This is a genomic window from Parabacteroides sp. TM07-1AC, assembly GCF_003480915.1.
Lineage (GTDB): Bacteria > Bacteroidota > Bacteroidia > Bacteroidales > Tannerellaceae > Parabacteroides > Parabacteroides chongii.
In genome coordinates, this window is record NZ_QUKD01000006.1 from 230,685 (window position 1) to 314,795 (window position 84,111).

General features: G+C 43.9%; 53 protein-coding genes, 1 tRNA gene and 1 pseudogene (1 of these 55 cut by a window edge). 37 read left to right on the top strand and 18 right to left on the bottom strand.

Annotated elements, in window-relative coordinates; all coding sequences use genetic code 11:
* The 8 genes and pseudogenes from DXD68_RS14090 to DXD68_RS14125 all read left to right on the top strand — a co-directional run.
* Nucleotides 1-472: the final stretch of a LacI family DNA-binding transcriptional regulator gene (locus tag DXD68_RS14090; protein ID WP_122362201.1), read on the top strand. The gene continues 545 nt to the left of window position 1, outside the view; the window shows 472 of its 1,017 coding nt (coding positions 546-1,017); its start codon lies beyond the left edge, outside the window; it ends in the stop codon at nucleotides 470-472.
* 64 nt (nucleotides 473-536) lie between these two features.
* A complete protein-coding gene (locus tag DXD68_RS14095; protein ID WP_233577153.1) occupies nucleotides 537-3,389 on the top strand; it encodes a glycosyl hydrolase-related protein in 2,853 nt (950 codons plus the stop codon).
* Nucleotides 3,390-3,395: 6 nt separating this feature from the next.
* Nucleotides 3,396-4,556 carry an MFS transporter gene (locus tag DXD68_RS14100; RefSeq protein ID WP_122362202.1) on the top strand — a complete coding sequence of 387 codons (1,161 nt, stop codon included), beginning with the start codon at nucleotides 3,396-3,398 and terminating at the stop codon, nucleotides 4,554-4,556.
* Nucleotides 4,553-5,620 (top strand): uroporphyrinogen decarboxylase family protein, encoded by a 1,068-nt coding sequence (locus DXD68_RS14105; protein ID WP_122362203.1) that lies wholly within the window; start codon nucleotides 4,553-4,555, stop codon nucleotides 5,618-5,620. Before DXD68_RS14100 ends, DXD68_RS14105 begins: the two co-directional genes overlap by 4 nt.
* Before the next feature lie 15 nt (nucleotides 5,621-5,635).
* A pseudogene (locus DXD68_RS14110) lies at nucleotides 5,636-6,265 on the top strand (corrinoid protein); the annotation flags it as partial.
* Between the two features lie 12 nt (nucleotides 6,266-6,277).
* Nucleotides 6,278-7,288 (top strand): uroporphyrinogen decarboxylase family protein, encoded by a 1,011-nt coding sequence (locus DXD68_RS14115; protein WP_122362205.1) that lies wholly within the window; start codon nucleotides 6,278-6,280, stop codon nucleotides 7,286-7,288.
* Nucleotides 7,285-7,692, top strand: a complete 408-nt coding sequence (locus tag DXD68_RS14120; RefSeq protein ID WP_122362206.1) for a hypothetical protein — start codon at nucleotides 7,285-7,287, stop codon at nucleotides 7,690-7,692. The genes DXD68_RS14115 and DXD68_RS14120 overlap by 4 nt, the downstream gene beginning before the upstream one ends.
* A gap of 4 nt (nucleotides 7,693-7,696) precedes the next feature.
* Entirely contained in the window at nucleotides 7,697-9,280 is a 1,584-nt protein-coding gene (locus DXD68_RS14125) for a GTP-binding protein (RefSeq protein WP_122362207.1), read from the top strand.
* A 14-nt stretch (nucleotides 9,281-9,294) separates the two neighbouring features.
* Here the strand turns inward: DXD68_RS14125 and DXD68_RS14130 are convergent, their stop codons facing one another.
* Together DXD68_RS14130 and ilvA are read right to left on the bottom strand one after the other, a co-directional pair.
* Entirely contained in the window at nucleotides 9,295-9,768 is a 474-nt protein-coding gene (locus DXD68_RS14130; protein ID WP_122362208.1) for an arsenate reductase ArsC, read from the bottom strand.
* Between the two features lie 20 nt (nucleotides 9,769-9,788).
* Nucleotides 9,789-10,988, bottom strand: a complete 1,200-nt coding sequence (gene ilvA / locus DXD68_RS14135; protein WP_122362209.1) for a threonine ammonia-lyase — start codon at nucleotides 10,986-10,988, stop codon at nucleotides 9,789-9,791.
* Between the two features lie 157 nt (nucleotides 10,989-11,145).
* Here ilvA and DXD68_RS14140 point away from each other — a divergent pair, with 157 nt between their 5' ends.
* The 3 genes from DXD68_RS14140 to DXD68_RS24105 all read left to right on the top strand — a co-directional run bounded on the left by DXD68_RS14140 (nucleotide 11,146) and on the right by DXD68_RS24105 (nucleotide 14,930).
* Complete coding sequence (locus DXD68_RS14140) at nucleotides 11,146-13,863, top strand: DNA gyrase/topoisomerase IV subunit A (protein ID WP_122362257.1); 2,718 nt, start codon at nucleotides 11,146-11,148, stop codon at nucleotides 13,861-13,863.
* A gap of 76 nt (nucleotides 13,864-13,939) precedes the next feature.
* A tRNA-Leu gene (locus DXD68_RS14145) sits at nucleotides 13,940-14,021 on the top strand.
* Nucleotides 14,022-14,777: 756 nt separating this feature from the next.
* Nucleotides 14,778-14,930: a hypothetical protein gene (locus tag DXD68_RS24105; protein ID WP_158585885.1), complete on the top strand. Its 153-nt coding sequence runs from the start codon at nucleotides 14,778-14,780 to the stop codon at nucleotides 14,928-14,930.
* A 10-nt stretch (nucleotides 14,931-14,940) separates the two neighbouring features.
* On the opposite strand, the gene DXD68_RS14150 is transcribed toward DXD68_RS24105, so the two are convergent.
* Genes DXD68_RS14150 through DXD68_RS14160 form a run of 3 tightly spaced genes read right to left on the bottom strand, consistent with a single transcriptional unit; the run spans nucleotide 14,941 to nucleotide 19,121 of the window.
* On the bottom strand, nucleotides 14,941-15,693 hold the full coding sequence (locus DXD68_RS14150; RefSeq protein WP_122362210.1) for a LytR/AlgR family response regulator transcription factor: 753 nt from the start codon (nucleotides 15,691-15,693) through the stop codon (nucleotides 14,941-14,943).
* A gap of 1 nt (nucleotide 15,694) precedes the next feature.
* The gene (locus DXD68_RS14155) at nucleotides 15,695-16,723 is read right to left on the bottom strand and encodes a sensor histidine kinase (RefSeq protein WP_158585886.1); all 1,029 of its coding nucleotides are present in this window, start codon (nucleotides 16,721-16,723) and stop codon (nucleotides 15,695-15,697) included.
* 22 nt (nucleotides 16,724-16,745) lie between these two features.
* Nucleotides 16,746-19,121 carry an ABC transporter permease gene (locus DXD68_RS14160; RefSeq protein ID WP_158585887.1) on the bottom strand — a complete coding sequence of 792 codons (2,376 nt, stop codon included), beginning with the start codon at nucleotides 19,119-19,121 and terminating at the stop codon, nucleotides 16,746-16,748.
* Between the two features lie 243 nt (nucleotides 19,122-19,364).
* On the opposite strand from DXD68_RS14160, the gene DXD68_RS14165 reads away from it, so the two are divergent.
* Entirely contained in the window at nucleotides 19,365-20,459 is a 1,095-nt protein-coding gene (locus DXD68_RS14165; protein WP_122362213.1) for a tyrosine-protein phosphatase, read from the top strand.
* On the opposite strand, the gene DXD68_RS14170 is transcribed toward DXD68_RS14165, so the two are convergent.
* From DXD68_RS14170 to DXD68_RS14180, 3 genes are all read right to left on the bottom strand, one after another.
* Complete coding sequence (locus tag DXD68_RS14170; RefSeq protein WP_122362214.1) at nucleotides 20,460-23,045, bottom strand: hypothetical protein; 2,586 nt, start codon at nucleotides 23,043-23,045, stop codon at nucleotides 20,460-20,462.
* 72 nt (nucleotides 23,046-23,117) lie between these two features.
* Nucleotides 23,118-23,945, bottom strand: coding sequence for a permease (locus tag DXD68_RS14175; protein ID WP_122362215.1), 828 nt, complete (start codon nucleotides 23,943-23,945; stop codon nucleotides 23,118-23,120).
* 85 nt (nucleotides 23,946-24,030) lie between these two features.
* A complete protein-coding gene (locus DXD68_RS14180) occupies nucleotides 24,031-24,780 on the bottom strand; it encodes a DeoR/GlpR family DNA-binding transcription regulator (RefSeq protein ID WP_122362258.1) in 750 nt (249 codons plus the stop codon).
* Between the two features lie 226 nt (nucleotides 24,781-25,006).
* Between DXD68_RS14180 and DXD68_RS14185 the strand changes: the two genes are divergently transcribed.
* The 8 genes from DXD68_RS14185 (at nucleotide 25,007) to DXD68_RS14220 (ending at nucleotide 35,626) form a co-directional block, all read left to right on the top strand.
* Nucleotides 25,007-25,522 carry a 5' nucleotidase, NT5C type gene (locus tag DXD68_RS14185; protein ID WP_122362216.1) on the top strand — a complete coding sequence of 172 codons (516 nt, stop codon included), beginning with the start codon at nucleotides 25,007-25,009 and terminating at the stop codon, nucleotides 25,520-25,522.
* Between the two features lie 76 nt (nucleotides 25,523-25,598).
* A complete protein-coding gene (locus DXD68_RS14190) occupies nucleotides 25,599-26,132 on the top strand; it encodes an RNA polymerase sigma-70 factor (RefSeq protein ID WP_122362217.1) in 534 nt (177 codons plus the stop codon).
* A 48-nt stretch (nucleotides 26,133-26,180) separates the two neighbouring features.
* On the top strand, nucleotides 26,181-27,149 hold the full coding sequence (locus DXD68_RS14195) for a FecR family protein (RefSeq protein WP_122362218.1): 969 nt from the start codon (nucleotides 26,181-26,183) through the stop codon (nucleotides 27,147-27,149).
* 252 nt (nucleotides 27,150-27,401) lie between these two features.
* Complete coding sequence (locus DXD68_RS14200) at nucleotides 27,402-30,803, top strand: TonB-dependent receptor (RefSeq protein WP_158585888.1); 3,402 nt, start codon at nucleotides 27,402-27,404, stop codon at nucleotides 30,801-30,803.
* A gap of 27 nt (nucleotides 30,804-30,830) precedes the next feature.
* Nucleotides 30,831-32,612, top strand: coding sequence for a RagB/SusD family nutrient uptake outer membrane protein (locus DXD68_RS14205; RefSeq protein WP_147382997.1), 1,782 nt, complete (start codon nucleotides 30,831-30,833; stop codon nucleotides 32,610-32,612).
* 81 nt (nucleotides 32,613-32,693) lie between these two features.
* Nucleotides 32,694-33,623, top strand: coding sequence for an endonuclease/exonuclease/phosphatase family protein (locus DXD68_RS14210; RefSeq protein ID WP_410510725.1), 930 nt, complete (start codon nucleotides 32,694-32,696; stop codon nucleotides 33,621-33,623).
* A gap of 21 nt (nucleotides 33,624-33,644) precedes the next feature.
* The gene (locus DXD68_RS14215; RefSeq protein WP_122362222.1) at nucleotides 33,645-34,649 is read left to right on the top strand and encodes a metallophosphoesterase family protein; all 1,005 of its coding nucleotides are present in this window, start codon (nucleotides 33,645-33,647) and stop codon (nucleotides 34,647-34,649) included.
* A gap of 20 nt (nucleotides 34,650-34,669) precedes the next feature.
* Entirely contained in the window at nucleotides 34,670-35,626 is a 957-nt protein-coding gene (locus tag DXD68_RS14220) for an alkaline phosphatase (protein WP_122362223.1), read from the top strand.
* A gap of 84 nt (nucleotides 35,627-35,710) precedes the next feature.
* Here DXD68_RS14220 and DXD68_RS14225 read toward each other — a convergent pair whose 3' ends face one another.
* From DXD68_RS14225 to DXD68_RS14240, 4 genes are all read right to left on the bottom strand, one after another.
* Entirely contained in the window at nucleotides 35,711-37,300 is a 1,590-nt protein-coding gene (locus DXD68_RS14225) for a S41 family peptidase (RefSeq protein WP_122362224.1), read from the bottom strand.
* A 23-nt stretch (nucleotides 37,301-37,323) separates the two neighbouring features.
* Nucleotides 37,324-37,833: a pantetheine-phosphate adenylyltransferase gene (coaD, locus tag DXD68_RS14230; protein ID WP_122362259.1), complete on the bottom strand. Its 510-nt coding sequence runs from the start codon at nucleotides 37,831-37,833 to the stop codon at nucleotides 37,324-37,326.
* Nucleotides 37,834-37,883: 50 nt separating this feature from the next.
* Nucleotides 37,884-39,749: a DNA topoisomerase IV subunit B gene (locus tag DXD68_RS14235; protein WP_122362225.1), complete on the bottom strand. Its 1,866-nt coding sequence runs from the start codon at nucleotides 39,747-39,749 to the stop codon at nucleotides 37,884-37,886.
* A gap of 72 nt (nucleotides 39,750-39,821) precedes the next feature.
* On the bottom strand, nucleotides 39,822-40,961 hold the full coding sequence (locus DXD68_RS14240) for a hypothetical protein (RefSeq protein WP_122362226.1): 1,140 nt from the start codon (nucleotides 40,959-40,961) through the stop codon (nucleotides 39,822-39,824).
* 498 nt (nucleotides 40,962-41,459) lie between these two features.
* Between DXD68_RS14240 and DXD68_RS14245 the strand changes: the two genes are divergently transcribed.
* Together DXD68_RS14245 and rnr are read left to right on the top strand one after the other, a co-directional pair.
* Complete coding sequence (locus DXD68_RS14245; protein ID WP_122362227.1) at nucleotides 41,460-42,383, top strand: SMP-30/gluconolactonase/LRE family protein; 924 nt, start codon at nucleotides 41,460-41,462, stop codon at nucleotides 42,381-42,383.
* A 105-nt stretch (nucleotides 42,384-42,488) separates the two neighbouring features.
* The gene (rnr, locus tag DXD68_RS14250) at nucleotides 42,489-44,669 is read left to right on the top strand and encodes a ribonuclease R (protein ID WP_122362228.1); all 2,181 of its coding nucleotides are present in this window, start codon (nucleotides 42,489-42,491) and stop codon (nucleotides 44,667-44,669) included.
* Between the two features lie 117 nt (nucleotides 44,670-44,786).
* Here the strand turns inward: rnr and DXD68_RS14255 are convergent, their stop codons facing one another.
* The 3 genes from DXD68_RS14255 to DXD68_RS14265 form a co-directional block, all read right to left on the bottom strand.
* Entirely contained in the window at nucleotides 44,787-44,999 is a 213-nt protein-coding gene (locus tag DXD68_RS14255; RefSeq protein WP_122362229.1) for an immunity 17 family protein, read from the bottom strand.
* A gap of 3 nt (nucleotides 45,000-45,002) precedes the next feature.
* The gene (gene tsaE / locus DXD68_RS14260) at nucleotides 45,003-45,422 is read right to left on the bottom strand and encodes a tRNA (adenosine(37)-N6)-threonylcarbamoyltransferase complex ATPase subunit type 1 TsaE (RefSeq protein ID WP_122353169.1); all 420 of its coding nucleotides are present in this window, start codon (nucleotides 45,420-45,422) and stop codon (nucleotides 45,003-45,005) included.
* 79 nt (nucleotides 45,423-45,501) lie between these two features.
* Nucleotides 45,502-47,052 carry a PglZ domain-containing protein gene (locus DXD68_RS14265; protein ID WP_122362230.1) on the bottom strand — a complete coding sequence of 517 codons (1,551 nt, stop codon included), beginning with the start codon at nucleotides 47,050-47,052 and terminating at the stop codon, nucleotides 45,502-45,504.
* Between the two features lie 303 nt (nucleotides 47,053-47,355).
* Between DXD68_RS14265 and DXD68_RS14270 the strand changes: the two genes are divergently transcribed.
* From DXD68_RS14270 to DXD68_RS14320, 11 genes are all read left to right on the top strand, one after another.
* The gene (locus DXD68_RS14270) at nucleotides 47,356-51,498 is read left to right on the top strand and encodes a hybrid sensor histidine kinase/response regulator transcription factor (protein WP_122362231.1); all 4,143 of its coding nucleotides are present in this window, start codon (nucleotides 47,356-47,358) and stop codon (nucleotides 51,496-51,498) included.
* A gap of 19 nt (nucleotides 51,499-51,517) precedes the next feature.
* Nucleotides 51,518-53,785, top strand: a complete 2,268-nt coding sequence (locus DXD68_RS14275) for an exo-alpha-sialidase (protein WP_233577155.1) — start codon at nucleotides 51,518-51,520, stop codon at nucleotides 53,783-53,785.
* A 213-nt stretch (nucleotides 53,786-53,998) separates the two neighbouring features.
* Nucleotides 53,999-57,223 (top strand): SusC/RagA family TonB-linked outer membrane protein, encoded by a 3,225-nt coding sequence (locus DXD68_RS14280; RefSeq protein WP_233577156.1) that lies wholly within the window; start codon nucleotides 53,999-54,001, stop codon nucleotides 57,221-57,223.
* Nucleotides 57,224-57,249: 26 nt separating this feature from the next.
* Nucleotides 57,250-58,950, top strand: coding sequence for a RagB/SusD family nutrient uptake outer membrane protein (locus DXD68_RS14285; protein WP_122362232.1), 1,701 nt, complete (start codon nucleotides 57,250-57,252; stop codon nucleotides 58,948-58,950).
* Nucleotides 58,951-59,241: 291 nt separating this feature from the next.
* Nucleotides 59,242-61,770, top strand: coding sequence for a glycoside hydrolase family 9 protein (locus DXD68_RS14290; RefSeq protein WP_122362233.1), 2,529 nt, complete (start codon nucleotides 59,242-59,244; stop codon nucleotides 61,768-61,770).
* Between the two features lie 41 nt (nucleotides 61,771-61,811).
* Nucleotides 61,812-64,334, top strand: a complete 2,523-nt coding sequence (locus DXD68_RS14295; RefSeq protein WP_122362234.1) for a glycoside hydrolase family 9 protein — start codon at nucleotides 61,812-61,814, stop codon at nucleotides 64,332-64,334.
* Nucleotides 64,335-64,363: 29 nt separating this feature from the next.
* The gene (locus DXD68_RS14300) at nucleotides 64,364-66,202 is read left to right on the top strand and encodes a hypothetical protein (protein ID WP_233577158.1); all 1,839 of its coding nucleotides are present in this window, start codon (nucleotides 64,364-64,366) and stop codon (nucleotides 66,200-66,202) included.
* A 12-nt stretch (nucleotides 66,203-66,214) separates the two neighbouring features.
* On the top strand, nucleotides 66,215-68,602 hold the full coding sequence (locus DXD68_RS14305; protein ID WP_122362235.1) for an alpha-xylosidase: 2,388 nt from the start codon (nucleotides 66,215-66,217) through the stop codon (nucleotides 68,600-68,602).
* 11 nt (nucleotides 68,603-68,613) lie between these two features.
* Nucleotides 68,614-71,433: a TIM-barrel domain-containing protein gene (locus tag DXD68_RS14310; protein ID WP_122362236.1), complete on the top strand. Its 2,820-nt coding sequence runs from the start codon at nucleotides 68,614-68,616 to the stop codon at nucleotides 71,431-71,433.
* 13 nt (nucleotides 71,434-71,446) lie between these two features.
* Nucleotides 71,447-73,948, top strand: a complete 2,502-nt coding sequence (locus tag DXD68_RS14315; protein WP_122362237.1) for a sugar-binding domain-containing protein — start codon at nucleotides 71,447-71,449, stop codon at nucleotides 73,946-73,948.
* Between the two features lie 10 nt (nucleotides 73,949-73,958).
* Entirely contained in the window at nucleotides 73,959-76,157 is a 2,199-nt protein-coding gene (locus tag DXD68_RS14320) for a glycoside hydrolase family 3 C-terminal domain-containing protein (protein WP_122362238.1), read from the top strand.
* Nucleotides 76,158-76,241: 84 nt separating this feature from the next.
* On the opposite strand, the gene DXD68_RS14325 is transcribed toward DXD68_RS14320, so the two are convergent.
* A complete protein-coding gene (locus tag DXD68_RS14325; protein WP_122362239.1) occupies nucleotides 76,242-77,759 on the bottom strand; it encodes a potassium/proton antiporter in 1,518 nt (505 codons plus the stop codon).
* Nucleotides 77,760-77,898: 139 nt separating this feature from the next.
* Here DXD68_RS14325 and DXD68_RS14330 point away from each other — a divergent pair, with 139 nt between their 5' ends.
* The 3 genes from DXD68_RS14330 to DXD68_RS14340 all read left to right on the top strand — a co-directional run bounded on the left by DXD68_RS14330 (nucleotide 77,899) and on the right by DXD68_RS14340 (nucleotide 81,277).
* Nucleotides 77,899-80,559: a transglutaminase-like domain-containing protein gene (locus tag DXD68_RS14330; RefSeq protein ID WP_199715680.1), complete on the top strand. Its 2,661-nt coding sequence runs from the start codon at nucleotides 77,899-77,901 to the stop codon at nucleotides 80,557-80,559.
* A gap of 155 nt (nucleotides 80,560-80,714) precedes the next feature.
* The gene (locus DXD68_RS14335) at nucleotides 80,715-80,963 is read left to right on the top strand and encodes an AbrB/MazE/SpoVT family DNA-binding domain-containing protein (RefSeq protein ID WP_122362240.1); all 249 of its coding nucleotides are present in this window, start codon (nucleotides 80,715-80,717) and stop codon (nucleotides 80,961-80,963) included.
* Complete coding sequence (locus tag DXD68_RS14340) at nucleotides 80,957-81,277, top strand: type II toxin-antitoxin system PemK/MazF family toxin (RefSeq protein ID WP_122362241.1); 321 nt, start codon at nucleotides 80,957-80,959, stop codon at nucleotides 81,275-81,277. Before DXD68_RS14335 ends, DXD68_RS14340 begins: the two co-directional genes overlap by 7 nt.
* A 177-nt stretch (nucleotides 81,278-81,454) precedes the next feature.
* On the opposite strand, the gene DXD68_RS24855 is transcribed toward DXD68_RS14340, so the two are convergent.
* Nucleotides 81,455-81,790 carry a type II toxin-antitoxin system RelE/ParE family toxin gene (locus DXD68_RS24855; protein ID WP_122362242.1) on the bottom strand — a complete coding sequence of 112 codons (336 nt, stop codon included), beginning with the start codon at nucleotides 81,788-81,790 and terminating at the stop codon, nucleotides 81,455-81,457.
* A complete protein-coding gene (locus DXD68_RS14350) occupies nucleotides 81,781-82,029 on the bottom strand; it encodes a hypothetical protein (protein ID WP_122362243.1) in 249 nt (82 codons plus the stop codon). The genes DXD68_RS24855 and DXD68_RS14350 overlap by 10 nt, the downstream gene beginning before the upstream one ends.
* 571 nt (nucleotides 82,030-82,600) lie before the next feature.
* Here DXD68_RS14350 and DXD68_RS14355 point away from each other — a divergent pair.
* On the top strand, nucleotides 82,601-84,111 hold a 1,511-nt coding region (locus DXD68_RS14355), incomplete at its 3' end, for a hypothetical protein (RefSeq protein ID WP_199715683.1).

Below are 84,111 nucleotides of genomic sequence, written 5' to 3' on the forward strand. Positions count from 1 at the left end.
TATAGCATTGTTAACTACGGATGTTCATCTATATGTGATGAAACAACGTATAGAGGGTTATCGTAAAGCATTGAGAGATTTGAATTTGTCGAATGACTTATCTTTGGAGGTGTTTGTTGATAGACAAAATTACAAAATGGACATAGTTGACAAACTAGATTATTTGTTCAGTGAACTTCCGAATGTGGATGGCTTTTTCTTTTCTACTCACTATTTAGCTTTGGAGGCTATTCGCTATTTTATAGAACGGAATATCGATTATAAGACTAAATTCCAAATGGGTTGTTTCCATGAAACTACTTCTTTGGATATTTTGGCACCTCGAATGAGTATCTCTAGAATGCCTATTCATGAAATGGGCGTAGAGTCGGTTAAGATATTGTTGGAAAATATTCAGGATAAAGAAGCTGATTACAAGGCTGTTGTTCTTGATAATGAATTGCTTCCTTCCGGATATTCAAAAGATCCATGATCTTTTTTTTGGAGAATATTTGAACCGGTTAAGTAGTTGTGTTAACATATATAATTTATATATCATGAAAGAATTAATTATAACGAGCATGCTATATGTTGCAGTTGGAACTATGGCGCAGACAACAACTGCTGTCATAAATCCAATAGAGCCCGTACAGTATAAAAATGAGAACGGTAAGTTCCAAATTCTATCTTATATCCAAGAGGACTGTCTATCCCAAACTTCCCTGAAATGTTATGTAAACGATCAATCTGTTGATCTTGTTAAGACAGAACGAAGTGATAGCGTATTGGTTTGGTTACCAATGATTGGAGGAGAAGAACAGTTGAAGGTCGTCGCTGGTAAAAAGATTATTTTGGATCAGACGTTTCAAACGTTTATTCCGGCTGATTGGGGCTATTTTAAGAATGGTGTGATCCATATTATTCAATCATCCCATCAAGATATTGCCTGGATGGATACACCGGAGTACTGCCGAGAAGATCGTATCAATAACATCATTTTGCCTGCTCTTGATATGATGAAGCAGAATAAAGACTTCACTTTTGAAATGGAGCAGACTATGTATTTGATGGAGTTTTTGGAAGAACATCCGGAGCGGAAAGATGAATTGATACAATTATATAAAGAGAAAAGATTTACGTGGGGAGCCACCTATAACCAACCATACGAAGGTTTATCCAGTGGCGAACAACTGATACGTCAGTCTTATTACGGACGGAAGTGGGTTCATGAAAATATGCCGGGGTGCGATGATTTGGTTGCGAATAATATGGATGTACCTGGTCGTACGCTGCAGATGTCTCAAATATTGGCTAAAAGTGGTATTCCTAATTTATTTGTCAGTAGAATGGCTGAAGGTTTATACGATTGGTATAGTCCGGATGGTTCTAAGGTTTTAACTTTCACTCCTGGGAATTATGGTTGGCCTTCTCTTATTTGGAAGTTTTTCGATAAAGATGCTGCTACGGCATTTCATAAATTGCACCATCGTACACAATTATGGAGCAATTATTATGAAAAACATCAGATTCCGCCGCATTATGCTATTTTAATAAGTTGTGACGCGACTAAACCGGTGGATTTCCAGAATGTAATCGATGAATGGAATAAGATTGCAGAAGAGTCAGAGGTGCCTTTACCACGTTTAAAGGCTTCTACGAGTGAAGAGTATTTTGATTTGGTTCGCGGAAAAACAACTCAATTTGAGAAAATATCCGGAGAACGTCCTGATTTATGGCTCTATATTCATGGTCCGGCCCATTATGAGGCTACAAAATATAAGCGTGAAGCTGGTGTATTATTACCGGCAGCAGAGTCATTTACTACTTTCTCAAAACTACAAACAGGAGACTTACAAAAGTATCCGCGAAAGTCTTTTGACCGTGCCTGGATGGCTTCTATATATCCGGATCATGGCTTAGGTGGGAAAAATGGAGAAATTACAGATTCTATTTTCGAAGATAGTTTAAGAGTAGGTTATACATTGGGTAAGGAACTGTTGTCTGAGGCGTTGAAACAACTCACCGAACAGGTAAAGACAAAAGAAAATAATTATGTTGTATTTAACGATTTGACATGGGAAAGAAATGGGCTGGTAACTGTTGAAGTCCCCAACGAAAAGATCTCAGTCAAAGATGAACAAGGAAATACTGTCAATACACAGATTAAGAAAGATAAGGATGGAAAACAATATGTGACATTTGAAGCACAGGATATACCATCTATGGGATATCGCAGTTATTCGATTCAGCGTGGAAAGACTCCGAAAGCATCCAATTCGGTAAATCATTCTTCCAATCAAATAGAAAATGACTACTATAAGGCAGTATTAGGAAATGGCGGTATCGTTTATTTGTACGACAAACAATTGGGCAAAGAACTCATTCATACTTCTAAATTTGCATGTGGGGATGTCATCGAGTTAGGATATACAGGAAACGGAGCCGGTGAGTTTACCCGTATCACGGATGTAGTTCCCGGAGATATCACTTCGTTAAGCTCTTTCGTTTCAAAATGGGAAGTTGAAGAATCGGGGGCACTGTATACACGTTTCAAAAGCTTACAACCGACAAAACATGCAACTATAGTACAAAATATAACATTCTATCATACCAGTAAGAAAATAGACTTTGGCATTACCTTACAGGATTTTGACGGTACGCATAACCGGCAATATCGTATTGCATTTCCTGCCAATATGATGGGAGAACGTACTATAAACTATGAGATACCAATGGCTGTAGCCGAAGTCGGGAAAGATGAATTGAAGAAGCAACCCGGTGGTTGGGCATGGGGAGGAACCTATGTACATCATCCGGAAGATTCCCACCCTCGTGAAATACAGAATTTTATATCAGCGAATGGTAATGGCTTTGGATTGACTATGTCATCCTGTGTTGCTGTAGCAGATTGGATCGATCCTTCCCGTGAACAAGCTGTTTATCCGGTTTTGCAGGGAATTCTTCTCTCATCACACAAAAGTTGTCATGGTGAAGGTAACTGGTATCATCAAAAAGGAACCCACAATTTCCATTTCTCTATAACTTCTCATCCGGAAGGATGGAAAAACGGATATAATTCTGCCATCGCGAATAATCATCCTTTATTCGTACAACAGAAAAACAATAAAGAGGGAAAACTTGAAGGAAGCAATAGCTTTTTCAAACTTTCAGATCCTTTTACTGCACTTTCTTTAATTAAAAAGGCAGATAATGATAACAACCTGATTATCCGTTTGACAGAAATGGAAGGGAAGGATAAAGAGGTTATGATAACATTACCAGTATCCGTTAAAAAAGTGATCCGAACCAATTTGATTGAAGAGGAGCAAAAGGTACTTCCGGTATCCGGTAATCAGTTTGCTTTGCCTTTAGGTCATCATGCTATTGAAACATATAAATTAGTACTATAATAAAAAATGAACACAATCATCTTTAAACTAATACCCGTCTTGTTTGCCTTCTTTATAATGGGTTTTGTAGATATTGTTGGTGTTTCCACAAGCTATGTAAAACAAGATTTCGAATTGAACGATACGTTGGCAAACCTATTGCCTATGTTGGTTTTTATTTGGTTTGCAGTATGTTCTTTACCGACCAGTTTACTAATGGGGCGAATCGGAAGGAAAAAAACAGTATTATGCAGTTTAAGTATAACAAGTATATCGTTGTTGATTCCATTGGTTTATTATTCTTTTGCTACGGTTCTTTTAGCTTTTACTTTATTGGGAATTGGAAATACGGTATTGCAGGTCTCTCTGAATCCTTTATTGTTGAATGTTGTAGCTAAAGACAAGTTTACCAGCACATTGACACTGGGGCAATTTATCAAAGCAATATCGTCTACTTTGGGACCGGTTATTGCCAGCGCAATGGTTGGTATTTGGGGAAATTGGCATTTGATTTTTGTAGTATATGCTATTACATCTTGTTTGTCTTGTTTGTGGCTGGCTATGACTCCGATAACAGAAATGCCAAATACGCAAGCTGGTCAGAATATTGGACATATTTTCTCTTTATTCCACAACTCAAAGTTGATAATTGCTTTCTCTGTGATTCTATTGATAGTCGGTTTTGAGATAGGGTTGATGACAGCAGTTCCTAAATATTTATCAGAACAATGTGGTCTTCCCATAGAAAAGGGAAGTCTAGGTTGCAGTTTGTATTTTGCTGCTCGTACATTGGGAACATTTTTAGGGACATTCATCTTGGCTCGGTATTCTGCCGGTAAATTTTTGACAATAAACATGATATTGGCAATTGTTGTATTTGCAGTTTTCATGTTGGTTTCCGATACAACAATTTTATTGATTGCTTTATTCCTGATAGGCTTAAGTTGTGCAAATGTTTTTCCTATCATATTCTCACAAGCTATCCAATCGGAACCGGATAAAGCAAATGAGATATCTGCTTTGATGATAATGGGTGTGGCAGGAGGTGCAATCTTACCGGTTATTATGGGATTGGTTGCAGATAACAGTAGCCAGTTAGTCAGTCTGTTGATTCCTTTCGGTGCCTTAATTTACATCCTGATCGTATCTATACAACAGAATAAAACACATAAAAATATTCAAATATGAAAAGTATGAATTCATTGGAACGCTGCATGGCCGTTCTAAACGGGGAAACCCCTGACAGATTACCGATTGTCCCTCAATGCTTCATGCTAGCTGTTGAGACAGCTGGAATGAAAATTGGTGATGTAAATAAGAATGGCCGCAAGATGGCACAAGCCCACATCATTTCGCAAGAAAAGTATGGTTATGATGGATGCGTTATCGATTTTGATGATGCCACCATTGCAGAGGCTGTTGGGGCCAAGGTTATTTTTCGAGAGGATGAACCGGCTATTGTTGATGAAGAACAGCCTGTATTGAAAGACTTACGGGATGTCTATGATATGCCGATCCCTGATCCGGCGAGTTCCGGTCGTCTGAACGAGTGGTTGGAAGCGACACGTACGTTGTCTGAAGCTATTGGGGATCATGTATTTATCATGGGACGTGCCGATCAGGGTCCTTTCAGTATTGCTTGCCTGTTAAGAGGAACGACTCAATTCATGATGGATTTATTGACTGAAGACAAACAACTTATAGATGATGTATTGGAGTATTGCCGGAAAATCAGTGCCGTATTTGCCAAAGCACAAAAAGACGCAGGAGCTCATGTAACATCTATCGGGGATGCTTTTGCCGGTCCAAATCTGATTTCCCCGGACATGTACCGCCAATTTGCCTTGATCCCGGAACAGAAACTGGCTAAAGAGGTGCAGGATTACGGTATTCCTTTCTCTATCCATATTTGTGGTAATACTAATGGAATTATTCAAGATATGGGAACGACAGGAGCCAAGATACTGGAGGTTGACTGGATGCTTGATATCAAAGAAGCCAGAAGATTAGTACCGGAAGATACTGTCTTAATGGGAAATATCGATCCCAGTAGTCCGCTCGTTATTGGGACACCTTCCGACGTAGATGCCGCTGTCAAAAGATTGATAGAAGCAACAAAGGGCAAACGTCATATTATTAGTTCCGGATGTGCAATGGGACGTAATACGCCTCCTGAAAACTTCAAGGCTTTTATTGAAGCAGCACATCGTTATGGGTCTTATGAAGAAATTATGAAATTACAAAATCTATAAAATATCATGGCAGATTTAAATAAATTATTTGATTCAATTGTTGCCGGAAAAATGGAACCGGCTGTCGAGGTAACAGAGCAAATCATCGAAGAAAAGTTAGACATACAGTCTATTATCAATGATTATATGATCAAGGCAATGGAAGAGATAGGCGATCGTTTCCAGAACCATAAGGCTTATGTTCCTGAATTATTGATGGCTGCCCGCGCCATGAAAGGTTCTTTGGATCTTTTGAAGCCACACATGAAGGATGAAAGCATACAAACTGTCGGAAAGATCGTGATTGGAACTGTATTTGGAGACTTGCATGACATCGGAAAAAATTTGGTTGCTTCCATGTTTGAAGGTTGTGGCTTTGAGGTAATCAATTTGGGAGTTAATATACCTGACAGCAAATTTATAGAAACAGTCAAACAAGAGAAACCGGATATTTTATGCTTGTCTGCTTTGTTGACAACAACGATGACCAATATGAAAGGAGTAATTGAAGCATTGGATAAAGCCAGACTTCGGGACCAGGTGAAAGTGATGGTCGGAGGAGCACCTGTCAATGAAACATTTGCCAAAGAAATTGGAGCAGACGGATATAGTAGTAATGCCAATGCCGCTGTAATCAAAGCAAAAGAATTATTAGCCATCGCATAAAAATATAATCTTATGAAAATAGACATGAAAAACTGGATAGCATCCGTTATTGCTTCTCCACAACGGGTGGCTGTCCCTATAATGACTCATTCCGGTATTGAATTGCTAGGACATACTGTTAATGATGCAGTTACAAACGGTGAAGTACATTATCAGGCGATTAAAGTTTTATCAGAGAAATACCCCTCAGAAGCATCTTCCGTTATAATGGATCTGACAGTTGAGGCTGAGGCTTTTGGTGCTGAAATCTATTTTTCGGAAAATGAAGTTCCGAGTGTTGTAGGGCGCTTGGTGTCAACTCCGGAAGAAATAGAGAAGTTGGAAATTCCTTCATTAGATACAGCTCGTCTGCCGGAATATATCAAGGCCAATCGGCTAGTGGCAGCAGAAGTAACCAAGCCCGTCTTGGCTGGATGTATCGGACCCTATTCTTTAGCCGGAAGACTATATGATATGTCTGAGATTATGATGGCTATGTATATTGATCCGGATAGTATTAAGTTGTTGTTATCTAAATGTACGGAGTTTATAACAAAATATTGCCAGGCTTTAAAAGAGGCTGGGGCAAACGGGGTGTTAATTGCAGAACCGGCAGCAGGCTTATTGTCGAATGATGCATGTATGGAGTTCTCTTCCTTGTATGTAAAACAGATCGTTGATAAAGTTCAGGATGATTTCTTCTCCGTCATTTTGCATAACTGTGGAAATACGGGACAATGTACTGAAGCAATGGTTTATACAGGTGCTGCAGGCTATCATTTTGGAAATGGAATCGATATGATCTCTGCTTTGAATGATTGTCCGAAAGATGCATTAGTTATGGGTAATATTGATCCTGTTTCAGTTTTGAAAATGGCATCTTCTCAGCAGGTGTATGAGCAGACTATGCAATTGTTGACAGACACGGCTGCATACCCGAATTTTGTATTATCATCGGGATGTGATACTCCGCCTGAGATCCCTTTTGCGAATATAGAGATGTTTTACCAGGCATTAAATGACTACAACTCAACGTTAAAATGATAGAAACATATAACTATGAAGGTAAAGGTTACCATCCTTTCCTCATCAGAGAGGGATGGCAGGTCGCCCAACTTAATTATGTAGAGAAGCATGGTCTGGATGATATTGACCAGATAGAAGTTCATAACCAGTCAGATGAAGCATTCATTTTGTTTAAAGGGAAAGCGGTATTGGTTGAAGTGCAGATTGAACAAGAGGATATTCATTTCAATTGCCAATACATGAAACCGGGAGTGACCTATAATATTCCAGCTGGCACCTGGCATGAAATAGCCATGGACCGGGATGCAGAAATTATTATTGTAGAACGGGCGAATACCCATAAGCAAGATTGTTCATATTCCAAACTGACAGAATCTCAGAAACAAATCTTATATTCTAAAATCAAGGATCAATTATCATAGAAGTATGAAGAAAGTGTATGTACTATGGGGCTTTTTAGGAAGCGGAAAGACAACGCTGATCAATCATCTTTTACTTACCCATTTAAAAGATAAAAATGTTGTAATCATTGAAAATGAATCCGGAAAAGAATCTATAGATGGGATAGAGTTGCAGAACCGACATTATTCCGTTGTGGATTTAAAATCCGGATGTGTTTGTTGTACGCTTCGTTTAAAGCTGGCAGAGGTATTGGAAGAAATCAAGCAGTCACTCAAGCCGGACTGGGTATTAATGGAACCTTCCGGCTTGGCATCGCTGGAAGATTTGTTGCAGATTCCCAATCTCTGTATCGATGGTGCTATTACTTTGCTGGATGTAAAGATGTATGATTTTCTGATGAAACTAAATCCCGATTTTTATCGTCGTCAGTTTTACTTATCTTCTGTTTTGTTTCTGACGAAGACGGAATCGATAAGTTCAGAAGAAGTCAAACAAATTGTTGATAAGCTATTATCCATTCAGCCTCAGCTGCAAATTATTGAAGATTATCGTTTGCTGGATGAAGCTGAATGGATAACCATATGGGAGAAAAGTAGTCTTCAGAAAAGAGTATTCTTGCCATTTACATCAAAGGCTGCACCTCCTCTATTTTCTACAGAAACTATCGTATTGGAGTCTCCGATAGACAGGACTTTTTTCAAGACGGAGTTTTCCAGGATGAATACCCTGTTTGGCAATCAGATTGTTCGTACAAAAGGTTTACTTCAACAGCAGGATGGAACATGGTCCAGATTTGATGTTACCGGAAGTGATTATTCGGAAAAACCAATCCCCGATTTAGAAAGAGAAGAGAAAAGTACTATTTCTGTCTGGTGGAAAGATAAAGAAGGTCTCAGTCCTTTAGGCTGGATTTCCCCCTTTCTAAATGCAGAAGAACAACGCTGCTCCATCGATGATCTGATAATCTCAGATGAGGAGTTGTTTCTATACATGGGATTCAAAGGAAGCACGCCTGATGCATATACCTATGAGATAATACAAACTTTAAAAAAAGAGGCTTTGGAAATTTGTCAGCCTCGCTTAGGATATCGCTTTCTAACCGGAAGCAAACTGGATAAACAACATTTGGTTGTAGGCAATTATATTTTCAAGCCTGATTATACTATTACAAAGTATCTTCAGGATGCTGATATATATGCAATACTGGTTGCTTCTGTCGGTGCAGAGCTAGATGCCTGGATTCAAGAAAAACGTTTGGCAAATGATATAATGGAAGCTTTTATTGCCGATGCATTGGGTTCACTTATTGTTGAAGCAATCGTTTCCTATGGTCTGTCATCGTTAACCGAAAAAATGAAATTCTACCAATTGAATACCAGTAACTCTTATAGTCCGGGCTATTGTGGCTGGAACGTACGTGAACAACAACTTCTTTTCTCATTGTTACCCCACGCTTTTTGCGGCATTTCACTGACAGATTCCAGTCTGATGCTTCCTATCAAATCTGTTAGTTCCTTAATAGGAATAGGTAGAAATATTGAAAGAAAGCCTTATGGATGCTCAATCTGTCAGAGAAAAGATTGTTTTAAGAAGAAAGAAGTTTTATAGTCTTTTGTTGGAAACTAATTGCACTTGCAGAATCTGTTTGCCCCGCAGGTACAAGTCGGTCCTCCATCGCCATTGAGTATTTCATCGGTGTAAAAGTCGTACATCTTTGTTTTAATCTGTATGCATATCCGGCGGAACTCGCTTTCTATAAATTCGGGTGTGCCTGTGGCACGTGAAGGATCATAGAAGCCGATATGTAATTTGTGGCGAACTTTTCCCCTGAATACCGGACAGTTCTCGTTTGCATCTCCACAAACCGTAATCACATAATCCCAAGGTTCATCCAGATATTGATCGGCCGGTTTGGGAGTATGGCCACTGATATCTATTCCTGAATTTTCCATCGTTTTGATGGCAAGAGGATTTACTTCATCGGCAGGATTTGTTCCTGCTGAACAAACAATCAAGTTCTTGTCAAAAGATTGTAGCCAACCCTGTGCCATCTGACTGCGGCAACTATTACCGGTACATAAGATTAATATTTTCATACTTGTTTGTCGTTTAGTTTTTATCCTGGAATGATTTTGTATCCTGCCGCCGTCAGCGTATATTGTATCTGGTCGATATGATCCTGGTTGCGGGTTTCCATTTCCAGGCGGAGGTAACAGCCGTTAATATCTGCGGTGTGGCTTACCCGTTCATGGTGGACAGATACTACATTTGCCCCTGTGGAGGCTATGATTTCAGAAACGTGTTGTAATTGTCCGGGCTTGTCTACCAATTCAATCGTCATGGTGTAAGAACGGCCGGATTTCTGCAAACCTCGTCCGATCACACGTGACAGAATCGTTACGTCGATGTTACCGCCCGATACCAGGCAGATCGCCTTTTTCCCTTTGATAGGTACTTTGTTGAACATCGCAGCTGCAACGGCTACGGCGCCGGCACCTTCGGCAATGAGTTTGTGCTGTTCGATCAATGCCAGGATAGCTGTCGATATCTCGTCATCATTGACCGTAACGATTTCATCCACATACTTACGGCAGTACTCGAAGGTATGTTCGCCCGGCTCTTTTACGGCAATACCGTCGGCGATGGTGCGAACGAATCCCATCCGTTCTATCTTGTTATGTTCGATCGAGTTCAGCATGCTCGGGGCACCACTGGCCTGTACGCCATATATTTTTACATTCGGATTCAAATGCTTGATGGCAAAAGCAATCCCGGAGATCAGTCCGCCACCGCCGATCGGAACGATCACGGCATCCAGGTCGGGTAATTGTTCCAATAGTTCCAATCCTATGGTTCCTTGTCCGGCAATGACATCTTCATCGTCGAAAGGATGAACAAAGGTATATCCCTTTTCATCTCGTAATTTTAAGGCTTTCTGGTAAGCGTCGTCGTACACGCCTTCTACCAGGCAGACATCTGCTCCATACCATTTGGTGGCTTCTATTTTAGAGATCGGAGCATTATCCGGCAAACAGATAAGAGATTTGATGCCATGAGTGGTTGCTGCCAGTGCAACTCCCTGAGCATGGTTGCCGGCAGAACAGGCAACAACACCTTTTGCTTTCTCTTCTTCCGTAAGTTGTGAGATTTTGAAGCAGGCACCACGGACTTTAAATGATCCTGTGATCTGTAAGTTCTCCGGTTTCAGATAGATATGTGACTCCGGATTGATATTGGGCGCACTGATCAAGTCCGTGCGACGGATAACCGTTTTCAGGGCAAAAGATGCCTGATAAATCTTATCGAGTGTGAGCATGAATGTAATTTTGAGGGAGCAAATATAGCCAGAATTCACATATCTCACTGAAACTGGGTTGCTTTTTTATTATCTCGCCAATATTTCGTATATTTACACGCTGGAAATTGTTTTCCGGTCAGAGGCTGAAAAAGAAGAAAGAGCACCATATAAGTATATGAAACCAGAGGATATTGAAGATTTCACAGAGGAAAACGAAAACGAGGAAATAGAGCAAACAAATACGGATTCTCAATCGAATGAGCAATCTGATGCTGCTACGCATTCGGAATATAAAATACCCGGGAAGGGCGAAGGCCGTGTATCCTATCATCTGTCAGGGATGTATCAGGATTGGTTTTTGGATTACGCTTCTTACGTGATCCTGGAACGTGCTGTACCGCATATCAATGACGGACTGAAACCGGTTCAGCGTCGTATTCTTCATTCGATGAGGCGTTTAGATGATGGTCGGTATAATAAGGTCGCAAATATTGTCGGGCATACTATGCAGTTCCACCCTCACGGTGATGCATCTATTGGAGATGCACTTGTGCAGTTAGGACAGAAAGATCTTCTGATTGACTGCCAGGGAAACTGGGGGAATATTCTAACCGGTGACGGTGCGGCGGCTCCGCGTTATATCGAAGCTCGTCTCTCTAAATTTGCTCTTGAAACGGTATTCAATCCCAAGACGACCCTTTGGCAACTCTCTTATGACGGACGTAATAAAGAACCGGTCACTTTACCGGTGAAATTCCCCTTGTTGCTGGCTCAGGGGGTGGAGGGTATTGCGGTCGGTCTTTCTTCCAAAATACTTCCGCATAATTTCAATGAATTGCTGGATGCTTCGATAGCCTATCTGCGGGGAGAAGAATTTACTTTATATCCGGATTTCCAGACAGGTGGTTTTATCGATGTTTCAAAATATAACGATGGTGAACGTGGTGGTTCAGTAAAGGTCCGTGCTAAAATAACCAAGCTGGATAACAAGACTTTGGTTATTAGTGAGATCCCTTACGGAAGAACAACCTCTTCCCTGATCGAGTCGATCCTGAAAGCGAACGACAAGGGGAAGATCAAGATCCGGAAAGTGGATGATAATACGGCTAAGGATGTAGAGATCCTTGTGCACCTGGCTCCGGGCGTGTCTTCGGATAAAACGATCGATGCGCTGTATGCCTTTACGGATTGTGAGATCAGTATTTCACCCAACTGTTGTGTGATCATGGACAACAAACCTCACTTCCTGAAAGTGAGTGATGTGTTGCGCCATTCAACGGACGATACGCTGCATCTGTTGCGTACGGAACTTCAGATCCAGAAGGCGGAACAGGAAGAAACCTTGTTCTTTGCTTCTCTTGAAAAAATATTCATCGAAGAACGCATCTATAAAGATGCCGAGTTCGAAAACTCAAAGGATATGGATGAGGCGGTCGCTCATATCGACATGCGCCTGACCCCGTTCAAACCTGATTTTATCCGTGAAGTGACCCGCGATGATATCCTCAAGCTGATGGAGATCAAGATGGGACGTATCCTAAAGTTCAATTCGGAAAAGAGCAATGCGTTGATCGCACAGATTCGTGAGGAGATAGAGCGTATCAATCATCATTTGGATAATATTGTCGATTATACGATCAACTGGTTTGCTATGTTGAAAGAAAAGTATGGCAAGAACCATCCGCGTATGACCGAGGTCCGTAATTTCGATACGATCGAAGCAACGAAGGTGGTGGAAGCGAACGAAAAGCTATACATCAACCGTGCAGAAGGCTTTATGGGTATGAGCCTTAAAAAGGATGAGTATGTTTGTAACTGCTCGGATATAGACGATATCATCCTGTTCTACCGGAACGGAACATATAAGATCGTGAAAGTCAGCGACAAGATGTTTGTCGGAAAAGACGTTTTGTATGTGAATGTCTTCAAACGGAACGATACCCGTACTATATATAATGTTATTTATCGTGACGGAAAAGTCGGCTATAACTATATCAAGCGTTTTGCCGTGACCGGAGTGACGCGTGATAAGGAATATGACGTGACGAAAGGAACGGAAGGTTCGCGTGTGCTGTATTTCAGCGCGAATCCGAATGGAGAAGCTGAAACGGTCAAAGTAATCCTGAAGCCGAAGCCCCGCCAGAAGTTGCTTGTCTTTGAAAAGGACTTCAGCGAGATTGCCATTAAGGGACGCGGCTCGATGGGTAATATCCTGACCAAAGCGGATGTACATAAGATCAGCCTGAAACAGAAAGGTAGTTCCACTCTCGGAGGACGCCAGGTTTGGTTCGACTGGGATGTGCTGCGTCTGAATTATGACGGACGTGGAGATGAACTGGGTGAATTTCAGAGTGACGATCTGATCCTGGTCATCTTGCGTAACGGTGATTTCTATACGACGAACTTCGATTTGAGTAACCATTACGACGATAATATACAGGTTATTGAGAAGTTCAATTCAAATAAAGTCTGGACGGCGGCCTTGTATGATGCCGACCAGAAATATCCTTACCTGAAACGTTTTGTGCTGGAGGCTGGAAGCAAGAAGCAGAACTTCCTGGGTGATAACCCGAAGAGCCGTTTGTTGTTGCTTACCGACGAGACTTATCCGCGCATTGAAGTGGTGTTCGGCGGCCATGATGCTTTCCGTGAACCGCTGGTGTTGGATGCCGAAGAGTTTATCGGCGTGAAAGGTTTCAAAGCGAAAGGTAAACGCATCTCTACATTCGAGGTAGAAACGGTCAACGAACTGGAACCAACCCGTTTTGCCCCGGTGGAACAACCGTCAAGGGATGATGGAGAAGACTCCGATACGAATGATACCGGACAGAATGAAAGCGATTCGGATATTATAGACGAGATAACGGGGCAGATGAAGCTTTTTGACGAATAGCCTGACATTACGAAAAAAATTCTTCTGAATATTGCAAATTAATAAAAAATACTTACCTTTGCACCGCAAACCAAATGCGGCTGTGGTGTAATTGGTAGCCACGCCAGACTTAGGATCTGGTGCTTCACGGCGTGGGGGTTCGAGTCCCTTCAGCCGCACAAAATGCAAAATCCTTCTGAATTCGTTCGGAGGGATTTTTTGTTTTGTGCTGTTTTGGTTTGTGGATAATTGGAAAAGAAGCCGGTATCTTTTTTATCGGGTAGGTTTTAACCAATCAATAAAATCAAGTTTGATAAGTTGCTCCCTACTCAATAATAAGCCGGGATGAACGCCTTTCAATATTTCTAACAGATCTTTCATATCACTACAAAAATAAACAAATTTGTTTAGAAATGCAATGCATTAGTGTATCTTAATATTTATCCAATCGCTATTAATCAAAAAGTCAGACACCGACAATTTCTCTATAGCATCCTATGTTTTTTGCCCAACTATAGCACTTTTTTTCATGGAAGTAGTGACTTCTTCCTCTTGAAACCCCCATTTGGGGCCATTTTACATCCGGATGTAAACGATGCTAAGACCCGGGTGTGAAGGTGCCTGAGACCCGGATGTCAAGAAGAAAATGTAGCTATATGATTGAAAATAAGTCCTATATCTTGCCATTTTTGTCTAGCTGTTTTGTGATAGTATGATAGTTGAAAATGGAACTATCATACGAACTATCATTGCTTATATGCATTGAATTACAAAATGTTTGAACTTGTGGATGATAGAATGATAGTTGGTTTTGAATATTACTCTTGATATTTGATAAGAAAATCAGGTGCACGTTACTTTATAAAAAGCCTATACTGAATGATATTTGAGTTCTAAAAGTTATCTTTGGGGAATTAAACAGAATACCTTTTGCGATGACAGCCATAATTAGTACTGACGGTAAAGATATTGATTCTGAGAATAGCGAACAATATAAAGAAATGACCGGATCTGCCTGTACGCAGAAAATCTTAGCCGGAAATGAAGTTGATAGCAAAACTGAAGTAACGTCTCCTGACATGATTTAACTTGTCTTCCTTACCTATCCATCCACCCCTTAAACTCCGTTACCCGTTCCCGGCTGACGAGCATGTCCTCTTTCTCTGTCTGATTGTTGAGAATGAGTTTGAGTCTGCTTGAAGAATAAGCTATAATGTCCCGGATAGCAGAATAATTTACAATGCAATTCCGGTTGATGCGGAAGAAAATTCCGGGGTCGACCAGTTGCTCTATTTTATCGAGGGAATGATCGATGGCATAATTCTTTCCGGTAGCGGTTTGGATAAAAGTGCTTCTTTCCAGGATGAAAAAGCTATCGATGGAAGAGGTTGGTATCGACCGGTAATGGTCACCGACTTTAATAAGGAAACGCTCCTTTGTTTTGGGCTGTAGCTGGTTTATGATGGATTCCAGTCTGGAATAATTTACCGGCTGCCTGTGGAACGTGTTGAACTTTTCCAATGCGGCTTTCAGATCTTCCGGGGCTATTGGTTTCAGAAGATAATCGACACTATTGACTTTGAATGCTTTCAAGGCATAAGCGTCGTAGGCTGTCGTAAAGATCACAGGTGTTTGTATCCGGCAAGTCTCAAAAATTTCGAAACTGATCCCGTCTTCCAGTTGGATATCCATAAAGATCAGCTCGGGAGCCGGATGATTGGTGAGCCAGTTTATTGCCAGTTCTATTGAGCCGAGCACGTCGAGGACTTCTGTCTGTTTATCTGCCTCCTGCAATAAACGGATCAGCTTATGTGCTGCAGGTTGTTCGTCTTCAATGATCAATACTCTCATATTATATAATGTTGATTGGTAATTTTACTGTAAATTGATTCTGTTCAGTCTCTATCGTCATTTCTTTCCCCATGATCAGTCTGACCCTTTCTTTCAGATTGGATAATCCTGTTCCGGGAGAGTTACTCCATGTGCTTCGCTTTTGTATGTTGTTGGAAATTACAATAAACGGATCGTTTTCATTCTGAATAATGATTCGCAGAGGATTCTTTTCGGATGCCGAATTGTGTTTGAGGGCATTCTCGACTAATATCTGTAAGGATATGGGGACGATGCTGTATCTTTCGACTTGCTGGATATTTATTTCTAACTGGATTTTCTCTCCGTCGCGTTCTTTCTGAAGGCTGAAATACCGGTTGACAAATCTTATCTCTTCTTTCAGCGGGATAAGGTCGGTCTCTTCGTTATCCAGGATATACCGGTAGATGGAGGCAAGCTGTTGAATGTAATTGTCTGCTTTCCTGGTATCTTCATAAATAATTTCCGATAATGTATTCAGGCTGTTGAACAGAAAATGAGGATTGACCTGTGTTTTAAGTGTCCGGTATTTATATTTCAGGTTTTCTTCTCTTAGTTGCTGTTCACGGTCGACCGCTTGCTGCCAGATACTGTAAAAGAAGAAAGCGGAAGCAATCAAAGCGCAGACTGAATAATATTTGATGGTTTGGGGAAACTCCACTTCAAACAAGTTGTTTATAAAATGAGTGGTATCCAGTCCCATGATCAGATGAAACAGGTAGATCTGCACGCCGATGACCATAAGAGATATCAGTAAGATAATGACCATAAAAAGGAGGAAGGCTGGTATAATAACCATCTTTACCTTTTTTATCGGCATCGCGAGGAAGTAGCCGAAAAAAGTGTTGCTGATGCTCAGTGAGATCAGGATAATGGTAAATATGATGGTGCCGAAAAGTATAGTAGTTGAATGGAACGGATTGCCGGTAGTCCACCATTTAAAAAGCAATGCAAATAGAATACTGAATATCAGCGTTCCGATAAATACTTTTAGTTTCTTGTTCTTTTCCATATCCATACAAACTTAATCTTTTTTATTCACTTTTCAGCGAATGTACAGGATCGCTTGTTGCCACCTGCCAACTCTGTAAAGTTACTGTAACAAATGTAATTATCAGAACGATAAGCAATGATAAGATGAATATCCAGCCTTGTAGTGTGGTCCGGTAAGCAAATGCCTGTAACCATTTATTCAGTCCATACCAGGTAACCGGTGCTGCAAGGAGAAAGCTGACAAATATTATCCAGGCAAACTTTTTATAGAATATGACAAGGATTTCCGTTACCGTAGCCCCCATAATCTTTCGGATGCCTATTTCTTTCTGCCGGTATTGAGTTTCAAATGTAACCAGTCCGAATACTCCCATGAGCGAGATGATGATCGTCAGCAAGCTGAACATGCTTATCTGAACAGACGTGTTCCGTTCTTTTTGGTAGGCCTGCTCGAATAGTTGGTCGTAAAACTTGATTTCAACCGGGTATAGCGGATCGATTTCTGCGATACAGTCTTTGATCTTTTTGACAGCGGTGTAAGCATTTCCCGTTGTGCGTATATATAGGGTTGGCTGTAAAATCGGATTCTGAGACTGTCCGGATGTAAGTGCCATCGGTTCGATCTTCTTCCGGAGATTCATAAAGTGGAAGTCTTTGATAATACCGATAACCTGACTGCCGTTTGCAAGCTTGTCGCCGGGTTTTACATTAAACTGCCGGGCTGCCAATTCGTTCAGCAGCAGTTTCTCTCCGGGAGCAGTCTGATCTGTTTTGTCGAAGTTGCGGCCTTCAATGATTTCAATGCCCATCATCTCTGTGAAGTTATAAGAGACAGGAATGAAGTAATACATGATATCTTCATCCTGCGGAGATTTACTATACGTATAAAGATAATAATCCAAAAAACCGACAGGCCAGTCCGAAGTGGCTACATCTGCTATCGACGGAGTTGACTTCAGTTTCCCGATCAACATATCTCCATGTCCGGACATGATCTCTTTATCCAGTGTGACCGTTGCGATCCGGCTGTTGTTGATTATCCCTTCCATATGATACATGTACCTGTTTTGCAGCCATATAAAAAGGGAAGATATAATGAGCCCGGTTGATATCAGAAACTGGAACCCAGTTAACGCTATCCGGATTGTACGACCGGTCGGACTCATGCCGAATGTACCTTTCAGGATCAGTGCCGGGTGGAAGGAAGTCATGTAGAATGCCGGATATATCCCTGTTACTATACCTGCGGTTCCTGCCAGAAGAAACGTGTGCCAAAGTACTCCCGTATTCTTTAGAAGTTCAGCTGGTGCGAGAAGTATGGATGAAAGACCAGCCTTATGGAAAAGCCATACCCAGCATAAAGCCAGAAAAAATGCGAGCAGATAGATACCCAGAGCTTCGAAAATAAGAGCGAAGCGGAGTGACGTGGTCGATTCTCCCAACACTTTCCGTATGTTTATGCTTCTTATCCGTGCCGGAGTGAGTGCCGCAGAGAAATTCAGAAAATTGACGGTGGCGATAGCGACAACCAGTAATGCGATGGATAACAGGATATATGTTATCATGCGGTTTCCTTTGGGCGTAATATCAAGGTTTATATCGTGCCGGTAGTAAATACTTTCTATCGGGTCAAGCCGGAAAGTTACCGGTTGGGTAAATCCCATCTGTTTCCCCAATCCTGTTTTCTCGAAGAAATCTGTCAGTTGTCCGGCTGCTTCTTCCGGAGATGCTTCCGGTGACAGCGCTACGAAAAGGGTTAACGCCCAGTCTGTCCAGTCGTTTTTATATGCGTCTGCCAGGTTGATCTTTATATCGTTCACTATGCTGGTGTTTTCCGGAAAATCTTTGTAGACGGCACCTATCGTGAAGAAAGTACCATCCGGTAAGAAGATTTGCCTGCCGACAGGAGAGGCTTGTCCGTACATTTTTTGTGCCAGGCTTTCAGGTAACAATGCTTTACCCGGTTCAGACAGGGAACCGGCTGTGCCTTCAAGTATTTCCATATCAAATACATCTGTAATACCCGCTGATACTTTGCGTATCGGAAGGATCATTCCTCGTTCTTCTCCCTCTGCCGTTTTGTATTTAGCATATATTTCGGATGATGCTCCGTACATGATGGAATAAGCCTCTATCCGGGGAGCGGAGGGAAGTAACATCTCAATCAGCGGTCGTGCTAAAAAGGAGGAATATGCTTCCCGGGAGGAAAGATTCGATTCGGTAGGTATCAATGTTGACTCGATGCGATAGATGCGGCCGGACTTCTTATAAGAGGTATCGAAAGTACGTTCATACCGCACTTGAATCAGAATAATGATAAAGGCGGCAAATGCAACACTCAATCCAAGTAGGTTTAGTATGGAAGCCAGTCTGAACCGTTGGAGTGTGACCAGGAAATTTCGGAAGATTGCTTTCATAAGTTTCTCTTTTTTCTGTAAAGTAAAGAGGAAAGAATTGATTCGCATAAGGATAGTTGCAGAGCTGCGGTTTCGTCTTGCAGAATCGTTTTATGTGATCCGATCACATTTTATATTCTAAAATAAATAAACGATATTCTATATTTCATTTATGAGGCTAAAAGCTTTGTCGTCTTTGTGTAATTAGTTTTAAATCTGTACCTTGCGCGCCTTTAAAACATTTATTAATGAGTAAAAAGCGTTATGAGAAAGAATTTATCTTACTATTTATTGCTGCTGTTTTGTGTCTCCGGACTGTTTGTTTCTTGTGGAGACGATGATGATGAAAAACCAACAATTGGCTATTCTGGTAAAGACGTAAGCGGGGATGCCGGGATTACCCGCGATAAAGAAACGAAGAAAGCTGTGCTGAGTGTGACCTCCGATAAAGCATGGGAGTTATATGCCGGTTCAACAGCAGAAGATATCGATATGAATACACCTTGTCTGGCAGGTGATGGTAAAGGTTCTTTCGATTTAAGTGGGGATGCTACGAAGAGACAACTTTTCTTATTCAAGAACTCGGAAGGTCAGGCTTTGCTGGCTGAAAGACTTTTACCTGTACATGGGTATAACTTCAGAGACCTGGGTGGTATAAAGAATAGTGAGGGTAAATATGTTCGTTGGGGTAGATTGTTCCGTACGGATGAAATGAATAAACTGGATAATGCCGATCTTACTTATCTAGCCAGTACAGGATTGAAGACAGTGGTCGATTTCCGTACTTCTACAGAAAAAGAAGGCGGGCTGGGCGGTATGCTGCCGGCAGCACCGGACAAATTACCTTCTACGGTAAAGAATCCTTATAATTTAGAGATCAATGCTGGTAATATATTCTCTGATGAGATCATAGGAAGCATCTCGAAAGGTCTTAGTGAGGAGGAAACTGCTCAGATCATGATAGATGGTTATATCGAAATGGTAAGCTATGACGACTATGTAGCTAAGTATAAAGAGTTTTTTAAATATGTTCAGGATGAGAACTCTTTGCCGTTAAGCTATCATTGTTCGGCAGGTAAGGACCGTACCGGAGTGGCTACTATGCTTATTTTGTCAGCTCTCGGTGTAGATAAGGCGACGATCATGCAAGATTATATGCTTAGCAAGCAATATATCGCAGGTAAGTATGATTCCTATCTGAAATATTATCCTCAGATTGCCCCGTTGGTAACCGTCGATGAAAAATACCTGAATGCCGCCTATGATAAAATAGACGAAAAGTACGGTTCCATGACTAAGTTCCTTACTGAAACATTAGGTGTGGATCTTGATAAAATGAAACAGCTATACTTATATTGATCATTTATAAATACCGATTATTCCGTCTGAAGTAATTGTTTCGGCACTGATGCTGAACTTTTTGCAACTACTGTTATTATAAAACCTGATATCAGCTTTACCCTTTTCATCGGGTGTCACTGAAGGATTCCAGTAGAGTGTGCGGCGATAATCGGGTTCCGGCGGAAGGATGGAATAATCCGGATTGTAAAATTCTTTAACCTGGCTGTAGCCTTCCAGCCAGGTTTTTCGTACTCCTTTACCGGCATCCGTCGGGATCTTATCTTCCGGGAATGTTTCGATAAAAACGGCACAACCATAGAACTTATCTACTTCCAAAGGTGACATTCTGTAGTCTGCATACTTACACATGATAGAAAGATCCTCGTTGATATAAATGGATTTGATGGCTTCGAGGCGTATCAGCTTGTATTTGTTGTAATCCATTTCAGTAGCCATAGTCCGTTCGTAGTTGATTACGAAAAGAGGTGTTTTCCCTTTATATTGCAGGTATTCGTCCTGTCTGGAGAAGGTTTTTCGGAAGTTGTTATTCATGTTTATCATCAACTCATGTATGTCCTTCCCGATATATTTTCCCTGGTCTGTGATGTCGTCCCATTCCGATTGAACGTCATAATAAGCGATTGATTTGGAACGGTTGTTGAATATATCCTTTTCTCTCGATCTCTTTTTGGCGGTTACGGTGACTTCGTCCAGTCGGAGAACTTTCTCTTTGTTGCCGGCTTTCGACAGCGAGTCTTCGTAGGCTGTCAGAAAAGCGTTGATGTCTTCTTCAGACTCTTGGGTATCCGGTGTTTCTTCCGGATCGATTGTTTCTGTTTTTTCTTGTTCTTTATCGGTAAGAGTGACCTGCATATCCGGATAACGGTATCTTTTAGGTTCCGGGGTAAAAAGCCGGTCCAGTATGATTCGGTGGTCTTTCTTTTTCCCTTTCTCGCTGACTGACAAGATCATATTCCATTTTCCGGTTATATCAGCCTGGAAAGCGAAACGTCCCAGACTGTCGGTTACAAATACATCGAATGCGCTGGTTGCCTTTTCTTCCTCACCTCTTTTGAGCAGGAAAGAAGAAACGGTAACGTTGGGTTTCGGGATTTTCCGGACAAGGGAAACCACCTGCCCATGCATCTCGATGCCTTGCTCCGGTCTGTATTTCAGTTCGAAAGGTGCTGTTCCTGCCATCTGTTTCCAGGAATAGCGGTGCCATCCCTGTACCATCATCAGCAGGTCGAGGGCTGAACGGTGGAAGGAGTCACTGGATTCAAAATAATAAGACGGATTATGGACATACCCTTTTATATCAGACATAAGCAGCAAGTCTGTCAGGATATTACAATCCGACTTTACTTCATTCATGCCGTCTCTTATCGATAAAGAGAAAGGTGCTTGTACCGGATTATCCTCCCGGTCGGTTACTGAAAGTTCCATGTGAACTGCTTCATAGGGTTCGTATGTCTCTTTGTCGCTTTTGGCTTTGATTGTTAACAGCTCTTCTTTGTTTGTGAATATCAACCGGTCGCAACGGATTTCACCATTGCTGTCGAATACAGTAATTTGTGAAACACCTGCAGGTAATATTGTTTTATCGACTTTGAAACGAACCGGTTCATTATGGAGTATGTTGGCAAGGCAATAGTTATATAATTTACCTCTGCAGGTAATGACCATGCCCAACATTTCGGCGGGTGTCTGTTTGTTTTTCTGTAAAGATATTTCGAGACTGTCAGCGGATGAAAGGTTGTCTACCTGCAAGGTAAATCCTTGAGGTAATGGTTGGGGCATGTCGAACTGGTACTTTTTCCCGTTATAGTCGACTACAGCTTTTCGTTTGTCCCCGCCGGGGGTATAATTGAAGAGGCCTTTTCCGTCGTGTGTCACGATAAAATCGGCAATTTCCTCTTTCTCTTCATTTATGATTTTTCCGGTCGCATCCAGTGGGTTGCCAAAAGCATCTGTTATTTCAAAGGCGATCCGGGAGGGAATGTCCTGGATCAGGTTTCCTCCTTCCGGATAGAATTTCAGATTTACCTTTTTCCCCTTTTGGGGCTTCTCCCGTTTCTTCGGATATTTACCGTATCCGTATTTCAGCATATTTTTCTCTTCATAGTTCCCTTCTTCTTTCGGCTTATTGAATACGGGGAGCAGGCGGGAGAAGATAACGTCTTCGCCAAAGTTCAGCATATATTTTGTATAGGCGCGTACTTCATAGAAACCGGAATAAAAAGGGAGTTGTCCGAGGGTGAAATCACCGTGACACTGTCCGTTCTCTATCTTCAGTATTCGTTTATCTATAATTTCACCACCGGGATTCAATAGTTCCACATATAAAGTTTTGCTTAATACGGTTGCTTCGTGCAGCTCGGAAGTGACCACATAACAGTTGAACCAGATGTTGTCGCCCTGGTAATAACTGGTATTGTCGAAGTGCAGATACACTTTTTCCCGTGGTATATATTGCGAAAACCGGTCCGTAGCACGAATATAGCGGGTGAGCTTATTGATCACGCTGTCTGCTTCCTGTCCTGCTGCCTGCAGGCAAAATAGCAGAAGGAAAATATAACCGGTAACTCTTCGGAGTGTTTTCATGCGAACTTCGTATCTTCCTTATGTGGAAGAATATACGAAGTTACAGAAATTTTCTATATTAAAGGCTGTTCCTTAGTACCTTATTTCCATGCTCTCTTCTTCAGTGTCGACCGATACCGGATATGAGCTCTTATTATAAGTATATTTATAATGTATGGTTTGGGTGTTACCGGTCTCACCATCCGTGATCGTTTCCTCTGTCAGTGTGTTTTGATGGTTGAGAAACTGACGGGGATATGTTCCTGTCGAGTATGAACTCTTTTGGAACCAAAAACTGAAGAACCATAATGGTAATTCAACTTGACTCATTGATCCTGGTTGATTATTGTATGTAAAAGTGTGGGTTGTAATAAGTCTTGAATCTTCAAGACTGAATATTTCGAGTTTTAACAGGTTCTTTGTTGATGAGTCAAAGGATAATATCAAATAGTTTTTTCCATCTCCTATTTTGTTATATCCTTCACTCGTCATTTGAAATGCACCCAGGTCTGTTATTTTGATCGGTAATCCGTTTTCATCCAGTTCAATTTCCTGATTATAAGAAACATCCAGGCTGGGTTCTCCGCAACTTTTTACTAAAATTTTGTTTCCTTCCCTTTCGAAATCACTCGATCCATGTCCATCTGCGATATTGGGATCTGCCGGAGGGGCGAAAGAGACACTGCGAAGTTCATTCCCTTCATAGTTGAATGAGGTGGTGGAGCCGTCTTTTTTCATCATCTTTAGTAGTTGATTACCGGAATACGACAGGTAAATTGTTTGATTATCTGTCTTAAATGTACTGGGAAGGCCGTTTTTTTCGGTAAAACCGAAACCTTCGCTGTCATTATCACATGAAAACAGGCAGATGCCTGCAGCTATCAAAGCTATTGATACAAGAATACGATTGAATAGTTTCATACTGATTAGTGTTAATGTCTTTATCAGTATGATGCTGCAATAAATAGAATAGTTGCATCTATAGGGAAAACGGACGTATTGTTTTTTATAAAACCTTATATGAATAAGCCGGCCAATTCTCCCTGATATACTCTTTCTTGTTATCTTCTGTGACCAGATAATCTATATCTCCCAGCGAAGCAACATGGTAGGCTTCTGCCGTATTCAGTTTATAACTGTCTGCCAGGACGATCCGTTTCCGTGCCCGTTCTATCATACATCGTTTTATCATGGCCTCTTCCCGGTCCGGGCAGGTTAGTCCTTGTTGGGGATGCACATCACTGATTCCCAGGATCAGCCAGTCCGGTCTTATCGTTTGTAATGCCTGGAAGACGGAAACTCCGAGCGTGACCTGGGAAGAAGGGAACACTTTCCCTCCCAAAAATATCAGGTCGAGCTTGGGATGGTTGAATAGCGTGTTGACTATCGGGAAACTGTTCGTATAAACCGATAGAGGAATATCGGTCGGGAGTTGCTTGGCGACTTCCAGGTTGGAGGTTCCCCCGTCTATCAGTAGGATATCTCCGGCATGGAATAACGGGATAACTTTGGTTGCCATCTGCTGCTTGGCGGCTATTCCCGTGTTCAGCCGGTCTGTAAATTCGATAGGGATACCGGATTTGGCGATTGCTCCTCCGTGTACCTTGGTCAGTAAACCCCGTTCGTCCAATTCTGTCAGGTCGCGACGTAAGGTGTCGTCCGACACACCCAGTTCTGCACTTAGTGCGGTAATATAAATCCTGTAATTCTGATTTATGCGGTTTAATATGTACTGATGTCTTTCTTCTTTTAGCATATATCTGAGAATTATATATTGCATATTACCGCAAATATACATATATTTCGTAGTAACAAGCATCGGCTATGAGATGTTTCATTTCTATTTGCGGACTTTTGCGTATTGTATGATTCTTCTTTTGAATTTCTGCAAATTTGCAGGAAACTCCGCAATCGGATTTTAGAAGCTGGCTGGTTACATTTTGGAAAATATGATTGTTTAATTATTAATAATTCTAAAAAGTATGAAGTCACAGGTATTAGTAGACATGGATGGAGTTCTAGTGGATGTGTATGGCCAGTTTATCAAAATGGAATATAGAGATTCCGGTATCCGGTTAAACTGGGAAGATTTGTGTGGAAAATCAGAAGAAGAGGCTTTCCCTTCCTTTAACAGACATGTGAGGGAAGTAGGCTTTTTCAGGACAGCCCCTCTTATGGAAGATAGTGTGGAAGGACTGAAGTTGTTGAATGATAAGTATAATGTCTTGATCGTTTCCTCCGCAACCGAATTTCCCGGTAGCCTGATCGAAAAGCAACAATGGCTGAACGAACATTTCCCGTTCATCACCTGGGAGCAAATGATCTTTTGCGGACGTAAGGATAGTATAAAAGGAGATATTATGATCGACGATCATCTGAAGAACCTTCGGTATTTTGAAGGCCGGAAGGTGCTGTTCAGTCAGCCGCACAATATGTGTGTACAGGATCAAATGTATCAGAGAGTGACAGGGTGGAAGGATATTATGGAGATGTTGTGACTATTGAAAAAAAATATTTACATTTGACTTCCTAATAAGTAATGAGAGAGCATAATTGAAAAAGGGAGATAATCATATGCGGTCTGTGTTGGAAGATTTAGCGGAAAGAAGTTCAGAGTCCGCTTTTAAATCTTTGTATGTTACTTATTGTGACCGCATAATGAGATATCTTACCATGTACGTGAAATCGCCGCAGATAGCAGAAGAATTGCTATCCGACGTCTTTTTCGCTCTTTGGGAAAATAGAAAACAGTTACTCGAAATAAATAATTTTGATGCCTATATTTACCGGATCGCTAAATTCAGGGTTCTGAACTATCTGCGTGATAACAGATCCCTGACTGTCGATCTGGATGAAGTGCCGATCGATCTTTTTGCCTTTACGGAGACGACTCCTGAAGACGATTATATTTCCCGTGAATTGATCGATGCGGTTAATGATGTAATCGAACAACTCCCGACAAAATCCAAACTGGCTTTTAAGTTAGTCCGCGAAGACGGCATGAAATATAAAGATGCAGCAGAGCATTTAGGTATATCAGTCAAGACGTTAGAAGCTCAACTGACATTCGCTATGAAAAAAATTACGAAAATATTCAATATCGGTTAAGGGTGAAATTCAATTTTCGGTACTTATAATAGAAAGTATCAAAATTGTATGAATCAGGAAATAGAACAAATCATATTACGGAATCTTTCGGGAGAAGCATCTTGCGATGATGTCATCACCTTTTCAGAGTGGTTGGCATCGTCTGCCCGGAATAAAGAGAGTTTCCTGAAAATCAAAAAATATTGGGATGCGGAGGTTGCCGGTGCAAAACTTCAAAATCCGGAAGCTACTTATAACAAACTATTAGACAGGATACGAAAAGCGGAACGAAAGGAGACTGTTCGTAGATTATGGATCAGATATGCCGGAGCTGCCGCTGTTGCTATTATTGTAGGTATTACCGGTTATTGGATAGGAGGGCAGAGAAACGTTACGCCCGTACAATATTATTCTTATATCACAGGAAATTCTGTTTCTTCATTCGAGTTGCCGGACGGCACCGAGATATCTTTAAATAAAAACAGTACGTTATCTTATTCGAGTTCATATGGAGAAAAGGTCCGTGAAGTTTCTTTGGAGGGGGAAGGTTACTTCTCTGTGATGAAAGATAAGACAAAAGCCTTTGTCGTGGATCTGAACGGTTCCAAAATATCCGTATTGGGTACAGTTTTCAATGTAAAGAACTATAGCAAAGAAAATGTCACGACTGCCACTTTAGTGGAAGGTTCGATCCGTTTTGAGACCCCTGAACAACAAATTCTGTTGAAACCCGACCAGCAGCTTGTTTTCAATAAATCCGAGAATCAGATCGGCATAGAAAATGTTTCTACCGATCTGATTACAGCCTGGAAGAGTCATCTGATAAAATATAAGTCGATATCTTTTAGGGAATTTCTGGATATGCTGAAAGACCGGTACACTGTGGATATCGTGTTGTCAAATGAAATCTCGGGTGAGCAGAAAGTAACAGGTTCTTTCGATGAAAGCCTGACAGTCGATCAGATACTCGACCTGATGAAAAAGAACCTTTCTTTCAGATGGAAGAAGGAGGGTGATAAATATGTGATCAATAAATAAAGTATTAACCGATTAAAAAAGAAAGGAGTATGAAAACGCAGAAAAGATAAACATATACTATTAGGAAAAAACAAACCGGCCATTCTTGGAGGAAGCAGCCGGCTTGGATTCGAGAAATTAACCGCTCAATTCATGTTACTGGTAATAACATGAATCGGCATTTAGTTAACTTAATTCATTTACAAAAATATGAAAAATATATGGATCAACGAAGCCTCTTTCAAAAAAGAGGTTAAAAGACTATTGCTTCTTATGAAAATCACACTAATCATCTTATTTATATGCATTTTTCAATTGCAGGCTGTGACCTCTTACAGTCAGACTACTACTCTTTCTATTGAAACAGAGGAAACTGCGCTGATGGATATTTTTAGCGAAATAGAAAGCCGGAGTGAGTTTCTGTTCAACTACCGGGATAGTGATGTCAGCCATATTAAAGCAAAAGTGAACATAAAAAATGGAGATATAAAGGAGGTTCTCACACAAGTGTTGAGTAATACGGATCTGTCCTTTTCCATCAATGACCGGCATATTACTATATTTAAAGCACCCAGAGTAGAAAAAGAAGATAAGAAAATAATTACCGGGAATGTAAAAGACAATTATGGGGAATTTCTGTTAGGAGTATCTATTGTTCTTAAAGGTACATCTACAGGAACAGTTACGGATATAGATGGTAATTATTCGATAGAAGTACCGAACGAGCATGCCATATTGGTTTTTACTTATCTGGGTTATAAGACCAGGGAATTATCCGTTCAGGGCAAAACAAAGCTCGATATTGTTATGGAAGAAGATACACAGAACCTTGAGGAAGTAGTTGTTGTTGGTTATGGTACGCAGAGGAAAGTTAATTTAACAGGTGCTGTTGCCCAAATAAAAGGGGAAGTTCTGGAAAATCGTCCTGTAACAAATATAACTCAAGCCCTGCAAGGATCTGTTGCTAACCTGAATATATCGTCTACATCGGGAGGTGCACCGGGAGCAAATCAAACGATCAACATTCGTGGTTATACCGGCTTCGGTTTGGATGCCGATGGAAAGATGGAGTCGAAATCACAATCTCCGTTGATTGTTATTGATGGAGTACAGGGAGGGGATATCAACTCTATCAATATGCAGGATGTTGAAAGTATCTCTGTACTAAAGGATGCAGCTTCCACAGCTATCTATGGTTCGAGCGCTCCATACGGCGTGATCATTATTAATACCAAAAAAGGGAAGAAAGGTTCTAAAGCTCAGATTACTTACAACAATAATTTCGGTTTTGCGCAGCCTATCAATTTACCTAAGATGATGAATTCCCTGGATTTTGCAAATATCTATAATGAAGCAGCCAGGAACGGTAATATTGCTCCTGTTTTTTCAGATGAAAATATACAGCGAATAAAGGATTATCAATCCGGAATTATGAAAGATGAAACAATACCGGATCCGACGCCGGGCATTGATGAATGGCAGACATGGACCGGTAATGGGAACAATGATTGGTTTGATATTTATTTTAAGAATCTCTCTTTTAGCCAACAGCATAATGTCGGTGTATCAGGAGGTACGGATAAGACTAATTATTATGTAGGGCTTGGTTATAACCAGAAGGATGGTATGTATAATTATGGCGATGATTCCTATAAACGTTATAATGTCCGTACAAACTTATCCGTCGATCTGGTAAAATGGCTTAGTTTTAATATGAGATCGTCTTATGCCAGATGGACGACTGATTCTCCCAATACATATAACGGTTCAAAAGATTATATGCATCAAATTGCAAGAAAATGGCCGACAGCTCCGTTAATGAATCCCGATGGTGCCTATTCTTATCCCAGCGAGATTCCTTTACATTTGGATGGTGGTCGTGATAAATCTACATCGGACCAGGCTGTATTGACCGGTGAATTTGTCATAACTCCATTGACAGGATGGAATATAACTGCAAATTATACATTTGATGGATTGTTTGTGGAAGAAACGGAGCATGTTAAAACATTATATGTAACAAATCCGAGTGGCGCATCTGCTATTTATTCAGGAACGACTCCTAATTCTTTTAAACGAATAAATAGTAAGAACCAGCATCATATAATCAATCTGTTCTCTTCTTATGAAAAACAGTTAGGCGATCATTATTTTAAAGCAATGGTCGGTTATACACAGGAGTTGTATGATGATTTGAAAACCTCGGCAAAGAATACAGATTTGTATTCAGACAATCTACCTTCTTTATCATTGACTTATGGTAAATCGCCTTTTATTGAAGACAAAGCAAATCAATTGGCTGTCCGGGGTGGTTTTGGGCGGATCAATTATAATTATAAGGAAAAATATTTATTTGAATTGAATGGCAGATATGATGGTACATCCCGTTTCCTTAGTGATGTCAGATATAAATTCTATCCCGGTGCTTCTGTGGCATGGGTGATATCAAAAGAGAATTTCTGGAAGCCGGTAGAAGATTATGTAAATACATTCAAATTCAGAGCTTCTTATGGTTCGTTGGGTGATCAGGGATTTATTGATAGTTATTACCCGTTCTATCCGTCGATGTCAACCTCTTCTCCAAGTGATAGTAAATGGATTTTTGCAGATGGGCGGCAAGCTTACGTAAGTTATCCCGGTTTGGTTAATCCTAATTTGACTTGGGTAACAACTTCCACTATTGATTTTGGTGTCGATATGACATTCCTGAACAATCGTCTGAATGCTACCTTCGACTGGTATAAGCGTTCTTCTAAAGATTTTGTAGGGCCAGCGGAAGTATTGCCGTCTATTATCGGAATTGACTCTCCGCAAATGAATAATTCTTCTATGGATACGAAAGGTTTTGATTTGTCTGTTTCATGGCGAGACCGTATAGGGGAGGTTAATTATGGGGTGAACTTTGTATTAAGTGACTATATGAGTGAAATTACCTCATATCCTAATCCTACCGGTTTAAATACAACCTGGTACAAGGGACGTAAGGTCGGTGACATCTGGGGATATGAAACATACGGTGTTTTTGCTTCTGAAGATGAAATAGCGTCAGCTCCTTCCCAGGAAAAGATTTATGCGCAATGGACCCCTGGAGATATTCGCTATGTGGATCAGAATGGTGATAAAAAGATAGATTGGGGAGATAATACATTGGATAATCCCGGAGATAAGAAAGTAATAGGAAATACTACCCCTCGTTTTTCTTATGGTGTGAATCTGAGTGCGGACTATAAGGGATTTGATTTCTCTCTTTTTCTACAGGGGGTAGCGAAACGTGATGCCTGGGTCGATTCAAATTATTTCTGGGGTATTGTCGGCGATCAATGGCAAAGTTCTGTATTTACTGTTCATTCCGATCGTTGGACAAAGGATAATCCTAACGGATATTTTCCTAAGTTTTACCTGACTTCGCAGAATAATAAGAATACGCAGACACAAACACGTTATTTACAAAACGCAGCGTATATGCGTATTAAAAATATGCAGATAGGATATTCATTCCCTAAATCTTTGATAAATAAGATCAATTTTGAAAGACTGAGGATTTATGTAAGTGGAGATAATTTGGCGACATTCTCCAGCATGTTCAATACCATTGATCCGGAGTTCTCGGCTTCAAACGGTAAACTATATCCATTACAAAGAACTTGGTCTGTAGGTTTAAATGTTACTTTCTAATTGTATAACCTTTTGAATATAAAAACAATGAGAAGATATAAATTCAGCTTATATATAATCGTTTTGATTGGATTGTTGTGTTCATGTAACGATGATTTTCTGGAACGAACTCCTATTGTCAACATGAGTGATGCCAGTTATTGGAAAACATCCAATGATTTGAAATTGTATGTGAATAATTTCTACAGCCGGAAAGATTTGTTAAAGCCTTATACTGATTGGGGGACAATCGGTCCGTATGGAGATGATGCTGATAGCGGAAGTGATACGCAAATCAAATATAACTATCATACAGGTATGAATGGTGAAAATACGCTGCCGGCTTCAGGTGGAGGCTGGAGTGTATCTGATTGGTCCGCTTTACGGGACATTAATTATTTTATGAGTAATTACGAGAAAGTGAATGAGCCTTGGGATCAGGTAAAAGAATACGTCGGAGAAACTCTATTTTTCAGATCTATATTCTATTTTGGGAAATTACGTAGTTTTGGTGACCTTCCTTGGATAAGCGGGACGCTGGATAATACATCGAGTGTTTTGTATGGTTCCCGGATGCCTAGAAATCAAGTGGTAGACTCTATTATGGTTGATTTGGATAGAGCGATAGAATATTTACCGGAACGAGGCAGTTATACTGGGCGGATTACGAAGGAAGTAGCCATGTTATTACAGGCCAGAATAGCCTTGTATGAAGGAACCTGGGAGAAATATCATGCAATAAAAAATACTCCATTCAGAGTAGATGGAGCCGACGGACAAAAGTTCATTAAAAAAGCAGCTGATGTATCGGATGCATTAATGGCTTTAGCTGCAACTAATGGGAAAACTGCTTTACTGGACGGTACAAATTATGGATATACTAATTTATTCAATCAAAGAGACTATAGTTCTAATGCTGAGATTATGTTATGGCGTAAATTCTCGAAAGAGGATAATTTATATACTCATTGGGCTGGATATAATGGTGGTGGCCGTGGCTTGACCAAGAGTATGATAGATTCTTATCTGTGCCTTGACGGAAAGCCGATTACTTTATCAGATCAATATAAGGGAGATGCTACATTAAAAGAGGTTGTAGCCAACAGGGATCCCCGTCTTAATCAGACTATCATTGTGGATGACGAGGCTCATATTCAGTATGTCGAAAATAATAGTTTTTTCAAAACTCCAGTTTTTGAAGGAGCGGCAGAAAATACTTGTCCGACTGGCTATCAACTGTATAAAGGGTTTAATACCAGCTACGAAGAGTATAATACTGGAATGGCTACCATTGCGGTTATTTATTTTCGATATGCAGAGGCATTATTGATCAATGCGGAAGCAAAAGCCGAATTGGGAGTGATCAACCAGTTGGATATAGATAAAACAATCAATGCTTTGAGGCGAAGAGTCGGTATGAATGACGGTTTGTTGGATATGAATAATATACCGGTCGATCCTAACTGGCAATTTAAAAATATTAGTCCGTTATTGAATGAGATTCGTCGTGAACGTAAAGTAGAATTGGCATGCGAAGGTTTCAGAGTAGACGATATTTTCAGATGGGCCGCAGCAGACGAAGTTATTGTCGGCTACAGACCTAAAGGTGCTGTGAAAGAACAATGGAACAATTATCCTGGAGTTTCTCCTGCTTTTATCGCTGCATGGGAGAATTTGTCAGTGGATGAGAATGGATATATCGATCCGTATAAGAACTATGCGACGATGGATAATGGCTTCCGGTTTAAACTGGATAGAGATTATTTGTCTCCGATACCAACCGTAGAATTGACTTTAAATCCGTCACTGAAGCAGAATCCTGGTTGGTAGGTATGAAAATACTTCAAAGTAAATAAATTTTAAACAGTAAAGGGAGACTTTGTTCTCCCTTTGCCATAAAAATATAAAATGATGAAAAAAACAATATTGGGAGTGTTGGTGACACTGACTATATTTTTCGCTTGTGTTCCTCAGTCCCGGCAATCAAAATCGGCAAAAGAGTTAAAAGTCTTATCATGGAATGTCTGGCATGGCGGACATTCGGAAGCTTATCCCGGTAAGAGTTGTGAAGGGACTATGGGGATATTGAAAAAGAGTGATGCGGATGTTATTTTGATGATTGAAACCTATGGTTGTTCTGATCAAGTGGCTGATCATTTGGGTTATTATCATCGTTTGCTATCGAATAATCTTTCTATTTACAGTCGTTATCCGATTCTGAAAACATATACTTTCCCTGACTCAATCGCAACGTTTAATTTCGGTGGAGTAGAGTTGGATATAAATGGTAAACGGATACGTGTGTTCAACACCTGGCTGCATTATCTTCCTGATATGAGGTTGGTTCCGACTGAAAAGACAGAAGCTGAAATACTGGCTTGGGATGATGAAGGAACACGGGATGAAGAGATTTTGAGGATTCTGTCGGTCCTACAACCGGTAATGGCAGAGGCAGACAGTGTACCTATTATTATGGGGGGCGATTTTAATGATCACTCTCATTTAGATTGGACTGAAGCTACTAAAAATATGTATAATCATGGTGGGGCTGTTGTAAACTGGACCGTATCGAGAATTATGGAAGAGAATAGCTTTAAGGATAGCTTTCGTGAACTGCACCCTGACCCTGTCAAGGAGCTTGGACCTACCTGGTATTGGACAGGAGATGAAAAAAATCGTCAAGACCGTATTGATTTTATTTATTATAAAGGTAATAAGCTGAAAGCTGTCAAATCTGAATCATATAATACAGATTTGCCAGGTTATCTTGATTTTTATGGCGAGAAGTTTTTCTATGCCTCCGATCATGGTTTTGTGATGACTACATTCTCACTCGATTAGAATATCAACAATAAATATAGTATGAAACGTCGTAATTTTCTTGAATGCTGCATGCTTTCCTTGGTAGCGGCAGCAGCAAAAGCCAAAGGTGTCAGCCTTGAGATGGAAACATCAAGATCCAGCCGACTGAAGTTTGGTATTATCTCGGATATCCATCCGGATATAGTCCACGATGGAAAACATCGGTTACAGGTCTTCCTGGAGGCTGCAGCTAAAAATAAAGTTGATTTTATTATTGAGTTGGGTGATTTCTGTTTTGCCAAAGAGGCGAATATCCCTTTCCTGAATTTATGGGATAAGTTCCCTGGTGATAAGTATCATGTTTTAGGTAATCATGATATGGATATCTGCACCAAGGAAGAATATATGAAATTTGTCGGAATGAAGAGCCGTTACTATTCTTTCGATAAAGGTGATTTTCATTTTATCGTGCTTGATCCGAATAACTTATTTGTTGATGGGGAATATATTCCTTATAAAAACGGGAATTTCTATGTAGATATGTCCCAACGCGAACATCTAGATCCGGAACAGATTGAATGGCTGAAAAAGGATCTGGCTGCTACTAATAAACGTTGTATTCTTTTCTCGCATGAATGCTTTGAAAATACGGTTCAGAACAGGGAATTGGTACGCAGTATCCTGGAGGCAGAAAACAAGCGGTGTGGCTTTAAGAAGGTAATTGTCGCTTTCAGCGGGCACGATCATACAAATTATACAAAAGAGATCAACGGCATCACTTATATTCAGATCAACAGTGCCTCCAACCAATGGGTCGGTGAGGAATATGCCTGTCCGGAACGCTTCAGTGAGGAGATAAACAAACAGCATCCTTCTTTAAAGTATACTGTTCCTTATACCGATTCTCTTTTTGCGATTGTAACGTTAACTCCGAACTGCTTGAAGATGAAAGGGCGCGAGAGCACATTCATTGCGCCTACCCCCATGGATATGGGAATACCGGATGCTCTGTATTCTTTTCCGTTAGTTCCCTGGATCAAAGATTTTTCTTTACATATTAAATAACTAAATATCAATAAATCAACATGAAACACATTTTGTACATCTGCCTTTCGGCAGTCTTGTTTGTTTTAAGTGCATGCGGAGGGAACGTTCAGGTAGAGGCCCAAAAATCAAATCAATTGGCTAATGCTCCTAAACATGTAATTGTAGTCGGTTTCGACGGTTTTAGCGCATCTAGTATTAATGATGGTAAAACTTTGCCGGATATGAAGCATATGCCAACTTTGAGAAGCTTGATGGAGAAAGGTTCTTATACGCTGAAGAACCGCTCAGTCCTCCCTTCTTCCAGTGCAGTAAACTGGGCCTCTATGTGGATGGGAGCAGGTCCTGAACTTCATGGCTATACCACATGGGGAAGCCAGACACCCGATCTTCCTTCAAGAGAATTGACTGAAAACGGAATCTTCCCGGATATATTTGCTATGGTTCGTAAAACTCAGCCGACTGCCGAGATCGGATATGTTTATGAATGGGGCGGCATGCGTTATTTGGCAGATACGCTTTCTATCAACTATGTGCAACCGGCTCCGTTGTCAGGAGAGAATGTAGAAGAATCTACCGCCTTGGCTGTAAACTATATTAAAGAAAAGAAGCCGAATCTGTGTGCTGTTATTTTTGCTGAACCCGATGGGACTGGACATGGCATCGGTTGGGATACTCCTGAATACATCAAGATGCTTACTCATTTGGACAAAGGACTGGATGCAATTGTTAAAGCTGTGGAAGATGCCGGGATAATGGATGAAACAATAATTATGGTAACAGCCGATCATGGGGGTATTGACACTGGTCACGGAGGTATTACTATGAATGAAATGCAGACTCCGATTGTATTTTATGGAAAAGGTATTAAGAAAGGTTTTGTGATTCCTGAAAGTACGATGGTATTCGACATTGCCGGAACCATCGGATATATGTTTAATATCGAACAGCCTCAGGTATGGATTGCTCGTCCAATTACGTCTGTTTTCGAGAAATAAATAAAAAGAAAAAGGTGTGTCAGAGCGAACTTAGTCAGCCATGACATACCTTCTTCCTTCTTTTGTGTTTTGAAAACTTGACTTTTACCTTCCCAGCTCCTTATTATAAACAGCCTCGTCATTGATGATGCGGAGAGCTTCCTTGAAACTGGGATTATCGTCGTTGATGATCTGGAAATATTCGGCCATATCGTACAGGTCGCGGGCGATCAGAGCCTTTATCTGAAGAGTGATAAGTGGCTTGGAACGATTGTATTGTTCTTCGTTGAACTCGATCTTCTCACCTTTGCCCAGTTCGATCAATTCCTGTAATGTCTCTTCAGGAACAACGAAATCTTTCTTGTACTGGCTGAACTTCGGATAATTCTTGGTCATCGCGGCACGGTTGCGGTCCAGATAACTCATGGAAACACGGTTCACCAGTCCGCTGGCTACCAAATTACGGTGGTAATCGGTATAGCGGGTTGTGTCTACAGGGATAAATACGTCGGGCATGATACCGCCGCCGCCGTAAACGATACGTTTAGTCTCCAGTGTATTATATTTCATTGAATCAGGGAAATGGATGCTGTCGGCACTCATCAGTTCGCCACGATTATAGCGGTCGATCAGGTCGTGCTGGTAGTCCTCCAGTTTACCGTTCTCATAATGTTTTTGGATACTTCGTCCGGTAGGTGTGTAATAACGGGCTACTGTCAGACGGATCATTGAACCATCCGGCATAGGGATCGGTTTCTGAACCAGTCCTTTACCGAATGTGCGGCGACCGACAACTACACCACGGTCCCAGTCTTGTACGGCACCGGACAGGATCTCGCTGGCAGAAGCCGACGATTCGTCTACCATAATGACCAGGCGGCCTTCTTCAAAGTTTCCTTTTACCGTTGACTTTGCTTCATCGCGCGGCTGTTTGTTTCCTTCCGTATAAACGATCAGTTTGTCTTTATCCAGAAATTCATCCGCCAGTTCGATAGCTATATTGAGATAGCCTCCGCCATTTCCTTGCAGGTCGAGGATCAGGTTCTTCATTCCCTGTTTCTTCAGCTTGGCAAGAGCGTCACGGAACTCGTCTGCTGAGGAGGCGGCAAAACGGTTCAGCTTGATATAGCCGGTCTGCTTGTCTGCCATATAGGCGGCATCCAGGCTGGTTACAGGTATCTTACCACGGATAATCTTAAACTCGATCAGCTCCGGGTTCTTATTACGCAACACCTTTATGCTGACCTCGGTCCCTTTCGGTCCGCGCAGGCGTTTCATGATGTCAGTCGTTTTCATTTTAACACCGGCGATCAATGTATCGTCGACCATGATGATACGGTCGCCGGCTACCAGACCAACCTTTTCGGAAGGACCGCCGGGGATTACCTGGATAACATATAATGTATCTGTCAGCATATTGAACTGGATACCGATACCGTCAAAGTTGCCTTGCAACGGTTCAGTCATCTCTTTTGTCTCTTCCGGATCCATATAGTTGGAATGCGGGTCCAGTTTTTCCAGCATGCCGATGATCGCATCTTCCACCAGCTTGGAATCATCCACCGGATCTACATAGAGATTCGAGATGGCATATAACGCCATGGATAATTTACGGGCATCGGGATTCGGTTTCTGGGCCACTGCCGTCGTGATGGCGACCATCAGGACAAGCAGGGATACTACGATTCGTTTCATTTTAATTTTTGTTTCGTAAATAGTCAATATAAGTTGGTTCCCTTCGGAACGAACAGTGAAATATCTTTGCCATACCGCAACAGTTCGCGTACAATGCTGGAACTGATGTGCGTATGTTCAGGCTCTGTAAAGAGAATGAACGTTTCGATGCCGCTCAGTTTACGGTTGACATCGGCGATGCTCTTCTCGTATTCGAAATCGTTGACGGTACGGATGCCGCGCATGATAAAACCGGCACCGACTTCTTTGGCAAAATCGACGGTCAACGAATCGTACGACATTACTTTTACCCGCGGTTCGTCTTTATAGAGACTGCGGATGGCTTCGACCCGTTTTTCGAGTGAGAAGTATGTCTGTTTCTTGTCGTTGATACCGATAGAAATAATGATCTCGTCGACCAGTGCCAGCCCGCGGCTTACCAGTGACTGATGTCCGATCGTAAAAGGATCAAATGTTCCGGGGAACAAGGCGATACGCTTATTTAATTGACAATTGACAATTGACAATTGACAATTATCGGGAGAGGTATCCATATTCTTGTCTGTTATATTCTTTTCCATTATTTATATTTCATTGTCAATTGTCAATTAACAACGTCTTCTTCTACAACCAGGTTATCGATGATAAAGTTCTGTCTTTCCATGGTGTTCTTACCCATATAAAATTCAAGCATATCTTTCACCAGGTCTTCTTTTTTCATTGTTACTGGGTCGAGACGCATGTCTTTGCCGATAAAGTTGCGGAACTCGTCCGGTGAGATTTCTCCCAAACCTTTGAATCGGGTAATCTCCGGATTCTTTCCGACAGCCTGGATGGCTGCCAGCCGTTCTTCTTCCGAATAGCAATAATACGTCTTTTGCTTGTTACGTACACGGAAAAGCGGAGTTTGCAGGATATAGACATGATTCCGTTTGATCAGGTCGGGGAAGAACTGCAAAAAGAAAGTGATCAGCAACAGGCGGATGTGCATACCGTCGACATCGGCATCGGTAGCAATAATGACTTTGTTATATCTCAGACCTTCCAGGCCGTCTTCAATATTCAGAGCGGCTTGCAGCAGGTTGAACTCTTCATTTTCGTAAACGATCTTTTTAGTCAGGCCGAAACTGTTCAGTGGCTTACCGCGCAAACTGAAAACAGCCTGCAGGTTCGGATCGCGGCTCTTCGTGATGGATCCGCTCGCCGAGTCACCCTCGGTGATGAAGATGCAACTTTCTTCCGTACGGTCGCCTTTGGCATCATTCAGGTGGATACGGCAGTCACGCAGTTTCTTATTATGCAGGTTCGCCTTTTTGGCTCTTTCGCGTGCCAGTTTGGTTACGCCGGCAATGGCCTTGCGTTCTTTTTCCGACTCCAGTATCTTACGCAGCAACGCTTCTGAAGTATCGGTGTTCTTATGGAGATAGTTATCCAGCTCTTTCTTGATAAAGTCGCCGACAAATTTAGCCACAGTCGGACCTTCGGGACCTATATCTTTGGAACCCAGCTTGGTTTTTGTCTGGCTCTCGAACACCGGCTCTTCTACCTTGATGCTGATGGCGGCAACGATACCCGCACGGATATCCGAATATTCGAAGTTCTTGTTGTAATACTCTTTAATGACACGTCCCAGCGTTTCACGGAAAGCGGAAAGATGCGTTCCTCCCTGTGTCGTGTACTGACCGTTCACGAAAGAGTAATATTCTTCGCCGTATTGGTTGCTATGGGTGATAACCACCTCGATGTCTTCTCCGTTCAGGTGGATGATCGGATAGAGAGGTTCGGTGGTCATATTTTCATTCAGCAGGTCGACCAGTCCGTTACGTGAGTGGAACTTTTTCCCGTTGTACATAATGGTCAGACCCGAGTTCAGAAAGACATAATTCTTCAGAAGGCTCTCGATGAACTCATCCTTATACTGGTATTCCTTGAAAATCTCTTTGTCGGGAATGAAATAGGTTAGCGTCCCGTTTGCTTCGGTAGTCGGCTGGATACCGGATTCTTCGGTGATGATTGCCTTGTTGTATTCGACCCGCTTGCATTCTCCGTCACGGAAACTGGTGATCAGGAAATAACTGCTTAGGGCGTTCACGGCTTTGATACCGACACCGTTCAGTCCGACAGACTTTTTAAAAGCCTTACTGTCGTACTTGGCACCTGTATTCATCTTGCTGGAAACGTCGACTACCTTTCCCAGAGGAACACCGCGGCCGTAGTCTCTGACAGAAACCGTACCTTCTTCTACGGTGACTTCTATGGTTTTACCATACCCCATCATATATTCGTCGATGGAGTTGTCGAGTACTTCTTTCAGCAATACATAGATTCCATCGTCCGCATAACTACCATCTCCCAGTTTACCGATATACATACCAGGACGTCGGCGGATATGTTCCATCCAGTCCAGCGTCTTGATATCGTCGTCATTATACGCTGTCGGTTGTTGCATTGTTGAATTCAGTTCTTCCATGTCTGATTAATTGAAAATTGATAATTGAAAATTGAAAATTATTTGAGAGTGAAATTAGTGAATTTTCAACTTTCAATTCTCAACTTTCAATTTTTTAATGAATGCTCTTCTCGTTTTATGATGTTCACGTTTGAAATAATCCCATTGGGCCTGTACGGCATTGTTGCTTGCCAGCTCCGGGTTACTCTCGGCATATTCAACTCCCAAGCCGATATATACAGGGATAAGGTCGTTGAATAATAATGCGTTGACTCCCTTGTTCTGGTACTCCGGCAATACACCTGTCAGATACAGGTCGATCACTTTGGGCTTTGTCTTCAATGCTTTCAGCAGATGTATCCATCCGAAAGGAAACAAATGTCCTTTTGCCTTCTGCATAGCATGCGAGAGACTGGGCAGTGAAATTCCGAAGCCTACTACCGTATCGTCTTCTTCCCTGATAATAAGAGTCACCAGATCCAGACGGATCATCGGGATATACTGCTTCACATAATAATCGATCTGCTTCTGTGTCAGCGGAGCAAAACCGTACAATGGAGCGTAAGCAGCATTCAAAGTTTCGAATATCTTCTGTGCATACGGCCATATCTCCTTTGTGTTTTTGAACTTCATGGTTTTCAAGCCGTATTTCTTTTTAACGATCTCTCCGATACGTTGATGTTTTTCGGGAATACCTTCCGGTATATATATCTTGAACTCGTGCCAGTCCTGATCTTTCTCATATCCGATACGTTCCATATGTTTCGGGTAATAAGGATAATTGTAGATCGCAGCCATCGTCCCGAGTTGGTCGAATCCTTCGATCAGCATCCCTTCATGATCCATATCGGTAAATCCCATCGGTCCGTGTATCTCCTTCATCCCTTGTTCTTTCGCCCATTTTTCAACAGCACCGAACAGGGCATCGACTACCTCGGCATCATCGATGAAATCAAGGAAACCGAAGCGGGCACGTTCCTGGTTCCACACTTCGTTACTGCGACGATTGATCATTCCGGCAATACGGCCGACAATCTTATCATCCTTATAGGCAAGAAAATAGACGGCATCGCAAACTTCGAATGCCGGATTCTTTTTCTTATCCAGTGTAACCATCTCCTCTTCGATCAATCCCGGTATATGATAGGGGTTACCTTTGTATAAATCAATATTGAACTTAACAAATTTCTTCAGTTCCTTTTTGCTGGTAACTTCTTTAATTACTACGCTCATTGGTTCATTTAATTAGAACGGCAAATTTACACAATTAATTTGTTACTTAATAATCCGCTACTTAGTTAATTTGTTAATTAGTCGTTTAGGTCTCGGTGAGACCTGTTTTCCGACTTTTAAATATGCCGGATTTAGCCCTTTACAACAGGGACTTTGTGGAAATGCTTAGTGGGCAGATTCCCAGTTTATTACAGTTTCCTCGTAGTTCCTTGCTTTGGAAACTCCAGTTCCCTGCGCGGGGAACTGTAATTTCCTGCGGAGGGAACTAGAGTTTCCTGCCTGGGAAACCGGAGTTTCCTAAGCAGGAAATTCCAGCAACTCCGGCAGCTACCTCCAACCGGCCCGGTGTCCTGTCCGGATGCGATATGGATAAATAGTCTCCTCTTTTGGGTAATTAATTGACTGTTCTTAGCTAGGATTGTTAAATTACCATTATATTTGCATGTATAACAGGCGCGAAATAGATTATTCACCATGAAAAACTTAATCAAAATAATTATGTTGACAGTACCTCTTATCACGGGTTCATCATGTAAATTTACTCCGAAAGAACTTCATTCGGAACTGGCATTTAAAGCAGAAGCAACAACCGGCGAAGGCTCTATCTGGCATCCGGACAGGAATACGTTATTCTGGGTAGACATTGAAGGGCAGACGTTGTATGAATATTATCCGGATAAGCAGGATTGTAAAACATGGGAATTTGATCGCATGGTTTCGACTGTCGTGCCGGAGACAGACAGTACGGTTGTCGTTTCTCTTCAAGATGAGATTGTACGGGTGAATCTGAATGACGGAAGTCTGTCGTCGGTAGCTCCGATTCCCGACCATGAGGGGAAAGTCAGATGCAACGACGGCAAATGTGATCCGGCTGGCCGTTTGTGGATAGGGACAATGGGTTTTGGTGCTCCTAAAGGTGCAGGGACATTATACACAGTTGATTCTGACGGCACGGTGACGACCAAGTTGAAGGCGGTGACTATTTCTAACGGGATTGTTTGGTCGGCGAATAAAAAGTATATGTATTATAATGATACTCCGACCGGTAAGGTGGCTCGTTACCGGTATGATGAAAAGTCGGGAGAGATCCTGTTCGATGGTATTGCTGTCACATTGCCGGCGGGTTCGGGTGCTCCTGACGGAATGACAATCGATGGCAACGATAATTTATGGGTGGCTCAATGGGGCGGTTTTGGTGTGTACTGCTATTGCCCTTACACGGGTGAGCTACTGGCAAAAGTAGAAGTTCCGGCTCCTAACGTCGCTTCCTGTGCATTCGGGGGCAAGGATATGGATACGCTCTACATTACAACGGCACGGGCCGGACTTTCGAAGGAACAATTGGAAGAATACCCTCTTAGCGGCAGTCTTTTTGTTTGTAAACCCGGAACAAGCGGACCGAAGCCTTACAAATTTAAGTAACAGACAGAATAAGCAATCATTTAATCTGTTAGTAAACAAAATACAGGTTATAATTGTTTATTTTGCAGGAGGGAAGAGATTCTCTCATTAAATAACAAGATATATATGACGAAAAACAAATCCGGGAAGAAGGATAATAAAGAAAATAAACCGAAAAAGAATAAGGCAAAACGTATGAAGAAAGAAGCTATGCTTCATTCTGTGATGTCTGTCTTTCAATCCTCTCCCAAGGAACCATTTAACTATAAACAAATAAGCAAACTGATCGGCGTGGAAAGCCAGGTACAGAAACTACAGGTGGTAGACCTGCTGTATGATCTTTCGGCCGAGAACTTTATTACAGAAATAGACCGCGGACGTTATCGCTATAACGGTCTCGGTACGACTGCAATCGGAACATTCGGACGTCGGAGCAACGGGAAGAACTCGTTTATACCGGAAGACGGTGGTGCGCCGGTTTTCGTGGCAGAACGAAATTCCGGACATGCGATGGACGGAGACAAGGTGAAGGTGCAGTTGTTTGCTAAACGCAAGGGAGCTGAACCGGAAGCCGAAGTGATCGAGGTACTGGAAAGCCAGAAAAAGACATTTGTCGGTAAGTTGCAGGTGACGAAAGGCTTTGCCTTCCTGATCACCGAGAACAAGACACTTGCCAACGATATATTTATCCCGAAAGACAAACTGAAAGGCGGAAAGAACGGCGATAAGGCTATTGTCCGTATCGTGGAATGGCCCGATGAGGCAAAGAATCCGCTGGGTGAAGTAGTCGACATTTTGGGTGTAGCCGGTCAGAATACGGCAGAGATGCATGCGATACTGGCTGAGTTCGGTTTGCCGTATACCTATCCGGAAAATGTGGAGAAAGCGGCAAATAAAATATCCGATGCCATTCCTGAGGAAGAGATCGCCAAGCGTGAGGATTTCCGTCAGATTCTGACTTTCACCATCGACCCGAAAGATGCGAAGGACTTCGACGATGCCTTGTCTATCCGCCATTTGGATAACGGCTCTTGGGAAGTGGGCGTACATATTGCTGATGTAACGCATTATGTGAAACCGGAAAGCCTGATCGACCGTGAGGCGGAAAGCCGGGCGACATCCGTTTATCTGGTAGACCGTACCATCCCGATGTTGCCGGAACGCTTGTGTAATCAGATCTGTTCGTTGCGTCCGGATGAAGAGAAGTTATGTTTCTCTGCTATCTTTGAGCTGGACGATGAGGCGAATGTAAAGAAATCGCATATCGGACGTACCGTGATCAAGAGTGACCGCCGTTTTACGTATGAGGAGGCACAGCAGGTGATCGAGACGGGAGAAGGTGACTATAAAGATGAAATACTGGTATTGGACCGGTTGGCTAAAAAATTGCGGGAGAAACGTTTCCAAAACGGAGCCGTTAATTTCGACCGCTTCGAAGTTCGCTTCGAGATCGATGAGACCGGAAAGCCGATCAGCACCTATATTAAGGAATCGAAAGATGCCAACAAACTGATTGAAGAGTTTATGTTGCTGGCGAACCGTACGGTGGCTGAATTTGTCGGTAAAGTACCTAAAGGGAAGACGAAGAAGACCTTTGTTTACCGTATCCACGATCTGCCCGATCCGGACAAACTGGAGAACTTTGCCGCCTTTATCCGCCGTTTTGGTTATAAGATGAAAACGGAAGGAAGCAGTAAGATAGATATTTCACGCAATTTGAACCGTTTGCTAGACGAGGTGCATGATAAACCGGAAGAGAACCTGATCGAGACGTTAGCTATCCGTTCGATGCAGAAAGCCCGTTATACGACAGAGAATATTGGTCATTATGGTCTGGCATTTGAATATTATACGCATTTTACTTCTCCTATCCGTCGTTATCCGGATATGATGGTGCATCGTTTACTGGAGCGCTATCTGGATGGCGGACGTAGTGTGGTAAAAGCGAAGTACGAGGAGAAGTGTGACCATTGCTCGACGATGGAGCAGGTGGCGGCAAATGCCGAACGCGCTTCTATCAAATACAAGCAGGTCGAGTTCATGCAGGATAAACTGGGCATGGTGTTCGATGGCGTGATCTCCGGCGTTACGGAATGGGGGTTATACGTGGAGCTGAACGAGAATAAATGTGAAGGGCTTGTGCCTATCCGTGACCTCGGTGACGATTTCTACGACATGGATGAAGAAACATACAGCCTGATCGGTCGTCGCAAGAAACGTCGCTTCCGTCTGGGTGACCCGGTGACTGTGAAGATCGCAAATGCTAATCTGGAACGTAAGCAGCTGGACTTTATGTTGATGGAGTAAGAACCGGATAACTATAAAATAAAAGAGACAACTAATGTACTACGGATTAGTTGTCTCTTTTTTATTTGTAGGAAAGGTATTTTTGTTTCTTTTCGGAAATCTCACTAATATCTTCTATTACCAATAAATCAGACCAAGTACGCCGCATCCGATCAATGCCGATCCCAACAAGGCATAAAAGATACGTGCTCCTTTCCTGCCGAATTTGTTGACAAAGGTAGTTGCTCCGCTGGTTTCAAAATACCAGTCGAAATTAAAGATAGCGGCGATCAGAGAGAAGGCTCCCAGAGCGATAAAGATAGCTAACAGGAAATAATCGGTCGGTTCCATCGGTTATTTTACTTCTACGGTCCGTGAGCCGTCAGGATTTTCACTGATCGTTACATCCACCACATCGCCGGGAAGTAAATCTTCGATCTTTTCCGGCCATTCGATAAAGCAAAGGGCACCGCTGTAGAAATAATCTTCTGTACCGATGTCTTCTGCTTCGCTCAGTTTGTTGATGCGGTAGAAGTCGAAATGATAAATCAGTTCGCCGGTCGTATCACTACGGTATTCGTTGATGATAGCAAATGTCGGACTGTTGATAACATCTTCTACTCCTAACTCTTCGCAAATCGCTTTGATGAAAGTCGTTTTACCTGCTCCCATATTACCATGGAAAGCAAAAACGGTACGGTCATCCATTCCGGCAATGAACTCTTTGGCAGCCTGGCGGATGGTATCTAAATTCTCAATCTTGATAATACTCATGATGTCTGTTGATTATTGATCATTTGTAATCTACCTGCAAAGGTATATTAATTTTCAATTCTCAATTCTCAATTTTCAATTATTTTGGTATCATGGTGATAAACGGTACCATCATTTCCTCCATCGAAATCCCGCCATGCTGGAATGTATTCTTGTAATAAGAAACATAATAATTGTAGTTGTTCGGATAGGCGAAGAAGTCATCGTTCATCGCAAAAATGTATTTACTGCTCAGGTTGGGAGAGGGCAGGCCCACTTTTTCCGGGTCACGTATTTCCAGTACCTCCTTCGGGTTGTAATTCAAATTCTTACCGACTTTATAACGGAGATTTGTATTCGTGTTCCGGTCACCGATCACTTTGATCGGGTTGTCGACACGAATGGTCCCGTGGTCGGTGGTCACAATTACTTTATAACCTTTGTCGGAGATACGTTTGAACAGCTCCAAAGTGGTGGAATGCTGGAACCAGGAACGGGTCAGGCTGCGGTAAGCCGCTTCGCTCTGCGCCAGTTCACGGATCATTTTCATTTCCGTACGGGCATGCGACAACATATCCACGAAGTTGAGGACAACGACATTCAACTGGTTATGTGTCAGAGAAGAGATCATATTCAGTAGCTTTTCTCCGTATTGCGAATCGTGTACTTTGTTGTAAGAGAAGCTATATTTCTTACGGAAGCGGTCGATCTGTGTCTGGATCAAAGGTTCTTCGTTCAGGTTTTTGCCTTCCTCGCTTTCCTCGTCCACCCATAAATCCGGGAACATTTTCTCTATCTGCAAAGGCATCAGGCCGGAGAAGATGGAATTGCGTGCATATTGGGTAGCAGTAGGCAGAATACTGTAATATAATCCTTCATCGAAAGTGAAATATTCAGCCAGCAGGTCTTTTACCACGCGCCACTGGTCTAGACGGAAGTTATCGATCAGGATGAAAAAGACCTTCTCGTCGTTATCCAGCAACGGGAATACTTTTTTCTTGAACAGGTCCGGACTCATCAAAGGACGCTCGGCTGGGTTCTGTATCCAGTTTACGTAATTCTTTTTTACGAATTTGCCGAAAGCTTTATTCGCTTCTTCTTTCTGCATCCGGAGCATATCGGTCATTTGTACCTGGCTGCTTTCCAGTTCCAGTTCCCAGTAGACCAGTTTTTTGTATAGCTCCATCCAATCGTCGGTGGTTAGCGAATCGTTGATCTGCATGCCGATACGGTTGAATTCCTGCTGGTAGCCGACTGTCGTCGTTTCCGAAATAATCACATTTTTATGAACGTTCTTTTTGATGGAAAGAAGCAGTTGATTCGGGTTGACCGGCTTGATCAGGTAATCGGCAATCTTATTCCCGATAGCCTGGTTCATGATGCTCTCTTCCTCGCTTTTGGTAACCATGACGACCGGAACGTTGGGATTGATCTCTTTGATCTGTGCCAGTGTCTCCAAACCGGTCAGACCCGGCATGTTCTCGTCCAGGAATATGATATCGAACGATTGCTCCCGGCAACAGTCGATAGCATCCTGCCCGCTGATCACCGGAATCACTTCATACCCTTTATCCTGTAGAAACAAAATGTGAGGTTTCAACAAATCGATCTCATCATCTGCCCAAAGTACTCTGTCTTTCTTTACTGCCATATGTTTCCTAAATTATTTCTTACAAATTTAATCGGAATAGTTTACATAATAACGATGCTTGTTCCGGTTTTGTATATTGATCCCTGTTTTTTTACGGTCTTTTATATCCTTGTGTTTTATTTTGTAAATATCATGATAATAGGTGAATAATAATACTTATTATCCCTGATATTCTGATTACAATAACAAAATAACCTGTAAAAAGTTACAAATATCCCCTGTCTGTACAGACAAAAAATGATAAGTTTGTAAACCTGTTATCAGGGATAAAGGATATGAAACCGATTAGTCTATTACTGTTGTATGAATAGAACGCGATTTATATATATTATTGTTTGTTTACTCTGTACGGTTACTCTCGTACAAGGGGTAGAGAATAAAATCCTGTTTAACCGTCTGGATGTAAACAACGGGTTATCGTCTAATGAAGTGACCTGTATCTATAAAAACCGGAAAGGATTTATGTGGTTTGGTTCGAGTTCGGGACTGAGCCGTTTCGACGGCTATGAGTTCCGCGCCTTCCGGCATGAAGTGGACGGTGCGCTATTTTCGGAAGCTTATGTGACCCAGATCACGGAAACGGCAGACAGAAATCTGTGGATCTCTTATGAAGACGGAAAGGTTGGAGTCTATAATCCGGTTAAAAATATATTTCTGACATTGGAAGAGGCCCGGAAAGAATTGGGTTTGCCTGCTAATATATCAGGTGTCTTTCAAGGGAAAGACCTGCAATTGATTTTCAGTACTTCAGATAATCAATTGTATGCCTATGATTATTCTACCGGAAAAGCGGTTGTTTATCCGGTTGATCCGTCGGAAGGGCAGGTGTGCGATGTATATCAGAAGGGAGAGATATTGTATGTGATCCATACGTCCGGTGTGATCGAGATGATCGATTTGCAGCAGGGAAAGTCCATCTTGAAGAACGACCATCTGAAAAAGGCGTGTAAAGCCAGACGATTCATGCTGTTCGTAGATAGTGATAACGAGATCTGGGTTTATCCGGATCCGGAAAGTTATGGGGGATTGTACCGTTTCACTCCGCGGAATGGCAGGTGGAAACAATATAATACTTCTTCTCCTCTTCCCCTGAATTCTTCGCTGATACGGGGAGTGGAGGAAGATTCGGAAGGCGTGATCTGGATTGCTGCCGATCATGGTGGCCTGAATCTGCTGGACAAGAAGACGGAAACGATCCGTTACCTGAAGAATAATCCGTTCGACCTGCGGAGTATCAGTCAAAACAGTGTGATCAGTTTATATAAGGATGATACGGGAATTATCTGGACAGGTACTTACAAGAACGGTATTAACTATTATCATGAAAGTATCTTTAAGTTCCGTTCGCTCCGTTATCCGGTTATGGAGGCTGAGGATGCGGAGATCAATGACTGTAATTGCGTCCTGGAAGATCGTTCCGGGAATTTGTGGATCGGGACTAACGGGAACGGATTGTTATATTATAACCGGACAACCGGACAATACCGGAAGTATCGCCATGATCCGGCTGATCCGTCGAGTATCAGCAGTAACATTGTTGTTTGTCTGGAAAATGATGCCAGCGGTAATCTCTGGATCGGTACTTATGTCGGTGGACTGGATTGTTTTGACGGGAACCGTTTTAAACATTACCGTCCTCAGACCGACAGTTTGAAAGAGTTATCGAACAACAGTGTATACAGTCTTTATGCAGATGAGGTCGGCAATCTTTGGATCGGCACGCTGGGAGGAGGTATGGATTGTCTGGAGCTGAAGACGGGGGAATGGTCACATTTCCATTCGGGTGACCCGGAGAATCCATTGGGCTCCGATTATATTTATTCCATATCCAAAGGTAATAAGGATGAATTACTGATAGGTACCTCGTTGGGTGTGAATATGCTCGATACGAAAAGCGGGCGTGTATCTTCTTTTAAAGGGGAGATGAACAGGGGGAAAGTGTTCAATGATAAAGCGATCAATACAGTTTACCGGGATAGCCGTAATCTGTTGTGGATCGGCAGTAATAACGGACTGACCGTTTATGACCCTTCCCACGATAAACTATATCAACTGGATAAAACGAATGGTTTGCCTGACAACGATATTATGTCTATCCGGGAAGATGATACTTATGTTTTGTGGCTTGGGACGAAGAACGGTTTACTCCAGCTAACCCCACATTATAAGAAGGACGGAACATATCGGTTTAATTGTGTCACTTATTATGAGAATGAGGGTGTGCAAGGTCGTGTTTTTAACCGGAACAGTGTATGCCGCTCTGCTTCAGGAGAACTGATCTTCGGAGGAACGAACGGACTGACTGTTTTTAATCCTTCCCGGATAAAATATAATTTCTATCCTCCGGCAGTTGCCGTTACGGGTTTCCTGGTACAGAATGATCAGATTTTGCCCGGACAGCCATATAACGGGCGTATCATCCTGCAGGATGATATCAGCTATTGCAACGAGTTGTCGTTGCAATATGATGAACGTAGTTTTTCTTTGAATATCGCGGCTCTTAGCTATTTTCTTCCGGAGAAGAACCGCTTTTCGTATATAATGGAAGGCTTCGACAAAAAATGGGCTACCATCGATGCGGTAAACCGAAATATTACTTATACCAATCTTTCTCCCGGAACCTATACCTTTCTGTTGAAAGCAGAAAATAATGACGGTGTTTGGGGGCAGGAGCCGATAAAACTAAAGATAACGATCATGCCTCCTTTCTGGGCGACCAACTGGGCGATCTTTTTATATTGTATCCTGGCTGCCATTATCGTATTCGCCATTATCCGAGGTATCCTTCATATTCAAAAGCGAAAATTTGAGAAAGAGCAGGAACGGATACGGGCCAACCAGCTTCATGAGATGGATGAGATGAAATTACGCTTCTTCACCAATGTCAGCCATGAGTTTCGTACGCCTTTATCCCTGATCATTACACCGATAGAGAAGCTGATGAAGAGCGAAAGTAACCCGGAGAATCAGATGATACTGAAGTTGATCTACCAGAATGCGAACCAGTTGTTACGTTTGGTAAACCAGTTACTCGATTTCAGGAAGATCGATGTGCAGGGTGTCCAGTTACTTTTGTCCTCCGGAGATATCGTGTTGTTTGTCAGGAATATTACTTATTCATTTAAGGAACTGTCGGAGAAAAAGAATATTCGTTTTTCGTATACGACTTCCTTCCCTTCGTTGGTCATGAAATTCGATACGGATAAGGTTTTTAAGATCGTATCCAATTTATTAAGTAACGCTTTCAAGTTCACACCTGAAGGAGGGGAGATATCTGTTAACCTGAGCATGCAACAGGATGAGGAAGGAAAAAGCATGTTATTGATCCAGGTCATTGATACGGGAATAGGGATTGAAGAAGATAAATATGATCTGATCTTCAATCGCTTCTATCAGATACCGTCGGAAGATAAATCCGGAACGGTGGTTGGAACAGGCATCGGATTACATTTATGCCGTGAGTTTGTCAAGTTGCATAACGGAGCGATCTCCGTCAAAAGCCAGGTTGGAAAAGGAAGTACGTTTACGGTATCGCTTCCGATCGAACTTCCGGAGATACAGGAGATTATCTCTTCACCGGATAAATCGGATACGGCCGGAGTCGGGGAAAGGACAGGGATATCAGAAGAAAACGAAATATTCGGACAGACACAGCAAGAAAATACGGAGATGCGTACGGAGCCGAATAAACCGACTTTACTCATTGTCGATGATAATGCAGATTTCCGTGAATTCATGAAGTTGAGTTTGAGTGGCTTGTACCATGTATTTACGGCTGATGACGGTGAACAGGCCTGGAAAGTTATTCTGGCAGAACTTCCGGATATGGTAGTCAGTGATGTGATGATGCCGGTAACGGATGGGATCGTTTTGTGTAAACGAATCAAACAGGATATCCGTACATCTCATATTCCAGTAATTCTTTTGACGGCGAAATCGGCAGAAGAGAGTAAAATGACCGGTCTGGAAGCAGGAGCCGACGATTATATCGGCAAACCGTTCAATATGGATATGTTGATTCTGAAGATACAGCATCTGGTAGAAATGAAGAAACGGTTGCAGAAGCAGTTCATGCAATCATCGCAAACAGGTATTCAATTGGCCGATATCCCGATCAGTTCGATGGATGAGCAGCTGATGCGGAAAGCGATAGCCTATATCGAAGAACAAATAGCTAATCCGGAACTTTCTGTCGAGCGGTTGAGCCGGGAGATGGGGATGAGCCGTGTGAACTTTTATAAGAAAACACTTTCGATAACGGGTAAAACGCCGGTCGAACTGATTCGTGCAATCCGTATGAAACGGGCAGCGCAATTGCTGGAGAAAAGTCAGATGCGTATCAACGAGGTTGCCAGTGAGGTCGGTTTCAACGACATCAAATTATTCCGTAAATATTTCAAAGATGAATTCGGGACGTTGCCGTCCGACTACATGAAAAGAGAGTAACCATTAATATACAATTACCATGAAAGCCATTTCAATGACCATTACAGGATTTCTGATTCTTTTGTCAATGGGCAGCCAGGGAATTATTGCCCAATCGCTTCACCCTTCCGTTCCTGTGGAACACTATCGCTGGAAAAGTGTTCAGATCGTAGGCGGAGGATTTGTAGACGGGATTGTTTTTCATCCGAAGGAAAAAGATGTACGCTATTGCCGTACCGATATGGGTGGCGCCTATCGTTGGGATAAGGAAACGCAACAGTGGGTTTCTATGCTCGACTGGATCACTTATGACGATAACAATCTGGTCGGTGTGGAGAGTATTGCGGTCGATCCCAATGATCCTCAAACCGTTTATCTTTCATGCGGAACCTATACCCGTAGTACGAATGGTGCTGTCCTTTGTTCAAATGACGGAGGACGTACTTTTATCCGCACCGACATGCCTTTTACTATGGGAGGAAATGAAAATGGCCGTGGTAATGGCGAACGCATGATGGTAGACCCTTTGAATAGCGATATAATCTATCTGGGTACCCGTCTGGATGGTCTTTGGCGTTCAGCAGACCGGGGAAGAAGCTGGCAACAGGTCCGTTCGTTCCCGGATGTGGCGGAAGTTATTCCTGAGGGAGGTAATCCGTGGATGCAGGATCGTGGTTGCGGTATTAATTTAGTTTTGTTTGATCCATCGGGCGGCACAGCCGGTAAAGGTTGTTCGACTTTGTATATCGGTGTTTCACTGAAAGATCGTGATAATTTCTTTGTCAGCCATGATTATGGGGAAAGCTGGCAACCGCTTGCGGGACAGCCGGTACAATACCGTCCCACTCAGGCAGCCCTTTCAGAAGACGGCTATCTGTATATTACGTATGGCAGTAACCCCGGTCCGATGCGGATGAATGACGGGGCGGTCTGGAAATATGATCCTCGCACTGAAAAATGGCAGGATATTTCTCCGGTAAAGGCTGATCCGGATAAAGGGGCTGCTTTTGGATATGCCGCAGTGTCTGTCGACCGGCAGAATCCGAAGCATCTTATTGTCAGTACCTTCAACCGTCCGGTCGCCGGCTCGTATGCGGAAGATGATATTTACCGGACTACCGATGGCGGTAAAACCTGGAAACCAGTTTTTGCAGGAGGTGCCCGCTTCGATTATAGCAAAGCTCCTTATGTGGAGTTTACCCCATTACATTGGATGTTCGATATTGAAATAGACCCGTTTGATCCCGATCATGCCCTGTTTACAACCGGATATGGCGGTTGGGAGACATTCAATCTCGGCAATATGGATAAAAAAGAACCAACACAGTGGCAAGTGATGAGTACGGGGATAGAGGAAACTGTTCCTTTGGAATTATACAGCCCGAAACAGGGTGCGCAACTGATCAGTGCGATAGGTGACTATGGCGGCTTTACCCATTTGGATTTGGATCGTCCCGTTCCGTCTGGTAGCCATGCCGATCCCTATTATTCCAATACGACCGATATTACTGGGGCAGAAGATCAACCGGATCTGGTTGTCCGTGTGGGGACTGTTTCGCATCATCACCCTGAAGGCAAGCCGTTAGCCTATTCGATGGATGGGGGAAAGAGTTGGCTGGAGCCGGTTTCCCTGCCTCAGGAAAAAGCTCAAAATGGACATGTCGCTGTTTCTTCTGACGGACGAACCTGGATATGGACACCCGACCGCATGCCTGTCTATTATACGAATGACCGGGGGGTAACCTGGTCGACTGCAGAGGGAATCCTTGAGAATCTCCGTGTGATTGCCGACCGTGTCAATCCGAAACATTTTTACGCTCTCGATCTTTCTGCTGCTGTTTTATATGAAAGTATGGATGGCGGTGTCAGTTTCCGGTCCCACCCATTGCCTTTTGCCCCATTCGACAGTAAGGCACGCAATGCCCGTGGTGATCGCCGGGGAGGACAGGACCGTGTGTATGCTACGCCGGGAAAGGAAGGCGACTTATGGATTGCCGCTTTTGACGGCCTATATCATGGTCTTTCCGGAGAAGCATTCGTACCCCTGGATAAGGTGCGTCGCATCTACGCTTTCGGTTTTGGAAAAGCCGCGCCCGGTTCGGATTATCCGTCGTTATATCTGGCAGGGATCGTGAACGGGGTATCCGGCTTTTTCCGTTCCGATGATGCGGCCCACAGCTGGGTACGTATCAATGATGATGACCACCAATACGGATTGGTGCTGCACATCTCCGGAGATCCGAAAAGATATGGGAGAGTATACGTCGGTTCGCATGGGCGCGGAATTGTTTATGCCGACCCTTATTAGCTATATATCAGATCGATAAATCTATGTGTTTTTCCACTAATGATGGAGGTAAAAACAGGGGAATGAACAAAATTCCCCCATAAAAAACACAATTTATCCCTCTTCATTTACCGTTTTACCCGCATCGTGAAACATTATTTCCTTCGTGTTAGAGGTACATGAACTAATTTTGTTTCAGTTAAAAATTTATTTTTTACTTTAAATCAATTCAGTATGAATAAACACGTTAAAATTTTGTTGACGCTGAAGTCTTTGGGATTTGCATTCTTATTTAGTACCGGTCTTGTTGCCCATGCGGCAGTAGATAACGGTGATGTGAATCCGGCAAGCACAACTGCTATGCAGCAGTCGAAAAAAATCTCTGGTATCATTACAGATGAGAAGGGCGAACCAATTATCGGGGCGAACATTGCTGTAGTCGGTACAACGATCGGTATAATCAGTGATATGGATGGCAAGTATGAACTGGAAGTTCCGGAAGGCGCTGAGGTGAAAGTCTCCTATATCGGTTATAATCCTCAAAGTTTTAAAGTAACCCAGAAGACTTCTTATAATATAGTATTAAAAGAAGACTCCGAGATGATCGACGAAGTAGTCGTTGTCGGTTACGGTACGATCAAGAAAAGCGACATTTCCGGTTCCGTTGTTTCGGTCGACAAGGAACAGATGATGAAACGTAATCCGCTGAACCTCGCGCAAGGGTTGCAGGGCTCTGCCGCCGGTGTGATGGTTTCCAAGAACTCGGGTGACCCGGAAGGGACGGCGACAATCCGTATCCGTGGTGTCGCGACGGTGAACGGCTCGGCCGATCCGTTGTATGTAGTCGACGGAGTACAGGTCGGCAGTAATGCCAATTTTGTAAACCCTGCCGATGTGGAAAGTATCGAAGTTCTGAAAGACGCTTCCGCCACCGCTATCTACGGTGCCCGTGGTGCGAACGGTGTCGTTATGATCACGACGAAGAAAGGGGTGAAAGGGGCAACCCAGCTCAACTTCTCTGCAAACTTCGGTATCCAGAACATGACCGGTAAGCTGGACGTAGCCGATGCCGACCTTTTTGCCTACTCTGTTCGCCAGGGACGTGCCAACGATGCCGCCTCTATCCAGAACAAAGCCTTTGGTGCAGACTATGCAGGCCGCCTGCGCACCATCGACTGGCAAGACGTTATGACCCGTACCGCTTTGCAGCAGAATTACATGCTATCCGTTTCCGGTGGCAACGATAAGACACAATCGACTTTCTCGGTCGGTTACCTGAATAACGACGGCGTGATACTGGATTCCAACTTCTCCCGTCTGACGGCCCGTGCCAATGTAACTCACAAGGTAAAAGACTTTATCGAAGTAGGCGGTAACGTCGCTTTCGTTCATTCTGAAAAGGTGGGAGGCGGAAACCTCCGCAGCTATGCGACATTGACTCCGACTATGGATTATGTGGATGAAACCACCGGCCAGTTCATCAGCAACGACTGGTGCGCCAATGCAGACGGAACTTACAACGCTTTCATGCAGATCAGCGGTGAAGGCGATATCCAGAAAGGTCAGGATAACCCCTATGCCGCCAAGATGGAAGAAGATAAGACCCCTACCTATGAAAACAAATTTGTCGGCAGTGCCTATCTGAACCTGAATCTGTTCAAGGGATTACAATTCCGTACGATCGGCTCCTATACGCTTTCGACAGTAGACGGAAGCGGTTTCAATGTCGTCAATCCGCGAAGCATCACCGCAGCACAGACCAACTCCTTCTGGATGAACCAGTCGCAGGATAATAATATCGAGATCGAAAGCTATTTCACCTATAACTGGAAGAACGATATCCATAACCTGACGGTCATGGCGGGGAATTCGGTCACCAATTACTGGGGCCATTGGGTCTCTTCCAATGCAAGCAATTTCCTGGCAGACACTTATCGCCAGATGTCGTTGACCAGTGACCAGACTTCACGCATCGGCGACGGCGGTTATAATCTGAAGACGCGTTACATCTCCTGGTACGGCCGTGCCATGTACACTTTGATGGACCGTTATATCGTTACTGCTACCGTACGTCGTGACGGCTCTTCCAACTTCGGTTCGGGCAACCGTTGGGGGACTTTCCCCTCAGCTGCTTTTGCATGGCGTTTGTCGGAAGAAGATTTTATTAAGAACCTGGATCTGTTCAGCAACATGAAGCTACGTTTCGGTTGGGGACAAACCGGTAATGCAGGCAGTGCGACCAGCCTTTCCGTTGCCCAACTCTCTTCCAACCGCATTGCTTACGACTGGGGACAGTTAGGCGGTTCATCTTCCAACTATAACAAGGTAGTCGGCTTCGCTCAACTGAAAGAAATCGACACTAACCTGAAATGGGAAACGAATACACAGACAAATATCGGTCTCGACCTGGGTCTGCTTAACAACGACCTGAACATTACGATGGATTATTTCATCCGTGACTCCAAAGACCTTCTGCTTTACCGCAACATGCGCCCGTCTACCGGACACGGACAGGTTTATACCAACGCCGGACATATCCAGAACAAAGGATTCGAGTTCAGTGTGTCCTATAACAAACGTTTCGGCGACTGGAACCTCGGTGCTACACTGACCGGCTCTACGTTGAAGAACAAAGTAATCGAAGTGGGCGACCCTATCTACAACAACCTCGATGCGAACGGCGATTTGATCACCGACGACGGCGATAACTGGACCAACCACTCCGTAACGATGGAAGGTCACGCAGTAGGTTCCTATTACGGTTATGTAGTGGAAGGTATCTTCCAGAACCAGGCCGAAGTAGATGCTGCGAATGCCCTGGCAAAGGAGAACGGATACGACGCTTACCAGGTAAATGCTACCACTGTGGGCGATTTTAAATACAAAGACCTGAACGGCGATGGCCATATCGATGGTGACGACCAGAAAGTATTGGGGAACGGTTTCCCGAAGCTGAACTATGGCCTCACCCTGAATGCCAGTTGGAAGAACTGGGACGCCATGATCTACATGTACGGTGTTGCCGGTATGAAAATCAATTCATATGCAGCTATGAAAATGACGCAGTTGTATAAGACCGGTGGCGGTATCCAAAATACGTTGAAGGAATATATCAACAATGCCTGGAGCGAAACGAACACGAATACGATGTATCCGCGTATGACGATCAACGATAACAACACAAACATGAAAGCTTCCGATGCCTACGTGAAGAAAGGTGATTTCCTGAAAATAGCGAACATCCAGATCGGTTATACCTTCCCGAAACGTTGGTTGCAGCCGCTTCGCATGGACAATGCACGCATCTTCGCCTCTGTAGAGAACCTCGCATGCTTCTCCGGCTATAATAAATTCGGCGATCCGGAAGTCGGCAATGCAGCAGTCCTGCAAACCGGTTTCGACGGTGGCCGTTACCCCTATCCGCGTACATTCACATTTGGTTTGAGCGTACAATTCTAATTGTTTAATCTTATAATTCGAGTCTTATGAAAAAAATAGTTATATCTGCCTTATCGTTACTCCTTTTGCTTACGACAAACAGCTGTAAGGATTATCTGGAAGTAGACCATTACGATATTTTGCCGGGCGACTTCATGTTTCAAAGTGAAGACAATGTGGAAGGTGGCCTGATCGGTTGTTACGATACCTTCTATCCCTCCAAAGAAGACAACGAGGCCGGTGCCGACGGTTCCATGTGGGGCTTTAAGCCACAATATATGCTGTCGAACCATCCGACCCTCGACACACAGGCAAGCGGTTGGGATAAAGCCTATTGTACGGAAGACTGGACCTCTTCCAGTTCCGAGTTCCTCTCTTTATGGGTAGGCTGTTATAAGGCGATTTCCCGTTGTAACACCTTGCTCGACGGCCTGGAAAGTATGGACAACGATCTTTTCAGCGAAGGCGAAGCCGGCAAGAAGAAGATCGAAGCGCAGGCACGTGCTATCCGTGCTTACAACTACCTGGCTCTGGCGAAAAACTTCGGACGTGTGCCCATGCTGATGGCTGGCGAGACGTATGTAAATACACCTTCCAAGCCGCGCCCGGATACGGAAGATGAAACATGGCAGGTGATTATCGACGACCTCGCATTTGGTGCTTCCGTTCTCGACTGGACACCGATCAATGGCGAATACGGACGTATAACAAAAGGTTTCTGTTTAGGTTATCAGGCCGAGGCCCTGATGTATCAGGAAAAATATGCCGAAGCTAAGACTTTGCTGAAAGAAATAATCGACAGCAACACCTATTCACTGGTTCCATGCTTCAGTTATTTGTATGATCCTGAAAAAGCATGGCAAACAGAAGACGTCTTTGCCACAGTGATGTGGACAGACAATGGTAATAACATGTCGGGTGTGCAAGGGTGGTCGCCAACGGAAGATCATTATATGACAGCATGCTATTGTGCCGCTTCGATGGAGTATAACGGTTGGGGTTCCTTATTTGTTTCCTGGGAATGTTACAACTCGTTTGAGGATGGCGACCGCCGCCGTGCTGCCTCTATGGTGGCTTTGGGAGAAACAAACCCCTGGACAGGGCAAACGATCGGTGCAAACGGTGCCCCGAATGTGAAGACTGGTTCCGAATATATGCCGAATATCTCCAGTTTGAAATACTGGCGCGCCAACTGCGACTATTGGACGACGATCAACCAGCCGTTTACCATGCACCTGCTGCGTTATGCCGCCATCTTGCTGAATTATGCAGAATGTAGCTTCCAGACCGGCGATGAAACAAGTGGCTGGGATGCGATCCGCCAGATACGCGAACGTGCCTGGGGCAACCATGAGGTCAGTCTGAGCGATGCCGAATATCCGATTCCGATGCAGACTGAAACAGTGGCAGTGCCTGACGCTAAAACCTATTACACGAAATACAAAGCGGAAAAAGGTTACTCTTCCGAAACCTGGATGGTTGCCGTCAATATGGAACGTCGCCATGAGTTCAATGCGGAATTTAGCCTGTTTTATGATTTGAAGCGTACCGGAATGATCGAGGAGTTTATCAACCTGGAATATCCGAAGGGAGTAGGTACTGCTCCGGGATCGGATGCTGCTTATCAGGACTGGCGTACTTATCGTACATTCGATTATAACAAGGATAAGATGCTTTATCCGATTCCTTATCAGGAAATCTTAACGAATGCGGAGATCGGACCGGAAGATCAGAATCCAGGTTATTGATTGTAAGTGTTTATTGTAGTTTGGTAGTAACTCTTCCCTTTGGAGAGGAGGCAGGGGTGTTAAAGTCTGTTGTAGGAAAGACCTATAACACCCCCTCTATTTCCTTTTGCGGAGGAAAAACGTTACTATCAAAATGACATTGCCCTATCGGGTAAATCAGATTACTATACCATGTATTTCAGATTACCTCACCGGGTAATATTTTTTAACGTATCAAAAAGACGGTAAAATAACTTGTTGCATTTCATTATGCTATTTGGGATTGATAGGTCTTTATTAAATCTTATTCACATGAAACGAACACTTATCGGCATATATTTACTGGCTTCTGTCTTCTCCTTGACGGCTCAGGAGTTCAAGCTCAATTCATCCGGATACTTCAACAACGGGGGAGTAGATGTAATGTCGTTCAACGATTTCTATCCCGAAGGCCATCAGGGGGGCGTCAGCCTTATCATGCATGGTAACCGGATCGCTACCAACGGTGATATCCGTCTCGAAGCAACACCGGGACAATGGCAGCCGGTGCCAAAACAACTGGATCGCATTGTAGATAATACTTCCAACACGATCATCACGCGACTTTCCTATCCCGATTCTTCCCGTCATATGACAGGTTTTAATCCGATGATCTACCCTGACCTCCAATTCAATTATACGGTCCGTGTAGAAGGGAAAGGCGGGAATATCGTAGTGACAGTCGACCTCGACCGACCTATCCCGGCAGACTTCGCAGGTAAGGTCGGTTTTAATCTCGAACTTTTTCCGGGCGATCTTTTCGGCAAACCTTGGATCATGGATGAACAGGACGGTATTTTTCCACAACAGCCTAACGGACCTACTTTAAATGTACGTTCCAATCATCAGCATACAGGTAATTACTGTTCTTTTACGAAAGAAAGCGGCCTCTTGGCTGACCGGAAACAGCTGGCGGGAGACGGTTCATCTTATAATCCCATCGTCGCCGACGATCTGATAGCCGAACCTTATGCGGTTGGACATTGTTACACCGTTCGCCCTGACGACGCTTACAACAAATTTACCATCTTATCGGAAAACACAGAATTAAAATTATACGACGGACGTATGAACCATAATAACGGTTGGTTTGTCGTCCGCAGCGAAATCCCCGCCGGAGTGACGAAAGGCGCTGTCTGCTGGACTATCACTCCGAATGTAGTAAAAGATTGGCTGTATACGCCTGTTATCCAGACTTCACAGGTCGGTTATCACCCGGCGCAGCCGAAAGAAGCGATAATCGAGTTGGATAGCCGCGATAGCGCACGTCCTGAAGCTATATTATACCGTCTTACGGCAAAAGGAGAGGAGAAAATCCATGCCGTAGCCCCACAGCCGTGGGGAAACTTCCTGCGTTACAACTATCTTAAATTTGATTTCACGGACGTGAAGGAGGAAGGACTTTACCGGATTCGTTACGGAAACTCGGTCTCTTCTGTTTTTCGCATCGCCCGGAATATCTATGAACGGGGCGTATGGCAGCCGGTCCTGGAATATTTTCTTCCGGTACAAATGTGCCACATGCGGGTGAACGAAAAATATCGGGTATGGCACGACTATTGTCATTTGGACGATGCCCGTATGGCTCCCGCCCTGAATCATATCGACGGATATACGCAGAATGCTTCTACTTTGACAAAGTATGCCCCGGGGGATATCGTTCCGGGATTAAATATCGGCGGATGGCATGACGCGGGTGATTTCGACCTGCGCGTAGAATCGCAAGCCGGTGAATCTTATATCCTGGCATTGGCTTATGAGGCTTTTTGCGAGGATTATGATGTCACCTCCATCGATCATCATAACCGGATCACCGAGATCCATCAGCCGGATGGTAAACCGGACCTGTTACAACAGGTCGAGAATGGTGCCTTAACCGTAGTGGGAGGCTATCGTGCTCTGGGCCGCCTGTATCGTGGAATTATTTGCAACGACCTGCGCCAGTATGTCATGCTGGGCGATGCCGGTGCCATGACCGACAATGTGATCGGTAATGCCGACGACCGCTGGGTATTCACCGAAGATAACCCTTCCCGCGAATTAAGCACTGCCGCCGCCCTGGCTACCGTCTCCCGTGTGTTGAAAGGCTTCAACGATACCCTGAGCGTACAATCTTTGCAGGCCGCCCGCGAATTGTTTGATCGGACTCGTGTGACCGATCGTTCGGAAATAAATAAGTTACAGGCTGCCGTAGAACTTTATCTGGCAACTCACGAGGATGGATACAAAAAATATATCCTCGGCCAACAGAAACTGATCGTTGATAACATCGCCCGTACAGGCTGGTTTATCGGACGCGCCGATCAGGCCATCAAGGATAAAAAATTTACAGAGAACATACGCAAGGCACTCGCCGCTTTCCGCCGCGAACTGGAAGAACAGAAAAAGGAAACCCCGTATGGCGTCCCTTATAAGCCGAGCATTTGGGGAGCAGGCTGGGATATCCAGTCGTTCGGCTATCAACAGTATTTTCTCGTGCAGGCTTACCCTGACCTGTTCGGGCCGGAGTTGCTTTACAGCGCGCTCAACTTCGTGCTGGGCTGTCATCCGGGTAGCAATACCGCCTCCTTCGCTTCGGGGGTGGGAGCCAATTCGGCAACGGTAGCCTATGGCTTGAACCGTGCAGATTGGTCTTATATCCCCGGTGGTGTGATCTCCGGGACTGCCATGATCCGTCCGGATTTCCCCGAACTGCTGACTTTCCCATTCCTCTGGCAACAGACAGAATATGTGATGGGAGGAGGTTCCTCGCACTATATGTTCCTGGTACTCGCCGTCCGTCAATTATTGGAAAGCAAATAAAGGCTTACAAACAGATACCAACATATAAAAGAATACATATCATGAAGAACATATTGACAAGCATCGGCTTATTGGCTTTGATACAATTCCAGCCTCTTCAGGCGCAGGAATTCAAACTCGATCCTGCCGGTTATCTTCGTAATGAAGGTGTAGATATAATGGCTTTCAGCGATGTCTATCCGGAGGGCAAACAAACCGGCGTAACTATTATTATGAACAACAATCGTGTGGCTGCCAGTGGCGATATCCGTCTGGAGACCTCTCAGGGGCAATGGCAACCGCTTCCCGTTCTGCGGAGCCGCCAGGTGAATGAGGCGGATAACAGTATAACTGTTACGTTAAGTTATCCCGATTCGTCCAGGCACATGACAGGTTTTAACCCGACCCTTTATCCGGATTTTGTATTCCGGTACACGATCCGTGTAGCAGGAGAGGGTGACGATGTCATCGTAACAGTCGATCTGGATACCCCCGTCCCTCAGAAATATGAAGGAAAAATAGGTTTTAACCTCGAGCTTTACCCGGGTTCCCTTCTGGGAAAACCCTGGATCATGGATCATAAGGCCGGTATTTTTCCTGCACAGGCGAATGGTCCGACAATCTCCTGCGAATCGAATACCCAATGGCTCGGTAACTTTAATCCGGAAGGAAAGGTCGACCTGAAACATCTTTTGGGTGACGGCACCTACAACCCGATGATTGCCGACGATATCATAGCCGCCCCTTATGCCCGCGGTAAGAAATTCACCATGAATCCGGCTGATCCTTACAACAAAGTGACGGTCCGTTCAGAAATCGGAGACCTGATCCTCTATGACGGACGTATGAATCATAACAACGGCTGGTTCGTTCTGCGGACAGAGATACCGGCGGGCGTTTCCAAGAATGCGATCAAGTGGGTGATCACTCCGAATGTAGTAAAAGACTGGATGTATACGCCGGTAGTACAGACCTCGCAGGTCGGTTACCATCCGGATCAGCCGAAGATGGCTGTGATCGAACTGGATAGCCGTGATAAGCAGATCGGTGAACCGGCTCTTTATAAAATTACGGATGCAGGTGAAGAGCTTATCCTGGACGGACCGGTACAGGAATGGGGTAAATTCTTGCGGTACAACTATCTCCGTTTCGACTTTTCGTCTATCCGGGAAGAAGGCTTGTATCAGGTTCGTTACGGTGAATCCGTTTCTCCTGTATTCCGTATTGCCGAAGACATTTATGAACGCGGCGTCTGGCAGCCGGAACTGGAGTACTTCCTGCCGATCCAGATGTGTCATATGCGGGTAAACGAAAAATACCGTGTCTGGCATGACCTTTGTCATATGGATGATGCCCGTATGGCTCCTGTGAATCTGAGCCATATCGACGGATATTCTTCAGGGCCGTCTACACTGACACAATACCAGCCGGGTGATATTGTACCCGGTCTGACCATCGGCGGCTGGCATGATGCCGGTGACTATGACCTCCGCGTGGAATCGCAGGCAGGAGAGGCTTATATCCTGGCATTGGCGTATGAACATTTCGGTATCGATTACGACGCGACAACGATCGACCATCATAAAAGGGTTACCGAGATTCATCAGCCGGACGGCAAACCGGACTTGTTGCAGCAGGTGGAGAACGGTGCATTGACCGTTGTGGCAGGTTATCGTGCTCTCGGACGTCTTTACCGCGGGATTATCTGTAACAGTGTCCGCCAGTATGTCCATCTGGGAGATGCCAGTGCCCACACCGACAATGTGACTGGAAATGAAGACGATCGTTGGGTATTCACAGAGGATAACCCGTATCGAGAACTGACGACTGCTGCCCAGTTGTCAGCAATCTCCCGGGTTTTGAAAAACTTTAACGATACATTGAGTACACAGGCATTGGATGCAGCGAAAGAACTGTACCGGATCACCCGGACTGATGAGCGGACTAAAGGAGCTAAAATACATGCGGCAGTCGAACTGTATCTGACAACCGGCGATAATTCCTATAAGGAATATGTGCTGGCCGAACAGGATTATATCGTTCAGCACATCGATCGTCTCGGCTGGTTTATCGGTCGTTTCGATAAAGCGGTGAATGATAAGAAATTCTCGCAGTCTATCCGTAAAGCATTGGTTACCGTTCGTGATCAGTATGAGAAAATGAAGTTGCAAACTCCATACGGCGTACCCGAAGATCGTGGAAACCTGAGTTCTGGTTCCTGGGATGTGCAGACGTTAGGCTATTATTACTGCTTCCTGCAGGATGCTTATCCTGATCTGTTCACACCAGACTATATTTTCAATGCAATTAACTTTATCCTGGGCTGCCATCCGGGAAGTAACACGGTCTCTTTTGCTTCCGGTATCGGAGCGAATTCGGCAACAGTGGCTTATGGAGTGAATCGCGCCGATGGTTCTTATATACCGGGTGGAGTTACTCCGGGAACAGTCCTGATTCGTCCCGACTTGCCGGAACTGGTGCCGTATCCGTTCATCTGGCAGGAAGGTGAGTATTGTATGGGGGGCGAGGCTTCTTACTTTATGTATATGGTGTTGGCTGCCCGGAAGATACTAAATGAAAAATAGGATTGTAAAACGCATTTATTTCAATGAATATGAAACGAATATATTATCTTCTGTCAGCATTGCTGATCTCCTCTTCCATTTTTGCCGGTAATTACCGGAGCTTCAAAGTCTCGGTTTATACCCGCGCATATGAGGTAGAGAAGATGAAAGATCTTGCGTGGCTGGATTCCACCTGGAATATAATCTCTCAACAGGTAAAGGTCGATAAAATCTATTTGGAGACGCACCGTGACCTGTTGATCGTTCCCGATGAAACCCTGGAACAGGCAAAGAAGTACTTCCTCGACCGAGGAATCGAAGTGGGTGGCGGCATCACCTATACGATCAATGAAGCGAATAACTTTGAAACCTTCTGTTATTCCGATCCCGAACATCGGAAGATGGTACAGGAGATAGCTGAACATACAGCCAGACATTTCGATGACTTTATCCTGGATGATTTCTTCTTCACCAGCTGTAAATCGGATATAGAAATAAAGGCCAAAGGCAGTCAGAGCTGGAGCGATTACCGCACTAAACTGATGACTGAAGCCGGTCAGACGTTGGTTCTGCAACCGGCAAAGAAAGTTAATCCGAATGTAAAGGTGATTATCAAATATCCGAACTGGTACGATCATTTCCAGGGATTGGGATTCGATCTGAAGAACGGTCCCCGGTTGTTTGACGGTGTATGGACCGGAACGGAAACCCGTGATCCGGGTAATGCCCAGCATTTGCAAAATTACCTGAGCTATAACGTGGTTCGGTATTATGAGAATCTGCGCCCCGGTCATAACGGAGGTGGTTGGGTGGATGCCGGTGGTTCCGAACTGGGAATGGACCGTTATGCTGAACAACTTTGGCTAACCATGTTCGCCAAAGCCCCTGAAATGATCCTTTTTGCCTATAACCAACTGTTGGATGTAAAGATCAGACCGGAGCACCGTACTCCCTGGCAGGGACAAGGAACCAGTTTCAGTTACGATGACATGATGAAGCCGGTCAGATCAGCCGACGGACAACAGGTGCAGCCAACTACGATTGCCCGTCCAGCCGGTGTGACTTTCGAACAAATAGATAAGTTTGTCCATAAGCTCGGGAAGCCGGTCGGGATTAAGTCTTACAAACCTTATCATTCGCTGGGGGATGACTTTCTTCCGAATTATCTGGGAATGATCGGTCTGCCGATGGATATGTATCCCGAATTTCCGACAGATCAGCAAGTCGTTTTGCTGACTGAACAGGCTAAATATGATCCGGTACTGCTTCCAAAGATGAAGGCCCAGTTACAGAAAGGCGGAGATATAGTGATTACCAGTAACCTGTTGAAAGCTATACCGGAACAAATTGCCGAGATTGCTGAATTGCGTTGTTCAGATCTGAAAGCATTGGTGAATGATTTCGGGTCTTTGGGTAAATCCGGTCGTGACCTGTTGATTCCTCAGGTTCGTTACCAGACAAACGACGCCTGGGAGCTGGCAAGTGCCGGGCGTCCTCTCAAAGGAGGTGTCAGTGGATATCCGATGTTGCTTCGGGCTCTTTATTCGAAAGGTAGTTTGTACGTGATCACTATTCCGGATGATATGGGAAGTCTATACGATCTTCCCGAAGGCGTACTGAATATATTCCGCCGGGTGATGAGCCAGGATCTGCCTGTGCGTATCGAGGCTCCGTCCAAAGTGAGCCTGTTTCTTTATGATAACGGGACATTCATTGTGGAATCATTCAATGATGAGCCTGTCACGATCCGGGTGATCACAGATGAGGGAGTAAAGCAACTGACTGATATTGTCGACGATTCCGTTGTGGTTCCGGTGAGTGAAGAAACTTCGTTCAAAGGATTCCGCTTGACACTTATGCCTCATTCGTACCGTGTATTCAAATATTAAAACAGATAGATCATGAAAAATAAGAAATTATTTCTGTCATTAACTTTGGCTGCTTTGGGTGGATTACCTTTGCAGTCACAGGCACAGCTTCAGATTAATTCGGGTTCACAGTATCTGATGAACCAGGCGAAAGATATGAGCACCGATTTCGGTGATTTCACCAACATCTTTTTCTTTGCAGATGAATTGTCATCATTTGATGTAGCAAAAGCCAGCGGTACCGTTCGATGGAAACGGTACACGCTGGAAAGCCGCCAGGCGTTCAATACAAATACAGTATTGCCTGTACCCCTGAAAATGCAGGATTTCCCCTTTACAGCTTATGTAAATGATCCCGAATTAAGATTTTCTATCGACTTTGTCTCTCCCCGTACGGTCCGTGTTCGGATGTTAACGACACCGGTGGAACCGAAGGATGAAACCTCCCTGATGCTTGCCAAAGAACCAGGCAAAGACAGCTCCTGGAAGGGAACAGAAACGGGGAATGCCGTGACATATGCAAATGCCAACGGCAGTATAACCATTGAAAAGAACCCCTGGCGTATCGTTTTGCGTGATGCGAATGGCAAGATCATGACGCAGACCCGTACATTGCATGATAACGACTCGACCCAGGCTAAGATTGTCCCGTTCAATTTTATCAAACGCGGATCGGATAACAGCCGGAGCATTAATCCGGTATTCTCTCTGGCTCCGAACGAAAAGATTTTCGGTTGCGGTGAGTCTTTCGGTCCTCTGAATAAAGTGGGACAGAGAGTACACCTGTTTGTAACCGACCCCCAAGGACCTGAAACCGACCAGCAATATAAACCTATTCCCTTCTTTATGAGTAACCGCGGCTATGGTATGTTCATGCATACCTCCGCCCCGGTGACTTGCGACTTTGGTGCGACCAATATCAATGTCAATAAGCTATTCATGGGTGATGAGACAATGGACTTTTTCGTTTTCTTCGGAGAACCGAAAGATATTCTGAATGAATATACGGAGATTGTGGGTAAGCCGGGAATGCCGCCTCTGTGGTCGTTCGGAACCTGGATGAGCCGCATCACTTATTTCTCACAAAAAGACGGATACGACGTAGCAGAAAACCTGCGTAAACATAAGATCCCCTCTGATGTGATTCACTTTGATACCGGCTGGTTTGAAACCGACTGGCAGTGCGATTACCAGTTTGCTCCGAACCGCTTCTCCGATCCGCAACTGATGTTGGATGATCTGAAAAAGAAAGGCTTCCATACTTGTTTGTGGCAGTTGCCTTATTTCACGCCGAAGAACCGTTTCTTTAGCGAGCTGATTGAAAAGGACCTGTATGTGAAGAATGGTAAAGGAGAACTTCCTTATGAAGATGTTGTATTGGATTTCTCCAATCCGAATACGGTTAAGTGGTACCAGGACAAATTGGCCAACCTGATCAAGATGGGGGTAGGCGCTATCAAGGTCGATTTCGGTGAAGCCGCTCCGTTCAATGGCATCTATGCTTCCGGTAAAAGCGGGTTTTATGAGCATAATCTTTATCCGTTGAGATATAATAAGGCTGTTGCCGATATTATCAAGGAAGTACATGGCGAAAATATTATCTGGGCGCGTAGTGCCTGGGCAGGCTCACAGCGTTACCCGTTACATTGGGGTGGTGATGCCGAGAATACAGATATGGGTATGTTGGGAACATTGCGTGGCGGTCTGTCCTTCGGTTTGAGCGGATTCTCTTTCTGGAGCCATGATATCGGAGGCTTTGTAACATCTACTCCGGAGGAACTCTATCGCCGCTGGTTGCCGATGGGATTCCTATGCTCTCACACCCGTGCACACGGTGCACCTCCTACAGAACCCTGGTTGTATAATGAAGGATTCCTGAAAGCTTTCCGTCAGAATGCGGAATTGAAATATAAACTGATGCCGTATGTCTATGCACAGGCAAAGGAATGTACGGAGAAAGGTCTTCCGATGATGCGTGCTCTCTTTGTGGAATACCCGCATGATGCCGGTGCATGGCTGGTTGAAGATGAATACTTGTTCGGTAGCCAGATGTTGGTCGCCCCGATGATGGAAAGCGGTTCCGAACGCGATGTCTATCTGCCGGAAGGTAAATGGATCGATTACCAGACCGGAAAAACGTATGCCGGAGGTTGGCATACTATTCAGACAGGAACAATACCTGCTGTAATCCTGGTTCGTGACGGTTCCGTATTGCCACATATCAAACTGGCACAGAATACAGGTGAGATGGATTGGAGCCAGCTCGAACTGAAAGTCTATGCTTCCGATGCAATCGAAGCAACCGGACTGGTTTGCCTGCCGTTAGACAATCAGCTTCATCCGTTGACAGTCTCTGTAAAAGGGCATCAGGTGAAAGCCGACGGCCTGGAAGGAAAAGTGAAATTTAAAGTGACAGACTAATAAGATAGAATATGAAACAAGCGATTGTATGTCTTACCTTCGGAACGCTGTTGTTCTCTGCCTGCCATTCGGATGCTGTCCGGCAGACAGAGAATGGAATAATCGTCCCTATTACTTCCGACGAGACAAAAGCCGTTAAACTGGAAGTGATTACTGATGATGTAATCCGGGTGATGGCATCGCCAACAGGCATATTTGAAGAAAGTGTAAATCTGATCAAAGACACGCACCAATTACCTGTCCCGGCTTTTGAGATCACCCGGAACGGGGATACCATCACGCTTGGAACAGCTACTTTACAGGCCCGTCTATTACAGAGAACAGGCGAAGTTTGGTTCACGGATAAGGTAGGGAACCTGATCCTCCGTGAACAGAATGGAGGTGGGAAAGAATTCACCCCGGTGCGGGTGGAAGGAACCAATGGTTATTCGTTTCGTCAGGTTTTTGAAAATGACGAAGAGGAAGGATTGTATGGTCTGGGACAACATCAGAGCGACGAGTTCAATTATAAAGGAAAAAACGAAGAACTGTTCCAGTACAATACGAAAGTAAGCGTTCCTTTTATCGTTTCCACCAAAGGGTATGGAATACTCTGGCATAACTATTCCCTGAGCCGTTTCGGGGATAAACGCCCCTATGCTGAACTGGGCGATGTCTTTAAACTGTATGATAAGGAAGGGCAGGCCGGTGCATTGACCGCTACTTATTATAAGGATCGGACCTCTTCGGTACAACCTTTGATCCGAAAAGAGGACAAAATCAATTATGAAGATCTGGTAACGATCAAGAATTTCCCGGAGAAATTTCCTTCCAATGAGGCTTATGCCACCTGGGAAGGAGAGATAGAACCAACAGAAAGCGGTGTACATCATTTCAAACTACATTATGCCGGATATACGAAAGTCTTTATCGATGGGAAAGAAGTGGTCGCCGAACGCTGGCGTACTGCCTGGAACCCGAACGATTATAAAACCAAAGTTCGTCTGGAAAAAGGAAAGCGTTATCCGATCCGGGTCGAATGGCTTCCGGATGGTGGTGTCTCTTATTTGGGATTGAAGGTGCTGAGTCCGTTACCCGAAGCCGAACAGAACCGTTTGGCATTCTGGAGCGAGATGGGTGATCAGATCGACTATTACTTTATCAACGGCAAAAATATGGATGAGGTGATCAGTGGATATCGTTCCGTAACCGGTAAAAGCCAGGTGATGCCTAAATGGGCCATGGGGTATTGGTTAAGTCGTGAGCGTTATAAAACACAGGATGAATTGCTGACAGCATTGAATGAATACCGGAAACGCCAGGTCCCATTGGATGTGATCGTTCAGGACTGGAGTTATTGGCCGGTAGATGCCTGGGGAAGCCATGAATTCGACAAGGAACGTTTCCCGGACCCTGCCGGAATGATCAGGGAGATACACGAGAAGGATGCCCGTTTCATGATCTCCGTATGGCCTAAATTTTATATGACGACAGAGCATTACAAGGAACTGGACCAACTGGGAGCTATGTATCAGCAAGCGATTAAAGACAGCATCCGCGACTGGATCTATCCGGGATATATCGGCTCATTCTATGACGCCTACAATCCGGAAGCACGTAAATTGTTCTGGAATCAGATGAATGAACATCTCTACAGCCTGGGTGTCGATGCCTGGTGGATGGATGCCTCCGAACCGAACGTACAGGACAATACGGATATGAATTACCGGAAGAAGTTGTGCGGACCGACTTATCTGGGTCCTTCTACCAAATATTTCAATGCCTATGCCCTGATGAATGCGGAGGCAATCTATGACGGACAGCGTGGCGTAAACCCGGATAACCGTGTTTTCCTGTTAACCCGTTCCGGTTTTGCCGGACAACAGCGGTATTCGACAGCTACCTGGAGCGGTGATATTGGTACCCGTTGGGAAGATATGAAAGCTCAGATAAGTGCCGGTTTGAACTTTGCGATGTCGGGTGTCCCTTACTGGACGATGGATATCGGCGGATTCTGTGTGGAGAAACGTTATGAGCAGGCGGAAGAAGGAAGCGAAGACCTGAACGAATGGCGCGAATTGAATACCCGTTGGTATCAGTTCGGTGCATTCTGTCCGTTGTTCCGTAGCCATGGTCAGTATCCGTGCCGGGAAATCTATAATATCGCACCGGAAGGAACGCCTACCTACAAGTCAATGAAATATTATACCGAATTGCGATATCGCCTGATGCCTTATATCTATAGCTTGGCAGGTATGACCTATTTCAATGACTATACGATCATGCGTGCCCTGGTGATGGATTATGCGGAAGATAAGAAGACCTATACTATTGATGACCAGTTTATGTTCGGTCCGGCCTTTATGGCTTGTCCGGTTCATCAGTACAAGAAACGGGACCGGGAGGTCTATTTCCCTGCCGGAGTCTGGTACGATTACTATACCGGTAAAAGTATGACTGGAGGAACTTCCCGCACTGTTGCTGCTCCGTATGAACAAATGCCGTTATTTGTACGCGGCGGCTCTATTATCCCTGCAGGTAAACTGATCCAGTCGACTGCCGAAGAACAAAAGGACCTGACGGTCTACGTGTATGCCGGTGCCGATGCCTCTTTCTCTTTGTATGAGGATAATGGGGTGACTTATGCCTATGAAAAAGGTGAGTACAGTACGATTCCGTTTTCTTATGAAGAATCAGGAAAGGAACTGACTATCGGAACCCGTTCCGGTTCTTTCCCTGAAATGGCTATGGAACGGAATATAAAAGTTATCTTTGTTACACCTGAATATCCGGCGGGAAAGGAAGTCTCTGCTGTATATAAAGGCGAACAGTTAACCATTTCGTTATCCTGATAAACTAACATGTATGAAACAATTAGCAATTGTATTCTTTAGTCTCTTGTTGGCGGCCTGTTCGGCCGACCGGCAGGGACGTGAGAGAACCTCCTTTAACAACGACTGGCTATTCTCGCTGACAGACAACCAGGCGGATCTTTCCGCTCCGGATGCCGACGATACCGGCTGGAGGCAACTGAACCTTCCGCATGACTGGAGCATCGAAGCAGATTTCTCCAAAGAGAATCCGGCGACACCCGGGGGTGGAGCCTTGCCCGGTGGTATGGGCTGGTACAGGAAGCATTTCAAGATACCGGAAAGTGACCGGGGAAAGCTGGTCTATATCGACTTCGACGGTGTTTACCGTTGCAGTAAGGTATGGCTGAACGGTCATCTGCTGGGATTCCGTCCGAACGGATATATCTCGTTCCGTTATGATATGACTCCTTATCTGAAATACGGTCAGGAAGAGAATGTACTGGTTGTACAGGCTGACAACTCGCAGCAACCTAACTCACGCTGGTATTCGGGATCAGGTATCTACCGGAATGTCTGGTTGGTTAAAACCGGTCAGGTTCATGTGGATCAGTACGGAACGAATATTACAACTCCGGATGTCGCACAGGAGAGGGCGATGGTAGTGATTGAAACGACACTGAAGAATACTTATGCAGCTGCAGTTACTGCCGAGTTGACGACAATCATTAAAGCCCCTTCCGGAAAAGTTATTGCACATACCTCTCTTCCGGTCGAACTACCGGAGAACGGTAGTGATATTATTAAACAGACTCTTGAGGTAAAAGCCCCTGAATTGTGGGGAATAAAAAATCCCGCATTATATACTGCTGTAACTGAAGTAAGATCCGGAAATCAACTGACCGACCGATATGAAACAACCTTCGGTATCCGTACTTTCCGGTGGGATGAGGCAACCGGTTTTTATCTGAACGGAGAACCGACAAAGGTGTTGGGTGTTTGTCTGCATCATGACCTGGGATGCCTGGGTACGGCCGTTAATAAACGTGCGATCGAGCGTCAGTTGCAGATAATGAAAGATATGGGTGTCAATGCGATCCGTACCAGCCATAATCCACCGGCTCCCGAATTACTGGAACTATGCGACCGGATGGGACTGCTGGTACAGGATGAATCGTTCGATATGTGGAGAAAACGAAAATCGCCTTACGATTATGCACAATACTTTGACGAATGGCATGAACGGGACCTGACCGACCAGATCAAGCGTGACCGTAACCATGCCTCCGTTTTCATGTGGAGTATCGGAAATGAGGTACTTGAACAATGGTCGCATGCGGATGCCGATACACTGAGCCTGCAGGAAGCGAACCTGATCCTGAATGCCGGTCATAAGATAGATCCGGCTTTGCTGGAGGATAGCACAATGAGTGTCCAGTCGTTGATCACGATCGCTTTGGCTGATATTGTCAGAAAGTTGGATACTACCCGTCCGGTAACTGCCGGAAATAACGGTGTAGATCCGGCCAACCATCTGTTCCGTTCCGGTGCACTCGATGTGTATGGTTTCAACTACCATGAGAAAGACTATGCCCCTTTCCCACAGGTCTATCCGGGCAAGAAGCTGATCGTCAGTGAATCTACATCGGCTTTGATGACACGCGGTTATTACCAGATGCCATCCGACGAAATGTATATCTGGCCCGAATCATGGGACAAGCCTTTCGATCGTCCTGAACACCTTTGTTCTTCTTACGACAACTGCCATGTTCCCTGGGGATCGACCCATGAAGTAACCTGGCACGAGGTAAAACGTTTGCCGTATGCTTCCGGAATGTTTATCTGGACCGGTTTTGATTATCTGGGTGAGCCGACACCTTACTGGTGGCCGAGTCGCAGCAGTTTCTTTGGTGTCGTCGACCTGGCAGGATTCCCGAAAGACGTGTATTATATGTACCTGAGTGAATGGACCGACCAGCCGACCCTGCATCTATTCCCGCATTGGAACTGGAAAGAGGGTGAAGAAGTAGATGTCTGGGCCTATTACAACCAGGCGGATGAGGTGGAACTATTCTTGAATGGTAAGAGTCTCGGCACGAAAAGTAAGAATGACAGTACCTACCATGTATCCTGGCGTGTTCCATTTACACCGGGTACGTTGAAAGCCGTATCCCGTAAAGCCGGAAAAGAAGTGCTGGCGCAGGAAATCCATACTGCAGGCGAGGCTGCCGAGCTAGCATTACTCCCTGACCGTCGGGTTATTCAGGCAGATGGTACGGATCTCTCTTTTATAACCGTTGAGGTAAAAGACAAAGCCGGTAACCTGGTCCCCCGTGCCGATAACTTGATTCGTTTCTCGGTGGAAGGAGACGGCTTTATTGCCGGAACGGACAATGGCGATCAGAATGATCCCAACAGTCTGAAGAAACCGGAACGAAATGCATTTTACGGGAAAGCCCTTGTCGTTGTTCAAAATACCGGCAAGAAAGGGATTATCCGTGTAAGAGCAACAGCCGACGGTTTGCCGGATGCTGTAACTGAAATAGAAGTTCAATAAAGAAGTAAATATGAAGAAATTAATAACTATGATTGTGCTTTCCTTTTGTATGACCGTTGCGGTATCGGTAGCACAGCCCGTAAATAAAGAGGATCAGCAAATGGAAAAACGTATTGAGACACTGATCTGTCGGATGACACTGGAAGAAAAAGTAAGTTTGTTGCATGGAAATTCCAAGTTTTATGTGTCGGAAATCAAACGTTTGGGTATTCCGGAATGGAGCTTGAGCGACGGTCCTCACGGGGTTCGTGCGGAGATCAACCGGCATGACTGGGGATATGCCAACTGGACTACCGATTCATCGACCTATTTTCCGACAGGTACGGCTTTCGCTGCAGCCTGGAATCCGGAGCTTGCCTATTACCGTGGGGAAGTACTGGGTGAAGAAGCCCGCTGGCGTAAAAAAGACGTGTTGCTGGGCCCCGGTGTGAATATTATCCGTAGCCCGTTGTGCGGACGTAACTTCGAATATATGAGTGAGGACCCTTATCTGAACTCTGTATTGGCCGTCCGGTATATTCAGGGATTGCAAAGCCGTGATGTCGCATGCAGCGTGAAGCATTTTGCTCTGAACAACCAGGAAACGAACCGTACCACCGTCGAGGTGGAATGTAGCGAACGTGCCCTCCGCGAAATCTATCTGCCCGCATTCAAAGCCGCTGTACAGGAAGGCGGTGCCCTGACCGTGATGGCTGCCTATAACAAATACAAAGGCGATTGGTGTGCAGAAAACAAATACCTGGCACGCGATATCCTTCGTGACGAATGGGGTTTTAAAGGCGTATATGTGACCGACTGGGGGGCAGCCCATAGTACGGTAAAATCTGCTATTGCCGGTCTGGATCTGGAAATGGGGACCAATATAGAAAATTATGATGACTGGTATTTTGCCAACCCTCTGATAGAGGCGGTAAAAAAGGGTGAAATCCCCGAAAGCCTGGTAGACGAAAAAGTGGGTAACGTACTCCGCGTCATGATCAAAACGAAAGTACTAGATCCCAAGAAACGCTTTAACCAGAGTTCTATCAATACGCCGGAGCATCAGCAGGCAGCTTATCAGGCAGCAGCCGAAGCGATTGTGTTATTGAAAAATAAGGAAAACCTGTTGCCGTTGGATATCTCGTCGGTGAAAAGCATTGCAGTGATCGGCGACAATGCCACCCGCCGGCATTCGGATGGTGGACTGAGTTCCGAGATCAAGTCTTTGTATGAAGTCACTCCGCTGGAAGCAATCCGTATGAAACTGGGTGACCGTGTGAAAGTCAATTTTGCACAGGGATATGAAAAACTATCCACTTTTATCGAAGGAAGTAATAACGGGCAGAATGCTGGCAGTTTTACCGATGGAAATCAGGTAAACGAGAAGTTATTGAAGGAAGCAGTCGACGCAGCCCGCAACAGCGATGTGGCGATCGTTGTCGGAGGGTTAAATCATGATTATGATACGGAATCGGCAGATCGTCAATATATGGAATTGCCTTACGGTCAGGTGCAATTGATCCAGGAAGTGATCAAAGCCAATCCCAGAACGATCGTGGTGATCGTTGCCGGTTCGCCGGTGAATATGGTTGCTTTGGATATCTGTGCCCCGGCAATCCTTTGGGGATGGTATAACGGAATGGAAGGTGGAAATGCCTTGGTGGATGCCATTACCGGGAAGGTGAATCCCAGTGGCAAAATGCCTTTTACCACCCCTGTTACACTGGAACAATCTCCGGATATGGCTTTAGGTAATTTCCCCGGAAGAGATCTGAAAGTAAAATATGAAGAAGATATCCTGGTAGGTTATCGCTGGTATGACACGAAACGGTTACCGGTGGTCTATCCGTTCGGCTATGGTCTGTCTTATACTGACTTCTCTTTTGGAAATCTGGCTACCGACAAGAAAACGTATGGCCAGGGGGAAACGATCAAAGCCACTTTCACATTGACGAATACCGGAAAAAGAGATGGTGCCGAAGTTGCCCAACTCTACGTAAGCGATCCGGAATGTTCAGTCATGCGTCCGGTAAAAGAACTGAAAGGTTTCAGGAAAGTTTTTTTGAAAGCAGGTGAAAGTAAACAGGTAGAAATAGATATCCCAGTAAGTTCTTTGGCTTTTTACAGCGAAGCACAGAAGCAATTCGTTGTAGAACCGGGTACTTTTATCTTGTATCTGGCTACTTCCGCAGAAAATATAAAGTCTGATATGTCTATCGAAATTCAGTAGTAATTTTCCCTCTCCGGAGAGGAGGGGACAGGGGTGTGTTAAAGTCTCGCCGTACAGCAGTCTTTAACACACCTCTTTTCCTTTTTAATTCTTCTTCAGCGTATAATCCGTAATCCCCAGCGCTTCATAAGCCTGAAGCAGTGCCTCGTCATTATCGGAAATCATCAGTAACTTATCATTTTCCATCAGGACCGTATTTCCTTTAGGAATGAAATAACGTCCGTCACGCATGACCATTACCGCCAGCGTATGGTCGGGCAGCGTAAGCTCCATCAGCTTGTTCCCATGTGTAAGCACTTCGGGAGTAACATCGATCTCGCTCATCGCGCTCTTAATACCTTCCGGCAATTCGATACCGAATACATCCTTCCGTTCCGGTTCATCGATCATATCCAGCCATTTGGCAGCCTGCGTCACCGTCGTACCCTGTATCAGCAGAGACAGGATTGTGATAAAGAATACCACATTGAATATCAGTCCGGCATGCTCGACCCCCGCAATCAGCGGATAAGTGGCAAAGATAATTGGTACGGCTCCGCGAAGCCCTACCCACGAAATATACAGTTTCCCTTTGAAAGAGAAGTTCTTATAGGGGAGCAGGCAGAGAAAAACACTGATCGGACGGGCGAAAATGATCATAAAGATACCGACCGTCAGACCGATGGGAGCTACCGGCAACAGTTCGTGCGGATTGACAAGTAGTCCCAACGTAAGGAACATCACGATCTGCCACAACCAGGCAAAACCGTCGAAGAAAGTACCGATACTCTTCTTGTGGACGATCTTGGCATTCCCGACTACCAATCCGGCGATATATACGGCCAGGTAGCCGTTCCCTTTGCAGAGCGAGGTCGCAGCGAAGGTAAAGAATGCAGTAGCCAGTAGCAAGATCGGATACAGCGACTCATTATCGATATCGATCTTATTGATAATGAGTACCGCCAGTTTCCCGAACAGGTAACCGGCCAGGGCACCTACCGATAACTGGATCACCAGCGACAAGATTGCATCGCCAAGATTCATCCCGGCAGTTTGGATATAAGCGATCAGCAGCAAGGTAAGCATATACGCCATCGGGTCGTTACTACCACTTTCCAGCTCCAGGGTCGGTCGGAGCCGTTCTTTCAGATACACGCCTTTACTTCGAAGGATGGAAAATACAGAAGCCGAATCGGTTGACGACATAACGGCTGCCATCAGCAGGGATTCGGGGAGCGTGAGTGTTTCATAACCGGTCACGAGCTTGGACAGATAATAAATGAATCCACCCGTAATGAACGTAGTCGCCAGTACACCGACTGTCGCCAAAATGACCCCTTGCGACGCAATGGGTTTTACCTCGGATATCTTCGTGTCCATACCGCCTGAGAACAGGATGATACTCAACGCCAGCATACCGATGAACTGCGCAATATTCGGATTACTGAACTGGATTCCCAGTCCGTCACTACCGAATAACATACCGACTCCCAGGAAAAGCAACAGCGCGGGGAGTCCGAAACGATAACCTGCCTTACCGGCAAAAATACTGAAAAAAAGAATGACGGAAGCAATCAACAAGATTCCCTCCGCATTGTGTAAGAGTTCTAAATTATGGAACATAAGCGGAAACGGTTTACTCAATTATCCTTCAAAATAACAAAAAAAAGCTGAAACTACAATGGAATGAATGTCGAAATATATGGCTCATATACTGACTAATGAATATAATACGTATCTTTGTCGACATAAAATAAACACTATGCATAAAACACATTTATTCTCACTATTGTTCATCCTCCTGATAGGGGCAGCATGCAACAAACAGCAGCATTTTATCTCTGACGATGCATTCAGAGCCGAAGTAGAGAAAGATTTCCAGGCCAAACAGGCGGCTTTGCCTGACGGAGATCTGTTCACAGTTTTCAATCAGCAAATGACGCCGGAAGAAAGAGAGGCACTTACATTCCTGTATGCCTATATGCCGATCGGCGACATTACCGATTATGATGGAAAACTTTATCTGGATAATATCCGTAGTTCTTTCAAGGCAAAAGAAGAAATGCCCTGGGGCGACAGTATTCCTGAGGAGATCTTTCGCCATTTCGTTCTGCCTATCCGCGTGAACAACGAGAACCTGGATGAAAGTCGTATGGTCTTTTTCGACGAACTGAAAGATCGTGTGAAAGGCTTGTCATTATACGATGCCGTGCTGGAAGTGAACCACTGGTGTCATGAAAAAGTAATTTATACGCCGTCCGATGCCCGCACAAGTTCTCCGCTGGCTTCTGTAAAGACTGCTTACGGACGTTGCGGTGAGGAATCTACCTTTACGGTAGCAGCACTTCGCTCGGTAGGTATCCCTGCCCGTCAGGTATATACGCCGCGTTGGGCACATACCGACGACAACCATGCCTGGGTAGAAGCCTGGGTAAACGGCAAATGGTACTTCCTGGGTGCTTGCGAACCGGAACCGGTTCTGAACCTGGGATGGTTTAACGGTCCCGCTTACCGTGGTATGCTGATGCATACGAAGGTATTCGGTAAATATCATGGTCCGGAAGAAGTCATGCTCGAAACAGACGGTTATACGGAGATCAATGTGATCGACAACTATGCACCGACAGGAAAAGCAGTTGTCACTGTAGTCGATGCGGACGGTAAGCCGGTTTCCGGAGCAGACGTGGAATTTAAGATTTATAACTATGCCGAGTTCTATACCGTAGCCAACAAGAAAACGGATGCGGAAGGAAAGACATTCCTGACAGCCGGTAAAGGCGACATGTTCGTTTGGGCAACCAAAGACGGCAAGTTCGGTTTCGATAAGGTCTCTTTCGGTAAAGGCGACGCTACCATCAAGCTGGATAAGAAACCGGGTGATGCTATCGAAGCTGTAGCCCTCGACGTTATTCCGCCGGTAGAAGGTTCTATTGCCGTGGAAGTAACTCCCGAACAGAAGGAAGCAAACGCAGCCCGCCTGTTGGAAGAAGATGCGATCCGTAACAAATACGTCGCTACTTTCTATACGGAAGAAAAAGCGGAAGCACTGGCAAAAGAATTGGGTATCGACCCGTTGAAAACATCCGACTATCTGATCGGCAGCCGTGGTAACTGGATGGAGATCGAAAAGTTCCTGCGTGAGACTCCGGCTGACAAACGTCCGGTAGCAATGGCTTTACTGGATGTGATCTCTGCTAAAGACCTTCGTGACACGCCTGCATCTGTGTTGGCTGATCACTTGAACAACTCGGAAGTGGTTAAAGGCGACTTCTTCAATGATTATGTCCTGAATCCGCGTGTAGCGAACGAGTTCCTCACTCCGTACCGCAGTTATTTCCAAAAGAACGTGGATGCCGAACTGGCAAAACAAGCAAAAGAAGACCCGATGGCTTTGGTAGACTGGGTAAAGAAGAATATCACAATCAAGAATGAACTCAACTCACAGCGTATCCCGGTTATGCCGATGGGCGTATTCAAATCGCGCGTAGCCGATACCGGATCACGTAATATTTTCTTTGTGGCTGCCTGCCGTAGCCTGGGTATCCCGGCACGTATCGAGCCGGTAGCCCGCAAGGTACAATATATGAAAGACGGCAACTGGATGGACGTGGACTTTGAAGCTGCTGTTCAGACAACCGCTAAACAGGGTAAGGTCGTTGCTTCCTATGCTCCGATCAAGGCTTTGCAGGACCCGAAATATTACAGTCATTTCACGATCGCCAAGATATTGCCGAGTGCTAAGTTGCAGACACTGAACTTTGAACGTACCGGTAATGTGGATATGGGTGTAGGCGATACCTGGAGCAGTATGTTGAAGACTCCGCTGAGCATGGACGAAGGTAACTATATGATGGTAACCGGAACCCGTATGGCTAACGGCAGTGTATTGGCAGAAGTTTCTTTCTTCAATGTAGAGCCGGGCAAGACAACCCCGACAAAACTGGAAATGCGTGAAAACACGGACGAAGTTCAGGTGATTGGTAACTTCAACTCTGAAAACAAGTTCAAACGTGCCGACAACGGCGAAGAAACCAGCGTACTGGCAACAACGGGCCGCGGTTATTATGTGGTAGCTATCCTGGGTTCTCGCCAGGAACCGACTAACCACGCTATGCGCGACATCGCTGCCGTGAAGAAGGACCTGGAAGAATGGGGCCGTAGCATGGTGCTTCTGTTCCCGGATGAAAAGGGTTATCAGAATTTCGATCCGAAAGAGTTCGGCGACCTGCCTAACACAATCACTTACGGTATCGATGCCGACAACCATATCCAGAAAGAGATCGCATCAGCCATGAAACTGGCAAATGCCAGCCAGCTCCCGATCTTCATCATCGCCGATACCTTCAACCGTATCGTATTCGTATCCCAGGGATACACGATCGGTTTGGGTGAACAGTTGATGAAAGTGATACATAAGTTGTAATATACATTACCTATTATACATAGAAACCCTCATTGCCGGTTTTCGGTAGTGAGGGTTTCTTTTATCAATATAACAACCTTTAACATGAGAATGTTATAACTTGATATCTTGTTTGCTATATTTGTATAGTGTAAACGTTATAACATTGTGTGAGTATGGAAAGAAATATAGTGCAAATAGGAAATAGTATGGGGGTTATATTACCTGCCCGTCTTTTGAAGCGGTTGAATCTATCGGCTAAAGATCCGGTAATCATCTCGCAGAAAAATAACAGTATTGTGATTAAGCCTGTACCGCGTAGGAATTGGGAAGCTGCAGCTTCACAGATGCATGCAGCCGGGGATGATAATTTGATTATACCTGATGTCCTGGAGGATGAAAAGCTGGAGGGGCTGGAATGGTAGAAAGATATGGAATTTATTGGGTAGACCTTAATCCGACCAAGGGGAGTGAGATAAATAAGATAAGACCGGCGGTTGTCGTATCACCTGACGAGTTGAACCGCCATCTGAATACTGTTATAATTATTCCTTTGACATCGACACTTACTCCTTATCCCTGGCGAGTAAGCTGTACGCTAAATGGGAAAAGCGGGATGATAGCTACCGACCAGATTCGGACTGTTGACAAACAGCGGATAGGAAAACAGGCAGGAGCATTGAATGAGGATGAAATAGATCGTTTGGTCGAAGTGCTGGAAGAGATGTTTGTTTTGTAATACTTTGTAGATACCTCTTTATAGAAATAATGAATGAAGGCTGTCGTTTTGAGCGATGGCCTTTTTTTGTTTCTGAACTTCGGATATACGATCACGAAATGATTGACTAAAACTCCCCCTTTTGGACGGCTAAAATGATCCGAAATAGCCCTTTTAACAATAGAGATGTATTAGTATTTAAATATGGGAAACTCTTTTACTTATTTCTGTGCGAAGAGATTCGGGTTGACGTCGGCAATCCCATATTAGATGTATATAGATATAATCAGTATGGGCTGTGTAAATGATTTTTGTGTTTTCTACAACCAAGGAACGATATTCTAGTGTTCCGAAATCGATAAGAAATGGGTCTATAAAACCTAGTAAAGGATGATTTTTTAGAAGACTGACATCATTCTGATACCTGTCTTTAACCTTTTTGGCAATGTGGATACCAAAATTATGCCTACAATACTGAGTGATTTGTGATAAATCATCTAATGCCAATGGATGCCATATAAGTCTCATACCCATTTATCCATTATAGCATTGGCTTCTTCTTCTGAGATACCTTTTCCTGCGATAGCGTCGGCTTCTGTAATGGTTAGACGTTGTTTTACTTCTTCAAGTGTATAAGTACAAGGACTCTTTTCGTTAACGGATAACCATTTACGAAGCTCAGAACGAACTTTATCCAATATTTCGGAATTATTTATATTTAATATTTCCTGAATGAGTTCGGTTTTACGTGCTTCTAATTCAAAAGTCGTCATATTCAGCTCCTCTCTATTTTGATATAAGAACAAAGATAGTTATTTATGTGATAAATAACAATTTCTTATTGAACTTCGGATATACGAGCACGAAATAATTGACTAAAACTCCCCCTTTTGGACGGCTAAAATGGCCCAAAATAGCCCTTTTAACATTTGCATACTGAAATCATGGAAAAAGGTATACTGATACACAGCTTATTAAGAGATGTACATGCGTACATATTTATATGAATAGTTGCTAGTAGAAAAGATGGTATAATGACTAGATATATAGGGAAGTACGAACTGCTCGGAATGACTAATTTTAACGTTCCTTTTTTCTCGCCAGCAAAGTTACTTCATTTTTTCAAATCGACAATACTTTCCCTAATAATTTCACCTTTCCTATATCCTTTCTTATCAACCGAATAGCAAAGTTTGTACGAAATAGCCACTTCAACTCACGAACCCCTAAAAAATGGCGAGAAAAAAGGAACGTTTAAACTAGTCATTCACTCTTGGAAACGTTCCTAATCTAAGGTTAAAAGGCTTTTTAAGTAACACTATTATTAATATTAAATTAAAGATTATGAACAAAAGGTTTTACACACTTATGGCCGGTCTCATGCTGGCTGGAAGCGCGTTCAGTACCGCAAGTGCGACCAAGATCACTAAGGATCAGTTCTTAGGGGCTATTAATGAGTCGACAAAAGTATTGGATGTAAATAGTTTGAAATTATCAGACAATGCAATCGAGTTGTCAGAAGACATTGAGTTGAAAGTTACAGCTGATTCTAATACTCCAGGACAGTATGTTATCATCAACACTCCTAATATTACATTGACGAGTCTAGAAGCAGGAAAACCTGTGACATTGACTGGTCGTGTTATTGTTGCAGCCAATGGTGTGACAATCAGTGGTATGAAACTGAATAACACTGTTCAGCTTGGAACAGGTGGCGGCGTACAGGGTGGTTTTTGGAATAATACTGCTCTTACTATTTTTGCTGATGATGCAACTGTTACAAATAATGAGATTACCGGTTCGATAGCAGAAGGTAATACAAACAATTGCATAAATGGTATTAAGATCTATCCTCAAACTGAAAATACATCTTATACTATCAAAGGTAATACATTGAAAGGTTTTGCTACTTTGATTGGTAACCAATGGTATTCTTCTGCTTTCCAAGTTTATGAGGGTGCTGCTGTTATTTCAGATGAATCGGGAGAATCAATTCCTGCCGCATTGGCTAATTTAAAAGGTATTGGCGACAATGTTTCTGCAACAATCAAAGGAGGATTCAATGCGGCTGCCATTCAAGGTGATAATACGTTTGTAGGTAATGACGCTGACATCGTAGTTCGTAGCGGACGTGAAACTGATACACAAAACTATAAGACTACTGCTGCTGTCATTACTATGCCGAAAGATGCAACAAAAGCCGAAGCTCAGAAAGTTGCCTTGACGGAAGCTATTACAAAAGCTACTGAAGATGCAAGTATCAGTTTTGGTGGAAGTGCGGAAGAATTGGCAAAATTGTTGGAAGGTGTGACATTGACTGGTGCCAACGTAGCCGTAGCATGTTCTGATGTAAACATTCTTTATGGTGACGCTGAAAATCCGAATAATGGCAAGGATGCTGTTATTAACGGTATTGCTCCGGCTGTTAAGGAAGTATACGGATATAATTTGATCGAAAATCCGGGTAATCCAAGTGAGTATGCTATGTTGATTTTGACTGCAGGTGAAAATCAATTTGTTGTATACCAAGAAGGTGCAGATTCTAAAATTAAACAAGTAACGAGTGCCTCTGTACTTGAGGAATATGAAACGAATCCCGCTTCTTTGTGGAAGATGACTTCTGGTAAGAATGCTGATGGTTCTCTGTGGTACAAGTTTGAAAACCAAGAAGGTAAGCTGTTGAAAGCTACAGGAGGTAATAATGCTACAGATGGTATTTTCTTTGCAAAGAATAAGGTTGCTTATAGTGAAAATGGAGTTGTATTGTCCAATATTGCAGATGATAACGAATACAGCTACGGTCTTTACAATGCTGGTTACAACAAATTATCTGTTGAAGATCTGAAATGGTTTGA

Excerpts from the sequence above, each read along its gene's own strand:
- DXD68_RS14095 (WP_233577153.1), top strand. The coding sequence starts at position 537 with ATGAAAGAATTAATTATAACGAGCATGCTATATGTTGCAGTTGGAACT.
- DXD68_RS14100 (WP_122362202.1), top strand. The coding sequence starts at position 3,396 with ATGAACACAATCATCTTTAAACTAATACCCGTCTTGTTTGCCTTCTTT.
- DXD68_RS14105 (WP_122362203.1), top strand. The coding sequence starts at position 4,553 with ATGAAAAGTATGAATTCATTGGAACGCTGCATGGCCGTTCTAAACGGG.
- DXD68_RS14115 (WP_122362205.1), top strand. The coding sequence starts at position 6,278 with ATGAAAATAGACATGAAAAACTGGATAGCATCCGTTATTGCTTCTCCA.
- DXD68_RS14120 (WP_122362206.1), top strand. The coding sequence starts at position 7,285 with ATGATAGAAACATATAACTATGAAGGTAAAGGTTACCATCCTTTCCTC.
- DXD68_RS14125 (WP_122362207.1), top strand. The coding sequence starts at position 7,697 with ATGAAGAAAGTGTATGTACTATGGGGCTTTTTAGGAAGCGGAAAGACA.
- DXD68_RS14130 (WP_122362208.1), bottom strand. The coding sequence starts at position 9,768 with ATGAAAATATTAATCTTATGTACCGGTAATAGTTGCCGCAGTCAGATG.
- ilvA (WP_122362209.1), bottom strand. The coding sequence starts at position 10,988 with ATGCTCACACTCGATAAGATTTATCAGGCATCTTTTGCCCTGAAAACG.
- DXD68_RS14140 (WP_122362257.1), top strand. The coding sequence starts at position 11,146 with ATGAAACCAGAGGATATTGAAGATTTCACAGAGGAAAACGAAAACGAG.
- DXD68_RS24105 (WP_158585885.1), top strand. The coding sequence starts at position 14,778 with ATGACAGCCATAATTAGTACTGACGGTAAAGATATTGATTCTGAGAAT.
- DXD68_RS14150 (WP_122362210.1), bottom strand. The coding sequence starts at position 15,693 with ATGAGAGTATTGATCATTGAAGACGAACAACCTGCAGCACATAAGCTG.
- DXD68_RS14155 (WP_158585886.1), bottom strand. The coding sequence starts at position 16,723 with ATGGAAAAGAACAAGAAACTAAAAGTATTTATCGGAACGCTGATATTC.
- DXD68_RS14160 (WP_158585887.1), bottom strand. The coding sequence starts at position 19,121 with ATGAAAGCAATCTTCCGAAATTTCCTGGTCACACTCCAACGGTTCAGA.
- DXD68_RS14165 (WP_122362213.1), top strand. The coding sequence starts at position 19,365 with ATGAGAAAGAATTTATCTTACTATTTATTGCTGCTGTTTTGTGTCTCC.
- DXD68_RS14170 (WP_122362214.1), bottom strand. The coding sequence starts at position 23,045 with ATGAAAACACTCCGAAGAGTTACCGGTTATATTTTCCTTCTGCTATTT.
- DXD68_RS14175 (WP_122362215.1), bottom strand. The coding sequence starts at position 23,945 with ATGAAACTATTCAATCGTATTCTTGTATCAATAGCTTTGATAGCTGCA.
- DXD68_RS14180 (WP_122362258.1), bottom strand. The coding sequence starts at position 24,780 with ATGCTAAAAGAAGAAAGACATCAGTACATATTAAACCGCATAAATCAG.
- DXD68_RS14185 (WP_122362216.1), top strand. The coding sequence starts at position 25,007 with ATGAAGTCACAGGTATTAGTAGACATGGATGGAGTTCTAGTGGATGTG.
- DXD68_RS14190 (WP_122362217.1), top strand. The coding sequence starts at position 25,599 with ATGCGGTCTGTGTTGGAAGATTTAGCGGAAAGAAGTTCAGAGTCCGCT.
- DXD68_RS14195 (WP_122362218.1), top strand. The coding sequence starts at position 26,181 with ATGAATCAGGAAATAGAACAAATCATATTACGGAATCTTTCGGGAGAA.
- DXD68_RS14200 (WP_158585888.1), top strand. The coding sequence starts at position 27,402 with ATGAAAATCACACTAATCATCTTATTTATATGCATTTTTCAATTGCAG.
- DXD68_RS14205 (WP_147382997.1), top strand. The coding sequence starts at position 30,831 with ATGAGAAGATATAAATTCAGCTTATATATAATCGTTTTGATTGGATTG.
- DXD68_RS14210 (WP_410510725.1), top strand. The coding sequence starts at position 32,694 with ATGAAAAAAACAATATTGGGAGTGTTGGTGACACTGACTATATTTTTC.
- DXD68_RS14215 (WP_122362222.1), top strand. The coding sequence starts at position 33,645 with ATGAAACGTCGTAATTTTCTTGAATGCTGCATGCTTTCCTTGGTAGCG.
- DXD68_RS14220 (WP_122362223.1), top strand. The coding sequence starts at position 34,670 with ATGAAACACATTTTGTACATCTGCCTTTCGGCAGTCTTGTTTGTTTTA.
- DXD68_RS14225 (WP_122362224.1), bottom strand. The coding sequence starts at position 37,300 with ATGAAACGAATCGTAGTATCCCTGCTTGTCCTGATGGTCGCCATCACG.
- coaD (WP_122362259.1), bottom strand. The coding sequence starts at position 37,833 with ATGGATACCTCTCCCGATAATTGTCAATTGTCAATTGTCAATTGTCAA.
- DXD68_RS14235 (WP_122362225.1), bottom strand. The coding sequence starts at position 39,749 with ATGGAAGAACTGAATTCAACAATGCAACAACCGACAGCGTATAATGAC.
- DXD68_RS14240 (WP_122362226.1), bottom strand. The coding sequence starts at position 40,961 with ATGAGCGTAGTAATTAAAGAAGTTACCAGCAAAAAGGAACTGAAGAAA.
- DXD68_RS14245 (WP_122362227.1), top strand. The coding sequence starts at position 41,460 with ATGTTGACAGTACCTCTTATCACGGGTTCATCATGTAAATTTACTCCG.
- rnr (WP_122362228.1), top strand. The coding sequence starts at position 42,489 with ATGACGAAAAACAAATCCGGGAAGAAGGATAATAAAGAAAATAAACCG.
- DXD68_RS14255 (WP_122362229.1), bottom strand. The coding sequence starts at position 44,999 with ATGGAACCGACCGATTATTTCCTGTTAGCTATCTTTATCGCTCTGGGA.
- tsaE (WP_122353169.1), bottom strand. The coding sequence starts at position 45,422 with ATGAGTATTATCAAGATTGAGAATTTAGATACCATCCGCCAGGCTGCC.
- DXD68_RS14265 (WP_122362230.1), bottom strand. The coding sequence starts at position 47,052 with ATGGCAGTAAAGAAAGACAGAGTACTTTGGGCAGATGATGAGATCGAT.
- DXD68_RS14270 (WP_122362231.1), top strand. The coding sequence starts at position 47,356 with ATGAATAGAACGCGATTTATATATATTATTGTTTGTTTACTCTGTACG.
- DXD68_RS14275 (WP_233577155.1), top strand. The coding sequence starts at position 51,518 with ATGAAAGCCATTTCAATGACCATTACAGGATTTCTGATTCTTTTGTCA.
- DXD68_RS14280 (WP_233577156.1), top strand. The coding sequence starts at position 53,999 with ATGAATAAACACGTTAAAATTTTGTTGACGCTGAAGTCTTTGGGATTT.
- DXD68_RS14285 (WP_122362232.1), top strand. The coding sequence starts at position 57,250 with ATGAAAAAAATAGTTATATCTGCCTTATCGTTACTCCTTTTGCTTACG.
- DXD68_RS14290 (WP_122362233.1), top strand. The coding sequence starts at position 59,242 with ATGAAACGAACACTTATCGGCATATATTTACTGGCTTCTGTCTTCTCC.
- DXD68_RS14295 (WP_122362234.1), top strand. The coding sequence starts at position 61,812 with ATGAAGAACATATTGACAAGCATCGGCTTATTGGCTTTGATACAATTC.
- DXD68_RS14300 (WP_233577158.1), top strand. The coding sequence starts at position 64,364 with ATGAAACGAATATATTATCTTCTGTCAGCATTGCTGATCTCCTCTTCC.
- DXD68_RS14305 (WP_122362235.1), top strand. The coding sequence starts at position 66,215 with ATGAAAAATAAGAAATTATTTCTGTCATTAACTTTGGCTGCTTTGGGT.
- DXD68_RS14310 (WP_122362236.1), top strand. The coding sequence starts at position 68,614 with ATGAAACAAGCGATTGTATGTCTTACCTTCGGAACGCTGTTGTTCTCT.
- DXD68_RS14315 (WP_122362237.1), top strand. The coding sequence starts at position 71,447 with ATGAAACAATTAGCAATTGTATTCTTTAGTCTCTTGTTGGCGGCCTGT.
- DXD68_RS14320 (WP_122362238.1), top strand. The coding sequence starts at position 73,959 with ATGAAGAAATTAATAACTATGATTGTGCTTTCCTTTTGTATGACCGTT.
- DXD68_RS14325 (WP_122362239.1), bottom strand. The coding sequence starts at position 77,759 with ATGTTCCATAATTTAGAACTCTTACACAATGCGGAGGGAATCTTGTTG.
- DXD68_RS14330 (WP_199715680.1), top strand. The coding sequence starts at position 77,899 with ATGCATAAAACACATTTATTCTCACTATTGTTCATCCTCCTGATAGGG.
- DXD68_RS14335 (WP_122362240.1), top strand. The coding sequence starts at position 80,715 with ATGGAAAGAAATATAGTGCAAATAGGAAATAGTATGGGGGTTATATTA.
- DXD68_RS14340 (WP_122362241.1), top strand. The coding sequence starts at position 80,957 with ATGGTAGAAAGATATGGAATTTATTGGGTAGACCTTAATCCGACCAAG.
- DXD68_RS24855 (WP_122362242.1), bottom strand. The coding sequence starts at position 81,790 with ATGGGTATGAGACTTATATGGCATCCATTGGCATTAGATGATTTATCA.
- DXD68_RS14350 (WP_122362243.1), bottom strand. The coding sequence starts at position 82,029 with ATGACGACTTTTGAATTAGAAGCACGTAAAACCGAACTCATTCAGGAA.